Origin of the sequence: Motiliproteus sp. MSK22-1, assembly GCF_001968815.1 — a bacterium.
Lineage (GTDB): Bacteria > Pseudomonadota > Gammaproteobacteria > Pseudomonadales > Balneatricaceae > Motiliproteus.
Map to the genome: position 1 here is coordinate 1 of NZ_MIEQ01000021.1, position 115,343 is coordinate 115,343.

Here is a 115,343-nt window from a genome sequence, read left to right on the forward strand (position 1 = left end):
AAGACCAGGACGTTGATAGGCTGGGTGTGTAAGCGTTGTGAGGCGTTGAGCTAACCAGTACTAATTGCTCGTGAGGCTTGACCATATAACACCAAAGCGGTGTTGATGATCGGCACAGACGAAGACACAAGTTGTAACGACCGGATATTGATAGATCGATCGAGCGACAGAGAACGAACTTAAAGCAACATAGATCACAGATTCACGCCTTTTTTGCTTGGCGACCATAGCGATTTGGAACCACCTGAACCCATCCCGAACTCAGCAGTGAAACGGATCAGCGCCGATGGTAGTGTGGGGTTTCCCCATGTGAGAGTAGGTCATCGCCAAGCGCCTATTATGAAAAAAGGGCTATCCGTTAGGGTGGCCCTTTTTTTATATCTGGTGTGTGTTGAAATGACCTGCTCGAGAGTAGGGCAAATTCCTTGTCTAACTCTATGGCTCTTGTGTTACATGGCTACTTTGAAACCATAAATCAGATGATGGCCGATGGAGTAGATAAGGTTTTTTATTCAATCTTTTGATTTGTATAGAAAATATCTATTATTATACTGTCTGTTTGAAATCGTAAAGATTATTCAGCAATTGGGATTTAATGGAAAGCTTGAGGGAGTTAGGGCTCATACCGTCCTGATATGAGCCCTTAGACGAGGCGGTTTGCGCGTCGCGTTTCCATGCTACCAAGCTGTCGTCCCTGTCAGCCATCAGTTCCCTCTGATAACCTCGCGAGCTAAGTATCCGTTTTTTATGGCCTCTGTTTATATAGGAATATTTCCTATTTTTAGCCTTATATTGGTATGCTTGCTCAACAACTTGTCGTTGTTAAACTCAGAGCCTACTTAAATTAAGGATACTCAGGTATAGAGTGCGCTTAAACGTTAAGCATAAAAGTGACAGGGCCATCATTTAGAAGACTTACTTTCATATCAGCGCCAAAGGATCCTGTTTCAACGTTGGGGTGACTCAACTTTGCCTGCTGTACAAAATAGTTGTAAAGATGCTCCCCATCGGAGGGGGTTGCAGCACTTGAAAAACCTGGTCGTAATCCTTTTTTTGTATCCGCTGCAAGGGTGAACTGAGATACGATTAATAATCCACCATTCACCTGCTGCAGGCTTAGGTTCATTTTATCGTCTTGATCACTAAAAACACGGTAGGCTAAGGCTTTCTTCAAGAGTTTATTGGCTTTTTCTGGACAATCCCCTTTTTGAACACCAAGGAAAAGTAATAGGCCGTGACCTATTTCACCAATAATCTCACCATTAACACGAACCGATGCTTCGCTGACTCTCTGAATTAAGGCAAGCATTTAGGCGAGTCGTAAAGCAAACTGGTTGGTTGCTTTGATCAGATTGTCAGTGATGCCTGGTTCCATAGCGGAGTGACCTGCATCCCGCACGATATGGAAGGCCGCTTCAGGAAGTACTTCGTGGAGTTCTAAAGCTTGTCTTACTGGGCATACCATGTCATAGCGCCCATGGATAATGGTGGTGGGGATATGCTGAATTGTTGCAGCATTATTGATGATCTGATTGTCTTCGATAAACGCTTTATTGACGAAGTAATGGGCTTCAAGTCTAGCTAGGGCAAGAGCGACATGTGGGGCACTAAAGTGGCCTACCAAACCAGTACTTGGTTCCAATGTTGAGCACTTAGCTTCCCAGGTGGACCAGCTTTTAGCCGCAGACATTCGGGCTATTTCATTATCGCTGGTTAAGATACGATGATAGGCATTGAGCAAATCATGCTGTTCCTCCAAAGGGATCGGCTCAAGGAAGCCTTTCCAGAAATCGGGGAAGATTTGACTGGCACCATGCTGATAAAACCAGTGAATATCTTGCTCGCGACAAAGGAATATTCCTCGCAGGATCATACCTAAAACTTTATCCGGATATTTTTGAGCATAGAGCAGGCTGAGAGTCGTGCCCCAGGAACCACCAAACAGTAGCCATTGATCGATACCAAGGTGTTTGCGCAGCTGTTCGATATCTTCTATCAGATGGGCGGTGGTGTTATTTTCGATACTGGCATGAGGGCGGGATTTTCCGCATCCCCTTTGATCAAAGAGAATTATTCTATATTTCTCTGGATCAAAGAATCGGCGATTAAATTCACTTGTGCCACCTCCTGGGCCTCCGTGTACGAACAGTACGGGTATGCCTCGGGCATTACCGCTTTGCTCGTAGTAAAGATCATGCCCATCGCTTACTGGTAGCCGACTACTGACAGAAGGCTGAATTTCTGGAAATAGAGTCAGCATAGTCCCTTCCTAATGTACGCAATGTAATTGAGTATAACGGAAATACAGGCCCTTACGGGCCTGCCTGTCTATTCTTTCGTATTAATCTTTACTTCGAGATGCGCGCTTACGCTCGTGTTCTTTCAGTAATTTCTTACGGATACGAATGAAATTAGGTGTAACTTCAACCAGCTCATCATCTTCGATGAAATCCAGTGCCTGTTCCAGGGTAAACCGGATAGGTGTAGTTAACAGTAGGTTTTCATCGGTACCCGCTGCACGAATGTTCGTTAACTGCTTTGCTTTGGTTGGGTTTACCGTCAAGTCATTGTTACGACTGTGGATGCCAATTATAACCCCTTCATATACGTCAATGTTAGGATCAATCAGTAACCGGCCACGTTCCTGCAAAGTGAACAGGGCGTAAGCTAATGCCTTTCCTGAGCAATTGGAGATAAGAACTCCGTTGATGCGGCTGGTGACTTCACCTTCCTTTACGGGACCATAATGATCAAAAACAGAGGTCATTATTCCCGTTCCAGATGTCATGGTCAGAAATTGACTACGAAATCCAATTAAGCCTCGAGATGGGACAACAAAGGAAAGTCTGACACGGCCTTTGCCATCAACTTCCATGTTAGTCATTTCGGCTTTGCGATTACCCAGTTCTTCGATGATGCTACCCTGATGGCGATCTTCAACATCGATCATCAGCTGTTCAAATGGTTCTTGAATTTCACCGTCAACTTCTTTTTGAATTACTTCAGGTCGGGAAACACCCAGCTCGAAGCCTTCTCGACGCATACTTTCGATAAGAACAGACAAGTGAAGCTCACCACGTCCCGATACAATAAATTTATCGGGAGAGTCGCCCTGTTCAACACGTAAGGCTACGTTGTGGATAAGTTCACGATCCAGACGGTCTTTGATATTTCGACTGGTAATGTACTTACCATCCTGGCCACAGAATGGTGAGTCGTTAACCTGGAATGTCATGGATACGGTGGGTTCGTCAACACTCAGAGGTGGCAGCGATTCTACATTCTCTGGGTCACAGATAGTGTCTGAGATGCCTAGTCCATCAATACCGGTAATACAGATAATATCACCAGCCTGGGCGCTTTCTACATCAACACGCTCAAGGCCCATGTAGCCCATGATTTTCTGTACCCGAGCATTGCGGACTTTACCTTCGCGGTCTTCCACTTTGACAGGAGTGTTAACGCTGATGTTTCCACGCTTTATACGGCCAACACCAATAACACCAACGTAGCTGTTGTAATCCAGTGCTGAAATTTGCATCTGAAAAGGACCTTCGGTGTCGACTTGAGGCGGTTCTACATGCTTGACAATCGCTTCAAAAAGAGGCGTCATGTCATCGGCCATGTTGTCGGCTTCGAGACCGGCAAAACCATTCAATGCCGACGCGTAAACAACAGGGAAATCAAGCTGCTCATCGGTAGCTCCCAGATTGTCGAACAGATCAAAGACTTGATCCATAACCCAATCAGGACGGGAGCCAGGACGGTCAATTTTGTTGATAACCACGATTGGCTTGAGTCCCTGAGCGAAGGCTTTTTGGGTCACAAAGCGAGTCTGAGGCATTGGTCCATCAACCGCGTCGACCAGCAATAACACACAGTCAACCATCGACAATACTCGCTCGACTTCACCACCGAAGTCGGCGTGTCCCGGAGTATCTACGATGTTGATGTGATAGTCATTCCATTCGATAGCGGTGTTTTTTGCCAGAATGGTTATGCCACGCTCTTTTTCCTGGTCGTTGGAATCCATGACCCGTTCAGCACCTTCGTCACGGCGGGCGAGTGTGCCCGATTGAGACAGAAGTTTGTCTACCAGGGTTGTTTTACCATGGTCGACGTGTGCGATAATGGCAATGTTTCTGAGATTTTCTATCACTTTCTATTACTCCGGGGTACCCCAAGGAAAAGGCGCAATTATACAACAGATAATTGATGAAGACCGTGTAAATAACAGTAAAAGTGCATGAGATTTAGGCGTATGCTATACAGCCCTCATTAACCGGAGTGTTTCAGTATGCTCTGTGATGAGGCGCCAAGTTTGATTTTTAGCACCATGATGGTGCGTTTTTGTTTTTGGTGCGTTTTTTTGGTGCAGGCTGGTTGTTGTTTATAGTTGCTATTCTAATAAATTCAACAAGATAACGAGTATTTTGTTTTGGCACAGCATTTGCTATATGTGAGGCAGGGTTGAACATAAGCATGCGTGATCCAAGTTATCGATAGTTAAAAGTTCACGTACCAAAAAATTTATATAGCTAAATATTAATCGGAGAGATCAGTTATGTCAGAGAAGACTCTGCAACTGCTAAAAGAAAGCGAAGCCCGCTGGGTTGATATGCGCTTCACAGACACTAAAGGTAAAGAGCAGCACGTAACAATTCCTGCCACTGAAGTTGACGAAGATTTCTTCGAAGAAGGCAAGATGTTTGACGGCTCTTCCATTGCTGGCTGGAAGGGGATCAACGAGTCCGACATGATCCTGATGCCTTGTGATGATGCATCTGTTCTGGATCCGTTCACCGAAGATGCTACCGTCATTGTACGTTGTGACATCGTTGAGCCTGCTACCGGTCAAGGTTATGAGCGTGATCCGCGTTCTGTGGCTCGTCGCACTGAAGAGTACATGAAGTCTCTCGGTGTTGGTGATTCCGCTTTGTTCGGTCCTGAGCCGGAGTTCTTCGTATTTGATGATATTAAGTGGCATGCTGACATCAGTGGTTGTGGCTACAGCATCTCTTCTGATGAAGCGGCCTGGTCCTCAAATGCTGCTTTTGAAGGTGGTAATATTGGCCACCGTCCTGGAGTTAAAGGTGGTTATTTCCCTGTTCCTCCAGTTGACTCCCTGCACGATCTGCGAGCCGCTATGTGTGACGCGATGACAGCTATGGGACTGGAAGTTGAAGTTCATCACCATGAAGTAGGTACAGCAGGGCAGTGTGAAATTGGTGTGGGTGCTAACTCCATCGTTGAGAAAGCTGATGAAGTTCAGATTCTTAAGTACTGTGTCCATAACGTAGCGCATGCTTACGGTAAAACAGCTACCTTTATGCCTAAGCCTCTAGTGGGTGATAACGGTTCAGGTATGCATGTTCACATGTCTATTTCCAAAGATGGACAGAACCTTTTCTCCGGCGACTCCTACGGCGGCCTGAGCGATATGGCTCTGTACGCAATCGGTGGGGTGATCAAGCACGCTAAAGCAATTAATGCTTTTGCTAATGCTTCTACCAATGCCTATAAGCGTCTGGTTCCCGGATTTGAAGCACCTGTTATGTTGGCTTATTCTGCCCGTAACCGCTCTGCCTCTATTCGTATTCCATACGTGACCAATCCGAAGGCTCGTCGTGTTGAGTTCCGTTTCCCTGATCCATCTGCAAACCCTTACCTGTGCTTCTCTGCGCTGATGATGGCTGCATTGGACGGAATTCAGAACAAGATTCATCCTGGTGATGCTGCCGATAAGGACTTGTACGATCTGCCAGCTGAAGAAGCTGCTGAGATCCCAACCGTTGCTTCCAGCCTGGAAGAAGCCTTGGACGCTCTGGATAAGGATCGTGACTTCCTGACTGCCGGTGGCGTATTCACTGACGATACTATCGATGCTTATATTGCTCTGAAGAACGAAGAGATCGAAAGAGTGAATATGACGACTCACCCTGTAGAGTTTGATCTGTACTACAGCGTGTAAATAGCGTTGTGTAAAAGCAACCGATAAAAAGCCTCCTTCGGGAGGTTTTTTTATGCCTTACAAAAAGGTGAGAGTGTTGCGTTATTCTGGTTCATTTTTTTATTGTGCACTATATTGGTGCAAACGATGGGGTAGGTTTATTCTTATAAGAAGAGGAGAGACTCTTTAGCCCTCGGACTATCAAGATTTTTCTGATTGAGTTTGATGGTGCGGTTCTTGCTAACTGAAATAAGAGTAACTAAGTCGTTATTAATCGAAAAAGATGAATCAGCAGGGATCGGGCTGGATTCGTGTAAATAAGTACTAATCAGTTGATGGGAATAGATCGGTGCATTCTTTCTATAAACAACTCTTGGATAACTTGTCAGCTGCAGTGCTGATGCTCGATAGTGATCGTTGTCTGCGGTATATGAATCCAGCGGGTGAGATGTTATTCGAAGTCAGTTTTAAACGTATTGAAGGCGAAAACATTATCAGCCTGATTCGTGATGATGCTGAATTTCACGATGTGCTTATTGATGCCACTGATTCAAGTCACTCCTTTACCAAACGTGAAGCCCAGCTGTTGCTCTATAACGGTAAGGAAATCGCTGCAGATTACTGTGTTTCTCCCATGTTGAGTGAGCATACAGAATACTTGGTGGTAGAAATTCAACCCAGAGATCGGCTGATCAGAATTTCTCGTGAGGAAGATGCCCGTAATCAAAGGGAGACAACCAGAGGGCTTATTCGTGGTTTAGCCCATGAAATTAAAAACCCGTTGGGCGGGCTTCGTGGTGCTGCACAATTATTAGAACGAGCGTTACCTGATGAGAGTCTGGTCGATTATACCCAGGTGATCATCAGTGAAGCAGACAGACTGCAGAATCTTGTTGACCGAATGCTGGGGCCGCGAAATATGCCTCAGATGAAGCCGCTGAATATTCACTTCATTCTTGAACGAATTTATAACTTGATAGCAGCTGAAACTGCCGGTGATGTAGAGATTGTCCGCGACTATGATCCCAGTATTCCTGATCTGGATGGTGATGAAGAACAGCTGATTCAAGCTGTCCTGAATGTGGTGAAAAACGGGATACAAGCGTTGACTGAAGCCAAGACTCCCATGCCTCGTGTACGACTGCGTACGCGGGCCATTCGCCAGTTCACACTAGGGGCGGAGCGCCATCGCCTGGTCTGTGAAATCGGTATTACTGATAACGGTCCGGGAATTCCGGAAGCACTGAAAGAGACGTTGTTTTATCCCATGATCAGCGGCCGAGCTGAAGGAACAGGGCTAGGTTTGTCTATTGCACAATCGATAATTAATCAGCATCAGGGTTTGATTGAGTGCAAAAGTGAGCCGGGGTGCACAGAGTTTATGATTTATATTCCCTTGGAGCAAAACCATGAGAACGGTAAATAATGTCTGGATTGTTGATGATGATCGATCCATTCGCTGGGTGCTGGAAAAAGCGCTGGAGCAGGAGGGAATAGAAACAAAGGCCTTTGAGAGCGGTGATATGGCGCTAAAAGCGCTGGAACGGGAATTACCTGATACGTTGATTAGTGATATTCGTATGCCAGGAATTGATGGTCTGGAGTTATTAAGTAACATCCAGACTCTTTATCCACAATTGCCTGTGATTATCATGACGGCCCATTCCGACCTGGACAGTGCCGTTTCATCTTATCAGGGAGGTGCGTTTGAATATCTTCCCAAGCCTTTTGATGTTGATGATGCCGTTGCTATCGTCAAAAGGGCGGTCATTCATTCGCAGGAAAATCAAGATCAGATTCAGGTCACTGATCTAGAGGAAGAGACGGAGATTATAGGCGCTGCTCCTGCAATGCAGGAGGTGTTTCGCGCTATTGGTCGCCTATCGCAATCTAATATTACCGTACTGATCAACGGTGAATCAGGGACTGGTAAAGAGCTGGTTGCACATGCATTGCATAAGCATAGCCCCCGAGCGAGGCAACCATTTATCCCGCTCAATATGGCAGCTATCCCTAAAGATCTGATTGAGTCTGAACTGTTCGGCCATGAAAAAGGAGCTTTTACTGGCGCTGGTGGACAACGCAAAGGTCGTTTTGAGCAGGCCGATGGGGGGACCCTGTTTTTAGATGAAATAGGAGATATGCCAGCAGAAACTCAGACTCGTTTGCTGAGAGTGCTGGCTGATGGTGAGTTCTATCGGGTTGGTGGCCATACGGCAATCAAGGTAGATGTGCGGATTATTGCTGCGACTCACCAGAATCTGGAGTTGTTGGTTCGGGAGGGGCGTTTTCGAGAAGATCTTTTCCATCGACTGAATGTCATTCGAATACACATACCTAATCTTTGTGACAGGCGAGAAGATATTCCTAAGCTGGCCCAGCATTTTCTGGGGCGGGCTGCAGAAGAACTGTCGGTAGAGTGCAAAGTCCTGAGTGAAGAGGCCGAGCAGTATTTTTGTTCATTGCAATGGCCGGGTAATGTCCGGCAAATGGAAAATGCCTGCCGCTGGATTACCGTAATGGCTTCTGGGCGAGAAGTAATGGTTTCCGATCTTCCGCCAGAGCTACTGGCGGAGGAAGAAGTACCATTACCGGCTGGAAATTGGGAGCATGCGCTACGAGTCTGGGCCGAGCAGGAGTTAATACGTGGTCAGCAGGAACTATTAACTGTAGCTGTACCTGCGTTTGAACGGATTATGATAGAAAGCGCACTGAAGCATACGGGTGGGCGGAGACGAGATGCCTCAATATTACTGGGATGGGGGCGAAATACGCTGACTCGGAAAATAAAAGAGCTGGGTATGGAATCGGAAGCCAGTAATGGTGAAGAGTAGTTGTTATTTTTTTTCTGTCGTTGCTGCCAGATCCACCAGCACCCTATAATAGCCTGCTTGTATTTTAGGCGCTGAGTTATGTTGCATATCATTCTTTACCAACCGGAGATCCCGCCCAATACCGGTAATATTATTCGTCTGTGTGCCAATACTGGCTTTCAATTACACCTTATCGAACCTTTTGGCTTTGAGTTGGATGAGAAAAAAGTTCGTCGTGCTGGTCTGGATTACCGTGATATGGCTGTAGTACAGCAGTACCCCTCTCTTCAGAAGTGTCTTGATAAGATTTGCCCTGGTAAGGTGTACGCGTTAACGACCAAGGGCAGTCATAGCTATGCAAAAGTGAAATTTAATGCTGGCGATGCGTTGCTTTTCGGGCCTGAAACTCGGGGTTTGCCTGCAGATATTTTGGATTCGATGCCTGGAGAGCAACGCTTAAGGTTGCCAATGATGCCTGATAGTCGCAGTTTGAATCTATCCAATACGGTGGCAGTTATGGTCTATGAAGCCTGGCGCCAACTGGACTTTGATGGTGGTTCTTAAAGGATAACCCTTTCTTCGATAGGGAATAATGGTTTTAGTAGCATTACTCGATGTGACTAATTTTCGTTTTATATGACTGATCTCTGCGCCAACGACTACACTTACAGTTATGGATAACAGCGACTTATCGGAATTAATTATAGAAGCTGACTTTCTTTGGCGAGAGATCGGCATCGGTGATTTTGTGCAAATTGAGGATGCTATCTTTGATCAGGGGGTTGAGTTGTTAACTCCCGGCACTGAGTACATGGTGCTAGTCAGGCAGAAATCGGCTACGGGATTACAAAGCTTCGTTACTGAGTCCAATATCGAAGGGAGAACTGCGGTTATTTACCCCCACTTAATCTGCAACTACACTTGCACCGGTAACCAGGCACTTAGTTAGGGAACCTATAAACAAGCCCTTTGGCCCTCAGGCTTGGAGATCAAGGTAATGAATACCGGCATGTTGCAGGTTTGTTCGTCCTATCTTTGCTGATCATCATAAATTGACAGCTCGTCTCTATGGCAATATGCCTCGTAATTTTATATACCTAGTGAGACGATCCTAGGGAGCTGTCCATATGACTGAAAAGTCTTCTCTGACAAAAGCAGAGCTGGTTACACTTCTTTCCACATTTATTGACCCTAATTTAATTATTGCAGATCAGGAAACTCAGAGACCCTATGAGTGCGATGGGCTGTCGATGTACTGCCAGATGCCACTGCTGGTCGTGCTTCCTGAAACCCTCGATCAGGTTCAGGGGCTGCTGAAAATCTGCCACCAGTATGGGATACCCGTTGTTCCCAGGGGAGCTGGTACCGGCCTTTGTGCTGGGGCAATGCCTGACAAGAATGGTGTTGTATTATCTTTGGCCAAATTCAATCAGATTTTGGATATTGATCCTGTTGCGCGAATGGCGCGGGTTGAGCCAGGGGTTCGAAATCTTGCCATCAGTGAGGCTGCTGCTGAGTTCGGCCTCTATTACGGCCCTGATCCGTCATCTCAGATAGCCTGTACTCTTGGTGGAAACGTTGCCGAAAATTCCGGTGGTGTCCACTGCCTGAAATATGGTTTGACGGTACATAACATACTGAAAATTAAAATGTTCACCGTCGAAGGGAAACTGATCAGTCTAGGATGCGAGGGACTGGACAGTGCAGGTATGGATCTGGTTGCATTGATAACCGGCTCCGAAGGCTTGTTGGGAGTGGTCACTGAAATAACCGTTAAGTTGTTACCGATACCAGAAAAGGCCCAAGTGGTGATGGCTGCCTTTGATAGTGTTCAGAAAGCTGGGGATGCTGTCGGACAGATTATTGCACAGGGAATCATTCCTGCCGGTTTGGAAATGATGGATGGTCATGCTATTCGTGCGGCTGAAGATTTTGCCAAAGCAGGCTATCCGTTGGACGCAGAAGCGCTGTTGCTTTGTGAAGTTGATGGTACGAAAGAAGAGGTGCACGAACATATTGAGCAGGTTGAACTGGCTTTTCAGCAGCTGGGGGCGTTTGAAGTCAGAGTCTCACAAAATGAAGCGGAACGCGCGTTGCTGTGGAAGGGGCGTAAATCAGCCTTCCCGGCCGTTGGCAGGATTTCTCCTGATTATTATTGCATGGACGGAACCATACCAAGAGGGCAGTTGGCGTATGTGTTGACCGAAATGCAAAAACTGTCTGAATACTATGGTCTGCGGGTCGCCAACGTTTTTCATGCCGGTGATGGAAACTTGCATCCGCTCATTCTATTTGATGCAAATATACCGGGAGAGTTTGAAAAGACAGAGGAGTTTGGTGCCCGAATATTAGAGCTCTGCGTTAAGGTGGGGGGCTGTATTACAGGAGAACATGGGGTAGGTGTAGAAAAAATAAGACAAATGCACAGCCAGTTTTCGGAACAGGAGTTGGCACAGTTTCATGCTATTAAGGACGCATTTGATTCCGCTGGAACATTGAACCCTGGTAAAGGAGTGCCGCTACTAAGACATTGCCAGGAGTACCGTACGCTGGAAAAGCCAGCTCCTTCAGGGGGGAACCATTGAAATGGCAGATATCAGCGAAGAATTGATCGAACAGGTCCATCATGCCCGTAACGCAAAGAGCCCGTTGAATATTATTGGTGGTGGAAGCAAGAGGTTCTATGGCCGAGATATTCGTGGGGCAGCGTTATCGATGACCGAACACCGGGGGGTTGTCAGCTATCAACCGGTAGAGCTGGTGTTAACTGCCCGTGCCGGAACACCACTGGTTGAAATTGAGGCATTATTGAATGAGCACCAGCAGATGCTATCTTTTGAACCCCCATTGTTTGAGGGGCGGGCGACTTTGGGCGGAACTCTGGCCTGCAATTTTTCCGGACCGGTTCGTCCTTGGGGTGGTTCTGTTCGGGATCAGGTATTGGGTATCCGCTTGATCAACGGTAAAGCCGAGCATTTGCGCTTTGGTGGCCAGGTGATGAAAAATGTTGCTGGCTACGATGTCACAAGATTACAGGCTGGTGCGTTAGGGGCCTTTGGGATAATCACAGAAATCAGTTTAAAGGTTCTTCCACGGCCAGCAGCGACTGCTACTCTGGTACAGGAGGTAACAATGGCTCAGGCCATTAATCTTATGAACCAACGTAGTCGAGAGTCCCGGCCCCTGTCTGGTGCCTGTTGGACTGATGGCAAACTTTATCTGCGACTCTCAGGAACGGAACGTGCTGTAGAAGGTACTCTTAAACTCTGGTCAGGAGAAGAACTACACAACGCTGATCAGTTCTGGCAGAAACTCCGCGAACAGAAATTACCTTTTTTTAACAGCAAAAGCGAACTGAAGCGTTTAGATGAAAGTGCAGGGCGACTAAGTGCCGGAGAGCCTCTGTGGCGCTTCACTGTTAAGCCCAGCAGTTCGGAGATATTACCGGCAGGTGATTGGCTGATTGACTGGGGCGGAGCACAGCGCTGGCTGCGGGGCAATTACGATATGCAGGAACTGGAAATTTTAGCTGAAGCGGCGCAAGGGCAGGTAAGTTGCTATCGGGGTGGGAACCGTCAGATAGATACTTTTCATCGCCAGCCGGAGGTCTTGCAGTTAATCCAGAAGAGATTAAAAGCGGCTTTTGATCCTGAAGGTCTGTTTAATCCGGGTCGGCTTTATAGTTGGCTGTAAAAAAGAGGCTTTGACTTTAATGCAAACCCGCATTCACGCTGACTTGATTGATTCCCCCGGTATTTCCGAAGCAGATAGTATTCTGCGAAGCTGTGTACACTGTGGATTCTGTACTGCGACCTGCCCGACTTATCAGGAGCTTTCTGATGAACGGGATGGTCCCCGGGGACGAATTTATTTAATTAAGCAATTGTTGGAACAGGGAAAGGTAACAGATAAAACCCGCCGGCATCTGGATCGTTGCCTTAGCTGTAGAAGTTGTGAAACGACTTGCCCTTCCGGGGTTAAATATGGCCGGTTGCTGGATATTGGTCGGGAGTTGATTGAGAGCCAGCAGGTCAGGCCGCTAAAAGAACGTATATTGCGCTGGGGGCTGCGAAGGATACTGCCTTACCCTCAACGTTTTAGCACTTTGTTGCGGCTGGGGCAGCTTGGCAGACCTTTACTGCCAGGATCTCTCAAAGCTAAGATTCCACCTGTCCGTCGTGCCAGCCCCTGGCCGTCAAACAGTCATACTCGGATTATGCTGGCTCTGGCTGGCTGCGCTCAGCCTGCGGCGGCACCTGATACGAATGCAGCCACGGCACGAGTGCTTGATCGTCTGGGGATCACTTTGGTTGAAGAGTCTTCGGCAGGCTGTTGTGGAGCGATTAATCAGCATTTATCAAAACCGAAAGAGGCTCAAGGCTTTATTCGTCGAAACATTGATGCCTGGTGGCCTGCGGTTGAAGGAGGTGCTGAAGCTATTGTTGTCACTGCATCAGGTTGCGGCTCTATGGTTAAGGAATATGGTCAGCTCCTCAAAGATGATCCCGAGTATCATCAGAAAGCGCGAAAGATCAGCGCTTTGACACGGGATATCAGTGAAGTTCTGGCAACAGAAGACTTATCAAAGTTGAGACTGGGCAATACTGATAAGGATAGAAAAATAAAGACAGCTTTTCACTGCCCTTGCTCCTTGCAACATGGGCAACAGCTCTCTGGAAAAGTGGAGCAGGTACTCACGCAGGTGGGAATTGAATTAGTGGCAACTCTGGATAACCATCTTTGCTGCGGATCTGCAGGTACCTATTCAATCTTACAACCTGAATTGAGTCAAAAACTGTTGAGTAAGAAGTTGAAAGCGTTAACTATTGAGGCCCCTGAGCAAATTGTTACTGCCAATATCGGATGCCAGTTGCATCTGGAAACCAAAGCAGAAGTGCCGGTTCGACATTGGATTGAAGTCTTAGATAAAGTGCTTTGATGGCAAAGCGCACACTGACTTTTTGATGGGTACCTGGAGCAAGTGAACTGATCATGTATGACAGCATAAACAAAAAAATTATCGCTGCTTTGCAGGAAAATGCGCGTATTTCCTATGCGGAATTAGGAAAGCGAGTACACCTTTCTGCCCCAGCAGTTGCTGAGCGTGTACGGAAGCTGGAAAGTGCGGGGGTGATCACAGGGTTCAGCGTTAATATCGATCTGGATAAGCTTGGTTATCCTATTGTTGCGTTAGTCCAGTGCAAGGTGTTTCGCACCAAAGAGCGGGAATTTAAGGAACTGGTACTGAGTTTTGATGAGGTTGTTGAGTGTTTTAATGTGACCGGAGAACAGGCATTTTTAGTTAAGCTGGCGACCCGATCAATGTCGGAACTGGATGCAATACTTGATTGTTTTTGTGATCTGAGTGATACCAACACCATGATGATTCTTTCCACTCCGGTTAAGCGTTCCGTGCCTGAGAATTTTTTCTCTCTGAATGAGGGGGCTATCCTGAATATTGATTCCAATGGGTAGTTGTGCTGAGTAGTCGTAATGGATAGTTTTAGTGGGTGGTTGCATTCAGGGCTAGTTGTAAAGAGGCACCCGATAGTTGCTCAGAGGGGCCTCAGTCACTACATCATTTCTTAAACTGACCTCTGATACGCAGAACCCTTAGTACGCCAATAAAGACAATAGACTACAAGTTGGTGAAAATATCTTCTTGCTTGTGTCTGGACTTCGGAAGAGGTGCATTGAAATCCTCTGGGGACCTTTTTCCAATAGCGACTAAAACGACACTGGTCAATCCTTTTTCTCTCAGACCAAGTTCCTGATCCAAAATAGTGGGATCAAAACCTTCCATTGGGCATGCATCTATTTCAAGAGTAGACGCTCCTAAAAGCAGTGTCCCCAAGGCTAAATAAACCTGCTTTTCCATCCAGTGCTGAGAGTCTTTCAAGTTAAATTTGTGCAGGTTTACAAACGTTGAGCGGCCCTTTCGCTGGGCTTCACGAAAGTCTCCATTTGCAAAACGACCATCAGAATCTTCCTGATCAAGGAGCTTTTCAAGATAGTCATCATCTATTGACGTTTTTGAACAAAAGACGATCACATGAGATGAGTCTGTTAATTTGGGCTTGTTGTATTCGTATGCGCCCGATGCTGCTTTTGCAATCCGCTGTTTTCCACTCTCCGTGCCGGCAATAATAAAATGCCAAGGCTGGGAATTGACTGATGAAGGGCTGACTTGTAGTAAATTTTTAACTTTATTAATAATGCTGTCAGACAAAGAGGAATCTGAGTCGAAAACTTTAGTTGTGTAGCGTTCTTTTGAGTACTTTTCAATATTCATTCTTCTTTAACTCCGCTGTTTGATGTATATCTGAATTGGATTACATAATCAGATTTGAATTTATAATATTTGTTTTTAAAAATAATAGTTATTAATTAAATTGTTTGGCATGGCGTGTTTCTATTAAAAAATGAGAATAAAATTGATTCTATCGTTTGATTTGTTTTTTAAAAACAGTGATTTGATTTATACACTTTGAAAAAAAATTTGAAAATGTAGGTGCTGAGAGGTCTCGACGTTTTCAAAGGGATCCTGGTGTTCCATGGATCTCTTATGACTTAGCGCTTTTCCTAAATTTTTTATTCCTCAAAAAAATTTGAAAGTGTATGTGTTATTCGACTGTTTATTTCCTTTTTTTCTGTAGTTAAATTAATTAGATGTCAGGAGCTGATAGAGAACGGTTAGGAGAATGATTTTTTATCCGTTTTTTTAATTATTTGGTTAATGAATATTCTCATAAATAATTAGCTACAGTTTGAATACATAGATTTCAATAATCAGGCGCAATCCAATGAGTTGACGCAATAATGAAGGAGGCATTTATGCCTAGACTCCACTCAATTCTCATTGATATGACTGGCACAGAACGGCATGCCTGCCAGGATATGGCACCGTCCAGGATTGCAACAGCTTTTGGAGCCTTTACAGCTTGTGGAACCTTTAATAGTGCTTTGGCTGATACCCGTCTTACAGGAAAAGAAACCATGAAAAAGATCTTACTTGCACTGTCGATCTCGGCGTTAACAGTAGCGTTACCGGCACAGGCTGAGGACACTGTGCCAGTAGCTCAGGTTATAGCCAACTTTGATGTTCGGCCGGGAAATCCTTCGATTACTCCGGATGGACGTATTCTGATGACGGTACATCCGCTGGCACATCCTTCTATAAAAATGGTCGAGATCACTGCCACTGGCGAGCAGCGTGCTTTCCCCAATAAGGAAATTGCTGTCGGAGAAAACTCGGCTTTCAAAGCTCCGCTTTCTGTACGCACGGATGCTGATGGTGTCGCCTGGATTCTTGACTTGGGCGCGAAGCAGCTTTGGGGTTGGAACACACGAACGAATAAAGAGATCAAACGGATCGACATTCCTAAAGAAGTGCTGCGCCCTACAAGTTTTATTCAGGATTTTGCACTGGATCAGAAGCGCGGGCGGATCATTATCGCGGATATGACACAAGGGGATTTGAAAAGCGCACCGATTCCTGCATTTATCGTTGTTGATCTCGAAACCGGAGCTGCTCGACGTGTTGCCGAGAGTAACGCGGCTCTGTTACCCGATCTTGAAGGTGGTTTTGCCGTTAACCCGATCACAATCGATCCGGATTTTGAGTGGGTTTATTTTGGAGCAATGCATGGTCACACCCTTTATCGGCTGCCTGCTTCAGCATTCGACTATAATGATGTTTCTGATCAGATCGAAGTATACGGACCGAAACCCTATTCGGATGGTATTACCGTTGATGGGTCAGGCAATGTCTATATCAATGATATCGAAGCCCATGTGATTGGCGTAACGACACCAGGTCGTTACAAGGTTGTCGCAGAACTGCCTGATGGACAGAGTTGGCCTGATGGTATCTCGTTTGGCGGTGACGGTTATGTTTATGCCACCGTGAATCAGCTGGAACGTTCAGCCGCCCTCAACGGTGGAAAAGAAACGGGTACAGGTCATTTTCACCTTGTCCGTATACCGGCTCTGGCGGAGGGTAAGGTTGGACGCTAACGCTTTGAATAAACGCAGAGCAGGCAAATAAAAAGCAGGGTAGTACACGCCGGGAAAGGATGCCCGTTATGCTTTCACGAGCAGTCCAGTTTTAGGTTTTTTTACCTGAGCCGTAATTTGATCGACATGAAAAGTTTATTATCGTTGCGTGGGACTTCAGGGGTTTCCCCTCGATCTATTGCTTTCCAATAATCCCAGGGTAGGCTGCCGGTGCCGATCTCATAATCGTAGCCATCCCATTCATCTTCACGAAAGGAATAGAAAGCCCAGTGGGTTTCATGCTCCTCCAGCACATCAATGAGATCGGTCAGATACTGCTGGCATCCATTGTTGCGGCGGTAGCAGCCAAATTCACCTGCCACAAGTCGGTTATTCGGGATCTCATTGGCCCTGGCCCAGTCGTAGAAGGGTTGTAAGTAACTGCGAATAACCTCTTTATTCCAATCCTGTTTTGATCCGACAAAGGGGATACTGCCAGGGTAACTTAGCTCTTTATTCTTGTTGAAGTTTTCATGGGAGGTAAAGGCGTAGGGTTCGTACATGTGGAAGGTATAGAGTACCTTGTCATCTGCCAGAGCAGCGGGCCAGTAGCTGAATGCTGAAGGCTGAGCGTACCAGCCCGCATCTACCATGATCGGTGTTTCGCTATCAACTGAGCGAATTTCTGGAATGATCTGACTATAAAAGTCGTAAAGATCGGCAGCACTTCCCTTATGTTCTGCATACCATAGGTCAAAGCGCTCTGTGTTACCGGGCGCGCCATGCTCTTCTGCACCCGTATGCAGTTCAGGTGCAGGCTCGTTGAGAATATTATAGGCTGCAATCGCGGGATGGTCCTTGAGCGCTGCAGCAAGATCGTGCCAGTAGGTCATGGCTGCTTTCCAGTAGGTGCGATCTTTCCAGAGTCGACTGTCATATTTAAAACCATTGTTCTGGCTGTAGCGGGTACCCGGCAGAGACAGAGGCGCCACTACCACTTTCAATCCGTTTGAATGTGCCCAGTCCAGCGCGCGGATCAGCTCAGCCAGATCCTCATTGACTAAGCCCTGATAATTACTGGCGTTGGCCATAAGAAAATCTCGTTTTTTACCTTTCCATTTATCAAATGCCAGGCGTACCCAGGAGACACCCAGCTCACTGGCATCTTCAAACCACTCTTCGGTCTGAACCTTGTTGAATGCGTTGGCCCCTGTCCGTGTGTGATTCCAGAAGGCAATATCATTTGCAAAAGTGACAGTGGCGCAGCTCGCTGCTATCAGCGCGGTAAAAAGCCGTGTTAGCTTTGGTCTGATTTTCAAGGCAGTTCTCTTATGTTGTTGATTCTTTATTCTTGTAGTTATAATTATATCTGGACAAAAAGTCCAGAATAAGACATAAAGTATTATGAATCTATTGAGAAAGTATTAGGGAGGTGGCGAGAAATGTCAGACCTTGTTGGAAGATACAGCCCGATCTGTCAAGCCATTGCGCAATTGATACCAGGTCAGATTGAGGTAGTTCTGCATGACTTCAAGACAGAGAAAATGGTGTATGTCGAAAATCCTATTTCGATCCGAAAGGTCGGTGAAAGTTCGTTGGTAGACCTTGCTCAATTGGAGGCCGACGTGATGGATTCAAGTCTGATTGGTCCTTATCGACGAGTTAATTCCGATGGTTCTCGGTTGAAATCAATCAGCGTTGTACTTAGGGAGACGGATGGAACGCCGGAGGGGCTGCTGTGCATAAACCTGCGGCTTGAACAGTTCGAAGCAGTCAAGCAATTGATGAGTCTGGTGGGGTATACGCAGAAGGAGACTGGAAAGGATGGCCTGTTCTCACAGGACTGGCGTGAGACTGTGAATGAATGCGTTCGACAGGTTTTGGTTGAACGCGGTACCACACTTGTTGCAGCGAAGCGAGACGACCGACTGGCGATTACCGCGGCGCTTGATACGGCTGAGATTTTCCAGATCAGAGGATCGGCAGATTATGTCGCCCAGGTGATTGGCGTCTCTCGGGCAACGCTTTACGACATGCTCAAGGAAATCAAGAACTCTCAGAACCCAAAGGAACAAGTATAATCATGAGAAACTTTGCACTCGAAGTTTATCTTTCGTGTTGGGAATTCAGCGCTCAATATCACATGACTGCTTCCGATAATGAAAGTATGTCGATGGCCGATCTTTTGGAAATGGCGTCGGAGGAAGACAGGAACGCATTTCAACAGAGTTGGCTTGGTTATACTGAGACTTGGGGGGCCGCGGATTTACGTGCTGCCATTGCAGCAACCTACAATGATATTGCTGCGAAAAATGTCCTGACCTTCGCCGGTGCCGGTGAGGGTATTTATGCTGCGATGAATGTGCTTCTGTCGAAGGACGATCACGCAATTGTTATCACGCCAAATTACCAAAGTGCGGAAACGGTTCCGCTTCAACTTTGTCAGGTTAGTGGTGTAGGGTTGCGAGAGGAAGAGGGTTGGGCACTGGACATTGACGAAATCGCTGCTGCTATTCGTCCAACAACCCGATTGATCTCTATTAACTTTCCAAACAACCCGACAGGGGCTGTGCTGCCCCGCAATCGACAGGATGAACTTGTTGCACTGTGTCGAAAGCACGGACTTTACCTGTTCAGTGATGAAGTTTACAGAGGTGTTGAGCGAGACCCTGAGTTCCGCGCGCCGCAGGTTGCGGATCTCTACGAAAAGGGGCTTTCTCTCAACGTTATGTCTAAGGCTTATGGGCTACCCGGTCTTCGCATTGGCTGGATTGCCTGTCAGGATGATGCTTTGCTTGAAAAGATTGAGCATTTCAAACATTACCTGTCGATCTGTAATTCTGTACCGTCCGAAAAGCTTGCTCTGATTGCGCTGCGCAACAGAGAGCGAATTTTCGCAACAAATAAAAAACTTATAGTTGATAACCTGGCGTTGACCGATAGCATGATTGCTCAGTCCGGCGGGCTCTTGAAGTGGCACAAACCGCAAGGAGGTTGTGTCGGGTTCGTTGAATATCTAGGGCGGGATGGAGTGGACGCTTTTTGTTCCAGATTGGTAGAAGAAAAGGGTGTTTTGTTACTGCCTTCCTCTCTTTACAAGTCGGAGTTAGGGTCGACTCCCTGTCGCCATTTCCGTTTAGGCTTTGGCCGTCAGGGGAATTGGCAAGAAGGTCTGAGAGTGTTGCAAGAGCATGTTCGAAGTCTCGCATAATCAGAGCAGGATATAGGCTCATAACTCCAGCTGAAAACCAGAGCATCGGTCGACATTAGTAACAATACCACCAATGCATATGGGCTGGCTGGATATGGGGGTGACAGAACTGCGCGGATCAGAAGCAATCGATAGCGTGCAATAGTGTCAGCCCCCCAGTCCAGGCAGGTTTTTGAGAGACTAATAATGCTTTTTTGTTAGTTCGAACGACACCGGCCTATTTCATAAGTTTGCAGTACCCAAATCCGCATTTCATCACCAATAGATAGTTTGTTGCACCTGAACACCAAGCGACGTAAATTCGCACACCTTCACGGTGGAGTTCGGCAACCTTTGATATTTTATAATCCTGGCAACCTGCATTTCTGAACTTTAGTGACACATCCGACTTCGTTTCAGCCATAGACAGGCTGGTCAGCAGTAAGGATATAAATAGCAGCAGTGTTCTGGGAAGTACATTCCGGTTTTTCTTCTGTCGATTTTTGTTGAGGTCAGGAAGACGACCAAAGAAACTTTCTTTTGCTATAAATTTGTTATTTTCCACCTGGATCTCCTTGGGATCTGGAAGTGCTCTATCAATGCATGAATAGAGTCGAGTTTCACAGAATCCCAGTGGATGATTAACCTTGCTGAGCCGCTACTTCATCAGAACGGCGACTCGGCCATTGGCTTATTATCATTCCCATTAACATGAGCCCACATCCTAACAGTTCTTTGGTGCCAATGGTCTCACCGAGTAATAGCCAGCCACCAATGACCGCAAATACGGCTTCGGTTGCCAGGATTAGCGCGGTTACACTTGGCTCAACCTTTCGTTGAGCAATTATTTGTAGCGTACAGGCAATACCGCTGGAGGCTATGCCAGCATAGAGCAATGGCAACCATGCGTCTTTAAATCCATTGATCTCGGGAGATTCAAATAACAGAGCGCAGGCGCTTGCCCAAACAGCAGCAACAATAAACTGGCTGATTGAAAGACTTATAGCATCGACTTGGCGGGACAGCCAGCCAATAACGATGACATGTCCTGTCCAGAAGAAGGCGCCAATCAATTCCAACAGGTCTCCGTTATTGATAGAGAAGTCAGGACCGATACTCAGCGCATATAAGCCCAGCACTGCGAGAATTACGCCACTCCAGGTCTGCGGAGTGGTGGATTGTCCCAGAAATATACCTGCGATAGGCACCATGACAATGTACATTCCTGTAATAAAGCCTGCGTTACCTGCCGTTGTATGAAGCAGTCCGAATTGCTGAAAGCTAAATCCAGCAAACATGATTGTGCCGGCAACAAGTCCGCCGATAAGCAACGTTTTTCCTTGTGGTGTGCGTTTACCACCCATCAAAAACCAAAGTGGCAGCAACGATAAGGCGCCAAGTAAAAAGCGGGCTGCATTAAAGCTGTGAGGCTCCAGATAGTCCATACCTGCGCTCTGGGCAACAAAAGCAAATCCCCAGATTGCGGCAACAGTGACAAGTAAAAGATGGGAGGGGCTGATAGACATAGCTAAAACGGTTCCGGTAAGTTGAAATAATGGTGGTTATTTTATCGGTGGAGCGGGGAACGGGAACAGAGGGAGACTAACGATATAACGGCAAAAAACTTAAGATAGCGTAGTAAATTCAGGTTGTAACTTTTCAATCGAAAGTGCAGGTCTCCAGTAATAGAGATAAACAAATTTGCTGCCATAAAGACCTACATCGTCGGCCACTGGAATAGTTGTATCAGTATTATCAGCTCAGCAATGTTGGCACCAGCGGAGCCAAGAGTTAATGTCATATTCGCTAGGCGAATTGGCTTTAAATTATCAGCAATAATCAGATAACTTAAAGCCAGATTGCTATCCAGCTTCAATAACCATATCTGATAATGGGCGACAGCTGCAGGCCAGCACATAATTCTCTGACTTTTCCTGCTCTGAGAGAGCATCGTCGGCAAAGGATTGATATTCACCGCTGACCACTTTGACTTTACATTGTCCACAGATACCGGCTCTACAGGAATAAGCCATATCAAGACCGGCGTCTTCGCCCTGTTCCAGTATTGTACGTTGATTATTCCCCATCACATGAGTGTCCCAGCTATCGAACAATAAGGAGACTTCTTTCTCGGCTTCTTTTACAGGACCTGAGTTAAAGCCGAAGCTCTCTTCAAAGTATCGTTGTTCTGGAACACCGAGCTCCATCACCAGTTTTTTGGCAGATTCCATAAAGGCTGCAGGCCCACAGACAAAAACAGTGTATTCAGAGATATCTGGAACAACTTCCAGCAGTCGTTGCTTGTCCAGGCGGCCACTGCCGCCTTGCCAGTGACTGCTTGTATCGCCAGTCAGGGTATAGGCGAGGGATAACTGAGAGTGTTGTTTTGCTAACAGGTCTAGCTCTGTACGACTAATGAGATCTGCTTCGGTGCGGGCACTGTGCATGAACACCGTTTTCGCTTCACTCTGGGTATCGCTCAGGTAACGAGCCATAGACAGCATCGGAGTAATTCCGCTGCCAGCAGAGAGCAGCAAAGCTTTGTCTGTTTTGTCGGCGGCATACCAGTGGAACTCGCCTTCGGGTGCGATCGCTTCAACTCGACTGCCTTCCTGCAGATTGTCGTGTAACCAGTTTGATACAAGCCCGTCAGTGACTCGTTTGACAGTAATACTGAAGTGGCCCAGTCGTGTAGGAGAAGACGACAGGGTATAGCAGCGACGAATTTCATTACCATCGATATTGAGTAACAGGGTCAGATACTGCCCAGGTTGGTAGTCAACATGGTGATCTGTTTCTGTTTGAAACCGGAAGGTCTTAACGTCAGCAGTTTCTTCGATTACACGAACGCAGCGCAGATTGAGTTGCTGTCCCTTCGTCCAGGCTAGTCGGTTACTTTGGTTTTTAATCCTGGATTGATGCACTGGTTTTGACTCTGAGGCGGGTAATGATTCAGCCAAAGAATGGTCGATATAGTTGACCGGAGGTTGCGTTTCCAGAATTTCGACCCTGTCTCCCTGTTTTATCAACCCTTCATTTAAGGGAACCAGGTTTTGACCGAAAAACACGTCATTTTGACTATCTTCATCCGTGCCCCGGCGAAATTTTTGCAATGTAGCCAAGGGTTCTCTGTTTTCATCAAACTTGCCATTAGCTGGATCGAGGGTCGTGAAGATGCAACGGGAGCAGGGGTTGATAACTTCGAATGTTACTTCGCCGATACGAATGGTTTTCCAACTGTCTTCAGCAAATGAGTCGCATCCATTGACGACGATATTGGGACGAAATCGCTCCATCTTGACTGGTTCAGAGAGGCGGGCATTCAAACCTTCCAGCGAGGCTTCAGAGATCAGTAGCAAGGGATAAGCATCGGCAAAACTAACCTGCTTTCCTGGAGCTTCAATTGAGCGAATAGCCTGCTCTCCCATAAATAGCAACTGGCAGGGTTGGTCCAGATAATCACTGAACCATTGGTCATAATCGGAGCAGCAATAAAGGCCTTGGAAGTGATCGCTCCACACCTGGACAGGTTGGTAACGATCACTGAAGTCAGTGTAACGGACAGCCAGTGGTGTCTGTCCAGGTGCGCTAAGTAACAGCCCATCTGCCGTCAGAGTCGCATCAACCCGGGCCAGTTTGGGGTGTTTGCGCGCCGTCATGAAGGTGCCATCGGGCTCGGTGACCACAAATCGGCGATCAAACGCCAGGCCTTTGTTTTCTACCCAGGCGCGGGACTGGTGAGTTGGGGCCGTCGATTTAATGGGGTAGATACTTATCCGAGAAAGCTCAACGTTATTGTCCAATGGGAACGACTCCTCAATAGTATTTGGATACCGGGATTTCAGATGTATTAGTTCTCAGGCCGCTTGTATTTCAGGTAATGCGGTGTTCAGACTATCAGATGTTCAGACAGTGTCGTTTTCAGGCAGAACCCTAGCCTACTATATTTTTGTCTCTATGTGTTTGCTCCTGTTGTAAGAACTTTAAACAATAGAAAGATATTTTCCGGCAGTCGGTTAGCAGAGGGCTATACTTAAATTAGGAGAAGTTGATTTTATGAAGGATGCTAGGAAAGCTGCGGAAAAGTCCCCTGTGCCCCTGAGGGCTCGCTGATAAACTAACGGACTTATCTGTCGGATCCCTAAGAACGAGGACCGGGTCATGAGTTGTCAAATCCCCGGATGTGTCGGTCACTATGATCTGGAGCGCATAGCTGCAGTGGCCAAGAAGCGTTTCGTTGAAGGTTTTGACACCGTCACATTGTTACAACAGGCGAAAACCGATAGCGAAAAGGAAGAGGTCGTGCTCATTTCTATGCTTAAAGTTGAAGATGAGCAGATTCGCCAGTTGGAACTCTGTTGTCCCCACCAGGAAAACTGTAAGGTACTGGATTGTCGTAAGCGACTCAAAGAACTGCTTGCTGAGGAGCTGGCTGGCTGAGCGGTTATGTTAGCAACGAGTCTTTCTTTAGCATTCGGGTATCAGCATTACGGCATCACCACCGCAAACAGACCATTGGATGAATCTGCCGCTTTGGTTAGTTCAGATCGAAGGAGTTCAGTGAATTCCACTGCTAACTGAGATTTTGACCGCGTTGCTGGATAGATGATGTTGTAGGTAAAGTTGATGTCCGGCTCAAAGCGCTTGACGATTAATCCTTGAGGAGCGAACTGCAGCGCGGTCATCGGATCAACCAGCGAGACGCCTGTGCCTGCTAATACAAAAGAGCAAGCAACGTGGGATACCTGTGTATCGAAAGTGAGTTGTCGACTGACCTGAGCTTTCTCAAAAACTTCATCCACTTTATAACGGACGCTCTGTTCGGTTCCCAGAGAGACAAACATTTCTCCCTGCAGGTCTTCTGGAAAGATACAGTCTTTGTCTTTCAGGGGGTGTCCTGGGGGGAGGATACACACCAGTCGGCTCTTGCTCAGGGTTTGAACTTCTATCGCAGGGTCAGAGACGCTAATGGCTGAAATACCAATATCAAAGTGTTGAGTGGATATCCAGTCTGCAACCTGTTGTGAACTGCGTACCTGCAGCGTAACAGCAACACCTTTGTGGTCCCGCATAAAATCATGCACAACCTGCGGCATAAACCCCTGGGCTAATGCTGGCATTGATACGATGCGCAGCGTTCCCCGATGGAAACTGCGTAATTCTTCAGCCGTTCGTGCCAGTTTCTCGATACCCACGAAAGACTTCTCCACTTCCTCAAAAAGAATGAGAGCTTCCGGTGTCGGAGTCAGTCGCTTTTTGTGACGCACAAAAAGTGGCACCTTTACCGCCTCCTCAAAATCCGTTAGCAGGCGACTGACCGCAGGCTGGGATATGTACAAAATTTCTGCTGCACCGGTGGTTGTTCCAGCAATCATGACTGCTCGGAATGCTTCTACCTGACGGAAACTTAACTTGGCCATTTGCTTCTCTTTGATCCTCTATAAGGCTGTTCCAAGCGCAGCAACTTAATAACATTTTGTTATTAAGTGCTTAATATATACGATTTGATGTTATTAGTCTTGGTCGGCACCATAGGTCCTGTATCAAGGAGTGTTTGTTCACAGCAAATAAACCTCCTGAATTCGGTCTTCGGTATAGCAACGTTTCTGGGGTTTTACCGAAGACGAACAACGACAGAATAAGAGAGAATCTATGGAAACCTTCTTTAGATATACGCTGACCCTGCTGATTAGCATGGTAGCCGGTTTTCAGTTTGTACAGGTGATAACTCGCTATGTGTTTGAGACTCCGATAATGGGTCTGGAAGAAATAGCCGTTATACCGACCTTGTGGCTGTATATCCTGGGTTCAATTAATGCCTCCCGGGAAGATACCCAGATCAGGGCTAACGTACTGGAAATCTTCCTGGATACCGAACGGGCGCGGCATGTCCTGATGGTGGTTTCTGAATCGATCAGCCTGATCATATCTATCTGGTTAACCTGGTGGGCTTGGGATTACCTGACTTACGCTTTGCGGGTCTGGAAGCAAACACCAACGCTTTACCTCCCTACGATTACCTATGACTGTGCTTTATTCACAGGTTTATTACTAATGACGCTGTTTGTTGCCTGGCACCTGTATCGAAATACCGTCTTTCTGATCAAGGGTGGTCCGCAGGCAGATCAGGTGATCGACCACGACTTCCCTGATACCACAGAAGTAGTCGAATTCAAGACGCTGGATCAACATCAGGAGGAGAATAATCGTGGTTGAGATCGCATTGTTAGCATTTGTTGTACTGGTTATTCTGCTGACCCTGGGGGTCCCCTTACCCTATTGTTTTGGTGCAGGATTGATGGTGATGACTCTGGTGGGTGATGCCACCATGAAAGGGATGATGGTCTGGGGGTTTAGTCAGCTGACTAACCCTGTTCTGTTGGCTCTGCCGTTATTCGTGTTTGCCGGCACCATTATGAGTGTCAGCGGAATCGCCGGTAGCTTGCTGAATTTCGTAAATGTTTTTGTGGGCAGGATCCGCGGTGGATTAGGCGTAGTTGCCTCCGTCAGTTGTGCCATTATCGGTGCCATCTCAGGTAGCGGACTTACCGGTATCGCAGCGATTGGTCCGTTGCTTATTCCTGAGATGGAAAAGAAGGGCTATCCCCGTGCCTACGCAACGGCTTTGGTGGCCAATTCTTCAATTTTGGGACTTCTTATCCCTCCAAGTGTAACCATGATTGTCTACGGCTGGGTGACAGAAACCTCCATTCTGGCTTGTTTTCTGGCGACTCTTGGACCGGGTCTGTTAATTACCTTCAATTTTGCCGTGATCAATCTGATTGTTTCGCGAAAGTTCAATCTGGTGCTCGATGAGCCAATGGAATTTAAGGCATTGATGAAGGAGGCATCCAGCCGCACCTTTAATGCCGTACCTGCATTGCTGATGCCGGTCATCATCCTGGGTGGTATCTACGGCGGCATTATGACGCCGACAGAAGCTGCTGCAGTAGCGGTTATTTACGCCCTGCCGGTAGGTTTCATGATTTATAAGAAACTGACCTGGAAGACTTTTTTGGCTTCGGGTAAAGAGTCCGCTACTGCTGTCGGATCAATTTTGATCATGATTCTGTTTAGTCTGATGCTCAGTCAGATCTACGTAATGGAGGATATACCTCAAGCGCTTGTAGAGCAGATTTTTGAACTGACAACCGACAAGACCCTATTGCTGATTCTGGTAAATATCTTCCTGTTTTGTATCGGTATGGTGGTTAATGATATCACTGCGATTATCCTGACAGCGCCTCTGTTACTGCCGTTAATGGCTGCTATTGGTGTTGGTCCTATCCAGTTTGCGGCAATCATTGGTGTTAACACCGCGATGGGAGGAGTGACCCCACCTTATGCCAGCATTCTCTATCTCGGTGCCCGGATCGGTCAGGTTAAATTTACCGAAGTTGTTAAACCGGCCATGTTGTTGATCTTATTTGGCTATGTCCCTGTGGTCTTCCTGGTTTCCCTGTGGCCCGACCTGTCTGAATACTTCCCCAGATTACTGGGGTACTGATCCAGCCCTGTGAATGCACTTAGTACGAGTTCTATAAACCGAACGTAACAACAACCTTAAACCGCTGAAAACAGATTGGCTCGAAATTTGAGTCGACTGAACTTTAAATGAGGAAAATAAAAATGAAGAGTCCGATGATCAAGCGTCTAGCCCTGACATTATCGCTGTCATTATCTGCTGTTGGTATTGCTGAAGCGGCAACCCTGAAACTGTCTCATGTACGCCCTCAGGGAACGGCGATCGATAAGGATGCCAAGTGGTTTGCCGAAAGTGTACGTGAGGCGACTGATGGAAAAATTAAAGTAAAAATTTATGCCGCTAATGCGTTGGGCGATTACACCGTTGTTCAGGAAAGAGTCTCCATGGGGGCTGTGGATATGGCTGTACAGCCTCCAGCGTCAGGGGTGGATAAGCGTTTTCAGATAATTTACATGCCATACATGGTGAAGGACTGGAATGATGCACGTAAAGTCTTCGCACCAGGATCGGCGATGCGTAACACCGTTTCTGATCTGTATTCGAAGCAGGATATTAAGGTCCTTGCCGCATGGCCTGTTTATTTTGGCGGTATTGCGTTGAACAGGCAGGTTGAAGGAGCGGCTGACGCCAATATCGATAAGGGAATTAAGGTACGGGTACCTCCGATCAAGACGTTCCAGTTATTGGCAGATAACACTGGATATATTGGCTCGCCGTTGCCATTTTCAGAAGCTTTCACAGCAGTTCAAACTGGCGTGGTTGATGGCGTTATCGGTTCAGGTGCTGAAGGCTATTTTGCCTCTTTCCGGGATGTCACCAAGTCTTACGTTCCTTTGAACACACACTTTGAAATCTGGTTTTTGGTGATCAACAACGAGCGCTTCAATGATCTCGATGCAAAACAGCAGGAAGCACTCAGCAAAGTTTCTTTGGACTTTGAAAATCGTCGTTGGGTCAGTGCTCAAAAAGATCAGGCTGCTAACGAAAATCGTCTTGCAGATGCCGGTGCGACTATCGTAGATGTTTCCGCTGAGCAGATTGCTGCGACTGCCAAGAAGGTACGTGCCAATGTATGGCCTGAAATTATGGATGATCTGGGCCGCGACTGGGCTGAGAAGGTTATGAAAGATGTAGTCACTAACTGATAGGTGCTACTTCCTTGGGGAGATGGGTTAATTTTAATCTTAAACAGCGATTTTGACTTTCCATTCGCTGCTCCCCTTTTTTCTTCAGTAGATCCTTAATTCAGTGATTTCCGCTCGTCAGCGTTTTTAATGGTTGGATAAGGGTCTCTCTTGGAACTTTCTCATAAAGTTCGTAGCGGTCATCGTATTACCTGAGGATAAACACCATGGCGGTTTGCAATCTTGCAGACCGTTGCGAAGCTGATGTTGCCATTATTGGTGGCGGTTTAGTTGGGCTGGCAGTTGCAACGGGACTGATAAAGAAAAACCTGAAAGTGGTCATCTTTGATGAAGCGGATGTGGCGTTCAGAGCATCCAGAGGCAATTTTGGTCTGGTCTGGGTGCAAGGTAAGGGAGATACCTGTCCCGAGTATGCCAAACTCTCCCGTCTGTCTGCCAGCCTGTGGCCTGAACTCGGCGCTGAGTTGTCAGGCTCTACAGGTATTGATGTACAGCTGGAACAACAGGGTGGTTTGTTTTTCTGTTTGACTGAGCAGGAACTGGAACAGCGGGTACAGATGCTGGAGGCCATGAAACAACAGCATCAGGGGGATTACCCCTTTGAAGTACTCGATAATGCAGCCTTGAAGGCCCTTGTTCCTGAAATCGGTCCGACAGTTGCTGGCGCCACCTTTGGGCCGCTCGATGGACATGTCAATCCGTTACTGATGATGCGAGCCCTGACAAAAAACTTCCTGGCAAAGGGCGGTTGTCTGGTCAATTGCGGTCCGGTGGAACAACTTGAAGCTCATTCAAAAGGGTTCGGTATCCAGTCTGGAGATCAGTGTTGGCAGGTCGATAAAGTGGTTTTGGCCGCCGGGCTTGGCAATAAGCAGCTGGCACCTCAGCTAGGACTGGATGCGCCGGTTGAACCTAATCGAGGCCAGGTTTTAATTGCCGAGAGAGTGTCACCCTTTCTAAAGTTCCCTACCTCGCATATCCGTCAGACCAACGAAGGAACGATTCAATGTGGAGATTCAAAAGAAGATGTAGGGCTGAATGAAGGGACCAGTATCGAGGTTATGGCACAGATTGCCAAGCGGGCAGTTACTCTTTTTCCGTTACTTGAACAGGCTCAACTTGTCAGGGCCTGGGGGGCATTACGAATCATGACCCCCGATGGTTATCCGGTATATCAGGAATCTGAATCCCATTCAGGCGCTTATCTGGTGACCTGCCATAGTGGCGTTACCCTGGCGGCCGCTCATGCTGGTCCTGTTGCGGACTGGATTGCCGGGGAAGGATTTAATCTGGATTTTTCGATGGAGGTGTTCCATGCCAACAGATTCCAGCTTTAAGCGACTCGCGATCCAGTCGCGAAAAAACCTCAGGGTATGGGTTGAAGGACGACCTGTTGAGGTGATGGAGGGGGACAGTGCTGCTGCGGTGATGCTGGCTCAGGGGGAATTACCCACCAGAACAACAGCGGTATCGGCAACGCCTCGGGCTCCCTATTGCATGATGGGAGTCTGTTTTGAGTGTTTGATGGAAATTGATGGAGTTGCTAATTCTCAGGGCTGTATGACTCCTGTGCGTGAGGGAATGCGTATTAATCGCCAGCAGGGAGCTAAAACGTTAAAAGAGACCAGTGCTCTGGATAAAAACAGTACTTCTAATAAAAGCAGTAAAAACAATACGTTGAATAATAACGACATCCTCAATGAAGCTAATGGTCAGGACACTGCAATAGAGCCGAAACGCACCGTTGTGGAGGATACACTGTGAAAACTCACTATGATCTGGCCATTGTGGGGGCAGGGCCCGCCGGTATGTCCGCCGCTGTTAAAGCCGCATCGGCGGGTCTGAGTGTCGCCGTTTTTGATGAGCAGACGGCTCCGGGGGGACAGATTTATCGTTCTGTAGGATTACCTGCGTTAATTGATCAAAGCATTCTTGGTGCTGACTATTATTACGGCGCCAAACTTGTAGACTCTTTTGGCCGCTCTTTATCAAACTCTCAGGTAAAAAAATCATCAATTGGCGATACCTGCTGTAATGTAGATTATTACAATAGCGCCTCGGTCTGGGAAATTACTGCTGATAGACAGATCTGTGTTTCACTGGCGGGGCGCAGTTCCTGTTTCCAGGCGCAACGGATTTTATTGGCGACAGGGGCCCAGGAACGCCCGGTGCCGTTTCCTGGCTGGACCCTTCCGGGGGTGATGACTTGTGGTGCGGCACAGATCCTGTTAAAAAGCAGCGGTTTGACGCCATCAGCTCCGTTAGTTCTGGCTGGTAGTGGTCCATTGTTGCTATTGATTGCTTGCCAGCTGTTGAGGGCTGGTCAAAGTATTTCGGCAATTCTCGAAACAACTCCTCGCGAAAATCAACTCCGGTCAGCAAAGCACCTTTTTGGTGCGCTGAAAGGCTGGCGCTATCTGGTTAAGGGAATGAGGCTTCTAGCTGAGCTGAAAAAATCAGGTGTGAAACATATTAAAGGTGCCAGCCAGTTACAGGGAATCGCTGGAGAGAGTGGTTGTATTGATGCTGTTAGCTATCTTCACAAGAATCAGGTGAGTCGAATTGCATGTAAGACCTTACTGGTTCATCAGGGGGTTGTACCCAATGTCCAGCTAGGGCGTTCTATCGGTCTTAAACATCGCTGGAGTGATGAGCAGCAGTGTTGGCATCCTGATACTGATGACTGGGGAGAAAGCAGTGACAGTGGCATTTTTGTTGCCGGAGACTCTGCCGGCATTGGTGGTGCGCTGGCTGCTGAACAACAGGGTTTGCTGAGTGCTCTGCAAATTAGCTATCAGTTGAAAAAGTTATCCAAAACCGAACGGAGTGATCAGGCAAAGCCGCTCCAGGCGGAACTCTCAAAGCAATTGGCTATTCGACCTTTTCTTGACGTGGCCTACCGTCCCGCAAAGGAATTTCTTAACCCCGCGGACGAAACAATTGTGTGCCGTTGTGAAGAAGTTACCGCCGGGAACATTCGACACTTTGTAAAAGATGGATGTACAGGCCCTAACCAGGCAAAAGCTTTCGGCCGCTCTGGAATGGGGCCTTGCCAGGGTCGGCTCTGCGGATTAACGGTTTCTCAAATCATTGCGGAAGAACGCAGTGTGCGGGTCGATGAAGTGGGTTATTATCGGATTCGCCCACCGATTAAACCGTTAAATCTGGGTGAGCTTGCCTCGATGGCAAAAGAAACCTCTTGAGTGACTTTGCATGGTATTGTCTGAAAAGTGGCATTGTTTGAAGAGTCATACTGTTTGAAGAGTGACACTGCCTGAAGAGCGATATTGTCTGAAAAGTCAGTGATCTTTAAGCCACCTGACATACCTTGTCTTAATTTATTGCTATATATTCGCTTCAATTTAAAGGAGTACCCATGACAATCAAGCGTTATCAAACTGCTCAGCGTATGAGTCGAATTGTGATTCATAATCAAACCGTCTATCTCTGTGGTCAGGTTGCTGAAGACGCAAACGCGGGCATTGCTGATCAAACTCGTACCATGCTAGATAAAGTCGATGCTCTTTTGCAGGAAGCCGGAAGTAGCCGAGAGCAAATTCTCTCTGCTACTCTTTATATTAAGGATATGAGCATGTTTGCCGAGATGAATGCTGTTTGGGACAACTGGGTACCTGAAGGTTACGCCCCTGCAAGAGCCTGCGTTGAAGCAAGTATGGCCAGAGAAGAATTGCTGGTAGAGATTTCTGTGATAGCCGCAGTTTCCTGAACAAAGCTGTCGGTGGCGTAGGGATTTCTGAGCCCATTCAGAATCCCTGGCATTTCCAACCTTTAAACCGACACCTTCTGAGTTAGTCAGGTACGTTCTGACATGCTCTATCAGGGCATGATTGATCAGTGTATCGCTTATTCGGGCATAGGCTCTGCTAATGGAACTCTGTGTCTTCCGATATACCGCGAGGTTAAAAATCTGTCCTATAGTGGTTAATGAAAACCATACTATCAGGATGCTCCGATGCGCTTTCTTCATCCTTCCTTTGACGAACAGTTGGAACTTTCTCTCGATGATGTCTTTTTGGTGCCCGGTTATTCTAATGCCGGCTCCAGATCAATGGTTGATCTGACGCCGAGAGACTTTCCTGGTGGGTCATTGCCTATAGTGTCGGCAAATATGAATGCGGTTACCGGCAAACGAATGGCTGAAACCATGGCCCGTTATGGTGGCTTAGGTGTGTTACCCCAGGATATGGAAATCAGTACTGTTGAACGCATTGTTAGCCATATCAAGCAGGCTGATGTGCGATACGATACTCCTTTGGTTGTTACTGCCGAAGCACCATTACGGGATGTGCGAAGTATTATTCGCAAACGTGCTCAGGATATGGTGATTGTTGTCGATCATGAAAACCGTCCGCTGGGAATCATCACCCATGCTGATTTGCCTGAGCATGATCTGTATACCCCCGCCGGACAGCTTATGTCGCAACAAATGGTGACTATTAATATAGACACCAGTAACCGAAGTGCTTTTGAACGTATGGAAGAGGAGCGAGTTGAGTCTGCGCCAGTAGTGGATCATCAAGGTTGCCTGGTTGGAGTGCTTAGTCGTGATGATGCTGTCAGGCTGGAAGTTTTAAAGCCTGCACTTGATGCTAAAGCGCGGCTGATGGTGGGAGCGGCAGTGGCCATCTCAGCAGAGGTGGCCGAACGGATAGAACAGCTGGTGGCTATAGGGGTTGATTTTGTGGTTTTAGACACAGCCCATGGCCACCAGCAGCAAATGATCGATGCCATTATCGCTGCCAGGCAGGTGGCGGGTAAAGTATTGCCGATTGTTGCAGGCAACGTCTGCACTGCTGAGGGCACTAAAGCGTTGCTGGATGCAGGTGCTGATGTGGTTAAAGTTAATGTTGGTCCCGGATCAATGTGCACCACTCGTATGCAGACCGGCGTGGGTCGACCAACCTTCAGTGCGGTCTACAATTCAGTCAAAGAAGCGAGACGACATGGCAAGCACATATGGGCTGACGGAGGTGTACACTTTCCCCGGGATGTGGCGCTATACCTTGCAGCAGGTGCTTCGCGAGTCATGGTGGGCACGCTGCTGGCAGGAACCTATGAGAGCCCTGGTGATATTAAAGAGGATCGAGACGGTAAGCTTTATAAGGAAAACTACGGTATGGCTTCCAGCCGTGCTGTGCATAATCGAACTGCAGCGCTGGATGCCTTTGACAGAGCCCAGAAGGGGCTTTTTCAGGAAGGTATTTCATCGTCGAAGGTCTATTTGCGTGAAGGGTTATCCAGTGTTGGCGATCATCTGATCAATATTGCTACAGGAGTACAGTCCGCGTTCACCTATGTGGGAGCCACTGATACAGAAAGTTTTGCTAAAAAGGCTGTTATTGGCGTTCAGACCAGTGCTGGTTTTGGTGAAGGAAAAGCTCAGGGGAAGATGTAACGAGGGACCCTATCAGTGCCTGACAAACGCAGGTTTCTGAAGTTACGCACAGATTGCAAAGAGTGAAAATATCTACGGTAATTGTCTTTAGTTACCCGTTGTTTATATGGTTAGTTATTTTTTGTTGTGTGTAGTTGTTTGTTTATTAAGTATTTTTATTTATTTTTCTGAGTTTGGCTTAGAGTTTCTGGTTTTATTCCTGTTTAGGATTACTCAGATTCTTTCCACAATGTTGTCCACAGGTCTTTTGGATAAGCAACGTCGTTTTTATTCGCTTTCACTTTCGGTTTCCTGGTAATCTGTATCGATCATGTGTTCACATTCTGGCCGGAACATGCCGAGGTTGCGATAAGAACGTAGCCTGCGCTTCTCCAGATGTCGTCCAAATCGAACCCCGTCCTTAAAAGCCCCGGTCGTTCCTGACACTGAACCAAAAGCGAGTCCTGCGTAAAAACTCAGCATTGCAACAGGAATGACTGCGAAGATAATCTCCATGGGCTGCTCCTCTGACGGAATCGGTACTCTTCGGAGCCTCAAGTATGGCCTGCATCCAGAGTTACTGGAAAGCCTTTAACCGAGGGCTGTCTCCCGATTATAGATGGCTTTTTTCAAGGGGTTACGAATATCTACTTCTTTCTTTAGGCAAATCATTGAGGTATTCCACAAACTCCACCTCATCGCTGTTAGGGTCTATAAAATAAACGTTCTTCCGATACTGGTCCTCAGCACCCTCTTTGTCTACCAGCCGGTGTTTGAATTTCTGTCGTTCTGAATTAAAGCTGTTTCAGGTACTGCTGGACGATTTGGCTACAGTGACTCGGCGAGAGCATATCGTTGAAGGTGCCAGGTGCTGTCCATATAAAGTGTTCCAAGGTAATAGATAAAGGCTGATGACTGATCCGAACCAATAGTGACATTCGTATATTTCTTATCCAAATAGCTCTTTACAAAACTTTACACTTTCAATTACCTGTCCTGTGGAACTATCTGCTCGATTTATCACTCTAGTTCCCTTAGAGAAACGCACCTTAAATTTATTTTTTCAACTTTCAGTAGAGACTGAATGCTTATTCAGCCAGATCAATTAGCTTTATGAGGGAATAATGGTTATTTCTAATACCCGGCAACGGTATGGCCTGGTCAGTATCCTCCTGCATTGGGTTATGGCCCTGCTTATCTTTGGGTTGTTTGGTCTGGGTCTTTATATGACTGATTTAGGTTACTACGACCCTTGGTATCGTCAGGGTCCTGATCTGCATCGCAGTATCGGTGTGGTGGTGGTTATTCTTTTATTTTTACGACTGCTGTGGAAAAAACTGAGTCCACTTCCTCTTGCATTATCGAGCCAAAAAGCTTGGGAGCTTCGTCTCGCAGGGATCGTCCACAGTGTGTTTTATGGCTTGATCCTGTTGATAGCGATCAGTGGTTACCTGATTTCTACTGCTGATGGGCGAGCCGTGAGCGTATTTGGATTATTTGAGATACCTGCGCTGATTAGCGATATCGATGGTCAGGAAGACGTGGCAGGACTGATACATTTTTGGCTGGCATGGCTCATGATGGGACTGGTCGCCTTACACGCTTTGGGTGCGTTAAAGCATCAGATTATCGATAAAGATGGCACGATGATGCGAATGCTGGGTGGTGAATCCCGACAGAATAAGTCAGCCAGATCAAATTAATAGTGTGTCAATGTCTGAGTTAAAAACGCTCAAAACCGGACCTCAAAAGGATAACTGACAGCTATGAACTGTTTCTCTCATTAACAATCCGTAACCAACAAATTTCGGCAAGAAATATTCTGTGTATCATCTTTTTCTACTTTAAGGAGCAATTTATGAAAAAGACCGCGCTATTAGGCTTTGCACTATGTGGAGCCCTCAGCCTCTCAACACCTGCTTTGGCAGAAGACTATGTTATTGATACTAAAGACGCCCATGCGTTTATCCAGTTTAAGATTCCTCATCTGGGGTACAGTTGGCTCATTGGAGAATTTAACAAGTTTGAAGGAAACTTCTCCTACGATGAGAAGGCTCCTGAAGATTCCAAAGTTCAGGTTAAGATAGATACCAGTAGTATCGATTCCAATCATGCTGAACGTGATAAGCATCTGCGCAGTGCTGACTTTCTCGAAGTCGCGAAGTTTCCGCAGGCTGAATTTGTCAGTACCGGATTCAAAGAACTTGGTGATGGTAAAGCTTTAATGCAGGGTAAGCTAACGCTAAAAGGCGTCACTCGGGATGTGGAGGTTGCCGTTAATCATGTAGGCGCAGGGCCTGATCCCTGGGGGGGATTCCGTCGTGGATTTGAAGGCACCGTGACTATTGCTTTGAAGGACTATGGTATTGAGTTTGATTTAGGGCCGCTTTCCCGGGAAGTGGAATTAAAGCTGTACGTGGAAGGCATTCGTATCTAAAGATCGGTGGTTGGCACGGGCCTTGGGTTTAGTTGCCCTGGGCCCTTGTTTTCTTTTTAGGATTACTGAAATTTGATTTCCTTAAATTTTTTGATCCTGTCGGGTAACGGATAGTTCGGGTAGCGAATCTCAAATGCTTCGAGTTCATCCTTGGCAGCATGGACCTTACCTGCTTTGATCAGGGATTCGATACTTTTCAGCCATTGATAAGGCGTATCCCTGCCACCCCTTTGATGATCTGTCGGTTCTGACTCCATTTGAGCGCTAAACTCTTTTGCGGACTCTTGCGGAGGTTCATCATTCCTGGCTTCTTTTTGCAGCTCCGGCATAGCGACAGATGAGGTTACCTGGTCTTTCTTTTGCCTTGCTTCGGTTTTCATTTCCGCTTGGGACCGAGAGGTTGATGGTGTAATACCGTAGCGAGCGGTGCTCTTGCTGTCTTTTTCAGGTGCACCGGCGTCTGCCGAATCAACGGGCAACGATGCTACGCCAGGAGTCCGGGCTTTTTGAGAAAGCGGTTTTAATGCAGATGGTTCAGAAGAGTTGCCGGTTACTGCTGACTGTGACTTTTTCTTCTCGTATTGCTTATCGGTGTCGATAGCTGGAGCTTCTGCTTTTAATGCGTCCAATTCGAACATAGCTTCCTCTTCGATTCGGCTGTGAGATTCTGTTTGGCCTTCTGGAGAGGGGACTGTGCGGTCCAATGCTTCATCTTCAAGTAAGTCAGTTGCTCGCTGGTTGTCGAGTAGCAGCCGGGAAGGGGCGTATGGTGCCGGAGACTGAAGTGAATCAAGCTGTTGATGATTGTGGAGGTACAGACTGGTCGATAGTAATAGAGTTGCAGCGACTGATGTTGGAACAGCCCAACGTTTCAGCTTTGACCGCTGTAGCATGGCTGGTTTCGATCCCACCGATTGCTTGGCGGCATCAAGAATTGCCAGATCAAAAGACTCATTAGCTGTTGTTTCAGTCTTGGACGCTGAATAGAGTCTCGACAGGTCGGAGTCGCCTTCCAGATACTTATCAAGGCTCTTTTCAACAGGGTCATTGTTTCGGTTATCGCTCATCAGCCACCTCCATACCATGGCGCAACTTTGTGATAGCGTAACGTAATCGGCTTTTCACCGTATCTACACTGGTGCCTGCCACTTCTGCTATTTCCGGGAGAGAGAGCCCCGCTTCCTCTCTCAGCAGAAATACTTCACGCTGTGCGCTGGGCAAATCAGCAACCAGTAGCAGTAGTCTTTGTACCTGTCTGCTATGGTCCGCGCTGATGTCTGGTTGAATTCGCTCATCTGCGAGAATCTGGTCTGGGTCGGCATCGTTGTAGGATTCAGGTAAAGAGCGGTTAAGTTTTCGGTAGTAATCAACGAGTGTTGTACGTACGATCGTCCAGAAATAAGTCCGGAAACTGGCCGTTTGAGTATATTTTTCATGCACTTTGATCAGACGTATAAACGCCTCCTGCATAAGTTCTTCCGCTGCGGTTCCGGTTTGTCGTCTGTAAAATCGAAGCACGGGCCCTTTGTGGCGGGCGTACAAGGTTTCAAAAGCCTCATAACTGCCGCCCGCGTACTCAAGCATCAGTGATTCGTCCGTGGTATTTGCATCCATGGTCGAGCAGGGTACCCGAAGGGATTACTGCTTGCCAGAGTCACTGACCTGAACCGGCTGTTCGAGGCTCTGTGCCATTCCCAACAGACGGATAAATTCGGCCCTATATCCCATGTTGTCATTCCCAATGGCTGTTTTTGCCAAGCTGATACTGTCGTCATATCCCCATGGTCCAATATAGCCAATGCCTCGTGACTTTTGGGCAGCCCCTGCAACAGCTGCGGCCCAGCGGTAATGTTCACTGGCCTGGGTGTAAGAGGGGAGGACATCCTTAACATAGATGGGCTTTGTGATTAATGTGCTTGTGCTTTGAAAACGGTTACTGCCAATCGGCTTCTTATAGCGAAGTTTTAAGAATGCCAGTTCAAGCTCTTCCTGATTGGATATTGATTCGATGTCGTCGGATTTATTGTTCTGGTCTTCATTCTGGCCATAACGAAGTTCCGGGATTAGTTCTGCACCAGATCCTTTGAGGGTGACTTCGTAAAGGGCTGTGACTTCGTGTCCTGCTCCTATTTCCCCCGAATCCTTTCTGTCATCGTTAAACTCGTGATGTTGCAGATGACGGGTTTCGTATCCTAATAATCGGTACTCAGAAACTACCGCTGGGTTAAATTCGATCTGTGCCTTAACATCTTTAGCAATCGTCATCATAGAGCCGGACATTTCATCCACCAGGTATTTTTTAGCTTCGTGGGCAGAGTCTATGTACCCGGCGTTGCCATTGCCAATTTCGGCCAGACTGTTCATCAGTTCGTCACGAATATTACCGCGGCCAAAGGTAAGAACGGATAAGGACACACCGCTTTCCCGCTCCTTTTCAATTAACTGTTTCAGTGCCTCGGTGCTGGTAGTACCAACATTAAAATCTCCGTCCGATAATAGAATAACCCGTGAGATAGCATTATTCGCCATAGCGCTTCTGGCTGTTTGATAGGCTAATTGGATTCCAGCACCTCCGGCTGTTGATCCTCCGGCATGAAGTTGATCCAGAGCGTTGATGATTTTCTGCTTCTGGTTACCAGGAGTGGATTCTAAAACCAATCCTGCTGCACCAGCATAAACGGTAATCGCTACTCGATCCTGTGGTCGAAGTTGCTGAGTTAGCATTCTTAGTGCGGTTTTTGCTAAAGGCAGCTTGTTTGATGATGACATGGAGCCCGAAACATCAATCAAAAAGGTAAGATTCAGAGGGGGAAGTTCTGATTTAGCAACCTCGTAACCTTTCAGGCCGATCATTATCAGGTGCTTTTGCTCAGCCCAGGGGCTGGGAGCGACCTCAGTCAATATGCTGAATGGATGTTCTCCGGCGGCGGGAGCCGGATAGTTATAGGAAAAGTAATTAAGCCACTCTTCCGTTCGAGTACTGTCGGCCCTTGGTAGACGGCCATTATTTAAATCCTGTCGGGCTATAGCATAGGATGCCGTATCAACATCAATACCAAAAGTACTTAATGGATCCTTTCTTACGGCCTTCATTGGGTTATCACTGAAACGGGTGAAGCGCTCCCGATCCTGAGGAGGTTCGGAATAATCGAGGGGAGAAGAGGGCTTCACAGATGAGGAAGACATTACAGGCGCAATTGCGCCGGTGGCCATATCATAACTGACGGCTCCCTTATGCTGTTGTTTGCTTTCAGCATAGGGCTTATTTGCGAGCTGTTTGTGCAGTGGTAATTGAACCTGGGTTTCAGCCCGGGAATAGTCTTTAAGGACCTGCCGAGCAGTCGACTCCTCCGAGATCGTTGCTGCGAGATCTGATTTTTCTTTCTTTCGTCCTTCATCTGACCGGAGGTTGGGGTTAGAAGAGCTGTATTCCTGTTCCTGGATTCTGTCCACTTCTATCGGCTGGCTATCTTTTGGGGTGTTTTTGGACTGACCGTTACTGAGTTGCTGAGCCGCAGGAGAGGGGCTGGGCGCTACGGTCTGAGCAGCTTTTTCAGAGCTGCATCCGAAAAGAATAACTGATGTGATGGCTATGGCCAGAGGGGCGGGGGTAAAGCGTTTGATAGTCATGATCTTGTTCCTTAGCTGTCCGTTTGTAGGTATAAACGTCGGGAACAGGAAAATGGGTTTAAAAAATCTGAAAATTTTTTTTACGGATCTAAGCAGATTAAAACAGCTGCTCTTTCAGCCATTTTTTTTAGCTGAAGTCTGCTGAAAGCAGTGCTAGGGGGGGAATGGCTCCTCCGTTATGGTTTTCCAAGTACTCGTCTACTTGTTGTTAATTCGAAACGTATTTCTCCCTGCTTTTTTGGCATCATACATCGCTATATCCGCTTTCTTGATCATATCATCTGCCTTACAGAGATCTTGAAAGGCGTGGCTGATACCGATGCTGGCACCGATAGTGACAGTGTTGCCATTGATGTTGAATGGTTTGGACAGGCATTGAATAATTCGGTTAGCCGTTTCACAACTGTGACTGGCGGAGTCTCTGTCTTCAGTTAATACAACAAACTCATCGCCGCCGATCCGAGCGAGAAGATCACTCTTTCGTATGATTTTACGGATTCTCTTGCCGATAAGGCATAATAATTCATCTCCAACCTGGTGACCAAGAGTGTCATTTACGTTTTTAAAATGATCAAGATCTACAAATAATACAGCGATCTTATGCAAGTCACCGTTGTATATCCGTTTGTTGATTTGCTGGTAGAGCATACGGCGGTTAGGGAGACCAGTGACGGTATCGTGATTCACTTGCTGAATCAGTTCATCCTGAATTTTTAACCTTTCAAATGTACTGCCGACAATGGCACCCAGCGTTCCTAATATATTGACTAAATGATCATCAGGCGTTCTCTTTTCAGCTGAGGCTGCATTGAGTACTCCAGCAATTTTTCCCTTCAGTCTGATCGGAATAGACCAAGCGCTAATCATGCCTTTTTCATACAGCAATTGGTGATCTTTGAAGGTTGAATTGGAAAAATCTGAATAATAGAGGGGCTGCTGCTCAGTTAAAGCACGCTTAAGGCCGGTATTGGATGCATCCATATAGCGGCAATTTAAGACATCACTACCGGTTAGCAGAGTGATTTCGAACGTATCACTTTCAGGTCGGTACCGCGCATAGCTCATTCTTTGCGACGGTATAATGCTTTGCAGTGTCGCTTCACATACTTTTAAGGTTTCGGCGATGGACACCGCTTCTGATAATTCCTGTGCAAGATGATGCATATTTTCCAGCTGAGTCGCATAGAAGCGGTAACGACTTGCTGTTTGCTCTCTTTCACGCAGCAACTTCTGTCGCTCAAGGTTGGTGGATACTAACCGGGCGACCAGCATTAATAACTCAAGAGATTGAGTGTTAAAACTCTGTGACCTGGTCGAGGCAGCATTAATAGCACCAACTGACTTTCCATGAATAATCAGAGGGGCATTGATGATAGATTGAATCCCTTCGTTAAAAAGTAATATCCCATCAAAGGTTTTGTCATCAGAATCAATGTGATGAAGTTGCCCCTTCTGCTGAACAACCGCTTGTCCCGTATAACTGTTTTGCAGGGGTAATGATTGTCCGACGGGCAGAACTCCTTCCTTTCCATGTAGGGCAAACACATCCAATTGATTACTGGCTGGATTTAGCAGGGTTACGCTGGCCCGCTCATTCGGAATTATGCTTTTTAGATTCTGTGCAAGTGTTGCGTAGATCTGGCTTTCAGATGCCGCCGCAGTGACTGCGGTAATGAAGTGGGCTAAGGCGACACTGACTTGAGGATCTAACGCAATTAAGCCGCTTGCAATCTTATTCACCATGATTGTCCCGGTAATGGGTAAAGCCTGTTTCCTTAGCTGTCCTCCGTTCATTTTAGTATAGCTACTTTGAGGATGTTCTGAAGAGTACGTAGCTGCACTATATGGGACGCAATTTTCTGGTCTTTCAGAACAGACAAACTCAAACAGATTTTTTGCATTTAATAACCGAGTGGGTAAAGATAGCCCTCCCTCAATAACCAAGTATTGGCTATCTTGAAAACACTCTCTCTGTTACTACTCTTGCTGGCGTTCAATATACAGTATTCCTGGTCAACCACGACAGGCGTCAGTTCTGTTCCAACGGCCGGTTTTTCAGAGGATTCCATGACTAACCCCTGGCTGGAACTGAATCCTGAATTGCTAAAATTACGCTCAGCGGCAGTCCTGGTGGTGGACTCGTCAGGGGCTCAGGTATTTAAAAAGCAAATAGATAACCCCATGCCTATCGCATCAATTACTAAACTGATGACTGCAATGGTTATTCTTGATTCCGATCTGCCATTGGATCAGAAAATTACTATCACCAAGCAAGACCGGGATCTGGTCAGGTTGACCGGTTCGCGGTTAAAGTATGGCGCGACTCTGCAGCGTAAAGAAATGCTGAAGCTGGCACTGATGGCCTCAGAGAACAGAGCTGCCAGCGCTTTGGCCAGGACTTTTCCCGGCGGTACCGAGGCTTTTGTCATAGCGATGAATAAGAAGGCAAAACAGTTGGGTATGGAGCAGAGTCACTTCAGTGACCCCGCCGGTTTGCAGGTGGAAAATGTTGCCAGTGCAAGGGATCTGGTTAAACTGGTTACAGCTGCCAGTAACTATCCGTTGATCGAATCAGCTTCCGGCACTCGTAAACTAACTGTCCATCCTTATGCTAAACGGGGACCCCTGATATTTGGCAATACCAACCGATTGCTGAAGAATAAAGCCTGGGATATTTCAGTGAGTAAAACCGGCTATATTAATGAAGCAGGACGTTGTCTTGTGATGAAAGCTGAAGTGGACGGAAATGAGTTAGTATTCGTATTGCTCAATTCCTTCGGCAAACTGACCCCCTATGGTGACTCAAACCGGATTCGCAAATGGATTCGACAGGGTACATAGACGGATTTGGGATGGTCTTAATCTGTTGGCCTGGAAATAGATATGTTTGATAGTGAACCCCTTGATCAAAGGTGTCATTTTGAAACCGAGCGGCTTCTGGTAGCAAGCTGGAAGAACCTGGTTAGCGGCTTCTCCGATAAAAATGATTTTGCCGACAAGGTTGTCAGTCTTATGACTCCGGTGGTAACAGGATCACTTCCTGAAGGTTGGCAGGATATCGATAGCAGGGAAAAGGCAGCAGACTGGATTAAAGCCAGAGCAGACGAGAGTACCTTTCTGACCGTTCAGCTACTGTCCAGCAAAGAGTTGGCGGGGTTTGTATTCTTGCATGACGCCGTTAGATCCGCGAATGGTTCAATTGACTTGAAGATTGGCTATCTGCTGTCTGAAGTGACCTGGGGGAAGGGGCTGGGGAGTGAGCTGATTGATGGATTGGTGACATGGTGTGAAAGGGCTGGTGATATAGCATCTGTGTCTGGTGGTGTAGATGCAGAAAACCTAGCCTCCATTAGGGTGCTAGAGAAAAACGGTTTTAGAAAAGTAGCAACAGGTGCTACATCAGAGTCTGTTGTTTTTCTGGAACGACATTTCAGGTAATCCGTTTTTGTAAACGGGCTTATAAAGTAAGCTGTCTAGGACCGGCTGCATAGAATGGCCCGCTCCCCGGTTTTCAGTCCAAGCCGATGCTTGTTAACTCTGTGTTACCGGCCGGAGTGTAAAGTGTTCCATGTGTTACCTTGCTACACAGTCAACGTTACCTTTCCCGGGTGAGACCGTAACACTTAACAGAGGTTAGTAGATTTATTAGCTTTGTTTTTTTGTTTATTTCTTAAATATCAATGAGATAGTTTTGTTGGCACGTAGCCTGCTATACTAAGAGTCAATAACAACAAGAATAATAAGAACAACAACAAATCTTCGAAGCAGATAACCTAATAAAAATAATAAGGGTGATCTGCGGAGTAAGACCGCCTCGCAATAAAAATAAAAATTGGGGTGCAGCTGGTTACTTAAGCACTGGAAGTTATCTTCTGGCTGTTGGGTGACCAGCACTCACTTATTCCTGTTCATTTTCTGTCTAACGCTCCCTATCCTCCTGGACAAAATCTGTCCTTTCCTGGCTGGCTATAAAAAGCGGCCCTCTGTAAGTTTTACTCACTTTTGCGTTAACTCGTTTGTTTATGATGGATTTAGAAGTTTAATCGCTTAGTTAGTGGCTCGAAGGACAAAGTACCTCTATAATCGCCTGCCAGCTATTTCAGCTATTCTTAATCCGCTTTCTTAACTAACTTTTCGAGATTATTACAGTGCGCCTAACTCTGTTGTCGCTTGCATCACTGTTTGTCAGTTGTTTTATTATGATGTTAGGCAATGGCCTGATTAATATTCTGCTGCCCGTTCGGATGGGATTCGAACAACTGGGCACAGATACTATTGGTATGGTGTTGTCGCTGTATTTTGTCGGTATGCTGGCCGGTGGTCTTTATGCTCGACACCTTATTCGGCGTGCTGGCCATATTCGTATGTTTGCCGGTTGCCTGGCTTTGGCGGCGGTAAGCATATTGGTCTGCAGTCTTTATACCGACGCAGTGCTCTGGGGAGCCATGCGAATACTGATTGGTTTCTGTAATGCCTGTGCTTTTACCGCGATGGAAAGTTGGTTGAGTGAGAGTTCTACCAAGGATAATCGCGGTAAAGTACTGGCGTTCTATCAGGTGGTTGTGCTGGTGGCTATGTTTGCCGGACAGTTCCTGATCAACCTTGCCAGCCCTCAGGGAACGGTGTTATTCGTATTAAGCGGAATATTGCTTAGCGCTTCAATTATTCCGATTGTTATGAGTCGTAATAGCGGGCCTCAGGTAGAAGAAGTGGAGGCTATGTCGCTATTGGCACTGCTTAAGGTGTCCCCGTTGGGGGTGGTCTGCTGTTTTATTTCGGGCCTGACCTATTCGGCGGCCTTCAACATGCTGCCAGTATTTGCCGGCGGTTATGGAATCATCGATTTTGAACTGTCTTTATATATGGGCGCGGCGATAATGGGCGCCTTTATTTTGCAGTTTCCGGTGGGGTATCTGTCTGATCGTTTTGACCGAAGATCTGTATTGTTAGTGATTCTGATCGCATCTGCGCTGGTTGGATTCAGCGTTACTTTTTTGGCCGGTCTGGATCTGTTCTGGCCTATGTCTATCGCAACCGGAATTACCTGCGGCATCATAGCCTGTATCTACCCACTGAGTATTTCCGAGTCGTTCGATAAGTTACGCCAGAGTGAAATGGTCGCTGCAATGGGATGTCTGATGCTGGCGTTTGCGATGGGTGGAATTATCGGCCCCTATTCAACATCCATCGTTATGGATCTGTTTGGCAACTCATCACTGTTTTTGTTTCTCGGTGTGGTCCAGTTACTGCTGGGTGTCTTTGTTGTCTATCGTATGTTTGCGCGGGTGGCTTTGCCGGTTGAAAAACAGGAGCACTTTGTTATGCAGGGAGCCGCTTCTGCAGCGATGATCGATCTTGATCCTCGGATTGAATACCACGAAGTAGAGAAACCACTGAGTCCGGAAGCGTTGATTGCCGCAGAGATTGCCGATTCTGATCCCGCTGCTGCAGTCAAGTTAGCTCGGGCTGTGGCTATATCGACCCCGGAGAAAGGGGCAGAGATTGCTGGTGCAGTGGCGACAGTGGAAGGGATTGATGTTTTACGACTCTACGAGGTCATGCTGGAAGCCGTGCCGGATCAGATTCAGTCTATTACTTCCGCAATTGTCAGTGCCAAGCCGGATTTAGGCTACGAGCTGGTGAGCAAGCTGGCGCAGTCTGAACCCGAGCAGGTTATCGAAGTTGCTGCTGAAATTGGGAGAACTATTCCTGAATTGCGACTGGAAATGGCGCGGGTTGCCGTTGAGGCCGCTCCTTTGTCAGCTGTAGAAGTGGCCGATTATTATGCCAAGGTTCTGGCCGAGGAGCGCGAATCGATACGTCCTGCAGACCGGGAAGATGAAGGCTATGAGCAGAGCTCGGAGGAATTGATTTCTCAGATTTCCAACCTGGTTTCACAGATTTCCAATCTTGTACCCGAGCAGGCCATGGATGTGGCAGTAAAAGTAGTTGAGGCAATCCCGGACATGGCTGCTACAGTGGCATCGGAATACGCTGAAAACCTGTCTGAATGTCGTAGTGAGGAAATGATTCAGGAGTTAATCGATACCGTTGACAGTATTAATACTCCGGAGGAAGCCACTCAGGAGCTTAATCAGGAAGCTGTGGACTTTGTCGAGCGCTTATCAGAAGCGGCTCCAGATCAGTCGCTGGATATTGCCGGAGCGGTTGTTGAGGCGCTGCCGGAGTGTGCTGATGAGATGATTAATGCTCTCAGTGAGGGAGAAGAGCCGTTAGAGAATGAGATGGTCGTCAGTCTTGATGACCGCCCTGAAGGCAAAACTGCCTTATAGAGCGCTGCCTTGTAGATAGAGTACCGTCCCGTCCCTTGGATAGAGTCCATCAATAGCTATTGATGGACTCGGTAATATCCAGCCTAAGGGCTGCTGAAGTATACGCTTGGTGCCTTAGCTGAAGGAATGGTTGAATTGTTCCAATGCAGCGGGCTCAAGGGAGCGTCTGGTCAGCCAGGCCTGCACTTCTGTTTTGTAGAGTGGCCTGGTTATCGGTTTCCATACCTGGCGATTTTTCCATGTTTCAGCAGGAAACAGTTCCTGGCAAATCCAGGTTTCACCATTGTAACTTTGGCGTTTTATTATTCTTAAATTTTTATTAATTTCTATCATATATACTCATTCTTAGATCCATCTGGATCAACACAGGCTTTAAAAGCGTGAGCTTTGTCCTTAGGTCATTTAATAGAAGCTAAAAATACTTCTAAATTAAATTTAACAGGTGTATCGGTGACACGCTTTTTTTCAATATTTTAAGTAAACGATACCTGCCGCATTGCTTTATGACAGGCATAGAAACAAGCGAGAGATAAGGTATGTATGTATCAGAAAGGCAGATGGGTTGAGCAGAATTTTATTCGAAGAGAACGATCTACAAGAACACAGGATGCGTAAAAAATACAAAGCAGGCAGCACCATACGCGAATATTGGGCTGGTTACCAGAAATATTTGCGTATGGCTACAATTCCAGCTGCTTAGGGCCAGAACATGTGGATAAAGGGTCTCTGATAGAGTTATTGAGGAACGGCAGCGTATGCCACAATTTCGCAGAGCATTTCTTCACGGGCCAGACCGGCGACAATCATTGCTGCACGATTGGGGTAAGGAGCTTCGAAATATTCCCCATAGATTTTATTAAATACTGGCAACTGATCTCTGTCGGTAACGTAGATCAATACCTGGGTCACGTCCGCCATGGTCAGTTCAGCGGCTTCAATGGTGTGCTTGAAGTTTTCCATGGTTTGACGAGCTTGAGCTTCAATGCCCCCTTCCACGACTTTCCCTTCGACATCAATCGGAATCTGGGCAGTAGATAGTTGGCCATTAGCAATGACAGCCCACTCTAAAGGAGCTTTGGAAGCGAAAAGATCGGTTTTTACGGCTGTTTTCATTTGAGTAGTCGACGTTGATTAATTGATTAATGAAAAGGTTTTATTCGCTATAAATGAGTCACAGTTCTTTACCGAAACCGTTGTCATTTCCGGAATAAAAAATGGAGCGGCGGGCACCGCTCCCAAGACTAGTTGATCCTCAAGCAGTTATAGCCCCTGTTCGTCAGCCATCTTTCTGGCAATCTGCGGCGCAGTCCACAAAGAGGGAAGTAAGACCAGAGAAACCGGTACAGCGGTTATAACGATAAAGGATTGCAGAGCGGAGATACCACCGGAGCCGATAGAGATGAGCAGAGCAGCAATAACTCCCATCATAATTCCCCAGAATACCCGCACAGGTGCCTGCGGATGATCTGTACCGGTCATTACCATTGAGACAGCGTAAGTCATGGAATCACCGGTGGTGGCCACAAAAATAGTGGTCAAAATCAAGAACAACACCGAGATAAAGAATCCCATCGGGAGCTGTTCAGTGATTGCCAATAAGGCTGCTGGCAGGTTAAAACCAGTGAAAGGCTCGGAGATCACACCTGGGTTGGCCAGTTCAAAGGCAAGCCCACTACCACCTACAATGGTGAACCAGAAACAGGTAATGATTGGAGCAACAACAGAAATCAGCAGAACCATCTCGCGAATGGTACGACCACGAGATATACGGGCCACAAACATCGCCATCAATGGACCATAGCCCAGGAACCATCCCCAGAAAAATACCGTCCACCAGTCCAGCCAGCCAGGGCTGGCACGGAACGTTGCCATTGGAACAAATTGATCCAGATAGATCCCGAAGCTGTGCAGATAGCTGTCGATAATGAATGCAGTTGGGCCAAACACCAGAATGAAGGCCATCAGAGCTACAGCCAAAATCACATTAAGTCGGCTAAGGACTTGAATACCCTTAGTTACACCGCTAACCGCTGACAGTGTATAGATTCCGATCAGGCCTAATAATATAGCCACCTGGGTCCCGTATACATTGGGAATGCCGAACAGCTTCTCTAATCCAAAGCTAACCTGCAGGCCAAGAAAGCCTATGGGGCCTACGGTTCCTGCCACGACTGCCAGTACGCAGCTTGCATCGACAATTGCTCCCAGAGGACCGGTCATGACTTTATCTCCGAATACTGGATAAAGCAGTGTCCGTGGCTTCAGTGGCAAACCTTTTTCATAGTGCAGGTACATGAAAACAATACCTGTAAGGCTGCCAAGAATAGCCCAGGCCAGGAACCCCCAATGCATAAAGCTTTGTGCCAATGCATTATAAGCAGCCTGAGTCGTGCCTGTCTCTGCGCCTGCATTGCCTGCAAATAACGGTGGTGGAGAGGTGAAATGGGCCATGGGCTCTGCAGCAGCCCAGAATACACCACCCCCTGCCAGCAGGGTGCACATAATGATGGATATCCACTTGAAGGTGCTTATTTCCGGTACTTTGATACCTCCCAGTACAACCGAGCCGGTGCGGGTAACTGCCAGAAACAGACCGATAATAAAGGTTAATAACAACAGCACCTGCCAATATGCACCAAAGTATTTGGTGGAAGTCGAAAAACCGATACCCACCCAGCTTGATACTATTTCGATGTCATAAAGGGCTAAGGCGACGAAGAGTGCCAACACTCCGCCACTGATCAGGAATACTGGCATATCGACGCCTGCCAGCCATTTTTTTGTGGATAAGCCTTGCGACATATCAGCCTCTTGGGCAGCCAGGGAGGCCTGGGATGTATTACTCATTTTAGTCTCCTGATGGATCTTTATACTTATTGGTTTATCAGGGCCCCAACGACAGCAGACGTCAGGGCTGAGTGAACTGAAAAAGCGTCAGTTCATGGTCGTTTGAGGCTTGAGCCCCTGCTGAAGAAAGTTCAGCCAGTTACGGCCCATGATTTTTGCGACATCCTCATCGCTGAACCCGCGTGATTGCAGCCCTGCGGTGATGTTTGGGAAATCCCGGCTGTCGCGGAACCAGCTCAGGGGACGAGGCCAGTCGGCATTGGATTTAGAGCCTTCGCCGTAATCCATTTGCTTCGACCAACGCCCATTGCGCATCCATTCAAGAATTGACAAGGGTTGCTCCTGACAGAGATCGGTACCGATACCGATATGATCGATGCCCATCAGGTCAGCAGTACTTGCGACCATGTCGCAAAAGTCTTCCAGACTGCAATCGGAACCGTTCTTTAGATGGAACGGATACAGGCTAAAGCCCAGCAATCCACCAGATTCACCCAGTGCTTTCAGCACCCTGTCGGATTTGTTGCGCTTAGCTTCATGAAAACTGGAAGGATTGGCATGGGATATCACTATTGGACGCTCTGAAATTTCGATAGCATCCAGAGTGCTGCGCTCACCACTGTGACTCATGTCGACAATCATGCCGACTCGATTCATCTCCTGAATAGCCTGTCTGCCGAAACGGGTAACACCGCTGTCTTCAGCTTCGTAACAACCACAGGCCAACAAGCTTTGATTGTTGTAAGTCAGTTGCATGATCATCAGATTGAGCTCACGCATCACTTCAATCATGCCGATATCATCTTCGATTGGAGAACAGTTCTGGGCTCCGAACATGATACCGACCTTACCTAGCTGCTTGGCGCGGAGGATATCCCCCGCGCACTTTACCGGCATGATCAGATCGCCATGTTGCTCAAAGTGGCGGTTCCATTCGGCAATTCTCAGCAGGGTTTCGCGAATTTGCTCATGGTAAACAATGGTCGCGTGGACCATTGTTACACCGCCTTCGCGCAGTTGTTCGAAGATCTCCGGACCCCAGTTGGAGTACTGAAGTCCATCCACGACGATCAGCTCTTTATGAAACTGCTTTAAGGTTTGATTACTCATCGTACCAACCCTCCGTTAGGCACGGATATAAGTGGTTTTGACGATGGTATAGAACTCTTTTGCGTAGCTGCCCTGCTCACGGGGACCAAAGCTGGAGTCCTTACGGCCACCGAAAGGTACGTGGTAATCGGTGCCGGCGGTGGGGAGGTTAACCATTACGCAGCCTGTTTGAGCGCGGCGTTTAAAATCAGTTGCATACTTCAGCGATTCTGTACAGATGCCGCCGGTAAGGCCAAAGTTGGTGTCGTTGAGGGTGCTCAACGCTTCTTCGTAATCCTTGACCTTGATAACGCAGGCGATCGGTGCAAATGCTTCTTCACGGTTAATGGTCATGTCATTGGTTGTTTCGGTAAACAGCGCTGGTTGCATGTAGTAACCGTCGGTCTCTTCATTCAGGACTTCACCGCCGTAAACTAACTTTCCACCTTCCTTCTTGGCCAGTTCCAGATATTGCAGGTTCTGCTCCATCTGACGGGCATCGGCAACGGCACCAATATGAACACCTTCTTTTAAGGGATGACCGACTACGAGTTTCTTCATGCGCTCAATGACTGCCTCAACAAAGCGGTCATGAATACCTTCGGTGACAATCAAGCGGGAAGAGGCAGTACACTTCTGCCCTGTACCGCCGTAAGCACCGCCTACCGCGCATTCTACGGCGTTATCCAGGTCTGCATCATCCAACACCACGAGCGCATTTTTGCTGCCCATTTCCAGTTGGCACTTAACCAGATTCATGGCGGTAGCTGCAGCTACCTTACGGCCGGTATCGAGAGAACCGGTAAAGGTCAGAGCATTAATCTGCTTGGAGTTGATAAGGATATCGCCCACTTCTGATCCTGGTCCCATAACCAGGTTAAAAGTACCGGCGGGCAGATTCTGGCGGGAAATGATTTCAGTCAGTGCCCAGGCACTGGCAGGCACCTGATTGGCGGGTTTCCAGACCACTGCATTACCAAATGCCAGGGCTGGAGCAATTTTCCAGGCACCGGTAGCTGTCGGGAAATTCCAGGGAGTAATAATGCCTACAACACCGACTGGCTCGCGACGGGTTTCGATTTCGACACCGGGTCTGACAGAATCAGCCGTTTCACCCATCTGGCGCAGAACTTCGGCTGCATAGTAATGAAAGAACTGACCGGATCGATAGGTCTCGCCTACACCTTCGGCAAGGGTTTTACCTTCTTCCCGGGCCAGAATTTCACCGAGTTCGTCTTTACGGGTAATCAGTTCATCACCAATTGCCATCAAGACCGAATAACGTTGTTCCAGGCCACTTTTCGCCCACTCTGCCTGACCTTGGACGGCAGCTTGAATAGCTGCTTCAGCCTGAGATTTATCGGCCTGAGCATAGTGGCCAATCACATCACTGGTATCAGCAGGGCTAACGTTTGCTACATTTCCATTGTTACCGTCCACCCACTCGCCGTTGATGTAATTGTGAAATACTGAGTCGGACATGTTGATCTCCTGCATGTTGGGCTGTTTTTACTGGGCCTGAGTGATCTTGATTGAGGGTATCAAGCCAATTGAAAGTCGTTGGAATGATCATAAATCTCGTGGTTTAATAATAAAAATTAATAATAGATATCGTGTGATAAATTAAACTTATCTAATTGGTTTGTGATTTGTTACCGACCTGTACATTGAGAAGTAAGGAGCTATCGCAATGCTGCCCGAATTGAAGATTGCCCAGTTGCGCCACTTTGTTTGGGTTGCTGAATTGAGAGGCTTCCACGCGGCTGCTGAAAAAGCCCACCGGACCCAGCCAGCAATTTCTCTATCAATCCGTGATCTGGAGAACAAGCTTGGAGAAGAGCTTTTCGAAAAACGCAGTACTCGTGCTGCCAAAACCGAACTCACTCCTTTTGGTCAGCACTTCATGCCAAAGGCCAAGGAACTGATCGCTCATCATGACCGTATTGCAAAAGATATGACCCTGTTGTCGGAGCACAAGACGGGGCATTTGCGTCTAGCTTCAGTGCCTTCCATTGCCAGTCGGGTTTTACCGGATCTGCTGCTACGTTTTATTGCTGATGCGCCTGATTTACACATCAGCTTCTTTGATGACAACTCGGATGCAGTTTTAAAAATGGTGGAAAACCAGCAGGTGGATTTTGGCATTGCCAGCCTGTTTCATGAACAGGATCACAGTGACAAGAGCTTTACACCGATCTGGGAAGATCAAATAGGCGTTGTCTGTCCGAATGATCATCCTCTGGCAGACAGACCATTTCTTCACTGGAAGGAGCTGCGATCATCCCGGCTGATTGCCAATGGTACTTCGCGATTGCTGGAAGATACCGAAGCCCGTCCTTTGTTAGGGCATTCTCAGTTCTACATCTCCAACATGATCTCATTGATTGCCATGCTGGAAGCGGGCTTTGGCGTAACGACCTTACCCTGGTACGCAATGCCTAAAGAAAATACCAAACTTAAATTTATACCCCTGAAAACCCCAAGCGTGGTACGTCGAATTGGTATTGTGCAACTGAATAATAAGTCTCTGACACCATCGGCACAGGCATTGGTGGATTTTATTCTGGCTGATAGTCAGCAGAGAAGTTAGGCGCAGTGGAATAACGCTTTATCTGGACTGGTTCTGCTTAGGCATATCAGGTTTACCGCGTGTAGTGGAGCTGGAAAACAAGAACGTTGCTACAGAATTAAGCGCTGGTTAATAAAGGCTATTAACAGAAAAAATAATACTTTTTGCTGATTTGATAAGTAAACCTTATCAAACGATATAACCTTTTCATTTGAGTGGAATAGGTTTTATCCCCCATGATTACCTCAATACTCAGCAACATCTGTGCACCGACAAAAATAACTCCGATATTGATTGCGCAGATGTGGTCCAACTGAACGAGGATAACAACAATGACAACGCCAGCAGCTATTAATGCCTCCCTCAGGGGCGACAATGCATTGCCGCTGCGACCAGCAAGCCAGGCGATGGATCTGGAACGACTGGGCGCCATGCATCAGAGCCGATTGAGTTTTATGCGTACGTTGGTGCGCCGGATCATGCGGGAACGCTGGCAGATTACAGCTGTTCGTTTTGAGCTTGATGAGCAGGGCTATGGAACTGTGGTTTACCAGATAAAAACGCCCCACGGCCTGTTCAGTTTCGTTCTGTTCTCCAATTATCTGGCCGCAGAAGACCGAAATGACCGAGTTATCGCGACTCAATGGGATTTGACTATGGCGCTGGTCGAGGGGGAGGTCAACGACCTCTATCTGGAAAAGCTGCGCCAGAATGTGCCTAAACAAGAAGCTGGTCGTGTAGATTCCCGTGTTTTTGTCTTGTCCCGCGCTAACCGCAGTGCTCGAAACTTTGATTATGTGGTCAATCAACTGGCCAAGGGTGAGCAACCGGATGTGGCCCAGATAGCCCAGGTTGGTTATTTATACCGAACCACTGCGGTTTATGGCAGTGGTAAGTTAGGGATGGCTGATTGGGAAAAAGTACATACTCGTTACCCTGATTTTGCCCGTCCGTTTGCGGCTGAGATGTTTGTCTGTCTGATGTTACGTAACTTCAGTCTGCTTCAGGCTGAGCATATTGCTAAACATAAGACTCCAGAGAGCTATCAACCGATGAAAGCGGAAATCAAGCGCTTTTTCGGGATTGGTAACTCCACCGGATTGGGGATGGCCCCTTATCTGATAAACCATCCGTTGTTGATAAATCAATGGGTTGAAATGCGTGAGCTGGCATTAGCCCGTGTTCGAGTACTGGGTAATATTAACCAACGGGTACGTCAGCAACTGAGAGAGCTGCTTGATCGCTGTTATCAGCACACTTCACAGACCGTTACTGAGGACGAGTGGCAGACCGCAAATAACCAGCAGGTGCTACTTGATATTAAAGCCTTCTGTAATCAGCTTGATGAATCTTTTGAAAACTGGGATTCGCTGATTAAATGGAGTGAGCAGCATTGCTCTTTGCAAGGACAAGAACTTTTGGTGTCAGTCATGCTGGAACTCTATCCGGAGCTGGTTGATGATCTGGGAGATTACTACCACGCAGAAGAATTTCTTGATCTGGATCCGCTGATGCCAATCCAGCAACTGAAAAAAGTCGTTGAACAACGTTACGACTGGGCTCTTAACATCGATTTTGCGGCTGAAGGTGCCCGTGAGACTTTCTGGTATCGATCTGAAGAGAAGATGGAACCCCGCCTGGGTAACACCACTGAGGATGAGGGCAAGCAGAAGCAGATGGCTTTGGGGGTGGGTTACGCCGTTCGCAAATGTTATGACCAGCTCTGTGAGTATGCTGCTGAACATCCGTTGCATACCACGGCCCGATTTATGGTGGCTCGTCCGAAACTACGGGGAATTGTGCGCCGCATCCAAAGTATGGATCGTTGTGTTTATGGTGATATCCAGGCGAACTTGCTGGATCGTGATGTGCTACCGATGCATTTACTGCGAGCTAAGTTAGCATTTTTCGGAGTGGGCAAGTTTGACCCACGTTCCCGTTTATGGGTACGCAATACGATGTTTCAGGGAGCCCCATTGCTGGAAGACATCGGTAAGACCTTCAATGATGACTGGTTTATGCCGCTTGCACCATCCTTGCAACAGTCCCGGCAACCATCCCAGCAAGATCTCAGCGAAACCTCATCTAACACGCCGTCGCAGCAGTAAGGGAGAAGAATCATGCATATTTCCATGAATGAACTGAAGGCTGCACTGCGCCGTTGTTTTGAAGCTGCTGGTTATTTTGTCGGTAATTATGAAGATGCGGCAAATATGATCCTGTGGCTGGAGAAACATGGTCTGAATGGCCTTGGCGAACTCAAGCGGGCACTGCCCTATATCAACGTCGACAGAGACAAGCCACTCAGTACAGTGATCTATGAAGACAGTACCTCCGCCACTATTGACAGTAACGGCCGCAGCGCGCTCAATTGCATTGCCGCCTCTGTTGATCTGGCCCACGCAAAAGCCCTGGAAAGTGGCATAGCGACCATAACGGTTCACAATTGCCACAACCGTATGTTTATCCTTAAAGCGCTCACTGATTGTGGTCGACGTGGTATTAGTGTCGCTGCCTACTGGCAAAACGGCACCCAGACGGTGACAGAGCATACTGCAGCTATTCGGTCTGGTGATCGTTATCCTAGCTACAGTGAAGCTATCACCAGTTTGTCAAATAACCCGGATGATAAGCAGACGCTGACCATCATTTGCAGCTCACGGGTTGATCTCACATCCTCTTTGCAACAGTCAAAAGGCAATCGCCAATCCAGCTATATCAGTTCCTCACAGTTGGCTGAAAATAAGGAGCAGGTTATCGACAACGGCATTGAAATTGACGAAATCCTGTGGGCCGAGATTAATCGTATCGGAGAAGGGATTCTGGTTGAAAATAGCGAACGTTCAAGAGAGGGAGCCGGCGGGCAGTAACTCTGTCATCTGCTGATAATACTAGGCGCTATGAACAAGTCCCGCCTCTGAAAGCCCGCAGAGAACACAAAGAACTTCTTAACCGGACCCCTGGTACGCGAATATATTCTGTGAGCTATCCTGAGCGTTTAACAAGGCCTCGATAGCTTTTCAGTCAACAGGTTTTTTCCACCGTTTCCAGTTGCCTGTGTTTTGTCGCGACAATAATATCGGGCTGTAATAGACTGCCGCCTTTTCTCTCTTATCGGACTGACCTGGATGGCCTATTCAGCGTACGAGCTGCTGGCATTGATAATCGTTACTTGCGGTATTGCTCTTCAGACTTGGGTTGGTATCGGTTTTGGATTGCTGGCTGCTCCTTTGCTGTATCTGATTGATCCCGCTTATGTCCCGGGCCCAATACTTATCCTTGGGTTTGCTCTCTCTGTGCTGGTTGTGTTGAAAGGTCGAAGTGAGCTTCGTTGGCGTCGCATTATGCCTGCTATTGTCGCTCGCGTCCCCGGTTCCTGGTGCGGGGCATTGCTGCTGGTGGCGGTACCTGAGTATCTGCTCAGTTTGTTGTTTGGAACTTCCCTGCTGTTGGCAGTGTTACTCACCTGGCGGGCATTCCGGCTTCAGATGACAGCCTTAAGTTTAACTGTCGGGGGATTTTTTTCGGGACTTATCGGTACAGCAACATCCGTGGGAGGCCCTCCCATTGCGTTAATTTATCAAGAGTCTAATCGAATGACCGCACGCAATGAAATGGCAGCGTTCTTTCTGATTGGTACTCCTGTTTCAATATTAATGCTGATATTTCAAGGGCGTGTTGACCCGCTCAGCCTGTCTCTTAGTTTGAAGATGTTACCGGGGCTATTACTGGGTTTCTGGCTGGCATTGCGTTTCGATGGTCGCATCAACAATCGCTCGACAAAGAGCGCCATTTTGCTGATTGCCACTCTTTCTGCAATAGGCGTTCTTTATAAGGGAGTGGCAGGGTTCCTGGCGCTCTGATATTCGGTTATTTTGCGTCACTAGCCACGGTGATAAGATCAGTTCCTGTTGTGGATTGCATCCGCGGGTTAGGTTCTTTAGTTTTCTTAGCCGGATCGTCTATTAAAAACCGTGCTTTGCCAGGATTCTTCCATAGCTGCCGTCAGCCCGAATTTTTGCCAAACCTCGGTTGAAGTCATTAGCCAGCTTCAGGTGATCTGGATTTTTCCGGCTAAACATCAGGTGCAGGGGTTTTGAATCCAATAATGGACTCAGGACAACAACTTCGCTTGAATTGTGGTATCGAAGGCGATTGGTCTCATGTTGGAACACGGCAAGGGATGCTGCAATCATGTCGACCCGTCGCGCAAACAACATTCGTGTGACCAGTATTTGATTCATGGCGTATTCTTTATTGAGAAAGTTTGCTGAGTCAAATTCCTCGGTATAAGCCCAGCCTCGGTTTACGCCGATCTTGTAAGGTGTCAAAGCCTTAAGATCTTCATATTGACTGATTCCTGTTTCCTTCAGTGCTATTAGGCCGATATCAATATTGAAAAAAGGATCACTGAAGTGGTAAAGCCTGGATCGCTCTTCTGAGTAATAGGCGCCCATCACCATATCGGCACCGCCATTTTCCACCAGTTTCATTGCCCGTAGCCAGGGGTACCACTCAATCGTTGTTTGGTATCCTTCGCGCTCGAAGGCTGAGGCAACAATATCGGTAACGACACCACCGGCTTCTAACGTTGATGCGTAAAATGGTTCCCATTCGGTTGTGACCATTTTTAATTCTTCGGCCCAAGGGGTTTTGCCGGGTGATCCAACGAGCAAAATAAAGATCAGCAGGCCAAGATATGGCTGATATTTCATAAGTGATCTCCCTGGCATTTGCATCAATCACAGACTGTTATAGATCCTACCAGTGAGCTATTACAACAAGCACCAGTAATGGGGTTATTTTAGCAGGCAAACAGTCGTCGTGATTTTAAAGGAGGAGTAACTGCATCTAGGCAGTTTGTTGCAGCGGGTGTAGGGACGTTAGTCGGTGGAGGGACAATCTCCAGATGTACTTGTATCCCTAAGCAGTAGCAGGACCGGAGTCTTTTGCCCCAGTCCCGGATTATCAAAGTCCTGTTTTAACGCTGATGCCTACTTAAGTGATTTAGGCGGCGACAGTTCCATGAGGATCAATTACAAACTTCTTGGCAGCGCCTCCATCGAAGTCTGCGTAGCCTGCAGGTGCCTGCTCCAAAGAGATCATCTGTACGTTCACCGCTTTAGCAATGTCTACCTTGTCAAACAAAATAGCCTGCATTAGTTGCCGATGATAGCGCATGACCGGACACTGACCGGTATGTAGTGAGTGAGACTTGGCCCATCCAAGCCCGAAACGCATGCTTAGAGCACCGATTTTGGCTGCATCATCTTCAGCCCCCGGGTCTTCAGTAACGTACAATCCGGGAATACCGATTTGGCCGCCGGCTCTGGTCAGCTGCATGGCTGAGTTCAATACCACGGCAGGTTGTTCCTGATGATGATCGCAACCACAGCCATGTGCTTCAAAGCCAACACAATCAACAAAAGCATCGACCTCTCGTTCACCAAGAATCTGCTCGATCTTGTCTTCCATGTCCCCATCCTGGCGCAGGTCGATGGTCTCGCAACCGAAGCTGCGAGCCTGCTCAAGACGCTCTTCTATCATATCTCCGACAATCACACAGGCTGCTCCCAGTAACTGGGCGGAGACAGCTGCTGCCAGTCCAACAGGACCGGCTCCAGCAATATAGACCGTAGAGCCGGGACCCACACCTGCCGTGACACAACCATGGAAACCGGTAGGAAAAATATCAGACAGCAGGGTTAAATCACGGATTTTCTCCATAGCCTGATCAGAATCGGGGAATTTCAATAGATTAAAGTCGGCGTATGGCACCATGACGTATTCTGCCTGGCCTCCAACCCAGCCACCCATATCGACATAGCCATAGGCAGCACCAGGACGGGCGGGGTTAACATTAAGGCATATTCCTGTCTTGCCTTCTTTACAGTTACGGCAGCGACCACAGGCAATGTTGAATGGAACGGAGACAATATCTCCAGGCTTTAGAAACTCTACGTCATTACCGCACTCAAGTATCTGACCGGTGATTTCGTGCCCCAGCACTAATCCTTCAGGAGCTGTTGTTCGTCCGCGGACCATATGCTGGTCAGAGCCACAGATGTTGGTGGTCAGGACTCTGAGAATGACACCGTGATTACATTTTCGGTTTCCCAGTGCAAGCTCGGGAAATTCGATTGATTCGATGGCAACTTGACCGGCGCCCTTATAGACGACACCGCGATTCGCTGGATGGCTGCTCATAGTTTTGTTCCTTGTTATTTTCTTGGTCCCGTTAACACCTGAGGCATAGAACTGCGAAGTGTTGATAGGTTTTGAAGATGGATTGTTCTTAAGGGTTGATGCGCTGTTAACTGTCTACAGCGATTAATCGCAGTCTGCTTCCTGAAGGGAAGGGGTTTTTAAGAGGTTTTTGGGGTTTTATTATCCCTTTGCTCTCTTCAGTGTACTGCCCAACCACTCTAGCCCTAGAGCGCTCATGTTAGTTGTCCAAAAAGGTCCTATAAATGTCGATAAAAGACGAAAAGTCCATGGTTAATGAAGGGGATTGGGTGGTGTTTTCCACTTAAAAGACAGGCTGAAGAGTGGTTGTCAATGCGCCGTAATTGCAGCTGGAGCGATCAGGTTCTGACACTGAATATCGTTTTATGAGCAATAGTTGTCGTTTATGGGCAATTCTCGAATGTGTAGGTCGCTTTTAGGCCATTCAACAAATGCCCCTCAAAGTACTATCTACTTCCACAAGCATTATCGATGTCAACAAGAGCTATCTATGTCGGCAGTTTCTATCCCTGTCGATCAGATTGCCAAATGTTAGCAGGCAGCATTATAAAAAGAATGAGTGGTATATAACCGCCACCACGGCTAGCCAAGCCGGTTGTTGATGAGGGCCAGAACATGACGGTAAAATCTCCAGGGAATCTGCTTCAGGCTGCTCCGCAACCGGTTCGTGTTGGTTTTTTATTGTTGGATAGCTTCACGATGATCGCTCTGGCATCGGCCGTTGAACCTTTACGAATGGCTAATCAGCTTTCTGGAAGGGAGCTGTACAGCTGGCTTTTGCTAACAGCGGATGGTGAGCCTGTCCGCGCCAGTGACGGTATTCGAGTGACTCCGGACGCTTCCATCACTGACGGGATTCAGTTTGATACTGTATTGGTTGCGGGGGGCGTTAACATCACTCGTAACTATTCAAAAAAGGAAGTGGCCTGGCTGCAACAGTTAAGCCGTAAAAAAATTGCTCTGGGTGGAATCTGTACAGGTGCTTATGTGCTGGCCGATGCCGGATTGTTGGATGGTTATGATTGCAGCGCCCATTGGGAATGCATAGCGTCCCTGCAAGAGGCTTTTCCAAAGGTCAAATGCAACCGCAGGCTGTTTACCATTGATCGTGACCGTTTGACCTGTTCCGGTGGCGGTGCTCCGCTGGACATGATGCTTCATCGAGTTACCCTGGAACATGGCTGGACGCTGGCCGGGGCTATTTCCGACATGTTTGTCTGTGACCGGGTACGCAACCAGGCTGATCAGCAACGGGTACCCTTGCGACACCTGCTCAGTACTGCACAGCCCAAATTGGTGGAAATCGTAGAGCTGATGGAAGCCAATATTGAGGAGCCCATAGAGCTGGATGATCTGGCGTCTTTTGTGGGTGTTTCCCGACGCCAGCTGGAGCGGCTTTTTCATAAGTATTTGAGTTGTACCCCCTCCCGTTATTATTTGAAGCTGCGATTGGATCGTGCACGTCAGTTGCTGAAGCAGACGACGATGTCTATTATCGAAATATCCGCTGCTTGTGGTTTTGTCTCTACACCTCACTTCAGTCGTTGCTATCGAAAACACATTGGACTTTCTCCCCGAGAAGAGAGAACTGGAATGTGGGCGGAAAGTCAGCCCAGTGTGATTATTCAGGCGTTATCAGAAGAAAAGCGTAGCGAGGAATTACGTTCCAGGGTGGCTGATGCTTTGGCTGCAGCCCAGGCTGAGCCTAGTTATGCGTCAATCAGACTCTAATCCATTCTATTCTCGGGTCGTTTCACTAAGCCGCTGAATTGTGTCCCTCTTTCCTGGTCGTAACTGAGCAGGATACAACCCTGTTCGTTTAAAATTCGCTTATTAACGTTCGTCGTTTATGGTGTTTTTGCTGTCGTTTATAGTGCTGCTGCTGGACTGCTTAATCGATAGACTTGTGTCCATTAGAGTTACAGGTGGTCGCCGCCACCTTGATAAACAATTAATCAAAAAAACAAAAACTGAGGGCTTCCATGGTGGACACAATTAATGCCGCTGAACTGCATCAGGACGCGATAATTATTGATGGACTGATCATCGCCAAATGGAATCGAGAACTGTTCGAAGATTTCAAGAAAGGCGGAGTGACTGCTGCAAACTGCACCGTTTCTGTATGGGAAGGTTTTCAGAATACTGTCAACAATGTTGTTGAAATGAACAACCTTATCGAGGCCAATAATGATCTGTTGCTGAAAGTGAACAACACCAGTGATATCAAGCGTGCAAAGGCCGAAGGTAAGACTGGAATTTTTATGGGATTCCAGAATGCCCATGCTTATGAAGATCAGATTGGCTATGTGCAGGTCTTTAAGGATCTTGGCGTTGGCATTGTGCAGATGTGTTATAACACCCAGAATCTGGTTGGTACTGGCTGCTATGAGCGTGACGGTGGACTCTCAGACTTCGGTCGTGAGATCGTTGCTGAAATGAATCGTGTTGGCGTGCTTTGTGATCTGTCTCACGTCGGTAGCAAGACCTCAGAAGAAGTTATTCTTGAGTCCAAAAAGCCTGTTTGTTACTCCCACTGCCTGCCCTCAGGGCTAAAAGACCATCCTCGTAACAAGTCCGATGAAGAGTTGAAATTTATCGCTGATCGCGGTGGTTTTATCGGTGTTACCATGTTTGCTCCTTTCCTCAAAAATGGCATTAACTCCAGCATCGAAGACTACGTTGAAGCGATTGAGTATATCGTCAATATTGCAGGTGTTGATCAAGTCGGTATTGGCACTGACTTTACTCAGGGGCATGACCAACAGTTCTTTGAGTGGCTGACCCACGATAAGGGTTATGCCCGCCGTCTGACCCGCTTTGGCAAGATCGTAAATCCAGAAGGCATTCGTACCGTCGGTGAATTCCCTAATCTTACCGAAGCACTGCTGCGTCGCGGATTCTCTGAGTCCGATACCCGCAAGATTATGGGCGATAACTGGGTTCGGGTACTGGCTGAGGCCTGGGGAGAGTAAGTCTGATCCTGTCAGATTGACTGTCCTGAGTGGTGCGGTAACAGCAGCATCGCCAGTAAAGCTGAAAAATAGCTGCTTAAACGAATAGCTGCTGAGATAAGTAGTTATTGAAAAGTAAGTAGCTATTAAAAATAAGTAACATCCGCATAAATGCGGTTTGAAAATATGTTTGAGGATAGCCCCATGGGTATGCACGCACCAGAAATGCCAATTAACGTTGATGATGAAACCGGAGTATGGACCACCGATGCTCTGCCAATGCTATATGTGCCTCGTCATTTCTTCGTCAATAACCACATGGGAATCGAAGAAGAACTTGGTGCTGAACGTTATGCTGAAGTTTTATACAAAGCTGGATATAAGTCGGCCTGGCACTGGTGTGAAAAAGAAGCCGAAGCTCATGGTATCAGCGGAGAAGCGGTATTTGAGCATTATATGAAGCGCCTTTCTCAGCGTGGCTGGGGCTTCTTTATTACCGAGCAACTGGATCTGGAAAAGGGTACCGCTCGTGTGCGCTTGGAGAACTCTGCATTTGTTTACCAGTATGGTCAGGTTAACCGCAAGGTGGATTATATGTTCACGGGTTGGTTTGCCGGAGCGATGGACCAGATTGCTGAAAGCCTGGGTTACTCCGTCCGTACGGTTGCCGAACAGACTCAATGTGCTGCGGAAGAAGGCTGTGACTACGGCATATTTGAAGTGAAACCGCTTTAACTGGTTTTAGGGACCACAGCCTAAGAGGCTGTTGCTTCAAAAACAGCTTTTTAAAGAGCCTGCGTTGTCGATCCATGGACTTATCCTGTCCGGGGAGTCCGCCGGCTGCTCAGCTGAACAGCAATTAACTCTCGGCCTTACAGGCCAAAAAAAGACATCAGTATTCGATGCAGCGATCCGGTTGGCCTGAAAAGTCATTGGATTGCTGGGTTGGGTGTTTCATAAAAATAGCTATAAAAACAACTATAGGTGGGGTAGAACCATGTCCCAGTTCGATGCGCTGTTCCAGCCGCTCAATATCAATAAACTGACTATCAGAAACCGTATTGTCAGTACTGCTCATGCCGAGGTTTATGCAACTGAAGGTGGCATGACAACTGATCGTTACGTTAAATACTACGAAGAGAAAGCCAAGGGTGGATGCGGGCTTTCTATCTGTGGCGGTTCCAGCGTGGTTTCTATCGATAGTCCCCAGAGCTGGTGGAGCTCCGTTAATCTGTCTACGGATCGGATTATTCCCCACTTTCAGAATCTTGCCGATGCCGTGCACAAGCACGGTGGCAAGATCATGATTCAGATTACCCACATGGGACGCCGATCACGCTGGGATGGTGAAAACTGGCCGAACCTGATGTCTCCTTCAGGAATCCGTGAGCCGGTTCATCGTGCTACCTGTAAAACCATCGAAGAAGAAGAAATCTGGCGGGTTATCGGTGATTTTGCACAAGCGGCCCGTCGCGCGAAAGAAGGGGGGCTTGACGGGGTTGAGCTCTCAGCGGTGCATCAGCATATGATTGATCAGTTCTGGTCCCCACGGGTTAACCAGCGTACCGATCAATGGGGTGGCAGTTTAGAAAATCGTATGCGCTTTGGTCTGGAAGTTTTGAAAGCCGTGCGGGAAGAAGTGGGTCCGGACTTTGTTGTCGGTATGCGGATTTGTGGTGATGAGTTCCATCCTGATGGTCTTAATCAGGACGATATGAAGCAGATCGCCAAATACTATAACGATACCGGTAAAGTGGACTATTTTGGTGTTGTCGGCTCTGGCTGCGATACTCATAACACCCTGGCTAACGTTATCCCTAACATGAGCTACCCACCGGAGCCATTTTTACACCTGGCGGCTGGAATTAAGGAAGTGGTGGATGTTCCTGTTATTCACGCACAGAACATCAAGGACCCCAACCAGGCACAGCGTATTCTTGAGGCCGGCTATGTGGACTTTGTCGGCATGACCCGTGCACATATCGCTGATCCACACCTGATCGCCAAGATAAAAATGAATCAGGTGGACCAGATTCGTCAATGTGTCGGCGCTAACTACTGTATTGACCGTCAGTATCAAGGGCTGGATGTTCTCTGTATCCAGAATACAGCGACCTCCCGTGAACACCTGGGCATGCCCCATATTATCGAAAAAACTGAAGGACCTAAGCGCAAAGTCGTCGTTATTGGTGGCGGTCCTGGTGGTATGGAAGCCGCTCGGGTAGCAGCAGAGCGCGGACATGATGTCACCCTGGTGGAAAAAGCTGATGAGCTGGGTGGACAGATTACCATTGCAGCTAAGGCGCCACAGCGTGACCAGATTGCCGGTATTACCCGCTGGTACGCCATGGAGCTGGAGCGACTGGGGATTGATTTACGTTTGGGTACCAGTGCTAATGCCGACATGATTCGCGACCTGAAGCCTGATGTTTGTATTCTGGCTACCGGTGGGCGTCCGTTCCTGGAGCAGAACCCTGCCTGGGGGGCTGACGAAGGGTTGGTGGTATCCAGCTGGGATATTCTTAATGGTACCGTTGAGCCCGGTAAAAATGTACTGATCTACGATACGATCTGCGAGTTTTCCGGACTTTCAGCGGCAGATTATCTGTCTGCCAAAGGTTCATTGGTAGAAATCGTGACTGATGATATTAAGCCCGGTGTCGGGGTGGGTGGAACAACCTTCCCGACCTATTACCGCAGCCTCTATGAAAAAGAGGTGATTATGAGCTCAGACCTGATACTGGAAAAAGTATACCGGGAAGGTGACAAGCTGGTTGCCGTACTGGAAAACGAGTACACCGGTCAGCAGGAAGAGCGAGTCGTCGACCAGATTGTTGTTGAAAATGGTGTGCGACCTAATGAAGAGCTTTATTACCAGCTGAAAGCCGAATCCCGTAATAAGGGCCAGATTGATGTAGAAGCCATGTTTGATGGCAAGGCTCAGCCGGTTCTTTCTGAATCAGCAGAAGGCATGATCCTTTGGCGTCTGGGCGATTGTGTTTCGCAACGCAACACCCATGCAGCAATCTATGACGGTCTGCGACTCTGTAAAGATCTCTAGGCACGTACTCTCCCCACCTTCTTTTATTCAGAGGGCGGGGATCACTGTTTTCTTAATCTGTTTGTATGAGGGCAGATGATGATCCTCGATTGGTTACTTCCCCTGTTATTAACCGCAATGCTGGTGCTGCTGGTATTGGGTGCGATGCGTCGGATAAGCCTCTGGCGTGCCGGGCAACCTTGTCAGGTTGATGTTCTGGCTGGTTTGCTGTCAATACCACGACGTTATCTGGTAGACCTTCACCATATCGTAGAACGGGATAAATACATGTCCAATACCCACGTGGCTACGGGTGGCGGATTTGTATTGTCTCTGGCGCTGATACTGTTGGTCCATCTTTTGGGTTTTGAAAGTCAGATCCTGGCGGGTGCACTGTTGATTGCAACGGCGTTGATGTTTATCGGAGCTCTGTTTGTATTTAGACGTCGAATTCAGCCGCCATCAAGGCTTTCTAAAGGTCCCTGGATGCGATTGCCAAAAAGTTTGCTGGTATTTTCTGCAACCTTTTTTGTCATTACTCTACCAGCGGCAGGAGTTCTGCCTGAGCTGTTTTCAACCTCTGGTGTCGGCGGTTGGTTGCTGGCTCTGGTGCTATTGGTCGGTGTGGGTCTTGGTCTGGGTGAAATGCTGCTGGGTATGACCTGGGGTGGCCCAATGAAGCATGCTTTTGCCGGGGCATTGCATCTGGCTTTTCATCGTCGCCCGGAGCGGTTTGGTGGTGGGCGTTCTACCGGTCTTAAAGCCGTTGATTTGGACTCTGAAACACTCGGTGTTGCCAAACCCACTGATTTCAAATGGAATCAGCTATTGGGTTTTGATGCCTGCGTACAATGTGGTCGCTGCGAAGCTGTATGCCCGGCCTTTGCCGCGGGTCAGCCACTGAATCCGAAAAAACTGATTCAGGATATGGTTGTTGGCCTGGCGGGTGGTACCGATGCCGGGTATGCCGGTAGCCCTTATCCCGGTCGTGAAGTGGGGCAGGCCAGGGGCGGGCCGACTGAGGTGATCACTGAAGGGCTGGTTGATCCTGACACACTCTGGTCTTGTACGACCTGTCGTGCTTGTGTCGAGGAATGTCCAATGATGATCGAGCATGTGGATGCGATCGTTGATATGCGTCGTTTCCTGACTCTGGAAAAAGGCTCCACCCCGAATAAAGGGGCTGAGACACTGGAGAACCTTATCGCGACGGACAACCCTAATGGTTTTGATCCTGGCAGTCGGATGAACTGGGCTGCTGACCAGAACCTCAAGGTTATGGCGGATGTCCGGGAAGTGGATGTCCTGTTCTGGGTCAGTGACGGTGCCTTCGATATGCGCAGTCAGCGTATCTTACGGGCCTTCGTCAAATTGATGAAAGCTGCGAACGTTGATTTTGCTGTATTAGGCGATGAAGAACGGGATTCCGGTGATGTTGCCCGTCGGCTGGGGGATGATGCGACTTTTCAGAGTTTGGCAAAGCGCAATATTGCAGTACTGACGCAATACAAGTTCAAACGTATTGTGACGACCGATCCTCACGCCTTTCACTGCCTGAAAAATGAATACCGGGATTTTGGCGGTCGCTACGAGGTATTGCACCACACTACGTTTATTAATGATTTGGTGAAAGAGGGCAAGCTTAGTCTGGAGGCCTACAAAGGTGGCACGGTTACCTATCACGACCCTTGCTATCTGGGTCGATACAACGGCGAGTACGATTCACCCCGTGAGCTTCTGGCTAGTTTGGGAATCGAGCTTGCAGAGATGGAGCGCTCAGGCTTCCGTTCTCGATGCTGCGGCGGTGGGGGTGGGGCTCCTATCACGGATATTCCCGGAGAGCGCCGTATTGCTGATATGCGAATGGCTGATGCTCAAGAAACCGGCGCCGAGCTAGTTGCTGTCGGATGTCAGCAGTGTACGGCGATGTTAGAAGGAGTGGTTGAACCTCGACCCGAGGTGAAGGATATCGCCGAAATTGTTGTGGAAGTTCTTGCCGCTGAAAACAATGACAGTAAGGTCAGCGGTGGCGCTGTTGTTGAGCCGTTGGCTCAGGAGGTTCACTGATGAGCGAACTGGACTATCAAGAGGAAGGCTTGCAACAGCAAGGTTCTCAAGGGCATGGGACTCACGACCTGATTCGTCGTGATCCGAGAGTTGAGTGGATTAGCCGGAATAGACTTCATCCTCAGCATGCTGAAATGGTGACTCCCGTCGGTGAAGTACGAGGTCCCACCGGACTGCTTCGCAAGAACCCTCATGGGCTTGGATACATTGGCCCTAAGGGGATCAAGCGAATTGATCGTCTGGCTATAAAGGCAGGAGAAAGCGGCTCGGTTCTGGGCATTCGCAGAGGCTCAGCTAAAGGTCAGAAGGAGCAACTACTGCCTCTGGCTACTGTAGAAAATCCAGACTATACCCTGGTTGCTGTGATGGATTTAGTCGGGGGCCGACTGACGGGGCACGATAAGGATGTACTGGGTCAGGCGCATAAACTTGTTCAGGCGTTGAACCGCGATGCTAGTGATCCGCATACCAATAACGGAGCGGTGGTAGCTGTTGTCTTTGGAGAAAGTAAAGAGGAAGCGTTTGATAAGGCCGGTGTTGATCGCATCATTCATTTGCAGGGCGAAAGCTATGAAGGTTATTGCCCTGAGCGGCGGATAGCGGCACTCAGTGCTATTGAGGCGCAATTACAACCTCGCTACTGGTTATTCCCAGACAGTATTCACGGTGGCAATGAACTGGGATCCCGGCTCGCTGCTAAGTTAGGAGAGCGCCCGGCCACTCAGGCCTGGCAGGTTGATACTGAAGTCAGTATCTGTCGTGGCGGCGGTCAGCGTACTGATATTAGCCGTAAGACTCCGCGTTTACTGCTTCTGGCCGAAGAATGCGCGGACCCCATCGATGAAACGCGTCATCAAGTTTTACCGTTGGAACTGGAGTCGGTACCCAGTGTTATCACACGGATAGAAGACCAAGGTCAGGTAGCGGTTGATCCGAATCAGATTCCCCTGGCTGAGGCTGAATTTATACTCTCGGCAGGTAATGGTATTCACGATTGGGATCAGTTCCATAGGGCGGCAGAACAACTGGGGGCTACGGAAGGTGCGAGTCGTGTCGCGGTTGATGATGGCTTTATGCCTCGCTTCAGACAGGTGGGTGCAACTGGAACCTGGGTGACAGCGCGAGTTTACCTGGCCGTGGGAATCTCGGGGGCCATTCAGCATATGCAAGGTATCGGCCAGTGCGAGAAGGTCGTTGCCATCAATACTGATGCAGGTTGTGACATGGTTAAACGTGCTGACCTTAGTGTTATCGGTGACAGCGGGGACATTCTGGCTGAGCTGCTGCACTTGCTCGAAATCCGACATCAAGGGGGAGCAGAAGATGCTGCGTAATACCAATAGGGCTACTGATCTGAAAGTTATCTCGCTGGTTTCTGTCGGCTGTCATCCCAAGTCTGGACGAGCCCGACGGGCAGAACAGGACTCTCGTGCTGTGGAATTGGGACTGAAACTGGCAGGAGGAGGGTTGACGATGGTTCACGCCGGAGATCATCAGCAGGAGGCTTTGCGAGGTTATCTGGGCATGGGGCTGAAAGATATGGCGGTGATCAGGCAACCAGAAACTGCCGACGTTATTCCTGCCCTGCAAGAGTATCTGCAACAGCAACGGCCCGATATCGTTCTGACCGGGGTTCGTGCTGAACGTGGTGAAGGTTCGGGTATGACTCCTTATCTCTTGGCGGAACAACTCGGCTGGCCTGTCGTGACCCGAATTGCCGACGTAGTTTCTATTGACAATGGTGAAGCTGAAATTTTACAGGCACTGCCACGGGGCCAGAGAAGGGCACTGAAAGTGCGTTTGCCTTTTGTGGCCAGTGTCGATCTGGCAGCAGATGCCCCTCGTCAGAGTGCTTTTGGTCCTGGGTGTCGTGGAGCAATCAGCAGCATAAACTCAACGGTTACAGAGGATTCTCTCAGCAGTGACTGGACTGAAAGCCCTGCTCGAAAACGACCCAAGCGGTTAAAAGTCATTAAGGCAAAAACTGCAGCAGACCGGTTCAAAGCGGCAACAGCCAAAGTCCAGGGGGGCGGAGGAAAAGTACTCAAGAATGAATCGACCCGTGAAAAAGCACAGGCGATTCTGGACCTGTTAACAGAAGAAGCGGTTTTAAGGTAGTCAGTTTCCACTCGCCTCGTAGCTGTTCCCCCTGAGGCTCTTTAGGTTCCCCCGAGACCGTTTGATTGCGTCTCACCCTCCTTGCCGGACGCCCGTCCGGCTTTTTTTATTCAGTCTTGTCTCTATCTTTTCCAGACATAAGCGGACGATGAGCGGTAAGTTACCCTTATAAGGATGCAGAGCGTAGACTGCCACTGTCGGCAATTGGAAATCAGGCAGCAGCTGTTTAAGAGCGGGGTTTTTGGCAAAAATAAACTCTGGCACGATACCGGCTCCTGCTCCGGCCTCCAGCATAGCCAGGCAGGTATGGAATGAATTGGCACGACACCAGGGAGTAAAGGAGAGACTATGCTTTTTACCGTTACGTCGATTTTCCAGCTGGTGGATGATGCTATCGCCCTGCCAGTGATTAGCGATATAGCGTATTCCTGAAGCCTGATTGGTCAATGGGGTTGCTGTCGTGGATTTATCTGAAACAGCTGCTCGCGTGGCGGATTGAGGCCCTTGTGTTAGTGCCGGTTCAAGTTCAGAAGAAATACAGAGAATATCTCTGAATTCACCGATTCGGCGTTGCATCAGATTGCTTGATGCTGACTGGCCTACCCGGATAGCCAGATCAATATTGTTATCCATTAAATCCAGTTGCTCGTCATTGGCAATCATTTCAGGTCTGATTTCTGAATACTTAACGACCAGCTCGGCCACCGCCGGTACGATCAGGTCATTCATTAGCGCATGTGGTGCGGTTATCCGGATGACTCCGCGAGGTATTTGTTGATTGCTCTGTGCTTCATTCCAGGCTTGCTCTGCAACTGAATTCAGAAGTCTACACTTTTGATAAAACTCTGATCCGGCTGTCGTCAGGGTTTGTTTTCGAGTCGTACGCTTTAATAAGACCACTCCCAGATCAGTCTCAAGGGCTTTAAGGTGCTGGCTGATAACGGACTTGGAGAGGTTTAATACTTCAGCGGCGGCGCTGATTGAACCAGTCTCAACCACATAGGCGAAAACGGACATTTGACGAAGGTGATTCATTCTATTGTCCTTAAAAATTAAACAATCAATTCCAATTACACTGTTTTTAAGTCTTCATGAAAAGCCTAGATTAGAAAACTTATCAATAAGTCCATCTGTTTACACTGAGGCAATATCAATGAACCAAACCCATAATGTACTTGAAATCTGTAAAGCGGGAATTTCCAGCTGGCAAGAGGCGTTTAATCGTGGTGACGCAAAAGGATGTGCAGATCAGTATGCAGAAAACGCGGTAATGCAAGCGAAGCCCTTTGGCAGCTATACCGGCAGGAAAGAAATTGAAGCTTTCTGGCAGAAAATTATCAAAGACGGTTTTAGTGATGTTTCTTATACCGAGGTTGAATGGAAACCTGTGGGAGAAGATGGCTATATCCTGACTTCACAGTGGACGATGAACAAGGCTCATGGCGTTGTTCATCAGGAGCACTGGAAAATACAGGCCGATGGTTGTGCGCGTCTGGTTTTTGATGAGTTTGAAGTGCTGGGTGAGCGTTAGTTTTATAGCGAATCGCTCATGAAGTTAATATGGCTGACACTTTTCTGATATATACAATGTTATGCATAAAGGTGGTCAGCCATTATCAGGGGTGAGAGACGTTTTGATAATCGGGAATTAGTGAATTCCGCTCAAAATAACCAATAACCCCCGCCGTCATCGTAAAGGCCACTGAAAATTACTTCTGTATTTTCGATATTCTCAATCGAGTTAGAAAAACTTGCCAGCACCCCTGCATGATGCATACCACTCTCCATTTCATCAAGCCAGTAGTTTAATCCCTCTATATCCGGGTCTCGATCCAGTACGTTTTCATAGAGCAGATCAATGTAGGTCCAGTTTGAAGGATTGCCATACATCTCTTGGAATTCATTGGATTGGTAGAAACAGGTAGCAATATCCAGAAGTGGCATATTGTCTTCCCATCGGTCAATCCAGTAATTTAAGCCGTCGATATCAGGCTCTCTGTCAAAAGCGGCTTTATAGAGTCGGCCTATTTCAGCGACATCAGCTCGGTTTGCTTCACGGTGCATCGATATCTGTTCATAGTAACTGGAGGTTTGAATAATATCGCTAACCTTTGACTTGAAATGCTGTTCATCATAGCTGCTGAATCCGAATTGCTCATAAGAATAAGATCCTAACCAGCCAATGGATTGTTTTACTGCAGTTACGAATTCATTGTGAGTGAAGTGTTCCCGACCGTAAGAATCTCCGGTTAGCAGATAAAAATTTTCTATTCTGGCGGAGGGATCATTGTAATTTGCGTAGAGCATTTCATTGCCATAATCGTCCCACAGCACCAAGTGGGTGTTATCGATTTCAGCTGACCACTTCATACCCGTGTTATAGCCCGTGTATTCATCTACATAGCTATCATTTACGCCTCCGGTCTCCATCAGAAAAAATGAACCGCTGCCATCCCATTTATAAGTATCGGAGCCATTTCCACCAGCCATCCAGGTCACATCGTCCAGCTCAGAAGTGATCTGGATGTTCCTGGCCACAAGCTGGTCATCACCCTGCAGACCGAAGTAATAGTGATCACTATAATTGCTATAGATATCTTCAGAATAATAATTTCCCAGATATAATTTGCTGGAATTCAAAGCCATAACAAAACTCTCGTTGGAATAAGTCTCTTGCCGCTAACCGATTGGTTCAGGATAACGATATCTTAATGATAAAAATACTATTGGGCTGATTAACGAATCCTGAACCATAGAAAAGAAATTTAATTGAATTCTTGGCTCTCCTGCGCTTGGGGAGTTAAGGAAGAGCGGCGCAACAGGAGTTTTATACCTCATCGATAGAGGGTAACTGCCGCTATAGAGGATAATTACCGCCAAATCTCCGAGATTGGTGTATCAGGTGAATACCGATCCGCAATCTGGGCCTGTAACAGTTCTGCGGTTGCCAGTGCATCAGTTAATGCATGGTGTGGGGCATAGTAAGGTAAGTTATAGCGGGTTCGGCTATCTGCCAGACGAATGGAAACCGGCTTTTTGCCCATCAGTCGGGCCCAGAAGCCTGTAGGTTTTTGCCGGTGTATTCTTGCTTCAAGATCCATTGTATCGACGACCGGAAAATGAATGCCTTCGTTTAAGCGGCTTTTGAATCCCCGGTCCAGAAATCCCCGTTCGATGGTGCGGTAGTGGACTACCGCAATACGGCCAGCCAGGCTTTCCAGTAACGGGGCAATAATGGCAGACAGGTCTGGAGCGTCGACAACATCTGAATGAGTGATTCCATGAAAGACCACTGACTTTTCCACCAAAGGGCGACTGGGGCTGATAATCCAGTGACGAGAGTCTCGACAACGAATCCGTTTCAGATCAAAAGGGACCAGGCCAATGCTGACTATGTCATGCTTGCGTGAATCCAGCCCGGTGGTTTCAAAATCCATGGCCACAAATGAAACCTCCGATAGAGGTGTTTCAGCAGAAGGAACGCCGGCCTCGTAGAAGCATTTAAGTCGTTGATCTTCGACCACCAGGGCTTGCTCCCGAAACAAGGAGGGCCAATCTGGAACGGTTTCCGGGTGAGCGATCTTGCTGCCTGATGTTCGTAGGTTTGGTCGTAAAAAAATCACATCGTAGCCTTATTTGGAGCGTCCTGACTGATACCGGAATTTCAGAAATTTCTGGGCATTGCTGAGAATCTGAAATGCATCTTTGAGATTACGACGTTCAAAATCTGACATGTTTTCCGGCTCGATATTGTTATCAGCCTCTCTGCCTGCCTCTATATCAAGCGCCTGATGTCGGATGCGAACCAGCGAAATAAATTCCAGCGCATCTCTCAGATCAGAACCTCGTCCTTTGGGCAACAGGTCTGATTCCATAACATCATTCAAGCGTTCAAAGGAGTTCTGGGCTAAAGACCCTACTGCCAGAGAATGGACTCTGATTAAATCCGCCAATGGCGCCGTTCCGCGGCGTTTCAGATTTATGGAGTTATTGTGCTGACCGTCCTGCTCCATCACAAAATTCTTAAAGAATCCAAGAGGAGGGGTGCGATTGAGGGCATTTCGGGCCAGGCAGGCAAGAAAGCGGCGATTGTTCTGGGCGCGGTTAGCAACAAAACTCTTTAGCGCTTCAGCCCATTCTATCTTTCCCCAGACCCCTGCCAAATCGAAGAATATTGAGCTGTTAAGCAGCGCCTGGGGGTTCGGGTTATCGATCCAGTCTGTAAAGCAGGCTTCCCATTCCTGCCGGGTCTTACGCCACTCGGGATTGGTCGCCATTATCTTGCCTTTACAGTAACTGTATCCACATAGGGCTAAGCCATCACATACAAAGGTTGCTAGTTTTTCAAAATAGTTACCATGAAGCGTCGGGTTATAGCTGTCATGCAGAATTAAGGCATTGTCCTGATCGGTGACAATAAGTTGTTCATCACGGGCCATGGAACCAAGAGCCAGAAAGCAGTATGGAATGGGGGGCGGGCCAAATTTCTCTTCAGCCAATTCCAATAGTCGTTGTTTAAAACTACTGCCAATAACCGCCATCGCGCTGCCAATCATATGAGAGTTGGCATCCTCATTAACCATCCGTACAAAACAAGCTTTAACTGCTTCTGAAGCCGTTTTTAACTCTTCAACGTTTTGTGAGTGGAAAATACCGCTGACCACATAGAGGCTGTTTTGAGATTCATAGCGAACGATATCTGAAAGGGCAATGACGCCAATGGTTTTTTTTCGCTTTAAAATTGGAAGATGATGCAGGTTATAGCGAAGCATCGTTAGCATCGCTTCAAATACATAAGCATGGTGATCGAGATTGATCAGTTCGGTGGTCATTATGTTTGCCACCGGTGTTTGAGAAGAGAGCCCTTTAGCCAACACTCTGTTTCGCAAATCCCGGTTGGTGATAATTCCGATCACGGCCGCGTTTGTTGGTTTTTGGTCTCTATTCAGGTCTGGAAGATTGTTTGAATCACTGTCCTGCTGTGGATCAGTAATCAGTATGGAAGAGACCCCTTCTTCGGTCATAATGACCGCGGCTTCCTGGATTGTCGCTGATTTGGAGACTGTGACGGGCTCGCGAGTAATCAGTGCCGTCACTTTTGAGGTCAGGGATTCGTTGGCATCTTCACGGCGAGATACGGCCTGCCGTAAGCGTGTACGATCCTGCACTTCGACGAAATCAGCAAACTCGTCACTGCTCTCATAAAGATTGTCAAAAACAGTTTCAGGTATAAAGTAAACCAGAGTATCTTCCAGCGCTTTGGTGGGGAGGCGGACCCGCCGATTCATTAACAGGCCCATTTGACCGAATAAATCGCCTTCACTCAGACGGTTATACAGTTCTCCATTACGGCGATAAATTTCCACCGCGCCACTCCGAATCAGGTAGAGATCATGAATCTCATCGCCAAAGTTAAGAATCTCGCTGCCTGCCCTGAAATAGCCCACTTCGATTTGTTGAGCGATAGAATGAAGGGTCTCTTCCGGTAACTTGCTGAAAGGTGGGTATTGGCCTAGAAAAGTGAATATTTCAAGTTGTTCCGCCTGCATATTGACTCTCTTTCTCACTCTTTCTTTTGCTAAAAGGGAGGCTTTCTATTAACTGGCTACTGCCTGTCAGCAATCGTTCTGTGGGTAGTCCTCTCGGTGCGAGGGGCATTAGGCTTCTTAGTGTATAGCCTGAAGCCTTTATTATTTGTTTACCAGCGTCGGAAACCTCGTTGTTAACGACTTATGCTCAACCGGTCTTAATCAGAATCGGATAGTCTAATGATTGCTTACTTTAATGGCGCTATCGGGCTCCTTATCAAATAGATACCGTTTTCCGTATTTGACAGCCTGGGAACCCGAGAGGTATTGCCTTGATTTTACGGGGGTTGTACTTACTTTGGACAAATCAAGTGTAGCGCTATGTTGACGTTTTTAATACTCAGGCAGTGACTCTCTTCGGGGGAATTGTCGCTGCAGCGCCGCAATCACGGGAAAGTTTGTGATTTGACACAGATGTCGATATTGGGCATGAACTCTCACATTTATGTCGTTATAAGAATGATGACCTTTTGATCAGGTCCGTAAGATGGCTATGGGAAACTGCAAGGTTAGCCTTTGCTGCTTGGATTGGCTGGTGAGAAGCTGATCCAAGCCGCAAAGTAGAACTCGGTTTGTTCGGCAGTATTTCATTAATTTAAGGCGCAAGGATCGCAGCCTTAGCTATCTGAGGCCTCTAACCCGATGTGTTCACAACGAGACCAATATCCGTCGATAAACCACCAGTCATAGGGGGAAATGAAACGGCTATGCGTGCTTTTTAGCCGCGGGTGAAATGTCGGGTTAGATGCAACAAAAACAATAATTAAAGTGGGAGTAATTCGATGAATGAGAATGCTCAGTTATCGGGGAGTCTGGCTGATCAACCAGACTCAGCATATGACACGGATTACAAAGCGGGGCAGGACAATGTCCAAATAATGGGCATGGATGTTCACAACCCGGTATTTGGAACCAGCGCTGCGCTGATTCTTTTATTCGTGGTTGGTGCGCTGGTATTTCCAGCAGAATCGAAAGAACTGCTGGTAGGGGCGCGTGGATGGTCAATCAATAACTTTGACTGGCTGTTCATGATTGGCGGAAATGTTTTTGTCGTATTCTGCCTGGCAATGATTGTATTGCCAGTCGGTAAGATTCGTCTTGGTGGTGCTCAGGCAAAACCAGAATTCTCCAGACCGTCCTGGTTGGCCATGCTGTTTGCCGCTGGCATGGGGATTGGGCTTATGTTCTGGAGTGTGGCAGAACCCGTTGCCTACTATACTGATTGGTACGGCACCCCGCTGAATGCTGCAGCCAATACGCCTGAAGGTGCGTCGATGGCACTAGGGGCGACGATGTTCCATTGGGGCTTGCACCCTTGGGCGATCTACGGTGTTGTTGCACTGGCTCTGGCATTTTTTACCTATAATAAAGGTTTACCACTGACCATTCGCTCGGCCTTTTACCCGCTGTTAGGGGATAGGGTCTGGGGTCCTATCGGTCATGTGATCGATATTCTGGCCGTGCTGGCCACTATCTTTGGTCTGGCGACTTCTCTGGGGTTAGGGGCACAGCAGGCAACCAGTGGTCTTAGCCATCTGTTTGGCATGGATAACACGATTAATACTCAGATAGGGGTCATCGTCGCAGTAACTGCTATCGCGCTCTATTCTGTTGTTCGTGGTATGGATGGTGGGGTAAAACTGCTCAGTAATATCAATATGCTGATCGCAGCGGCGCTGCTGCTATTTATTATAGTTGTGGGTTCGATTGGCGGATTCTTTGGTAATTTTGGTCTATTACTGGGTAGCTATGTTGAGAACATTATACCGCTGAGTAACTGGGTTGGGCGTGAGGACGAAACCTGGTACCACGGTTGGACGGTATTCTATTGGGCCTGGTGGATTTCCTGGTCTCCTTTTGTTGGTATGTTTATCGCCCGGGTCTCCAAAGGACGCACCGTCCGTGAGTTTATGATTGCGGTGTTGCTGGTTCCAACGTTGATGTCTGCCGTATGGATGTCTGCATTTGGTGGAAATGCCCTGGATCAGGTACAAGGTAATATCGGTGAATTGGCCAATGGTGTTGGTGACGTGTCTCTGACGATGTTCCACATGTTGGCGAACCTACCCTTAGCTGAAATTACTTCGGCGCTCGCTATTATTCTGGTATTGGTGTTCTTTATTACCTCGTCTGACTCTGGATCTCTGGTAATAGACAGTATTACTGCCGGCGGTAAAGTAGATGCTCCTGTGGCACAGCGTATCTTCTGGGCGGTTATGCAAGGGCTTATTGCAGGTGTTCTTTTGTTTGGTGGTGGGGCCGATGCACTCAAGGCGCTGCAAGCCGGTGCTATCACTGCCGGGTTACCGTTTACCGCAATTTTGCTGTTGATGTGCGTTAGCCTTTATAAAGGGTTAAGGCAGGAACTACGCTAGCGGTTGTATACTCCGGTATAAAATTCCGCTCGATACGATAGCTCAGGGTTCTAATCAAGCCGGCCATTGCGCCGGCTTTTTCTGTTCAGAAAAGGTGGTTGATTAGACTGATGTAAAACCGGAACTTTACCCAACAAGCGTTAATCGATTTATCCTTAACGGATAAAGCATCTGATAAAGATCGAGGAGTAGCTGATATGATGATTGCAGATTTGGTTGATCAGGATGACTTTCGTGAAAGACTGATCAGTATCGGAGTACCGCTCTGTGCTGATCTCAGTCCGGGGGAATCGGTGCGGGCTGCGTTGGCTTGGCGAGAGCGACAGGATGAAAGCGTCCGGCAGCAACTGGATCAACTGTTCCAGACATTGCTGGAAAATGCTGATCTATTGTTGCCGGAGGTCAAGAGCGCTATTCTCAGCCCATCGCTACCATGACCAGGCCAACGAACATGATAATGACTCCTAATAATCGTGGTAGGCCGACCTGTTCTTTAAGAATCAGCAAGCCCAGTATGACTCCTATTGGGATACTCAACTGCCTGAATGCTACAACGTAGCTGACGTCATCAACATACAGCATGGCGGCTAATACCAGCGCATAGGTAAAGGTGGTTCCTATCCCCACCAGAATAATAGGCCGTTTGGGGGCGTTTGATAATTCCCGGATTTGCTGACGTCCGCCGGGTAACAGTAGCAGAGTCAGCAGAAAGCTGAGAGCGGCGAAAATACTCATCAGAGAAATATAGAGCAACGAAGCATCAATGGACGTCAGTTGCAGATCCTGACGTAACTGTTGCAGGGCTTGACTGTCTATCACCGAGTAAGCCGTTGTACCAAGCGCTGCCAGAATGGCAAAAAAGCAACCAAGGTTTAAATATTGGCCGATATGCCACTGATTGAGTCGGCTTAAAGGTAGCAGGAAAGTACCGATAACGATCAACAGCATGCCAAACAGCGCAATCTGGCTGAGAGCCTCAATACCGCTGGTTATCAGCGTGAAGGTACCGACCATCAGTACCGGCATGGCTCGTGCTATCGGATAAGCAATGGATAGATCACCGTTTCGGTAAGCAGCTCCCAATGCCATATTATAAAACGTCTGTGAGATCCCGGTGGCCATTAAGAGCCACCAAACCTGTTGCGGAATATAGTGAAGATAATCGAGGTAATAGATCAACACGGGCAGCAGGCTGATAGCACCGACTGCCATGGCTGCCATCAAAAAGGCCGCACTTGCCTGGCGGCTTTTGACCAGCATATTCCAACCCGCATGAATAAATGCAGAGATGATAACCAGTACAATTGCGGTTAGGGTCACTCGATCCTGGCCTGCAATGAACCGTCCAAAATATCAAAAATCTGGGCAACGTTGCTCAGTACATAATCGGCATCTTCAGCAAGCTGTTCCCGATTACTGGTACCGGTAAGCACACCCACGGTTAATCCTGCACCGGCACTACGGCCCATCTCTATATCATGCAAATTGTCACCAATTACAATCACCTCTTCCTGGCGAAGCCCTGTGTGACGACAGAATGCGTTCACCATGCCTGGACCCGGCTTGGTACCGTGACCGCTGTCGTAACCGCAAATGAAGTCCAGGTCGTCGAGGATACCAAAGGGAGCCAGGGAATGCTCGGCACCTTGCTGACTATCGCTGGTGGCTATCCCCAGTTTGATATCCCGCTGTTTTAGAGTATGAAAAAGTGTCGCCAGATCCGTTACTGGTACTCCGTTTTCTGCTCCTTGCTGACGGAAAATTGCGTCCATTCGAGGCACCAGATCGGCGGGAGCCTGGCCATCGAGTAATGCACTCCAGCATTCAGCAATTTCAGCGGTATTACCGGCGGCAAGCAGTGATCCGCTGCTGATAATATCCTGGTCAGGGTCGTAACCTGCGGCAATTAGCATGCGTTCGGTCAGGGCTATATCCCCGCCGGCAACCCAGCTTGCGGCTTTGTTGATGCCTGGCATCCAGGTCGCCATAAAATCCAACAGGGTGCCGTCTTTGTCAAACAGGATACCTTTATATTGAGTCATTGCATTGCTCTATCTTGGTGGCGTAATAAATTAGGCTTAAAATATGTAGTAAATGTGTCAACAGGTCAGAAGTTATCCACAGTCCCCTCAATCTCTGTTTGGGGATGATCAAAAATATCTGCAGAGCGGATTATCATCCAGGTTCACTCAGAGGCTCGGTCTGGTTCTGTTGACGCAGACGACTGGAGCGAAGCTCACCGGCCAGATCCAATAAGGGATAAGCTACTGAGGCCAGGTGGGAGTTAACCCGTTTTAAATCCCGCAAAATATCCAGAAACAGCGCGCTATCAGTGGGAGACACGGCGATCTGTTCCCGTAATCGGCGTTGGTGTGCCTCGATTGCCAGACGTTCGTTTTCACGAATAGCCATTTTCTGTTCAAGTAACTGTCGAGCGTTACCCAGGTGGCTGGTCATTAATACGCTGAAGGCCAGTTTCATGTTGGACTGAGTTTGCAGATATAGTTTGTCGATTTCTCCTAAGTCAGCCTGGGAGAAGTGGATATTCTGATTGATTGTTCTTTTCACCAGCTCTGCCAGACTTGTTTCGACGATATCGCCAAGGTGCTCAAGATTGGTGGTGAAAGTCATGATTTGGCTACAACGGCGGCGTTCTTCAGTTGTCAGAGACTTACGGCTGAGTTCTGTCAGGTAGAGCTTGATCTTTTCGTGGTACTCATCAACCAGGTCGTCGGTCTGGCAAATTTTTTCTATTGGAGCGCTATTTCTCTGATGTAAGGCATCAAAGCTCTTGTTCACCATTGATTCCAATAAGTCTCCCATCCGAAGTACTTCGCGTAATGCATGGGAAAGTGCGACGGTTGGGCTACCGAGAGCGCTACGGTCCAGGTAGCGGGGTTTCAGACTGGCTTCGTCTTCTATTCGGTCAGGCACCAGTTCTTTAATCAATCTTCCGGCCTGGCCTACCAAGGGCAGGAACAGTAGCGCCAATCCCAGGTTGAACAGCAAATGAAAATTAACCAGTTGGCGAGTGGCATCAGCCTCAAGTAATGGTAGTAAATCACTGACTTGATTTAGCCAGGGAAGGAGTAAAATCACACCACTCAGCCGGAATAAAAAGTTGCCCAATGGAGGACGACGAAGCGCCGGGGCAGCACCCAGCGTGGCTACCAGAGGAGGGAGAGCGCCACCCAGGTTTGCCCCCAGAATCAATGCAAAGCCTACGTTAAGCGGCAGAGAGTCAGCGGCAGCCAATGAGATAACCAATAAAACAGTCGCCAGACTGGAATGGGCCAGAAAGCTGATAAGGGCACCTATCAATAATGCCAGGACGGGCTCCTCTCCGAGAGACGTGAGCAGGAACTGGATGATATCGGACTCCCGCATGGGTGTTGATGCAGTGATAATCAGCTGTAACGCCAGTAACATCAGCCCCAGTCCTATGACCACACGGCCAAGGTGTTTTTGTCGTTCTCCCCGGGCGCTGAGAAACAGACAAACACCGACAAATAAAAATATTGGTTTGAGTAATGACAGATCGAAAGAAAGGGCTTGAGCGACTAAGGTCGTGCCTACGTCTGCGCCTAGCAGTAATGCTAATGCCGGAGCGGCCGAAATCGCTCCCTGGCCGGCAAAAGAGCTGGCCAATAGGGCTGTTGCTGTGCTGCTTTGTAAAAGGCAGGTGATTCCGATACCGACGGTGAAGGCTTTAAAACGGTTGGAGAGACTGCGCCCAAGCTGGCGGCGCAACTTGCCGCCATATGCCCGGGTTATGCCGGTGCGTACCATACGCAGTCCCCAAAGTAGCAGGGCAACCCCCCCCAGCAGGTTGATCAGTACCGTTGTTCCTATTGCCATTTCCACCGTTGTATCTCCATTGATAATGCTGTGACTCCATCCCATGAGAAGGCTGTCAAATAACATCAAATATGCTGACTAACGCGCCTTGTAGATTGCTGTATTCAGTTACCGCTGAGGCTATGATTGCCTTTATCAGGCAACAAAAAGCCCTCCGACCGGAAAATGGTCAGTGAGTGTGTTACTGCTTCGGTTTCTGCGGACTTAAGGTTTAGCTGCTGTTTTAATGACCTGCTGATTGCATCCTGCGACTGCTCAGTACCTTATCCAGCCAATCAAGTTCCATTTCCGGCACGGAGGAGAGCAGTAGGTCCGTGTAATCGTCATAGGGTGGAGAAAGTACTTGGCTACGCTCACCAAAGCGTACTAATTCTCCTTGGTACATGACTGCTATGGTGTCTGATATGGCGCGCACCGTGGCAATATCGTGAGTGATAAAAAGATAGGCCACCTGGTATTGTTCCTGCAATCGCAGTAACAGCTTCAGAATTTCTTCTGCCACCAACGGATCCAGAGCTGAGGTTACCTCATCACAGATAATCAGATCGGGTTTGGCGGCGAGTGCGCGAGCAATACAGATACGTTGTTTCTGGCCACCGGAAAGCTCAGCGGGATAGCGATCAATGTATTTTTCACCCAGTTCGATCAGCTCCAGCAGTTCGATGACTTTTCGACGCTTTTCTGCCCCTCGTAAGCCGAAATAGAATTCCAGTGGCCGACCGATTATCTGGTCGATAGTCTGGCGCGGATTCATTGCCACATCTGCCATCTGGTAGATCATCTGTAAACGCCGCAGTTGTTCTTTGTCACGACGTTTCAGTTCGGCAGGTAATGGAGTTCCGTTAAATAACACCTTGCCTTGCTGCTGGGGCAGCAGTCCTGTCACAACTCTGGCCATGGTGGACTTTCCTGATCCGGATTCACCAACGATGGACAGTGTCTGTCCGGCATGAAGTTGCAGTGATATGTCGCTTAGAATCTGATTAACACCATCGTAGGAGGCACTGATGTTTTCTACCCTTAGCAGCGGGGTTTTATCCGGTGATTCAGTCACCGGTTTTTGAGTAGAGCGCACAGTGACCAGGCTTTGTGTATATTGCTCCTGAGGGCTGTTGATAATCTGTTCTGTTGTTCCGTATTCGACAGTTTTTCCATTTTTCAGCACCATTATTTCGTCAGAAATCTGAGCCACCACCGCCAGATCATGGGTAATGTAGAGTGCCGCCGTATGAGTTTCACGGATGGCGTGCTTGATCGCCGCCAGTACATCGATCTGGGTGGTCACATCCAGTGCCGTAGTGGGTTCATCAAAGACAATCAGGTCTGGTTTGGAGCACAGGGCCATCGCTGTCATTGCTCGCTGCAATTGACCTCCGGAAACCTGGTGAGGATAGCGTTGTCCGAATTTGTCCGGCTCAGGCAAACCCAGCTTATCAAAAAGCTGATCGGCAAAGGCTGTGGCTTCAGTCCGAGACATAAGACCGTGCTCCAGCGCTGATTCGATCACCTGATCACCCAGGCGGTGAGCCGGATTAAAGGCGGCTGCAGCCGATTGCGCTACATAGGCGACCTTGACTCCACGGATCTGACGAATGCTCTTATGGTTGAAACTCAGGATATCTTCACCGTTAAGGAATACTTCTCCTCCGGTTATCTCACAACCTCCCCGGCCATAGGCCATGGCTGAGAGTCCAATGGTTGATTTACCGGCACCGGATTCACCAATCAATCCCAGAACGTGACCCTTCTGCAGTTGAAATGATATTTTATCAACGATCACAATATGGTGATTTTTTTCACCGGGGAAGGAGATATTGGCTCCGATACGAAGGTTTCTAACATCCAGTAAGGGGGGGGCAGCTTTCGTATTCTCAGTACGGTTGAGATCCCGGGTTACTTGAGTTGAATGAGACATTAGCCCCGACCTCCCTTCAGGCTGGTGGTTCGGCTCAGGATCGAATCGACAACCAGGTTGATGCTGATCGTCAGGATTGCAATCGCTCCGGCAGGAATCAACGCAGCGGGAATACCAAAAACAATACCATCCTTATTCTCTTTCACCATGCTTCCCCAGTCGGCTTCGGGAGGCTGAATACCCAGGCCCAGGAAGCTCAGTGTACTGAGGAACAGTACGGCAAAGGCAAAGCGTAATCCGAATTCAGCAAAAAGCGGGGTCAGGGCGTTAGGCAAAATTTCCCGGAAAATAATCCAAAGGGTTTTTTCACCGCGCAGTCGAGCCGCCTCGACAAAATCCAGGACCGCGATATCGACCGCTACAGCCCGGGATAAACGAAACACTCGAGTAGAGTCCAGAACCCCCATAACCAGTATCAGAGTGAGCATATTAACCGGTAGTACGGACAGCACTACCAAAGCAAAGATCAAAGTTGGAATAGCCATCATCAGATCGTTAAGCCGACTAAGGGACTGATCGATAATCCCCCCCCGAACAGCAGCCAGAAAGCCTAAAAAACTGCCCATAAAGAAGGACAGCAGGGTCGCCGCTCCAGCAACAAAGAAAGTATTTCTGGCACCGTAAATAAGCCGTGTTAACAGATCACGACCAATCTGATCGGTCCCCAGCCAGAACTGAGCTGAAATAGGTTCCCAGACATCTCCGACCACCTCGTCAGGACCATAGGGAGCGACCCAGGGGGCGAAGATTGCAGAACCGGCAAAGACAATCAATCCCAGCAGGCCCAGTCTGGCTCCCCAAGATAAATGAACCAACATGATGCTTCTTTTCTCCAGAGCGTTAGACATCAGCCCGAACAGGCCGGCCCACGCACCATTTGCCACTCTTACAAGCATGGCATACCTCACTTAGGGTGTCGCAGTCGTGGGTTGGCGATAATGGCCATAATGTCTGCAAACATGTTTAGAAAAATATAGATGGCCGCAAAAATGAGTCCAGCAGCCTGTACCACAGGTACATCGCGTTTGGTGACATGATCAACCAGCAGTTGGCCCATACCGGGATAGACAAAGATGATTTCCACCACCACAACCCCGACCACCAGATACGCCATATTCAGTACTACGACCGTGATAATGGGGGATATTGCGTTAGGGAAGGCATGATGAAAGATGATCTTAAATGGACTTAATCCTTTCAGTTCAGCGGTTTCTACATAGGGGCTGGACATCACATTGAGAATAGCTGCACGGGTCATTCGCATCATATGAGCCAGTACTACCAGTGTCAGGGTTGCACAGGGTAGAGCGATTGCAGTCATCTGATCCAGAAACGGCATACCCTCATAAATAATGGAGGTTGAAGGGAACAGGTTCCAGGTCACAGCAAAGAACATGATCAGCAGATAGCCAATAAAGAACTCCGGTAGGGATATGGCTGCCAACGTTGTCATCGATATAAATTTATCGATAAATCCGTCTCGATAATGGACGGCGATCATGCCCAGGAATATAGCCAGGGGGACTGCAACCAGCGCAGACCAACCGGCCAGAAACAGCGTATTGCTTAGTCGGCTGGCAATCATCTCGCTGATATCACTGCCGCTGCTGAGAGAAGTTCCCAGGTCGCCCTGCAACATCCCGCCAAACCAATTGAAGTAGCGTGTATGAGCCGGTTCATTCAGGCCCATCTCTGCTCGCAGGTTCGCTAATGCTTCCGGGGTGGCAGACTGACCCAGAATACTCTGGGCCACGTCACCGGGCAGCATCTCAGTGCCAGCAAAGATAACAACGGAAATAGCGATCAGCAGAAGGAAACCAAGCGCAGTGCGCTTGGCGACCATCATGACCAGCGGGTTGGAGAGAGAAACGGTCATTCTTATGCCAGCCAGCAGCGAATCAGCGAATGTCCATTGGACAGCTCAGCAGCTGGGTCTTTGATATACCCCTGAACCTGCTCGGAAACACCGTCAATGTAGTCGTTGAACATTGGAATGATTGCGCCACCATCGTCATGGACCATTTGGCCCATCTCACGATAGAGATCTGCTCGCAGGCCTTGATCCAGCTCGACACGGGCCTGGATCAGCAGCTTATCGAACTTGGGGCGGAACCACTTGGTATCGTTCCAGTCAGCGTCAGACTTATATCCAACAGTGTACATCCCGTCCTGAGTGGGGCGACCACTCCAATAGGATGCGGAGAACGGCTGAACGTTCCAGACATTAGACCAGTAGCCGTCAGAGGGCTCCCGTTTAACTTCGATCTTAATGCCAGCCTTGGCAGCCTGTTGTTGATAGAGAACGGCAGCATCAACGGCGCCGGAGAATGCAGCATCTGATACTCGCAGTACGACCGGACCTGAGTGCCCTGACTTTTTGTAGTGATGGGCTGCTCTATCGGGATCATAGACCCGTTGTTTGATATCAGTAGGGAACAGGTCATAGGCTTTATTGATAGGGAAGTCATTACCGACCGAGCCATAGCCATGGAGGACTCGTTTGACAAGTGCTTCACGGTCAATAGCATTTTTCATCGCCAGTCGCAGGTCAAGATTGTCAAATGGAGCCTTATCGCAATGCATCAGGAAGGGGTAGTGACCTCGACCGGAGGTATTCTCGATATTTATTTTAGGCATACGGGCCAGCAATTTTGCTGTTTTAGGATCGACCCGGTTGATCATGTGAACACGCCCTGATTGCAGTGCCGACATACGTGCTGTTTGGTCATTCAGTACCAGTATTTCAACAGTATCTGCGTGGCCGACGGAATCATTCCAGTAACCGGCGTATTTCTTGCCCATATAGCGAATGCCATGTTCAGCCACTTCTACCTGATAAGGGCCTGTGCCGATACCAGCATCCGGTTTATCAAAGCCGCCACCCGGTTGAATCACCAGATGATAGTCGGACATCAGATAAGGTAAATCTGCGTTGCCTGATTTAAGCGTCACAACCACTTCGTATTGTCCGGCGGCTTCTACTTTCTCAATGCCTCGCATAATCCCCAGAGCACCGGACTTGGTTTCTTCTCCGGAATGACGCTGCAGGGTTTTAACCACATCATCGGCAACCAGCTCTTTACCATTATGGAAAGTGACACCCTTACGCAGGTGGAAGTGCCATACCTTGGCTCCAGGTTCTGCTTCGAAAGACTCTGCCAGATGAGGCGTAACAGATCCGTCTATTGGTGAGGTTTCTACCAGTGTCTCAGCCCAGCAATAGCCGAAATGGAAAGGAACTTGGGAGGCATTAAGCGCAGGATCAAGGCTGTCGGTAGCGCTGCCGCCTACCAGCCCCAATACCAGGTTGCCGCCTTTTTTAGGGCCTGCCGCCATGACACTTTGACTTAGCAGTGAGCTGGCAAAAGGCAAGGCAACTCCCAGGGTACCTGCCATACCGAGAAAGTCTCGGCGACTCATACGCCCTTTGGCTACTTCTTTACTCAGCTGTTTCAGTTTGTCCGACATACTTAACCTCGTTGTTCCATGTTCAAATTGGGTGACTCGCCTAGGATCATCTTTATAGTATCGGATGATTTAAGGAGATGTGCGACCGGAGTGAGATCGAATCAAAGATGTTCCTGACAGCTCGGAATCCGCACATCTGGGATCCGAAAACAGTGAGGGATGAGCGCTTGGATACAGCGTCTCGGTAAAGCAGCATGGTAACTTCCCTAGTAGTTATTTTTGTCAGGGGGTTAGAGATCTATCGCTAGCTCTCTCGATTTTTTAAGATGTTACAAGTCAATCATGTCAAAAAACAACCAAAGAAAAAATGTAGAATTTCCATCACTATTGTTTAGATATTCTAATGATTGTTTTGTTTGAGTCTACCTGAACAATCACAAAACTGTCATAGTATTACGCTTTAATTGTCTGTTTTTGACAAAATCATGTAATGCTACTTTATCTGTGATGAGTTTAGTTATATCGAACGCTATAGAAATGCTAATGATTTTTAGAGCCTGTATTTCATCCTTGTCTTGCTGCGTTGATCAGTGTTTACGGAGAGCATCACTATGCATCGTCTGAAAAAGACCTTACCTCCCCTTAATGCTCTGCGGGCTTTTGAATCTGCTGCGCGTCTGCAGAATCTAACCCGAGCGGCAGAAGAACTGCATGTTACTCAGGGGGCGGTCAGTCAGCAGATAAAGCTATTAGAAGAATACCTTGAGACTCCGTTGTTTGTTCGCAGAGCGCGCCGGCTGGAGCTAACCGACAGTGCACGGGCTTATCTGCCGGTTCTGACAGAAGCATTTGGCAATGTACTTGCCAGCACAAATGAGCTGTTTGTAACGGACTACCGCCCGGTTGTTAAAGTGAAGTGCGGAACCACCTTTGCACAACGCTGGCTGATCACTCGGTTGCCACGTTTTTTTAAGCAATATCCGGATTATCGGTTGCGATTACTGACGGCGGTATGGCCATCAGACCAGGGCGTTAATGAGGCGGATCTGGAGATCTGTCATGGCTATGGAGAATATGCCGGGCTTAAAGTTCAACGTATTATTAAAGAGCACTGGATGGTTGTGGCGAGCCCTGCGTTTATTGCATCTCATGAAGAGCTGTCTGATATTGAACACTTTAAGTCCTTACCACTGATCAGCACGCTGGGGTACAAGGAAGGTTGGCACAGCTGGTTTTCAGACCTGGGACTCCCCGAGTTTCAGGCGACACCGGTTTTTGAAAGCGATAACACCTCCATGGCTTTGGATATGGCGATTGCTGGTATTGGATTATTGCTGGGGCTTTCTTCTAATTTACGTGGAGCTTTGACCGAACAATCAGTCGTTCAGGCCCATCCACATACCATGGAAGCGGAAGGAGGACAGTACCTGGTGCTGCCCAACCGCCCAATCACACCAAAAGTTAATGCATTTTGTGAATGGCTGATGGAGGAGTTGAAAGAACACCCGGATCGGGACTGTATCGATTGGTGACAAGCAGTCATTTTGGCAATTACAGATCGAACCTGTTGAGTTTTCCCCAAGCCAGCCATGCTAGTAATTATCTGGTGTACAAGCAGCAATTGATTGTGCTTGGTGTATTGCTACAGAAATACTATCCACGTAATAGGCTATAGGCCTTGAATCTTTTCTACAATTAACCTGCCGATCTCGGCGATCATACGGTTTCGTGTTGAAAAATCCACCTCGTTCTCTGTCAGGTAAATGGTAACCAGGGTAGGCCCTTTGTTTGGAGGCATGATGAACGCGATGATCGAGCGTGAGCCGTATCCCCCCGCGCCGGATTTATCGCCAATTTTCCAACCTTCAGGCAAGGATGTTCGGAGCAAATCGTCTGCGACCTTGTCATTGATCATCCAATCTGTGAGCTGTTTGCGCGAAGACATTGAAAGAACTTTGCCAAAAAGCAGCTTTTCGAGAGTTCCCAATGCTGCTGTTGGTGTCGTTGTATCGCGAAGATCACCGGGTACTCCCTCGTTTAATTTGGTTTCCCAACGATCCAGACGAGTTATGTCATCTCCAATTTTTCGCAGAAACATAGTTAATCCTTGGGGGCCTCCGATCATGTCTAAAAGTAAATTTGCCGCTGTGTTGTCACTCATAGTTATAGTTGCTTCGCACAGCTCGCCAACTGACATGCCTGTTTGAACACGTTTTTCAGTAATAGGTGACCAGCTGACGATCTCTGATTTTTTAAACGTAATCGGTCGATTCAGGCTCTCTTTGCCTGCATCTACCTTTGCCAGAATAGCTCCGCAGAGCTGAACCTTGAACGTACTGGATACGGGGAAACGACTATCGGCTTTGTATGTCCATTTATCACCACTGTGGAGATTGAGTATTGCCACTCCAATTCGACCGTCGAGCTTACTTTCGATTGCTGCAATCTTCTTCTGAAATTCTTCTTGAGCCTGAACGCTATGAGTGAAGGTTATTGCAGCAAGAGCGAATATTCCAACTCGGAAAGTTTTTAGTAAAAGTGCGCAAACAGGTAACATAGGGTTTCAGCTTCCTTCATGATGAAAGTTCGGAGGATATGTGCTTTTAATTCGTGTAAACCGTGCTTCTAAAATCACTGTCATTCAAAAAAAATTTGACAAAGCAATCCTAATAAATCGATATTCGTACATCAAACGACAATATTTTGAATAGCTTATAAAATTAATTTATATCTATGGATCGTCCACGCCTCCCTTTTACTGGCCTTCGTGCTTTTGAAGTGTCCGCCCGGCAAGGTAGTTTTACGCAAGCAGCGGTGGAGCTTTGCGTCAGCCAAGCAGCCGTCAGTCATCAAGTCATCAGTCTTGAAGAGGCGCTGGGTGTCACATTATTCAATCGCACACCCAAGGGACTGATATTGACAGATGAAGGCCAGGCGCTCCTACCAGTATTAACTAAGTCTTTTGACTCAATCGGAAGTGTATTGGATCGTTTTATGGGTGGACGGTACATGGAAACGATTAATGTTGGAGTCGTAACGACATTTGCAGTTGGTTGGCTTATTGAAAATCTGCCGAGGTTTTTACGGTTGCACCCTGGTATCGACGTGAGAGTATCCACCAATAATAATAAAGTGGACTTATCCAAAGAAGGGCTCGATATGGCTATTCGTTTTGGCGATGGTGCTTGGGCGGGTCTAGAAGCCGTGCCACTGATTGAAACGCCGCTCACTCCAATGTGTGCTCCCGAAATAGCGAAGCGCCTGCAGCATCCTGCAGCTTTGCACAAAGAGGTATTGCTGCGTTCCTATCGCAATAGCGAGTGGCCTGCTTGGTTTGAAATGGTGGGCGAGAGTTGTCCCGACTTACGCGGACCACTCTTTGATTCTTCTATTGCAATGGCTGATATGGCTGAAGCCGGTGCGGGCGTCGCTCTGCTGCCTGCGAGAATGTTACCAAGACGGGTAAGTCTAGGGCGACTTGTCCAGCCTTATCAAGACGAGATTAGAACTGGGTGCTATTGGTTGACCTTTCCAAAGGCCAAGACGATTTCTCCAGCGATGAGTATGTTTGAAAACTGGATTCGTACAGAGATAAGAACCCTTTAAAATGGCTTGGTAATGCTACCTTGCCCTGAATACTCTTTTCCCCTAGCCCTTGTTGTTTGTATAGCTGGATTCTGGTCCCACCGATGGTCACGCTGTGGTCGTGGATTATCTGATTTTCCTTCAGTTACACTGCTTCTATTGATGGACTGTAAACAAATACAACAGATACAGGAGCAAATCCGATGACCGCAGGTATCCGTACAGAATCAGACCTCTCAACCGCTGAAAAAGAGATGCTTATAAACGGGCTGAGGTCAAAGGGGTACAAGCAGACTGAGGACACTCAGTATCCAAGAAAGCTGGAGTTTTCAGTTTCTTCCTATAGCTCAGATCCTCTTAGCCCAAGTGATCCGCAATCTTGGGTAGTTAAGTTTGATCCAGTCCATCGCAGGTAAATGCATTTCATGAATGGTTGATGGAGGTGTTGAACCAGCACTTTGCCATTACTGATGTCTCTTAACCTCCATAAACATTGAGCGAAGGGCTCTATAATGGGCGGGCCCTTCTGATCCCCTTCTGCATTCGGCTGGATTTAACCATAACCTGACTCTTAACTATGTTAGTATGGACGTTCACCCCACCGCTTAGTGGGGACCTCTTGTTGACATCCGGCTTAAGCAGGTCGGCGCGATCCTGCTGCCCCTCTGAGCCCATGTTTACCCGAGGTTCTTCATGTCTGATATTCCGCAGCTTCCTTCGCAGGCCCGCTATTATTCCCCGCAAGGGCCGCCTACCCCAACTCCGCAGCTGCCCTTCGCCAAGGGGGTCTTTAATATTCCTGTGCTATCGCCATCACCTAATAACCCCAAACACCTCACAACTGCCATTGTATATTGCGAAGCAAACTTCGGTGCCATCGACGGCAAGACTGCTAACGGTCTAGTCCGACACTCAGAAAAATACCAAATACTATCGGTCATTGACAGCGAGAAAGCGGGGCTGGATGCTGGTATGGTGCTTGACGGAGAGCCAAATGCTATCCCTGTCTGTCGGGATCTGGCCGATGCCTTATCTCGCACTGTTGAGATTCCCGATTTCTTTATCTTCGGCATGGCACCTTCCAGCGGCATGCTCTCGGTGGCCGAGCGGGGTCTGGTGCTCGATGCCATTGACCTGGGTATGAATATTGTCAACGGCCTTCATGAGTTTCTGAACGACGACCCTGAATTTATCGCAGCGAGCCGTGCTAATCATGTGACGATCCTTGATGTCCGAAAACCCCGAGCGAAGAAAGACCTGAGGATGTTCAGCGGCCGCATCAAAGAGGTGAGCTGCCCGCGTATTGCTGTGTTAGGTACAGATTGCGCCATCGGTAAGCGCACCACGGCAACCGTTCTCACTCGGGCTCTGCGAGATCGCGGTATGAACGTGGTCATGGTCGGCACGGGCCAGACCGGTTTGATCCAGGGAGCACGCTACGGTATTGCTCTCGATGCGGTGCCTTCGCAGTTTTGCGCAGGGGAGCTGGAAGCGATCATATTCGAGGCATTTGAAGCGGAACAGCCTGACCTGATTATCATCGAGGGCCAGGGTGCTCTCAGTCATCCTGCATTTTCAACGACTTCGTTTATCCTTCGGGGCAGCTGTCCTGACGGTGTCATCTTACAACATGCACCGGGCCGTGCCTTTCGCTGCGACTTTGACCGAATGGCCATGCCGCTGCCGGCTGACGAGATTAATCTGATCCAGACCTTTGCCGACACCCAGGTCATCGGCTTGACCCTCAATCATGAAAATATGACCGATGCTGACGTCAGTATTGCCGTCGATGCCTATGAGCAAGAGCTAGGTATTCCAGCCACTGATGCGCTGACCCGGTCGCCGGCGCGCCTCGTAGATATGGTACTCGAGGCATTCCCTGAACTGGGGGAAAAGCTGACCGCGTGTGCACTATGAACGCACCACGCCTGGAAGTTGACCTCGACAAGATTCATCACAATGCCAAGATATTGGTCTCCCGGTTGGCTGCCTGCGGTATTTCGGTTACCGCGGTGATGAAATCAAGTCTCGGCTCTCCCGAGATCGCCCGCGCCGTCATGCGCGCAGGGGTGAGTATGATTGGCGACTCACGAATGGAGAACATCGAAGCGATGAGTCGCGCAGGCATCAATGCACCGATGATGCTGATTCGCTCACCGATGATCAGCGATGCTCATCGGGTCGTACGCTATGCCGACTTGAGCCTCAACAGTGAACTCGACGTTATCCGTCAACTCTCCTATGCGGCAAAAGCCGCCGGGAAACGGCACGGCGTCGTGCTGATGGTGGAGCTGGGTGATCTCCGTGAAGGGATTATGCCGGCCGACCTGGAGCAAAGCATCGCTTCAGTGCTGGATATGCCGAGCATCGAGCTAAAGGGGATTGGCGCCAATCTGGCATGCCATTGCGGCGTGTCGCCAGACAGCCGCAATATGGATCAGTTGTCCGCGTTGACGCGCTCCATGGAAACTACTTTCGGCATAAGCCTGGAGATCGTGTCGGGTGGCAATTCAGCCAATCTAAACTGGGGGTTCAGCGGTGCAGACACCGGTCGCATCAATAACCTTAGGTTGGGTGAATCGATTCTGCTGGGGTGTGAACCCCTGCATCGTCAGCCGATTGAAGGTCTCTATACCGATGCGATCACCCTGGTCGCCGAAGTGATCGAATCGAAGGTCAAACCATCGCAGCCCTGGGGAGAGATCGGCCAAAACGCGTTCGGTGAAAAAGTACCGATGGTTGACCGGGGTAACATCGCCCAGGCGATTCTGGCGATCGGTCGACAGGATGTAGATCCCGACGGTCTTGAGAGTCATCTGGGTATCGATATTATCGGTGCCAGCAGTGATCATCTTATTATGGATTGCGGCGACCATTTCTTGCCGGTCGGCGCAGAAGTCAGGTTTCAACTCAATTACAGCGCCATGGTTCGTGCCATGACCTCACCTTTTGTTACTAAGGTTCTACGGGCATCTTGAGCTTCATGCACGACTCAGAAGTGATGTTTTGTGTAGAAGACGGGATTGATCCAAACTGTAGACGATTATGACCGCTTCAGAGAAGTTGAAAGAGAGGGGGTCTGTTATTGAGATGGTGGCAGCGGCTCTGCGTCCTGAAGTCGCATATCTGTTGCTACAATCAAGGTATTAAAGATACCGGGGTGTCATCGGCGGGGGCTGTCTTTATTCTACTTGTCTGGTTTATTCCCTGGAAATCCAATTAGAAGAAAATAGTGTTGACTCTAAGCTGGTTTCGTATAAGCTTAGCTTAGCTTGAAAGTACATCTAAATATTTATGCACTCCTTTTCGATCTCCTATCTCTAGCAGTTCGTCCTGTTTTTCATAAGTAATATCTTTACTTCCAATCAAAATGGGTCTTATCAAAGACCGTAATTACTCTTGAATAAACAGGATACAATATATGTCTACTACTGGTACCGTTAAGTGGTTCAACGAAGCTAAAGGTTTTGGTTTTATCGAGCAGGAGTCTGGTCCAGACGTTTTTGCTCATTTTAGTGCTATTTCTGGTTCGGGTTTTAAAACCTTAACTGAAGGCCAAAGAGTTCAGTTCGCTGTTACTCAGGGGCAGAAAGGCCCTCAGGCAGAGAACATCGAAGCTATCTAATGATTTGACCGTTACCTGGCCTGCTGAGAATTAAATACAGGTCAGATCTCTGGTCTTGATAAGCTGAGAAATCAAAAAAAGCAGAACCGAAAGGTTCTGCTTTTTTTTTGCCGGGTTCTATAAAACCAGACTCAATTCATCAGCAATAAAATCAAAGACTCTGCGAACCCTCAGGTTGGTTCGTAGTTCTTGATGGCATACCAACCAAACAGGCAGTTGCATAACCGGACCCATGTGTTCAAATGCACGAACAAGGCTTGGTTCTTGATCGCCCATCTGTTCAGGAAAGAAAATCACACCCAGGCCTTCCTTGCACAGTCCCAATTGTAATAGCTGAAATGAAGTCATCAGTTGAAAGTTCTGTTTCGATAGCTGCCAACCTTGTTGGCTGAGTACATCTGATACTGAGGTACTTCGATCAAAACCAATGATCTGAATCTCCGTAAGTTCAGAAAAATCTGAGAATACTGGTAGTTGCGCCAGGTACTCTTGCGTTCCATAAAGCCAGATAACTTCTTCCCCTAGTTTTTTGGCGATCAAATCATTCTGTGTTGGGCGAAAACTCCGAATTGCTATATCTGCTTCTCGTCGTTTGAGATCGCTGGGTTCGTTAGTCACAATCACTTCAATATCAATACCCGGTTCTTCTCGCCGTAATTTCGCGATAATTTTTGGTAACCGAAATGCTGCATCTAGCTCTCCGGCAGAAACAATCACAGAGCCTTCAATCTGTTGAGATTGTCCGGTCGCAGCTAATGAAAATTGCAGAGCGGCGTTACCCATTGAACGTGCGTGTTCTAATAATTCCATTCCACTGCCAGTCAAGACTAGACGCTGCCCAACTCGCTCAAATAACCTGATACCCACCTCGGCTTCCAGCGCCGCAACCTGGCGACTGAGTGTCGGTTGTGTCATGCCCAATGCCTTTGCTGCCGCTGATAGAGTTCCTTCTTCTGCGGTAACTAAAAATGCGCGAGTGTGGTTCCAATCGAAGTTTACAGAAGCCCAGTTCATACAAATATGCATACCTGTTATGCGATGTTACTGATATTTATTTTAATATTGTATAAGTATAGTGATTGCCAATGAATTGATATTTGAAGAACAGCCTATGACTACTCTCGTTGTTGGAGCAACTGGGGCAACCGGTCGCTTATTGGTCAAGCAATTACTTGCTCAAGGAGAAAAGGTAAAAATTATCGTCCGCTCAGTCGATGATTTGTCGGATCTCATAAAGAAAAATGATCAGTTAATAATGACTGAGGCCAGCCTATTGGAAATGACCGATGCTGAACTCTTTGAGCAAGTTCAAGGATGTCGTGCAGTGGCTTCATGCCTGGGTCACAATTTAACCTTTAAAGGAATGTTTGGTCAGCCTCGACGTTTAGTAACCGATGCGGTTCAACGCTTATGCTGTGCCATTGAGAAAACAACAGCTGAGGTTCCGGTAAAGTTTATTTTGATGAATACCACCGGCAATCAGAATACGCTGGCGGGTGAAAAAGTGTCTTCAGCACAATCCATTGTTGTTGGATTGATCAGGCACTTGTTACCACCGCATGCGGATAATGAGACAGCTGCTGCATACTTGCAATCGAGTTTCGGAACTCATCAAAAGCGCATTGAATGGGTTGCCGTTAGGCCTGATAGCCTGATCAACGAAGAATCAGTCACTGATTATGATGTCTATGCATCCCCCATTCGCAGTGCCATTTTTGATGCCGGTAAAACGAGCCGAATCAATGTAGCCCACTTCATCTCGCAGTTGATCATTAACGATAACACTTGGGAAAAATGGAAACGCCAAATGCCTGTGATTTACAATGCTGCTTGTTGATGCTGATAAGAATACTGTGGGTTCTTAACCTGATAAACCATCAGCGCTGTCGTCCATCGACAAGAACATGGGTAACATTATCAAGACTAAAAGCTGTTAAACCGGATTTAGAGGCTCGAACAACGGTTGAATAGTCCAGTCGGTTTCAACGTTCATCAGTGCGGCCAGGGTCGGCGCCACTTGTCCCGCCAGGCCTAAACTGACACTTCCCTTCGGTACTCTTGGGCCGGCAAAGATACAGAAACGATAATCTGCTTCGGTGCCGGGCCGCATTCCATGGTTGGACTGGTATTTGGACTGGCCAGTGGTTTTTCCGCTGCTGTTGGCGTCTCTTTCAAAGCTCAGTAGCTTACCTGCCGGGGGGGCAAATACCAGCAGCTCTCGTCGTCGGTCTTCTGGAAGAAAGTCATTACACCAGGGCTCTATACCCACCTCTGCCAGTGTTGCGGTAACCTGTTGTTCTTCGTTTACCGATCTTGGGGCTACCAAGAGCATACCTCCTTCGCTGGACCAGCGAGTCCCCTCCGGTAGTAACCGGTCACAATAGATTGCGTCCGGCATGGGGCTATGCCCATGATCGCTCATGATGGCCAGGTTGTAGCTATCCAGTTGCCCTCCTTGACGCAATCGTTCCAGTAGCGTTCCTACCTGGGCATCGGCGGTGCGCAAAGACCATTCAGCCATGGAGTGCTCGGCTCCATAGGCATGAAGGTAATAATCGGTAATACCTATTTCCAGCAGGATTAAATCAGGGGATTGTTCAGAGTTAGCTAAACCTGCAGCAATATCCATCAGTTGCTGGTCCGCGAGCATGCCTAATGAAAGCCTGGTCGTACTATCCGGGGTAGAGTTCTCTGAAGGAGAGCCATCAGTAGCATGCTCACCGAAAGGGTTAACGACCTGAGTTGAAACTCCAGCCGATTTTAAAGCTTCAATTCGACGATCGGGATCAAGTTCGCGTCCTTCCATTGTCCACTGTATGTCTGTTGGATGCGGGGATTCTCCTCGCGCACGGTTCATCACATCGTCCACCCACCAGGGGTTGTGATAAACATTACAATCCTCAGGGCGGACCATGCCGTAACCAATCCCTGCTACATCTCGTCCGGCGGCCTTGGCAAAACCGGCGATGGTGGGGGTACGAACATCGTAGGCTGTTGACCAGCGAAACTCCTTACCATCCCAAATCTTGTTGCCGTAGACGCCGTGATCAGCAGCGGGACGACCGACAATCATTGAGGTGCGTCCAGGGAATGAAGTACCGCAGACCTCTGGCGTCAATGCTTGAACTTGCATGCCTTGTCTGGACAGCGCATCCAAATGTGGCATCCAGGAGCGACGTTGCTCAAATAGCTGGGCACTGATGCCGTCGATCATAATCAGGATAAGTTTGTTCATAGGGTGTTTCTCTGGTCCAGCACTGGCTTGTCTTGATTTGTGAATGGTTTTAATAACAAATAGCTGCCCGGTCCGACGTAGCACCGGGCGGTATTGTGAGTTTTATTGTTCCGTATTTTATCCCGGCGGCTGTTATTTGTTGTCTCGCTTTGCCTCTATGTCCTTTGTCTTAGCGCAGTGCCTTGATAACGAAGTTTGCCCAGTCTGTCGTGTGTATCAAACCATTGAATTGACTCGTGACAGAATCGGGCCCCCAGGCGATCACCGGGACCGGTGTACTGGTGTGGGTACCAGTAGCCCAAACGGTATTCTGTTGCTTTCCAACCACCGTTGCCAGCAAGTTATGTCGTACTTCAGAGCCGTAAACAAAAAACTCTTTATATTCATTTACTTTAGGGAAGGTCTTTGCGCTCAGGTAACCGTGTCCTTCGACAAAATACTCGTTGTCCTCAGTTTCCAGTACTCTGGCTGCTTCCGCTTCTGAAATGTCAAAACTGGTATGCTGATTGACCAGTTTGGCCAGCGCCGCCGGGGTTTGATCTGCCGTTGCCAGGCTGTCAAATTTGCCGAAAATATCGACATAAGAAGCAGACTGCTGATAGATTCTGTCGAGAGTGTTGAAGTTGCCAAAATTATAGTTAGGTTTAAATTGAGTCCCCTCAAACACTTTGCCCGGCAGATCTCGACCTTCCGGTAAACTGTTGCGGGAGTAGCTAAAACCAAAGCCACCGGTTTCATGGTCAGCCGTTACCACAATCAGGGTATCGTCCCGGCCTTTGGCCCATTCATGCAGATATTCGACGACACCGTCCATTTTTAGCATTTCGTGCAGCATATAGCCGGTATCATTGTCATGAGCAGCCCAATCAATCAAACCTGATTCCACCATCAGGAAGAACCCTTTATCGTTTTTCTCCAATATAGATATGGCTTTCTGGGCCATTTCTTTCAATGTGGGCGTGGTACGCTCAGGATCTTGGCGGTTGAGGCTCTCTTCTATACCGTTAAGGGTCTGGGAATAGGCGAACAGGCCCAGTAGCTTGTCACCACTGGCGGCTTCCAGTTGATTTCTGGTAAAGGCTAGCTGGTAACCCAAGCCGCTGGCTTCCCCTAACAGATTACGTTCATCTTTGCGTTTTGATTTGATGCGTACAGCGCCATCTGTAAGCCTGGTGAGCTGAGCATGGACATCGCCCGTCTTATCATTGGCTCCTTGGGGTATCCAGTGCCGTAAACCTCCACCGAGCATGACATCAACGTCATTGTTAAGCATATCAACAGCGATAGCGTTTTCTTTGGAACGGTGAGTCTGGTGTGCGGCAAAACCAGCGGGTGTGGCGTGAGTGACACGGGTGTCGCTGATCAGGCCGGTGGCTTTACCCATTTTCTCAGCGATTTCCAGCATGGTTTCTGTGGCATGACCATCCTGGTCGGCGCCTATCATTTCAGATCCGGACATTTTGCCACTGGCAAACTGGGTGGCAGAGGCGGCAGAGTCTGTAACCAGGACGTTAGCGGCATCGGTATAGGCCAGTCCAAGCACACCGTCTTTGGCTAATTTTTCCCAGGCACTTTCACGGTTTTTGTCCTTGTAGATTGAATTGGGCGCATGTTTTACGTAACTGTTCAGTAGGCCTACTTGTTGCGGTCCCATACCGTCGCCGATCACAACGATGACGTTTTTTATCTCTCCTGCATAGGCACCAGTGGCCGACAGTGCTGCCGCTCCCAGTGTTATTGCCCAATGTCGTAAAGCCATAATCTGTTCCTCATTTTTATTGTTGTATAAGTGCTGTTCGCATTTGCGTGAAGTCACTCAATATCGCTAACTGTTCTCATTGGTGATCGTTTTTACGTAACTGCTCGGAGCAGGATGTTTGAGGAACATCATGGCAAACTGGTGGCCTAAAAAAAATGGAGTATTTCACAGTGTTATGATTAGAAAATCTAATTAATGAATTTTAAGGTTGAGTGTTTAATGGAATAGAAAGTCCTGGGTTTTATTGTTATCTCGTTGATTTTATTTATTGATATACTTTTTATATCTGGTCTTTAATTATTACTATCATATATTCTAATAGTTAGTTATTAGAATATATGATGATCAGAGGCGTTTTATAATTGTTAAGCTGTCTTTTATAAGGCTTGTGATAAGGGCTGTGCTTTAAAGCCCCGCAGGCTTAAAACAACTTGAGGTCGACGTAGACGACAGCCTCTTAAGGAGGCTGCCGTTGTTAAGTTATTGATACTAAAATAACAGATGGTTTTTAAGCAGCATCCGCAGTGAAGTGTTTTCCTAGCAGTGCATGATAGAAATCCTTATCCGAGAGAATACCGACCAGGCTGTCACTTTCATTCAGCAAAACCGGATGGCCGGTACGATAGCGAATTTCAATAGCTTTTCGCATCGATATGTCCGGAGTTGCCATTACCAGAGTATCTTCCCTCAGTTGGTTGATATCTTCTCCTTCCTGCCAATGATGCAGTTGAATGACCTGGCCCTGACGGCTGGCAGATACGACCTGGCCATGAGCATCGGTGCTGACACAGGTATTGTCGTTGCGATTCAGTACCAGCATGTCCTCCAATCTTTCCAGTTGATGGACTCCCGTCATCAGCGAACGACCACGTAGTACGTTCAGTGGATTGGTGTGGGCAACAAAGTCTTCTACATAAGCATTACAGGGATTCAGAACAATATCTTCCGGTTTTCCATGTTGAATGATTCGAGCCGATTCCATGATTGCGATATTGGTACCGATCTTCAGTGCTTCATCCAGATCATGACTAACAAACACAATGGTCTTTTTCAGATTGTTTTGCAGCTCAATCAATTCATCCTGTAGTTGCGAGCGAATCAATGGGTCCAGGGCTGAAAAAGGCTCATCCATGAGCAATATGTCGCTATCCATGGCAAATGCACGCGCGAGACCTACACGTTGCTGCATGCCACCAGACAACTCATGCGGTAGTTTGTCGTGCCATTGATCAAGGCCTACCATTTCCAGTTGTACCATCGCTTTTTTTCGGCGATCTTTCTTACTCATCCCCTGCATTTCCAAGCCAAAGGCCACGTTATCCATTACGCTAAGCCAAGGCATCAGGGCAAAATTCTGGAATACCATTGAAGCGCGATGGGTGCGCAAGTGCAGTAGTGTGGCGGCATTGCAGCTGGCTACATCAACCATCTGCTCACCATCCCGCACCAGCAATTGTCCTCGACTAACCGTATTCAGTCCATTGATAGCCCGCAGCAGGCTGGACTTGCCTGAGCCAGACAGTCCCATCAATACGCAGATTTCACCCTGCTTAACTTCAATGTTAGCGTTCTGAACGCCGACAACATCACCAGTCTGTTCAATAATTTCCTGTCGGCTTTTACCCTGATCCAGTAGCTCAAGGCTACGTCGAACGTTTTTACCAAAAACAACGTCCAAATCTCGAATGCTGACTGCTGGCATGATTAGCCCTCCTCTTTAGCGCCCGGCGCTTTACAGATTCGATCCAGGATGATTGCCACTAATACAATCGCCAGACCGGCTTCGAAGCCTTGAGATATGTTGACGGTATTGAGAGCACGGATAACAGGTTTGCCCAGACCATCTGCACCGACTAATGCAGCAATGACCACCATAGACAGGGAAAGCATGATGCATTGAGTAATGCCTGCCATGATGTTTGGCATCGCAGCAGGAAGCTCTACTTTATAGAGCAGTTTAAAAGGAGTTGCGCCAAAGGCTTTGCCTGCTTCGAGCAGATTTTCCGGAACACGGCTGATACCCAGATAAGTCAGCCGAATGGGCGCAGCAATCGCAAAAATAATGGTGGATATCAGGCCGGGCACCACACCCAGGCCAAATAAAACCAGCGTTGGAATCAGGTAGACGAAGGTGGGTATTGTCTGCATCAAATCAAGGATTGGCCGCAAAATGGTATACATCCAGGGTTTATGGGCAGCGACAATCCCGATTGGTATTCCGACCATAACGGACAAGGTTGTAGCTGCGAGCACCAGTACAAAGGTTTCCAGCATTTCCTGCCAATAACCAAGATTCAGGATGAGCATCAGCGCCGCAACAACAAAGATCACCAAAGGAATGCTGCGATGCAGAGCCCAGGCAAGTGCTGCTGTCATGGCCATGGGGACGAAAGGAGGAAACCACTGAAATATTTCCACCATGGAAATGATCAGCCATTCCAGGGAGATGGAGATGGCATCGAAGAAGTCTGAGGCGTTAAAAGTCAGCCAGTCGACGAATGCTTCCATCCAGCTACCTAGTGGAAGTTTGTGTTCTGTAAGCCAGTTCATCGTATTACCTAATCAATCACAGATGAAGGAGGTGCGCGTAGCGTTCACCTTGAGAGCTTGTCAGTGAGTGGCGTGAGTCAACCGTTGACTGACAAGCTCCGGGGATGTTTGCAATCAGAGTTGCAGGTGGCTGCGTACGGAGCTAAGAGCCGATCCGCCGTCTTTGCTGGTGACTCCTGAAAGCCAGTTTTCCAGTACCTTAGGGTTATTTTGCAACCATGCTCGGGCTGCTTCTTTAGGGTGTTGGCCATCTTCAAGAATGGCGCCCATCAAATCGTTTTCCATTTGCAGAGTAAAGCTAAGATTTTGAAGAAGTTGTCCGACGTTTGAGCAATCTTTCAGATAGTCTTTACGAACGTTGGTATAGACATTTGCGCCACCGTAGTTAGGGCCAAAGTAGTCGTCACCGCCAGCCAGGTATTCCATCTGGATGGCAGAGTTCATTGGATGTGGAGCCCAGCCTAAAAATGCCACCCACTGCTTGCGCTTGGCTGCGCGCGAGACCTGGGAAACCATACCGGCTTCACTGGACTCAACCAGTTTAAAACCTTTCAGGTCAAAAGCATTCTTATCGATCATGTCCTGAATTAAGCGGTTGCCATCATTACCTGGCTCGATACCGTAGATCTTGCCTTTAAACTTGTCCTTAAACTTGGCGATATCTGCAAAGCTTTTAACACCGGCGTTGTAGACATACTTAGGAACGGCGAGCGTGTACTTGGCTCCTTCAAGGTTGGCACGAACAGTTTCCACACTACCATCTTCACGGTATTTGGCGATATCGGCCTCCATGGTTGGCATCCAGTTACCGAGGAATACGTCAATGTCTTTGTTGGCCATAGAGGTGTAAGTTACCGGGACGGACAGCAACTGGGTGCTGGTTTCATAGCCCAGGCCTTCAATGACTTCAGAGGCGATAGCTGTGGTGGCGGTAATATCTGTCCAGCCAACATCTGAGAAGCGCACCTTGTCGCACTGACCCGCAAAAGCCAGGGATGCAGACAGTCCCATAGCGGCAACGATACTGCCTTTCAGGATATTCTTAAAGTTGGTTTTAGTCTGTCGAGTCGTCATGAGTTTTTCACCTTGTTTTTGTTGTGTTTGCTCTTACGCTTACAGTGTTTATCTTTCGTTTAAGTGCTGCTTCTTCAAGAGCTACTTTTCCGAGTGTTGATTTTCAAAATCACAGAGCACGCTTTTGTTTGCCGATTCGTTGGCGCTGTTGCCACTCCGGATCTATCCAAACAGCTACGTTTGCTTCTGGCAGAGGTGCTTTGCCGAGGATCATATCTGCGGCTTTTTCTGCCACCATAATGGTGGGGGCGTTCAGGTTGCCATTGGTAATGGTTGGAAATACTGAAGAATCCACCACTCTTAATGACTCGATACCTCGCACCTGACATGCTGAGTCAAGTACTGCCATCGGATCATTATCTGCTCCCATTTTGCAGGAGCAGGATGGGTGATAGGCGCTTTCAACGTTTTGCTTCACCCAGGTATCTATTTCCTCATCGGTCTGTACCTCAATACCGGGTTGAATTTCATCTCCACGATAGGCATCCATCGCCGGTTGGTTGAGTATTTCACGAGTCAGACGAATGCAGTCCCGCCAGTCTTTACGGTCCTGATCGGTACTGATGTAATTAAAAATAATGCCTGGTTTGGCGTGTGGGTCGGCCGATTTTATCCACACCCGACCACGGCTTTCCGGCTTGTTTGGACCGATATGCACCTGGAAACCATGTCCATCTATAGCTTTGCCTCCGTCGTAGCGCATTGCTGCCGGAAGGAAATGGTATTGAATATTTGGCCACTTCAAACCGGCGCGGGAGCGAATAAAGGCACAGGATTCAAAATGATTGGTGGCCCCCAGTCCGTCTTTGAACAGTATCCAGCGAGTACCGATCAGGCCCTTACTGACCAGGTCCAGCTTGCCGTTCAGAGTAATGGGCTCCTTGCAGTAGTACTGGAAATAAACCTCCAGGTGGTCCTGCAGGTTTTCGCCTACCCCCGGCAGCTCATGAATAACTTCAACGCCTGCATCTTTCAGTACTTGAGCAGGACCGATTCCTGAAAGCTGCAATAGCTGGGGAGAGCCGATCGAGCCTGCTGACAGGATAACTTCCTTAGCTGCCCGGCTTTCCATGATCTTGCCGCTTTTCTCGTATTGGATACCGACGGCTTTCTTGCCTTCAAGCACTACTTTTCGAGTCAGGACTCCGGTTACGACGGTGAGATTCGAACGCTTCATTGCTCTGCGTAAATAGGCATTAGAGGTCGATGCGCGGACACCGTTTTTTACGGTCATATGCATAGGTCCGAAGCCTTCCTGGCGGTGGCCGTTGTAGTCATCGGTGGTGGGATAACCTGCATCTTCTCCTGCTTTGATAAATGCCTGGTAAAGCGGGCTTAGCTTCATCTCATTACCATTGCAGGTCGACAAGGGACCATCACCGCCACGGTATTCATCGGCGCCACCGACCCAGTTTTCTGCTTTGCGAAAATAAGGCAGGCAATTCTTATACGACCAGTTTTCGGCACCCTGTGCTTCCCACTCATCAAAGTCGCAGGCATGACCACGGACGTAAACCATTCCGTTAATAGAAGAGCTGCCACCCAACACCCGACCGCGAGGGCAGTGAAGTGCACGGTTATCCAGCCCCGGCTCTTTTTCCGACTCAAACTGCCAGGCATACTTTGGTGTATTCATCGGGTAGGACAGGGCAGTAGGCATCTGAATAAAAATACTCTTATCACTGCCTCCTGCTTCCAACAGCAGTACCTGGTGTTGACCATCTTCGCTAAGTCGGTCAGCCAGTACACAACCGGCGGATCCCGCACCCACAATGATGTAGTCGTATTGTTTGTTAGTCATTCTGTCACAGCCCGCTTAACTTGATATTTCTATGGCCTACTATTCTGTTTAAAACATCGCTACTGATAAGGACAATCCACATCCCCCAGTTCGATATAAACGCTTTTGGTCTGGGTATAGTGATTCAATGTTTCCAAACCATTCTCGCGTCCAATGCCTGACTGCTTATAACCACCAACAGGCATTTCGGCAGGTGAGGCTCCCCAGGTATTAATCCAGCAGATACCGGCCTGCAGACGGGCGATAACACGGTGGGCACGGGCAAAGTTAGTGGAGAACAAACCAGCGGCCAACCCGTATTCACTATTGTTGGCCCGTTGGATGACCTCTTCTTCATCACTAAAGCGCAGGATTGACATAACAGGACCAAAAATCTCGTCAGTGACGTTAGGCATATCATCAGTGCAGTCGGCAAAAACGGTTGGTTTTACAAAGTTACCCTTATCCAGTCCGTTTTCAGTCGCACGTTCGCCACCACAAACCAAGCGTGCTCCGGCTGCTTTAGCGGCTTCGATATAACCCAGTACCGATTCCATATGACGAGTGGAAACCAGTGCGCCGACTTGGGTATTGATATCTGTCGGATCACCAATAATCATACGTTCCGTTCGCTCGGCCACCTTGGCGATAAACTCCTCATAGAGGCTGTCATGAACAAACACCCGAGTGCCGTTGGTGCAGACTTCTCCCTGAGTGTAGAAGTTAGCCAGTAGTGCGCCAGACACAGCATTTTCCATGTCAGCGTCATCAAAAACGATCAAAGCAGACTTGCCACCCAGCTCCATGGTGACTTCTTTCACGGTGCTGGCTGCATCGACAATCACTTGTTTACCGGTTCCAGTGCCGCCGGTAAAAGAAACTTTGGCAATATCAGGATGACGGGATAACGCCTGTCCAACACGGTAGTCACCGAGTACGACGTTGAAAACGCCATCAGGCATGCCGGCTTCGGTGAAAATTTCTGCTAGTTTTAACGTGGTTAGCGGAGTTTCTCCTGATGGTTTAAACACCATTGTGTTACCGGCAGCCAGGGCTGGGCCCGCTTTCCACATAGCGATCTGCATCGGGTAATTCCAGGCACCAATACCGGCACAAACTCCCAGAGGCTCGCGGCGACTGTAGAAGAAATTGCTTCCCCCCAGGTCCTGCTGCTCGCCGTGAATAGTGGCTGCCAGTCCTGCGTAGTACTCAATAACGTCTGCACCGGTAGCAATGTCGACACAATTTGCTTCCTGAAGAGGCTTACCGTTGTCCTGTACTTCCAGCAGCGCCAGTTCATCATTTCGCTCGCGTAAAATGGCAACTGCGCGCAACAGAATCCGACCTCGCTCGACACCGGTCATTGCTGACCAAACTTTAAAGCCTTCTTGAGCAGAGGCCACCGCTGCGTCCACATCCGCTTCAGATGCTTTTTGTAGAACGGCAAGCTGTTCACCAGTCGCCGGATTGGTGCTGACGAACGTTTCACCCGAGGTTGCTTCCTGGTAGCGACCATGGATATAAAGTTGTTTCTGGCTCATAGCAATTACTCTAATATTTAAAGGCTGAGGCTTTCATTTCTAAAAAGCTGAGGCTCTAATCTTTAAGCGCTGGAAGTGTGATTTTCAGCTTCAGTATTCGGTTTATAGTGTTTCTCAGTTTGATTCTTTTCTGTCTAATGCTTAGTTCCAATCTCTTTATTGACGGATTCGAGTGTTGGACTTGCATATTCAAATGCTCGGTGCTGTTCTAATGTTGCTACCGGTAATTGCTGTTCAAGATAGTCACCAATGATTCGTTGGGCGAGATCGCTGTTAATACCTGAAGGCGTTAATGCCCCTCGCAACCAGATGCCGTCAATTAATGCGGCTATTGTCTGGGCGACAAACAGGGCCTGCTCGGCAGGTAATACTCGCTTTAGTTCCAGTAATAAATGAGACAGCAGCCGCTTTTCGTTAACTCTCTGGAGTCGATAAAGTGAAGGTTCGTGCATGGCCCGGGACCAGAACGCCAGCCAGGTTTTAACCACCTTGCTGTCGAGTTGATGGGGGTCGAAGTTTCCACCGACAATGGCTTTGATTCGACCGACCACATCCTCTGGGTCAGTGGCGGCAAGTCTTGATTTCACTCCTTCTGACAGTTGTCTCAATACCGAGCGCATTGTGGCTTCCAGCAGGCCATCCTTACCACCGAAATAATGGTTGATGATCGCTGGTGATACACCGGCGTAACCGCTGATCATTGCCACACTCGCTTTTTGCAAACCAACGGCATTAATCGCTTCCATCGTAGCGTCGATTAATTGTGGTTTTCTGATCTGTGGCATTCCGACTTTTGGCATCAGGATGAGTCCTGTATTTTTATTAAATGCTCATTTAATTAAATGCACGTTTAATGAAAAATGCACTCTCTTGATGGGATTGTCAAGCAAGTTTCTTCAGAAACTGGATTATTGCGCACAAGGATATGCTGGGGTCGTATTCAGATGAAATAGCCCGTTCTTGTTAAAGGGTATTCATCTCGAATACGAGGTGTTGAGCTTGTACTTTGTTTTCTAAGCGATTCTTTGGAGTTCGTTACTTGCTATCACGATTGTATTGCGTAAAACGCTGAACAAAGCCTGGCCTTGGCAGCGAAATCTTTGTTGATCAGAGCTAACGCCGCAGGGACTGAGCAGGTACACTAGCGCACTGAATTTTAGTGCAAATAAGGAATTGCTCCATGAACGACGTATGCTTCCAGTTAAAAGGAAGTGCTGTTACCGCCATCGTGTTGGAGTTGTATCGTTGTGACTTCGAACTTTTTACAGCTCAATTGGCGGAAAAAATTAATCAAGCCCCGGCATTGTTTCAGCAATCACCGATAGTGATCAGCTTAGAGAAACTGGAGCAAACCTGTAGTGCCGGAGACTTGCAGACCGTTATACAAACCTGTCGAGGGGCAGGTCTGCAGCCAATGGCGTTTCGGGCGGCGAACGAATGGGCAAAATTAGTGTCCACTACAGGGTTGCCTCTGGTGCAGTTGGGGAGTGCTCGCAGTAGTGTTTCAGATACAGTAAGCAGTGTTTCAGAATCGCTAAACCACCCGGAGCAGGAAACATCTGAACAATCAGCTTCTGGCCAATCTGAACAAGAAGTCGAGACCGTAGTCAGAACCGTCATAGAAGAGAAAAAAGTCGTCCAAAGCAGCACGCTTATTTCAAGGCCCGTGCGTTCTGGACAGCAAATCTATGCAGAAGGGGATCTGATAATTCTTGCACAGGTGAGTGAAGGAGCAGAGGTATTGGCTGCCGGAAATATCCATGTGTATGGGCCTTTACGGGGGCGGGCTCTGGCGGGGGTTAAGGGGGATACTGAAGCACGAATTTTCTGTCAAAGTCTGGAGGCAGAGTTAGTTTCTGTTGCCGGTAATTTCAAACTGAGTGATGCGCTGCAAGGTGAACACTGGAAGCAATCGGTACAGGTTGTTCTGGATGATGAGCTTCTCAATATCATTCCTTTGAAATAACTTCTGGTTGAAACAACTGTGGGCTGAACTAGCGGTTCCAAAGCAATAAACGTACGAGAAATAAAGACACAAGAAATTAATGTCCTTCGACGTTGGGTCGATAAAGCCAATTGGAATTAAAAAGCAGCAGGTATGACTGATCATAGAATCGTCAAACTGTCAGTCACCTGTCGTGAATCACTGGTTTAATTCTATTTGTGGTTTAATTCCATCCGTCATTGTGGCAAACAGGTTATCAGCAAGATTTGGAGAATAAATTGTCAAAGATCATTGTCGTGACTTCCGGTAAGGGGGGAGTCGGTAAAACAACCAGTAGTGCTGCCATTAGTACAGGTCTGGCCCAACGTGGTCATAAAACCGTTGTGATCGATTTTGATGTAGGTCTGAGAAATCTGGACCTGATCATGGGCTGTGAGCGTCGTGTTGTCTATGACTTTGTCAACGTGATTAAAGGCGAAGCAAACCTCAGCCAGGCGTTGATCAAGGATAAGCACATCGAAAATCTGTTTATCCTGCCTGCCTCTCAAACCCGTGACAAAGATGCGTTAAATCAGGATGGTGTACAAACCGTGTTGAATGATCTGCGCAAAGAGTTCGAATTTATTGTTTGTGATTCCCCGGCCGGTATTGAGCAGGGGGCGCAAATGGCGCTGTACTATGCTGATGTGGCGATTGTGACGACTAATCCAGAAGTTTCTTCTGTACGGGACTCTGATCGAATACTGGGTATTCTGCAAAGCAAATCCCGTCGAGCAGAAATGGGCGACGATCCGGTTGAAGAACACTTGTTACTGACTCGTTATAACCCGGAGCGGGTTGAAGCGGGAGAAATGTTAAGTGTTCAGGATGTGGAAGAAATCCTGGCGATTCCATTGCTGGGCGTTATCCCTGAATCTGTGACCGTGCTAAAAGCTTCCAATCAGGGCGTACCGGTTATCCGTGACGAAGAGTCTGAAGCAGGGCAAGCCTATAGCGATGCCGTAGACCGCCTCCTGGGTAAAAAGCGCGAGCATCGCTTTTTGGAAATTCAGAAGAAAAAAGGTTTCTTTCACCGTTTGCTGGGAGCCAAATAGTGGGCATCTTTGACTATTTTCGTAGTAAAAAGGAAGACGACAGCGCTTCCGTTGCTAAAGAGCGATTACAGATCATCGTTGCTCACGAACGTGGGCGACGTAAACAGGCCAGCTACCTTCCGAAAATGCAGAAGGAAATTATCGAAGTGATTCGTAAATACGTACCGATTGATGATGATCAGGTACAGATTCAGCTGGATAACAATGACGAGTGCTCCGTACTGGAACTCAACGTCACCCTGCCTGAAGAAGATGCTTTAGTAAAATGAATCGGAGGGGCGTAGTGCGATTGTAAAGCTGGAACATTTAGTTAATCGCGCTACTTTATACTCTTCTTACTAGCAGGATCTTATCTATAACAGATTAGAGCCTGCTTGTTGGAGGACTAGGACTCAGTTTCGTTTGCTTAGTTATCTAAGCCAATCGAGCCTAAGTCAACTTCTACAATCTCCAGCTACTTCCCTATTAATCAGATTATTGACAAATCGATTTATATCGGTACATTTGTCCTGCGTTTGACGCAATGGATGCACCTTTTTTCAATATCCGCCTCAATTGGAAACTTGCCATGGAGTTTTGGCCGATCGCTATGAGTACCTCTATTTACCTCATTAATACTTCTTATTTGCTCAAGTGCCATCCTGCGTCTTCGAAGCTGGCATCGTCTTACTTAGCATTTTGTTTATCAAGTTTTTAGCACCAGTCTATGAGTCTAGATATTCTTCAGTTATCAAATAGTTATTTGCGAGATCTTTAGCCCCGGCATTAGACTAACCAATTTTAACGTGATTACAGCAGTTCAAAAGGATATGGAAATGTTAGCGAGAAGGGACCTAAAGGTAATTGCGGTATTATTGATTTCACTTCTATCATTCCTTAACGCAGTGAGGGCGAATGCTACTTGCGAAATAGTCACTGATGAAGAGAGGTATGAAGAGGGTGTTCACTGGGCCATCCATTGGGGGTCCAGAGCTTACTATCACGGATACACTAAAGCGAAAGCTATCGAACACCTTATTGCCAATGAGCCCAGATTATATTGGAACTACCTAAATGATAGAGCAGAGCTTCTATCTGGAAACGGCTGGTGGGGACACTATGCAGCATTTTATGTTTGTCCTCAAGGACCGGTACAAACAGGAGGTTTATATGGTGAGAACAATTGGAATGATGCACGGTGTGATATTACCCAGGTACCTAGCGAGTTACTCAATCAATGTAGTACTCCCACTGATGGTCCGGGCGACAAATCTGATGGTGGCCCTGCCTGTTATGGTGTTGGTGGATCAGCAGGGGGTGGTGGTTCATCTCCGCAATTTGTCGGCAATCCCGTCAATATTTCCACGGGCAACAAATTCCAGCAGGAAACAGACCTATCTAGTAGCGGCTCTTCATCTTTAATACTCAAGCGTAGCTATAACAGTAGTAACGGCCTTTGGCGTTATAGTTACGGTCAGAAAATCTATAGTGAGGGGACGGATGCTTCTGTTGTGCGCGCTGACGGCAAGACCTTTACTTACACGTTTGCCAATGGAAGTTGGAACTCTGATGGTGATGTTTACCACCTGCTTGAGGAAAACGTCGATGGGTACGCGTGGAAGCTTTCCTTAAAGTCAGGTGCTGTTGAGTATTACGACGATCAGGGGCGTCTAGTCTTGCTAGAGGCTATCCAAGGACAACAGCAGAGTCTGACCTATGTTGATAATTCAATCGTTGTTAGCAATGACGTCGGAGATCAACTGACTCTGGAGCAGGACGATCAGGGTGTACTCCAGAGCGCACTGCTAAACGGAACAGAGAATATCACCTATGGTTATGACCCCTATAACCGCCTGGTTTCGGTGACTCGCACCGACAACACAAGCCGTCAGTATCATTACGAAAATCCCGACTACCCCTTCAACCTCACAGGTATAACCGATGAACGCGGTATTCGTTTTGCTTCCTGGGGGTACGATGATCAAGGGCGAGCTAATTCCAGTGAACATGCGGGGCAGGAGCGCACGGAACTGGTTTTCAACGCCGACGGTTCCACCACCGTCACCAACCCCCTAGGTAAACAAACCACCTACCACTTTGCCGAAATCGAAGGCCTAAAACGCATCACTCAAGTGGAAGGCCACGCCTCTGCTAACTGTTTGGCGGCCAACAAAGATTATACCTACTACGCTAACGGCTTGCTTAAAACCCGCACCGACTGGCAAGGAGTCACCACTCGCTTTGAATACAACGACCGAGGCCTTAAAACCCGTCGTATCGAAGCGGAAGGAACGCCCCAGGAGCGTATCACTACCTGGACCTGGGACCCGATCAAACCCTTGAGCTTAACCCGCACTGAAGGCGGTAAAACGACGCAGTATGAGTACAACAGCTCTGGTCAGATGATTCGTAAACAAGACAGGGCCGCACAATAATAAATGGATAGACCTATGGATAGATATCAAGCTTTCTTAGCGTTAGTTTTTCTTGCAATACCAGTAACTGCAGAGGCTACTATTGCATACTCAAGAGTTGGCGGATGGACGGCTTACCACAGTGGGGAGATGTATTACTACTCCACTCCTGAAGCTGCTATTGATTCAGGGATTGCAAATGCAGCTGGACACAATCTATCTGGAGGACACCACCCAAATGGAGTTCATCCACTTTTGCGTACAGGTTCAGCTACAATAGCAGACGATTGTACACCTTTATACTGTGGTATTGGAGGTGCGCACGGTACGCCATCCGGCTTTTATGATATGACTGCAACAGCTCCTGGATGGAACGTTCTTTTTGGTGTCGAAACTACCATAAGCGCTTATAGAAAAATCATCCCTGAAGGTACTCCTCAAATTGGCCCCATACCGGAAGATGATCGAGAAGTATTCACCCGAGACAATGGAGCACCGCACTGTACGAACCCAGAAATGAGAGATCCCATTCTTATTGCCACTGGCAATAAATTCCAACAGGAAACGGACCTAACCAGCGTTGGCCCTCAGCCGTTAATACTCCGTCGAAGTTACAACAGCAGCGACGGTATTTGGCGCTTTAATTACAAACAACGTCTTGTTGTCAGTGATGCGGAGACTATGCAAGTGGTTCGCCCGGACGGTCAGGCGTTGACTTATACATTAGCGAACTCAACCTGGAGTTCTGATGGTGATGTCTATCACCAGTTAGAAGAAAATGCTGAGGGTTACCCTTGGAAACTATCGCTGCAATCGGGCAGCATTGAGTACTACGATGACCAAGGCCGTGTGGTCTTACTCCAGTCTCCGCAAGGGCAGCTACATACCCTGGACTACGTTGATAACAGCATGACCATCCACAATGCTCTGGGTGATCAATTGGTTATCAACCATAACGATCAAGGATTGCCGATTGATGCGGTGCTCAATGGCACAGAATCTGTAACCTACGAGTACGACGATTGGGAGCGACTAACGTCCATGACTCGCTCGGATGCGACCCGTCGTTTATATCATTATGAGTTTTTTGCTCGCAGCTATCATCTCACGGGTATCACTGACGAACGTGGTGTTCGCTTCGCCACTTGGGATTACGATGAACAAGGCCGCGGAATACTCAGTGAACACGCAGGCCAGGAGCGCACCGAGCTTGTTTATAACGCTGATGGCTCCACCACGGTCACCAATCCCTTAGGTAAACAGACCACCTACCACTTTGCCGAGATTGAAGGCTTAAAGCGGGTGACTCAAGTGGAAGGTCACGCTTCTGCGAATTGCCTCGCTGCCAACAAAGATTACAGCTATTACGCTAACGGCTTGCTTAAAACCCGCACCGATTGGCAAGGAGTCACTACCCGTTTTGAGTACAATGACCGGGGGCTTAAAACCCGTCGTATCGAAGCGGAAGGCACGCCTCAGGAACGCATTACCAGCTGGACCTGGGATCCGGTTAAACCCTTGAACCTGACCCGCACTGAAGGCGGTAAAACAACCACCTATCAGTACAACGCTATGGGTCAGATGATCCGTCAACAAGAAAGCGCCGATCAATAAGGCTTGTGACACTGAATAAGGATGTGAAGATGAAACGATTAGCCATCGCCTGCGGGCTCGGTGCTGCGGTACTCGGTTCCAGTGTTGTCACTGCCGATCCAGAATGGAATTACACCTATAATGCCCTGGGGCTGGTGGAGACCATCGACGGTCCCCGCACCGATGTTTCCGACATCACCCGCAATGATTATGATGCTCAGGGGCGGTTGATCAAAATCACCAATGCTTTGGGTCATACCAGTGAACTCTCGGAATTTACCGCTCAGGGTCAACCCCAGCGCCAGATCGACGCCAACGGGGTGGTGACTCTGATGACCTACCACCCTCGGGGCTGGCTGGCCAGCTCGACGATTAAAGATCCCGGCGGCAATACCGCCTTGGATGCCAGCACCACCTACACCTATGACGCAGTGGGGCAGGTCATCCGCACGACTCTGCCCGGTGGCGCTTTTGTCGAATACGAGTACGACGATGCCCGGCGTCTGACCGCCATGAGTAACCACCTCGGTGAGCGGATGGAATACACGCTGGATGCCGCCGGTAACCGCACCCAAGTGGAGATCAAAGACAGCTCCGGTACCCTGGTCAGTACTCAGACTCAACTCTTTGATGAACTCAGCCGAGTGCTGCAAAATATCGGCGCCAATCACCAGACTACCGGCTTTGCCTACGATAAAAACGGCAATCAAACTCAAGTCACTGATGGGCGCTCCAATGCCAGCACTCAGGCCTTTGATGCGCTCAATCGCCTCGTCACCCAAACTGATCCGGACAGCTTTGAAGTGGGTTATAGCTACGACAGCCAGGACCGGATCAAAACCGTCACCGACCAGCGTGGTCTGGTCACCACCTACGATTACGATGCCTTCGGTAACCTGCTGTCCTTAACCAGCCCGGATACCGGCACCACCACCTACAGGTATGATGATGCCGGTAACCGTATCCAACAGGTGGATGCGCGAGGGGTGATCAGCCACTACAGCTACGACGCCCTGAACCGTCTGACCGCCGTCAGCTATCCGGGCGATCCTGCAGAGAATATCAGCTACCGCTATGACACCGGCACCGGCTGTAACTACTGCATCGGCCGTCGCACCGGCGTCACCGATCACAGCGGTGACATTGACTGGACTTATGACCATCGGGGTAACCTGTCCAGCAAGCACTACCGCATTGAAGGCATCAGCTACAGCCTTGAGTACGCCTATGATTTGGATGGCAATCTCACCCAAATCAGCTATCCCAGTGGTCGCTTAGTCAACTATCTTCGCGACAGTGCCGGACGGATCAGCGCCATCACCACCCAGGAACAGGCCGGCGCCACGGTCGACCCCGTAGTCAGTGGCGTCAGCTATCTGCCCTTTGGCCCCATGACGAGTTACAGCTACGCGAACGGCGTGAGCCAGACCCTCAGCTACGACCAGGACTATCGGGTTCAGAATATCGCGTCTATCGGGACCCATCCGATACTGGATCGGAGCTACGGCTACGATGCCAACAGCAACATCACGACTCTGGCAGACGTTTTAGAGCCAAACAACAACCAACTCTTCGACTACGACAATATCAACCGCCTGATCAGCGCAGACGGTGCTTACGGCCAACTGACTTATGACTATGACGGCGTCGGCAATCGAGTCGCCAAAACCGAAACCAGGGTGGGCGTTCCTCTGAGTGAAACCTATATTTACGCCCCCGACTCCAATCAACTGCAACAAGTGGACTACCTGACCGGAGCCAGTTTGGCTACACGCTCCTTTGACTACAACGCCAACGGCAATCTAACCAAGGACAGCTACATTGGTGGCCCCGTCCGAGACCTGAGCTACAACCAAGCCAACCGCTACCTGGCGGCCGATCTGAATGGTACCCCCCGGGCCGACTACCGCTACAACAGCCTGGGCCAGCGCACCGTTAAAATCGCCCAGGGTTACCTGAAAACCCTGGGAGACCATTACCACTACGATGAAAATGGCACCTTACTGGCCGTGACCGACCGTAATGGCAGCCTCAAGCGCGAATACCTCTATCTGGAGAACCTGAAAGTGGCGGTACTGGTGGAAACCGACACCGCCAATGAATGGGATGAGTTTGATACTCGATCACCAAACTCTCCACCCAGCATTATCTCCATCGCCGGTACCACTGCGCTGGTGGCTCAGCCTTACGCGTATGACGCCGATAACCAGCTGGAAGCGACTGGCATTAGCCTGATCAGTTACCTGCTGATTGAAGGCCCATCGGGAATGAGTGTTTCCAGCAGCGGACTGATCAGTTGGACACCCAGCGCCGATCAGCTCGGCAATCACAACGTAGAGATTGATGCCATCGATGCCAATGGCCAGGGAACCCAACGCTTCAGCATCGAAGTCAGCCCAGATCCGGCTCAAACCCTGCCGCCCACCATCACCTCCAGCGCCAACACCGAGGCCACCGTCGGTCAGCCCTACCACTACGACGCAGACAATCAACTCGACGCCACTGGCACCGACCCGATCACCTACAGCCTGACCTCCGGCCCAAGCGGCATGAGCCTCAGCCCCGAAGGCATCCTGAGCTGGACCCCAACCGCCGATCAAACCGGCAGTCATGGGGTGAGTCTGCAAGCGGATAACCCGAACGGCAACGATAGCCAGAACTTCAACATCCAGGTGATGGCCGCCCCGATGCCAGGCCAGATCAACCTCTCGAACTACGTTATTGGTCGCTATGACAGCGGCCAGGACCTCAACGGGACAGCCAC

The 115,343-nt window shown here is 48.2% G+C and carries 94 protein-coding genes and 2 rRNA genes (1 of these 96 running past the window's edge); 54 read left to right on the forward strand and 42 right to left on the reverse strand.

Features of this window, described 5'->3' with window-relative positions; all coding sequences use genetic code 11:
• A 23S ribosomal RNA gene (locus tag BGP75_RS02645) occupies positions 1-85 on the forward strand; the annotation flags it as partial.
• A 131-nt stretch (positions 86-216) separates the two neighbouring features.
• Positions 217-332: ribosomal RNA gene (rrf, locus tag BGP75_RS02650) — 5S ribosomal RNA — on the forward strand.
• Positions 333-871: 539 nt separating this feature from the next.
• On the opposite strand, the gene dtd is transcribed toward rrf, so the two are convergent.
• From dtd to typA, 3 genes are all read right to left on the reverse strand, one after another.
• Positions 872-1,309, reverse strand: a complete 438-nt coding sequence (gene dtd, locus BGP75_RS02655) for a D-aminoacyl-tRNA deacylase (protein WP_076714825.1) — start codon at positions 1,307-1,309, stop codon at positions 872-874.
• Positions 1,310-2,260 (reverse strand): prolyl aminopeptidase, encoded by a 951-nt coding sequence (gene pip, locus BGP75_RS02660; RefSeq protein ID WP_076714827.1) that lies wholly within the window; start codon positions 2,258-2,260, stop codon positions 1,310-1,312.
• Positions 2,261-2,341: 81 nt separating this feature from the next.
• Positions 2,342-4,159, reverse strand: coding sequence for a translational GTPase TypA (gene typA, locus BGP75_RS02665; RefSeq protein ID WP_076714829.1), 1,818 nt, complete (start codon positions 4,157-4,159; stop codon positions 2,342-2,344).
• A gap of 405 nt (positions 4,160-4,564) precedes the next feature.
• Here typA and glnA point away from each other — a divergent pair, with 405 nt between their 5' ends.
• The 9 genes from glnA to BGP75_RS02710 all read left to right on the forward strand — a co-directional run bounded on the left by glnA (position 4,565) and on the right by BGP75_RS02710 (position 14,238).
• Complete coding sequence (gene glnA, locus BGP75_RS02670) at positions 4,565-5,971, forward strand: glutamate--ammonia ligase (RefSeq protein WP_076714831.1); 1,407 nt, start codon at positions 4,565-4,567, stop codon at positions 5,969-5,971.
• A gap of 328 nt (positions 5,972-6,299) precedes the next feature.
• Positions 6,300-7,376, forward strand: a complete 1,077-nt coding sequence (glnL, locus tag BGP75_RS02675) for a nitrogen regulation protein NR(II) (RefSeq protein ID WP_076714833.1) — start codon at positions 6,300-6,302, stop codon at positions 7,374-7,376.
• Positions 7,360-8,784, forward strand: coding sequence for a nitrogen regulation protein NR(I) (gene glnG / locus BGP75_RS02680; RefSeq protein ID WP_076714835.1), 1,425 nt, complete (start codon positions 7,360-7,362; stop codon positions 8,782-8,784). The genes glnL and glnG overlap by 17 nt, the downstream gene beginning before the upstream one ends.
• A 78-nt stretch (positions 8,785-8,862) precedes the next feature.
• Positions 8,863-9,327, forward strand: coding sequence for a tRNA (uridine(34)/cytosine(34)/5-carboxymethylaminomethyluridine(34)-2'-O)-methyltransferase TrmL (gene trmL, locus BGP75_RS02685; RefSeq protein ID WP_076714837.1), 465 nt, complete (start codon positions 8,863-8,865; stop codon positions 9,325-9,327).
• Positions 9,328-9,436: 109 nt separating this feature from the next.
• Complete coding sequence (locus tag BGP75_RS02690; RefSeq protein ID WP_076714839.1) at positions 9,437-9,712, forward strand: hypothetical protein; 276 nt, start codon at positions 9,437-9,439, stop codon at positions 9,710-9,712.
• 178 nt (positions 9,713-9,890) lie between these two features.
• Positions 9,891-11,348, forward strand: a complete 1,458-nt coding sequence (locus BGP75_RS02695; protein ID WP_076714841.1) for an FAD-linked oxidase C-terminal domain-containing protein — start codon at positions 9,891-9,893, stop codon at positions 11,346-11,348.
• 1 nt (position 11,349) lies between these two features.
• Positions 11,350-12,456: a glycolate oxidase subunit GlcE gene (glcE, locus tag BGP75_RS02700; RefSeq protein WP_076714843.1), complete on the forward strand. Its 1,107-nt coding sequence runs from the start codon at positions 11,350-11,352 to the stop codon at positions 12,454-12,456.
• A 19-nt stretch (positions 12,457-12,475) separates the two neighbouring features.
• Positions 12,476-13,702, forward strand: coding sequence for a glycolate oxidase subunit GlcF (gene glcF, locus BGP75_RS02705; protein WP_076714845.1), 1,227 nt, complete (start codon positions 12,476-12,478; stop codon positions 13,700-13,702).
• Between the two features lie 53 nt (positions 13,703-13,755).
• Positions 13,756-14,238: an Lrp/AsnC family transcriptional regulator gene (locus tag BGP75_RS02710; protein ID WP_076714847.1), complete on the forward strand. Its 483-nt coding sequence runs from the start codon at positions 13,756-13,758 to the stop codon at positions 14,236-14,238.
• Positions 14,239-14,401: 163 nt separating this feature from the next.
• On the opposite strand, the gene nfsB is transcribed toward BGP75_RS02710, so the two are convergent.
• Positions 14,402-15,055: an oxygen-insensitive NAD(P)H nitroreductase gene (nfsB, locus tag BGP75_RS02715; protein WP_076714849.1), complete on the reverse strand. Its 654-nt coding sequence runs from the start codon at positions 15,053-15,055 to the stop codon at positions 14,402-14,404.
• Between the two features lie 542 nt (positions 15,056-15,597).
• On the opposite strand from nfsB, the gene BGP75_RS02720 reads away from it, so the two are divergent.
• A complete protein-coding gene (locus BGP75_RS02720; protein ID WP_198939256.1) occupies positions 15,598-16,779 on the forward strand; it encodes an L-dopachrome tautomerase-related protein in 1,182 nt (393 codons plus the stop codon).
• A 101-nt stretch (positions 16,780-16,880) separates the two neighbouring features.
• Here the strand turns inward: BGP75_RS02720 and BGP75_RS02725 are convergent, their stop codons facing one another.
• The gene (locus tag BGP75_RS02725) at positions 16,881-18,077 is read right to left on the reverse strand and encodes a glycoside hydrolase family 5 protein (protein WP_076714851.1); all 1,197 of its coding nucleotides are present in this window, start codon (positions 18,075-18,077) and stop codon (positions 16,881-16,883) included.
• 123 nt (positions 18,078-18,200) lie between these two features.
• Here BGP75_RS02725 and BGP75_RS02730 point away from each other — a divergent pair, with 123 nt between their 5' ends.
• The gene (locus BGP75_RS02730; protein ID WP_076714853.1) at positions 18,201-18,839 is read left to right on the forward strand and encodes a transcriptional regulator; all 639 of its coding nucleotides are present in this window, start codon (positions 18,201-18,203) and stop codon (positions 18,837-18,839) included.
• A 2-nt stretch (positions 18,840-18,841) separates the two neighbouring features.
• The gene (locus BGP75_RS02735) at positions 18,842-19,969 is read left to right on the forward strand and encodes an aminotransferase class I/II-fold pyridoxal phosphate-dependent enzyme (protein WP_076714855.1); all 1,128 of its coding nucleotides are present in this window, start codon (positions 18,842-18,844) and stop codon (positions 19,967-19,969) included.
• Between the two features lie 217 nt (positions 19,970-20,186).
• Here the strand turns inward: BGP75_RS02735 and BGP75_RS02740 are convergent, their stop codons facing one another.
• The 3 genes from BGP75_RS02740 to BGP75_RS02750 form a co-directional block, all read right to left on the reverse strand.
• Positions 20,187-20,513 carry a hypothetical protein gene (locus BGP75_RS02740; protein WP_076714857.1) on the reverse strand — a complete coding sequence of 109 codons (327 nt, stop codon included), beginning with the start codon at positions 20,511-20,513 and terminating at the stop codon, positions 20,187-20,189.
• 76 nt (positions 20,514-20,589) lie between these two features.
• Positions 20,590-21,474, reverse strand: coding sequence for a DMT family transporter (locus BGP75_RS02745; RefSeq protein ID WP_076714859.1), 885 nt, complete (start codon positions 21,472-21,474; stop codon positions 20,590-20,592).
• A 336-nt stretch (positions 21,475-21,810) separates the two neighbouring features.
• Positions 21,811-23,751 (reverse strand): hybrid-cluster NAD(P)-dependent oxidoreductase, encoded by a 1,941-nt coding sequence (locus BGP75_RS02750; RefSeq protein WP_083704589.1) that lies wholly within the window; start codon positions 23,749-23,751, stop codon positions 21,811-21,813.
• A 358-nt stretch (positions 23,752-24,109) separates the two neighbouring features.
• Here BGP75_RS02750 and BGP75_RS02755 point away from each other — a divergent pair, with 358 nt between their 5' ends.
• Positions 24,110-24,388, forward strand: coding sequence for a hypothetical protein (locus tag BGP75_RS02755; RefSeq protein WP_076714863.1), 279 nt, complete (start codon positions 24,110-24,112; stop codon positions 24,386-24,388).
• 47 nt (positions 24,389-24,435) lie between these two features.
• On the opposite strand, the gene BGP75_RS02760 is transcribed toward BGP75_RS02755, so the two are convergent.
• Entirely contained in the window at positions 24,436-25,368 is a 933-nt protein-coding gene (locus BGP75_RS02760; RefSeq protein WP_076714865.1) for a LysR substrate-binding domain-containing protein, read from the reverse strand.
• A gap of 232 nt (positions 25,369-25,600) precedes the next feature.
• Between BGP75_RS02760 and BGP75_RS02765 the strand changes: the two genes are divergently transcribed.
• The 8 genes from BGP75_RS02765 to BGP75_RS02800 all read left to right on the forward strand — a co-directional run bounded on the left by BGP75_RS02765 (position 25,601) and on the right by BGP75_RS02800 (position 33,995).
• Positions 25,601-26,164 carry a TRAP transporter small permease gene (locus BGP75_RS02765; RefSeq protein ID WP_076714867.1) on the forward strand — a complete coding sequence of 188 codons (564 nt, stop codon included), beginning with the start codon at positions 25,601-25,603 and terminating at the stop codon, positions 26,162-26,164.
• Complete coding sequence (locus tag BGP75_RS02770; RefSeq protein WP_076714870.1) at positions 26,157-27,455, forward strand: TRAP transporter large permease; 1,299 nt, start codon at positions 26,157-26,159, stop codon at positions 27,453-27,455. Before BGP75_RS02765 ends, BGP75_RS02770 begins: the two co-directional genes overlap by 8 nt.
• Before the next feature lie 122 nt (positions 27,456-27,577).
• A complete protein-coding gene (gene dctP, locus BGP75_RS02775; RefSeq protein ID WP_083704590.1) occupies positions 27,578-28,579 on the forward strand; it encodes a TRAP transporter substrate-binding protein DctP in 1,002 nt (333 codons plus the stop codon).
• A gap of 206 nt (positions 28,580-28,785) precedes the next feature.
• Positions 28,786-29,916: an FAD-binding oxidoreductase gene (locus BGP75_RS02780; RefSeq protein ID WP_076714875.1), complete on the forward strand. Its 1,131-nt coding sequence runs from the start codon at positions 28,786-28,788 to the stop codon at positions 29,914-29,916.
• Complete coding sequence (locus BGP75_RS02785; protein ID WP_076714878.1) at positions 29,894-30,343, forward strand: (2Fe-2S)-binding protein; 450 nt, start codon at positions 29,894-29,896, stop codon at positions 30,341-30,343. The genes BGP75_RS02780 and BGP75_RS02785 overlap by 23 nt, the downstream gene beginning before the upstream one ends.
• Positions 30,340-31,782: an NAD(P)/FAD-dependent oxidoreductase gene (locus BGP75_RS02790; protein ID WP_076714880.1), complete on the forward strand. Its 1,443-nt coding sequence runs from the start codon at positions 30,340-30,342 to the stop codon at positions 31,780-31,782. The genes BGP75_RS02785 and BGP75_RS02790 overlap by 4 nt, the downstream gene beginning before the upstream one ends.
• Before the next feature lie 173 nt (positions 31,783-31,955).
• A complete protein-coding gene (locus BGP75_RS02795; protein WP_076714882.1) occupies positions 31,956-32,306 on the forward strand; it encodes a RidA family protein in 351 nt (116 codons plus the stop codon).
• A 246-nt stretch (positions 32,307-32,552) separates the two neighbouring features.
• Positions 32,553-33,995 (forward strand): GuaB1 family IMP dehydrogenase-related protein, encoded by a 1,443-nt coding sequence (locus BGP75_RS02800; protein WP_076714884.1) that lies wholly within the window; start codon positions 32,553-32,555, stop codon positions 33,993-33,995.
• 267 nt (positions 33,996-34,262) lie between these two features.
• Here BGP75_RS02800 and BGP75_RS02805 read toward each other — a convergent pair whose 3' ends face one another.
• Positions 34,263-34,490 (reverse strand): hypothetical protein, encoded by a 228-nt coding sequence (locus BGP75_RS02805; RefSeq protein WP_076714886.1) that lies wholly within the window; start codon positions 34,488-34,490, stop codon positions 34,263-34,265.
• Between the two features lie 608 nt (positions 34,491-35,098).
• On the opposite strand from BGP75_RS02805, the gene BGP75_RS02815 reads away from it, so the two are divergent.
• Complete coding sequence (locus tag BGP75_RS02815; RefSeq protein ID WP_076714889.1) at positions 35,099-35,677, forward strand: cytochrome b; 579 nt, start codon at positions 35,099-35,101, stop codon at positions 35,675-35,677.
• 155 nt (positions 35,678-35,832) lie between these two features.
• Entirely contained in the window at positions 35,833-36,411 is a 579-nt protein-coding gene (locus BGP75_RS02820; protein WP_076714892.1) for a YceI family protein, read from the forward strand.
• A gap of 62 nt (positions 36,412-36,473) precedes the next feature.
• On the opposite strand, the gene BGP75_RS02825 is transcribed toward BGP75_RS02820, so the two are convergent.
• From BGP75_RS02825 to BGP75_RS26975, 5 genes are all read right to left on the reverse strand, one after another.
• Positions 36,474-37,478 carry a hypothetical protein gene (locus BGP75_RS02825; protein ID WP_076714895.1) on the reverse strand — a complete coding sequence of 335 codons (1,005 nt, stop codon included), beginning with the start codon at positions 37,476-37,478 and terminating at the stop codon, positions 36,474-36,476.
• Complete coding sequence (locus BGP75_RS02830) at positions 37,468-38,025, reverse strand: sigma-70 family RNA polymerase sigma factor (protein ID WP_076714898.1); 558 nt, start codon at positions 38,023-38,025, stop codon at positions 37,468-37,470. Before BGP75_RS02830 ends, BGP75_RS02825 begins: the two co-directional genes overlap by 11 nt.
• A 24-nt stretch (positions 38,026-38,049) precedes the next feature.
• Positions 38,050-40,041, reverse strand: a complete 1,992-nt coding sequence (locus BGP75_RS02835; protein WP_076714901.1) for a von Willebrand factor type A domain-containing protein — start codon at positions 40,039-40,041, stop codon at positions 38,050-38,052.
• Positions 40,042-40,239: 198 nt separating this feature from the next.
• The gene (locus BGP75_RS02840) at positions 40,240-41,784 is read right to left on the reverse strand and encodes a diguanylate cyclase domain-containing protein (protein ID WP_076714904.1); all 1,545 of its coding nucleotides are present in this window, start codon (positions 41,782-41,784) and stop codon (positions 40,240-40,242) included.
• A 158-nt stretch (positions 41,785-41,942) separates the two neighbouring features.
• On the reverse strand, positions 41,943-42,110 hold the full coding sequence (locus tag BGP75_RS26975) for a hypothetical protein (RefSeq protein WP_158070053.1): 168 nt from the start codon (positions 42,108-42,110) through the stop codon (positions 41,943-41,945).
• Between BGP75_RS26975 and BGP75_RS02845 the strand changes: the two genes are divergently transcribed.
• From BGP75_RS02845 to BGP75_RS02860, 3 genes are all read left to right on the forward strand, one after another.
• Positions 42,109-42,882: a serine hydrolase gene (locus BGP75_RS02845; protein ID WP_076714907.1), complete on the forward strand. Its 774-nt coding sequence runs from the start codon at positions 42,109-42,111 to the stop codon at positions 42,880-42,882. The genes BGP75_RS26975 and BGP75_RS02845 overlap by 2 nt on opposite strands.
• A 42-nt stretch (positions 42,883-42,924) precedes the next feature.
• Positions 42,925-43,479 (forward strand): GNAT family N-acetyltransferase, encoded by a 555-nt coding sequence (locus BGP75_RS02850; RefSeq protein ID WP_076714910.1) that lies wholly within the window; start codon positions 42,925-42,927, stop codon positions 43,477-43,479.
• A gap of 710 nt (positions 43,480-44,189) precedes the next feature.
• A complete protein-coding gene (locus BGP75_RS02860) occupies positions 44,190-46,334 on the forward strand; it encodes an MFS transporter (protein WP_076714916.1) in 2,145 nt (714 codons plus the stop codon).
• A 735-nt stretch (positions 46,335-47,069) separates the two neighbouring features.
• Here the strand turns inward: BGP75_RS02860 and BGP75_RS02870 are convergent.
• The 4 genes from BGP75_RS02870 to BGP75_RS02885 form a co-directional block, all read right to left on the reverse strand.
• On the reverse strand, positions 47,070-47,447 hold the full coding sequence (locus tag BGP75_RS02870; RefSeq protein WP_076714921.1) for a RidA family protein: 378 nt from the start codon (positions 47,445-47,447) through the stop codon (positions 47,070-47,072).
• A gap of 147 nt (positions 47,448-47,594) precedes the next feature.
• The gene (locus BGP75_RS02875; protein WP_076714923.1) at positions 47,595-49,181 is read right to left on the reverse strand and encodes a BCCT family transporter; all 1,587 of its coding nucleotides are present in this window, start codon (positions 49,179-49,181) and stop codon (positions 47,595-47,597) included.
• Between the two features lie 87 nt (positions 49,182-49,268).
• Entirely contained in the window at positions 49,269-50,291 is a 1,023-nt protein-coding gene (locus BGP75_RS02880) for a dipeptidase (RefSeq protein WP_198939257.1), read from the reverse strand.
• A 15-nt stretch (positions 50,292-50,306) separates the two neighbouring features.
• On the reverse strand, positions 50,307-51,752 hold the full coding sequence (locus tag BGP75_RS02885) for an aldehyde dehydrogenase family protein (RefSeq protein WP_076714925.1): 1,446 nt from the start codon (positions 51,750-51,752) through the stop codon (positions 50,307-50,309).
• 208 nt (positions 51,753-51,960) lie between these two features.
• Here BGP75_RS02885 and BGP75_RS02890 point away from each other — a divergent pair, with 208 nt between their 5' ends.
• The 4 genes from BGP75_RS02890 to BGP75_RS02905 all read left to right on the forward strand — a co-directional run bounded on the left by BGP75_RS02890 (position 51,961) and on the right by BGP75_RS02905 (position 56,702).
• Positions 51,961-52,860 (forward strand): LysR family transcriptional regulator, encoded by a 900-nt coding sequence (locus BGP75_RS02890; RefSeq protein ID WP_076714927.1) that lies wholly within the window; start codon positions 51,961-51,963, stop codon positions 52,858-52,860.
• Positions 52,861-53,171: 311 nt separating this feature from the next.
• Positions 53,172-54,947 (forward strand): hypothetical protein, encoded by a 1,776-nt coding sequence (locus BGP75_RS02895; RefSeq protein ID WP_076714929.1) that lies wholly within the window; start codon positions 53,172-53,174, stop codon positions 54,945-54,947.
• A 12-nt stretch (positions 54,948-54,959) separates the two neighbouring features.
• Complete coding sequence (locus BGP75_RS02900) at positions 54,960-55,709, forward strand: DUF3726 domain-containing protein (protein ID WP_076714931.1); 750 nt, start codon at positions 54,960-54,962, stop codon at positions 55,707-55,709.
• 258 nt (positions 55,710-55,967) lie between these two features.
• Entirely contained in the window at positions 55,968-56,702 is a 735-nt protein-coding gene (locus tag BGP75_RS02905; RefSeq protein WP_076714933.1) for a sulfite exporter TauE/SafE family protein, read from the forward strand.
• Between the two features lie 102 nt (positions 56,703-56,804).
• On the opposite strand, the gene BGP75_RS02910 is transcribed toward BGP75_RS02905, so the two are convergent.
• Both BGP75_RS02910 and fdhA read right to left on the reverse strand, forming a co-directional pair.
• The gene (locus tag BGP75_RS02910) at positions 56,805-57,554 is read right to left on the reverse strand and encodes an ABC transporter substrate-binding protein (protein WP_158070054.1); all 750 of its coding nucleotides are present in this window, start codon (positions 57,552-57,554) and stop codon (positions 56,805-56,807) included.
• A 292-nt stretch (positions 57,555-57,846) separates the two neighbouring features.
• A complete protein-coding gene (fdhA, locus tag BGP75_RS02915) occupies positions 57,847-59,046 on the reverse strand; it encodes a formaldehyde dehydrogenase, glutathione-independent (protein WP_076714935.1) in 1,200 nt (399 codons plus the stop codon).
• A gap of 654 nt (positions 59,047-59,700) precedes the next feature.
• Between fdhA and BGP75_RS02920 the strand changes: the two genes are divergently transcribed.
• From BGP75_RS02920 to BGP75_RS02950, 7 genes are all read left to right on the forward strand, one after another.
• Positions 59,701-60,816, forward strand: coding sequence for a GlxA family transcriptional regulator (locus BGP75_RS02920; protein WP_076714937.1), 1,116 nt, complete (start codon positions 59,701-59,703; stop codon positions 60,814-60,816).
• A gap of 263 nt (positions 60,817-61,079) precedes the next feature.
• Positions 61,080-62,057 (forward strand): dipeptidase, encoded by a 978-nt coding sequence (locus BGP75_RS02925; RefSeq protein ID WP_076715025.1) that lies wholly within the window; start codon positions 61,080-61,082, stop codon positions 62,055-62,057.
• Positions 62,058-62,240: 183 nt separating this feature from the next.
• Positions 62,241-62,771, forward strand: a complete 531-nt coding sequence (locus BGP75_RS02930; protein WP_076714939.1) for a 4-vinyl reductase — start codon at positions 62,241-62,243, stop codon at positions 62,769-62,771.
• 262 nt (positions 62,772-63,033) lie between these two features.
• Positions 63,034-65,097 (forward strand): dimethylglycine demethylation protein DgcA, encoded by a 2,064-nt coding sequence (gene dgcA, locus BGP75_RS02935; protein WP_076714941.1) that lies wholly within the window; start codon positions 63,034-63,036, stop codon positions 65,095-65,097.
• A gap of 81 nt (positions 65,098-65,178) precedes the next feature.
• Positions 65,179-67,143 (forward strand): (Fe-S)-binding protein, encoded by a 1,965-nt coding sequence (locus BGP75_RS02940; protein WP_076715028.1) that lies wholly within the window; start codon positions 65,179-65,181, stop codon positions 67,141-67,143.
• Positions 67,143-68,477 (forward strand): electron transfer flavoprotein subunit alpha/FixB family protein, encoded by a 1,335-nt coding sequence (locus BGP75_RS02945; protein ID WP_083704593.1) that lies wholly within the window; start codon positions 67,143-67,145, stop codon positions 68,475-68,477. Before BGP75_RS02940 ends, BGP75_RS02945 begins: the two co-directional genes overlap by 1 nt.
• A complete protein-coding gene (locus BGP75_RS02950) occupies positions 68,467-69,261 on the forward strand; it encodes an electron transfer flavoprotein subunit beta (protein WP_076714943.1) in 795 nt (264 codons plus the stop codon). Before BGP75_RS02945 ends, BGP75_RS02950 begins: the two co-directional genes overlap by 11 nt.
• A gap of 72 nt (positions 69,262-69,333) precedes the next feature.
• Here BGP75_RS02950 and BGP75_RS02955 read toward each other — a convergent pair whose 3' ends face one another.
• Positions 69,334-70,296, reverse strand: a complete 963-nt coding sequence (locus tag BGP75_RS02955) for a LysR family transcriptional regulator (protein WP_076714946.1) — start codon at positions 70,294-70,296, stop codon at positions 69,334-69,336.
• A 118-nt stretch (positions 70,297-70,414) separates the two neighbouring features.
• On the opposite strand from BGP75_RS02955, the gene BGP75_RS02960 reads away from it, so the two are divergent.
• Positions 70,415-70,792, forward strand: coding sequence for a nuclear transport factor 2 family protein (locus BGP75_RS02960; protein ID WP_076714948.1), 378 nt, complete (start codon positions 70,415-70,417; stop codon positions 70,790-70,792).
• Positions 70,793-70,923: 131 nt separating this feature from the next.
• Here the strand turns inward: BGP75_RS02960 and BGP75_RS02965 are convergent, their stop codons facing one another.
• The 3 genes from BGP75_RS02965 to BGP75_RS02975 all read right to left on the reverse strand — a co-directional run bounded on the left by BGP75_RS02965 (position 70,924) and on the right by BGP75_RS02975 (position 74,810).
• Entirely contained in the window at positions 70,924-71,907 is a 984-nt protein-coding gene (locus BGP75_RS02965) for a DUF4214 domain-containing protein (RefSeq protein ID WP_076714950.1), read from the reverse strand.
• A gap of 224 nt (positions 71,908-72,131) precedes the next feature.
• A complete protein-coding gene (locus BGP75_RS02970) occupies positions 72,132-72,884 on the reverse strand; it encodes a 3'-5' exonuclease (protein WP_083704594.1) in 753 nt (250 codons plus the stop codon).
• A gap of 9 nt (positions 72,885-72,893) precedes the next feature.
• Positions 72,894-74,810 carry a DUF294 nucleotidyltransferase-like domain-containing protein gene (locus BGP75_RS02975; protein ID WP_076714952.1) on the reverse strand — a complete coding sequence of 639 codons (1,917 nt, stop codon included), beginning with the start codon at positions 74,808-74,810 and terminating at the stop codon, positions 72,894-72,896.
• Between the two features lie 821 nt (positions 74,811-75,631).
• Here BGP75_RS02975 and BGP75_RS02980 point away from each other — a divergent pair.
• A complete protein-coding gene (locus tag BGP75_RS02980; RefSeq protein WP_076714954.1) occupies positions 75,632-77,224 on the forward strand; it encodes a BCCT family transporter in 1,593 nt (530 codons plus the stop codon).
• A gap of 197 nt (positions 77,225-77,421) precedes the next feature.
• A complete protein-coding gene (locus BGP75_RS02985) occupies positions 77,422-77,661 on the forward strand; it encodes a hypothetical protein (protein ID WP_076714956.1) in 240 nt (79 codons plus the stop codon).
• Here BGP75_RS02985 and BGP75_RS02990 read toward each other — a convergent pair.
• The 7 genes from BGP75_RS02990 to BGP75_RS03020 all read right to left on the reverse strand — a co-directional run bounded on the left by BGP75_RS02990 (position 77,642) and on the right by BGP75_RS03020 (position 86,465).
• Positions 77,642-78,544, reverse strand: a complete 903-nt coding sequence (locus tag BGP75_RS02990) for an EamA family transporter (RefSeq protein WP_076714958.1) — start codon at positions 78,542-78,544, stop codon at positions 77,642-77,644. The genes BGP75_RS02985 and BGP75_RS02990 overlap by 20 nt on opposite strands.
• Entirely contained in the window at positions 78,541-79,266 is a 726-nt protein-coding gene (locus BGP75_RS02995; RefSeq protein ID WP_076714960.1) for an HAD family hydrolase, read from the reverse strand. The genes BGP75_RS02990 and BGP75_RS02995 overlap by 4 nt, the downstream gene beginning before the upstream one ends.
• A gap of 133 nt (positions 79,267-79,399) precedes the next feature.
• A complete protein-coding gene (locus BGP75_RS03000; protein ID WP_198939258.1) occupies positions 79,400-81,148 on the reverse strand; it encodes a Na/Pi cotransporter family protein in 1,749 nt (582 codons plus the stop codon).
• Positions 81,149-81,305: 157 nt separating this feature from the next.
• The gene (locus BGP75_RS03005) at positions 81,306-82,997 is read right to left on the reverse strand and encodes an ABC transporter ATP-binding protein (RefSeq protein ID WP_076714962.1); all 1,692 of its coding nucleotides are present in this window, start codon (positions 82,995-82,997) and stop codon (positions 81,306-81,308) included.
• Complete coding sequence (locus BGP75_RS03010; RefSeq protein WP_233152827.1) at positions 82,997-83,893, reverse strand: ABC transporter permease; 897 nt, start codon at positions 83,891-83,893, stop codon at positions 82,997-82,999. Before BGP75_RS03010 ends, BGP75_RS03005 begins: the two co-directional genes overlap by 1 nt.
• A gap of 8 nt (positions 83,894-83,901) precedes the next feature.
• The gene (locus BGP75_RS03015; RefSeq protein ID WP_076714964.1) at positions 83,902-84,873 is read right to left on the reverse strand and encodes an ABC transporter permease; all 972 of its coding nucleotides are present in this window, start codon (positions 84,871-84,873) and stop codon (positions 83,902-83,904) included.
• Positions 84,874-84,875: 2 nt separating this feature from the next.
• Entirely contained in the window at positions 84,876-86,465 is a 1,590-nt protein-coding gene (locus BGP75_RS03020; protein WP_076714966.1) for an ABC transporter substrate-binding protein, read from the reverse strand.
• A 551-nt stretch (positions 86,466-87,016) separates the two neighbouring features.
• Between BGP75_RS03020 and BGP75_RS03025 the strand changes: the two genes are divergently transcribed.
• A complete protein-coding gene (locus BGP75_RS03025; protein WP_076714968.1) occupies positions 87,017-87,937 on the forward strand; it encodes a LysR substrate-binding domain-containing protein in 921 nt (306 codons plus the stop codon).
• Positions 87,938-88,074: 137 nt separating this feature from the next.
• Here BGP75_RS03025 and bla read toward each other — a convergent pair whose 3' ends face one another.
• Positions 88,075-88,962 (reverse strand): class A beta-lactamase, encoded by an 888-nt coding sequence (gene bla / locus BGP75_RS03030; protein WP_076714970.1) that lies wholly within the window; start codon positions 88,960-88,962, stop codon positions 88,075-88,077.
• Positions 88,963-89,138: 176 nt separating this feature from the next.
• On the opposite strand from bla, the gene BGP75_RS03035 reads away from it, so the two are divergent.
• From BGP75_RS03035 to BGP75_RS03055, 4 genes are all read left to right on the forward strand, one after another.
• A complete protein-coding gene (locus BGP75_RS03035) occupies positions 89,139-90,011 on the forward strand; it encodes a LysR family transcriptional regulator (RefSeq protein ID WP_076714972.1) in 873 nt (290 codons plus the stop codon).
• 672 nt (positions 90,012-90,683) lie between these two features.
• Positions 90,684-91,907 (forward strand): DUF1611 domain-containing protein, encoded by a 1,224-nt coding sequence (locus BGP75_RS03045; RefSeq protein WP_076714976.1) that lies wholly within the window; start codon positions 90,684-90,686, stop codon positions 91,905-91,907.
• Positions 91,904-92,968 (forward strand): alanine/ornithine racemase family PLP-dependent enzyme, encoded by a 1,065-nt coding sequence (locus BGP75_RS03050; protein ID WP_076714978.1) that lies wholly within the window; start codon positions 91,904-91,906, stop codon positions 92,966-92,968. Before BGP75_RS03045 ends, BGP75_RS03050 begins: the two co-directional genes overlap by 4 nt.
• 443 nt (positions 92,969-93,411) lie before the next feature.
• Positions 93,412-93,615, forward strand: a complete 204-nt coding sequence (locus tag BGP75_RS03055; RefSeq protein ID WP_076714980.1) for a cold-shock protein — start codon at positions 93,412-93,414, stop codon at positions 93,613-93,615.
• Between the two features lie 117 nt (positions 93,616-93,732).
• Here BGP75_RS03055 and BGP75_RS03060 read toward each other — a convergent pair whose 3' ends face one another.
• Positions 93,733-94,629, reverse strand: coding sequence for a LysR family transcriptional regulator (locus BGP75_RS03060; RefSeq protein ID WP_083704595.1), 897 nt, complete (start codon positions 94,627-94,629; stop codon positions 93,733-93,735).
• 97 nt (positions 94,630-94,726) lie between these two features.
• On the opposite strand from BGP75_RS03060, the gene BGP75_RS03065 reads away from it, so the two are divergent.
• A complete protein-coding gene (locus BGP75_RS03065) occupies positions 94,727-95,452 on the forward strand; it encodes an NAD(P)-dependent oxidoreductase (protein WP_076715041.1) in 726 nt (241 codons plus the stop codon).
• 96 nt (positions 95,453-95,548) lie between these two features.
• Here BGP75_RS03065 and BGP75_RS03070 read toward each other — a convergent pair whose 3' ends face one another.
• From BGP75_RS03070 to betI, 8 genes are all read right to left on the reverse strand, one after another.
• Positions 95,549-96,850 carry an alkaline phosphatase family protein gene (locus tag BGP75_RS03070; RefSeq protein WP_076714984.1) on the reverse strand — a complete coding sequence of 434 codons (1,302 nt, stop codon included), beginning with the start codon at positions 96,848-96,850 and terminating at the stop codon, positions 95,549-95,551.
• 169 nt (positions 96,851-97,019) lie between these two features.
• Positions 97,020-98,609, reverse strand: a complete 1,590-nt coding sequence (locus tag BGP75_RS03075) for an alkaline phosphatase (RefSeq protein ID WP_076714986.1) — start codon at positions 98,607-98,609, stop codon at positions 97,020-97,022.
• Positions 98,610-99,117: 508 nt separating this feature from the next.
• Positions 99,118-100,311, reverse strand: coding sequence for a choline ABC transporter ATP-binding protein (gene choV / locus BGP75_RS03080; protein WP_076714988.1), 1,194 nt, complete (start codon positions 100,309-100,311; stop codon positions 99,118-99,120).
• A gap of 2 nt (positions 100,312-100,313) precedes the next feature.
• Positions 100,314-101,159, reverse strand: coding sequence for a choline ABC transporter permease subunit (choW, locus tag BGP75_RS03085; protein WP_076714990.1), 846 nt, complete (start codon positions 101,157-101,159; stop codon positions 100,314-100,316).
• A 114-nt stretch (positions 101,160-101,273) separates the two neighbouring features.
• Complete coding sequence (locus BGP75_RS03090; RefSeq protein WP_083704596.1) at positions 101,274-102,233, reverse strand: choline ABC transporter substrate-binding protein; 960 nt, start codon at positions 102,231-102,233, stop codon at positions 101,274-101,276.
• A gap of 109 nt (positions 102,234-102,342) precedes the next feature.
• Positions 102,343-104,034, reverse strand: a complete 1,692-nt coding sequence (gene betA, locus BGP75_RS03095) for a choline dehydrogenase (protein WP_076714992.1) — start codon at positions 104,032-104,034, stop codon at positions 102,343-102,345.
• A gap of 59 nt (positions 104,035-104,093) precedes the next feature.
• Positions 104,094-105,554, reverse strand: a complete 1,461-nt coding sequence (betB, locus tag BGP75_RS03100) for a betaine-aldehyde dehydrogenase (RefSeq protein WP_076714994.1) — start codon at positions 105,552-105,554, stop codon at positions 104,094-104,096.
• Positions 105,555-105,688: 134 nt separating this feature from the next.
• Positions 105,689-106,354, reverse strand: coding sequence for a transcriptional regulator BetI (gene betI / locus BGP75_RS03105; RefSeq protein WP_076714997.1), 666 nt, complete (start codon positions 106,352-106,354; stop codon positions 105,689-105,691).
• A gap of 380 nt (positions 106,355-106,734) precedes the next feature.
• Here betI and minC point away from each other — a divergent pair, with 380 nt between their 5' ends.
• The 6 genes from minC to BGP75_RS03135 form a co-directional block, all read left to right on the forward strand.
• Entirely contained in the window at positions 106,735-107,520 is a 786-nt protein-coding gene (gene minC / locus BGP75_RS03110) for a septum site-determining protein MinC (protein ID WP_076714999.1), read from the forward strand.
• A gap of 257 nt (positions 107,521-107,777) precedes the next feature.
• On the forward strand, positions 107,778-108,593 hold the full coding sequence (gene minD / locus BGP75_RS03115; protein WP_076715047.1) for a septum site-determining protein MinD: 816 nt from the start codon (positions 107,778-107,780) through the stop codon (positions 108,591-108,593).
• Positions 108,593-108,862: a cell division topological specificity factor MinE gene (gene minE / locus BGP75_RS03120; RefSeq protein ID WP_076715001.1), complete on the forward strand. Its 270-nt coding sequence runs from the start codon at positions 108,593-108,595 to the stop codon at positions 108,860-108,862. Before minD ends, minE begins: the two co-directional genes overlap by 1 nt.
• Before the next feature lie 546 nt (positions 108,863-109,408).
• On the forward strand, positions 109,409-111,007 hold the full coding sequence (locus tag BGP75_RS03125) for a DUF6531 domain-containing protein (protein ID WP_076715003.1): 1,599 nt from the start codon (positions 109,409-109,411) through the stop codon (positions 111,005-111,007).
• A 15-nt stretch (positions 111,008-111,022) separates the two neighbouring features.
• Complete coding sequence (locus BGP75_RS03130; RefSeq protein ID WP_076715005.1) at positions 111,023-112,600, forward strand: DUF6531 domain-containing protein; 1,578 nt, start codon at positions 111,023-111,025, stop codon at positions 112,598-112,600.
• 29 nt (positions 112,601-112,629) lie between these two features.
• Positions 112,630-115,343, forward strand: the 5' portion of a protein-coding gene (locus BGP75_RS03135; RefSeq protein ID WP_076715007.1) for a putative Ig domain-containing protein. It continues 1,090 nt past the right edge of the window; the window shows 2,714 of its 3,804 coding nt (coding positions 1-2,714); it begins with the start codon at positions 112,630-112,632; its stop codon lies beyond the right edge, outside the window.

Coding starts and splice junctions, on each gene's coding strand:
- dtd (WP_076714825.1), bottom strand. CDS start 1,309: ATGCTTGCCTTAATTCAGAGAGTCAGCGAAGCATCGGTTCGTGTTAAT.
- pip (WP_076714827.1), bottom strand. CDS start 2,260: ATGCTGACTCTATTTCCAGAAATTCAGCCTTCTGTCAGTAGTCGGCTA.
- glnA (WP_076714831.1), top strand. CDS start 4,565: ATGTCAGAGAAGACTCTGCAACTGCTAAAAGAAAGCGAAGCCCGCTGG.
- glnG (WP_076714835.1), top strand. CDS start 7,360: ATGAGAACGGTAAATAATGTCTGGATTGTTGATGATGATCGATCCATT.
- trmL (WP_076714837.1), top strand. CDS start 8,863: ATGTTGCATATCATTCTTTACCAACCGGAGATCCCGCCCAATACCGGT.
- BGP75_RS02690 (WP_076714839.1), top strand. CDS start 9,437: ATGGATAACAGCGACTTATCGGAATTAATTATAGAAGCTGACTTTCTT.
- BGP75_RS02695 (WP_076714841.1), top strand. CDS start 9,891: ATGACTGAAAAGTCTTCTCTGACAAAAGCAGAGCTGGTTACACTTCTT.
- glcE (WP_076714843.1), top strand. CDS start 11,350: ATGGCAGATATCAGCGAAGAATTGATCGAACAGGTCCATCATGCCCGT.
- glcF (WP_076714845.1), top strand. CDS start 12,476: ATGCAAACCCGCATTCACGCTGACTTGATTGATTCCCCCGGTATTTCC.
- BGP75_RS02710 (WP_076714847.1), top strand. CDS start 13,756: ATGTATGACAGCATAAACAAAAAAATTATCGCTGCTTTGCAGGAAAAT.
- nfsB (WP_076714849.1), bottom strand. CDS start 15,055: ATGAATATTGAAAAGTACTCAAAAGAACGCTACACAACTAAAGTTTTC.
- BGP75_RS02720 (WP_198939256.1), top strand. CDS start 15,598: ATGCCTAGACTCCACTCAATTCTCATTGATATGACTGGCACAGAACGG.
- BGP75_RS02730 (WP_076714853.1), top strand. CDS start 18,201: ATGTCAGACCTTGTTGGAAGATACAGCCCGATCTGTCAAGCCATTGCG.
- BGP75_RS02735 (WP_076714855.1), top strand. CDS start 18,842: ATGAGAAACTTTGCACTCGAAGTTTATCTTTCGTGTTGGGAATTCAGC.
- BGP75_RS02745 (WP_076714859.1), bottom strand. CDS start 21,474: ATGTCTATCAGCCCCTCCCATCTTTTACTTGTCACTGTTGCCGCAATC.
- BGP75_RS02755 (WP_076714863.1), top strand. CDS start 24,110: ATGAGTTGTCAAATCCCCGGATGTGTCGGTCACTATGATCTGGAGCGC.
- BGP75_RS02760 (WP_076714865.1), bottom strand. CDS start 25,368: ATGGCCAAGTTAAGTTTCCGTCAGGTAGAAGCATTCCGAGCAGTCATG.
- BGP75_RS02765 (WP_076714867.1), top strand. CDS start 25,601: ATGGAAACCTTCTTTAGATATACGCTGACCCTGCTGATTAGCATGGTA.
- dctP (WP_083704590.1), top strand. CDS start 27,578: ATGAAGAGTCCGATGATCAAGCGTCTAGCCCTGACATTATCGCTGTCA.
- BGP75_RS02780 (WP_076714875.1), top strand. CDS start 28,786: ATGGCGGTTTGCAATCTTGCAGACCGTTGCGAAGCTGATGTTGCCATT.
- BGP75_RS02785 (WP_076714878.1), top strand. CDS start 29,894: ATGCCAACAGATTCCAGCTTTAAGCGACTCGCGATCCAGTCGCGAAAA.
- BGP75_RS02795 (WP_076714882.1), top strand. CDS start 31,956: ATGACAATCAAGCGTTATCAAACTGCTCAGCGTATGAGTCGAATTGTG.
- BGP75_RS02800 (WP_076714884.1), top strand. CDS start 32,553: ATGCGCTTTCTTCATCCTTCCTTTGACGAACAGTTGGAACTTTCTCTC.
- BGP75_RS02805 (WP_076714886.1), bottom strand. CDS start 34,490: ATGGAGATTATCTTCGCAGTCATTCCTGTTGCAATGCTGAGTTTTTAC.
- BGP75_RS02815 (WP_076714889.1), top strand. CDS start 35,099: ATGGTTATTTCTAATACCCGGCAACGGTATGGCCTGGTCAGTATCCTC.
- BGP75_RS02820 (WP_076714892.1), top strand. CDS start 35,833: ATGAAAAAGACCGCGCTATTAGGCTTTGCACTATGTGGAGCCCTCAGC.
- BGP75_RS02825 (WP_076714895.1), bottom strand. CDS start 37,478: ATGAGCGATAACCGAAACAATGACCCTGTTGAAAAGAGCCTTGATAAG.
- BGP75_RS02830 (WP_076714898.1), bottom strand. CDS start 38,025: ATGGATGCAAATACCACGGACGAATCACTGATGCTTGAGTACGCGGGC.
- BGP75_RS02835 (WP_076714901.1), bottom strand. CDS start 40,041: ATGACTATCAAACGCTTTACCCCCGCCCCTCTGGCCATAGCCATCACA.
- BGP75_RS02840 (WP_076714904.1), bottom strand. CDS start 41,784: ATGGTGAATAAGATTGCAAGCGGCTTAATTGCGTTAGATCCTCAAGTC.
- BGP75_RS02845 (WP_076714907.1), top strand. CDS start 42,109: ATGACTAACCCCTGGCTGGAACTGAATCCTGAATTGCTAAAATTACGC.
- BGP75_RS26975 (WP_158070053.1), bottom strand. CDS start 42,110: ATGGAATCCTCTGAAAAACCGGCCGTTGGAACAGAACTGACGCCTGTC.
- BGP75_RS02850 (WP_076714910.1), top strand. CDS start 42,925: ATGTTTGATAGTGAACCCCTTGATCAAAGGTGTCATTTTGAAACCGAG.
- BGP75_RS02870 (WP_076714921.1), bottom strand. CDS start 47,447: ATGAAAACAGCCGTAAAAACCGATCTTTTCGCTTCCAAAGCTCCTTTA.
- BGP75_RS02875 (WP_076714923.1), bottom strand. CDS start 49,181: ATGAGTAATACATCCCAGGCCTCCCTGGCTGCCCAAGAGGCTGATATG.
- BGP75_RS02880 (WP_198939257.1), bottom strand. CDS start 50,291: ATGAGTAATCAAACCTTAAAGCAGTTTCATAAAGAGCTGATCGTCGTG.
- BGP75_RS02885 (WP_076714925.1), bottom strand. CDS start 51,752: ATGTCCGACTCAGTATTTCACAATTACATCAACGGCGAGTGGGTGGAC.
- BGP75_RS02890 (WP_076714927.1), top strand. CDS start 51,961: ATGCTGCCCGAATTGAAGATTGCCCAGTTGCGCCACTTTGTTTGGGTT.
- BGP75_RS02895 (WP_076714929.1), top strand. CDS start 53,172: ATGACAACGCCAGCAGCTATTAATGCCTCCCTCAGGGGCGACAATGCA.
- BGP75_RS02900 (WP_076714931.1), top strand. CDS start 54,960: ATGCATATTTCCATGAATGAACTGAAGGCTGCACTGCGCCGTTGTTTT.
- BGP75_RS02905 (WP_076714933.1), top strand. CDS start 55,968: ATGGCCTATTCAGCGTACGAGCTGCTGGCATTGATAATCGTTACTTGC.
- BGP75_RS02910 (WP_158070054.1), bottom strand. CDS start 57,554: ATGAAATATCAGCCATATCTTGGCCTGCTGATCTTTATTTTGCTCGTT.
- fdhA (WP_076714935.1), bottom strand. CDS start 59,046: ATGAGCAGCCATCCAGCGAATCGCGGTGTCGTCTATAAGGGCGCCGGT.
- BGP75_RS02920 (WP_076714937.1), top strand. CDS start 59,701: ATGACGGTAAAATCTCCAGGGAATCTGCTTCAGGCTGCTCCGCAACCG.
- BGP75_RS02930 (WP_076714939.1), top strand. CDS start 62,241: ATGGGTATGCACGCACCAGAAATGCCAATTAACGTTGATGATGAAACC.
- dgcA (WP_076714941.1), top strand. CDS start 63,034: ATGTCCCAGTTCGATGCGCTGTTCCAGCCGCTCAATATCAATAAACTG.
- BGP75_RS02945 (WP_083704593.1), top strand. CDS start 67,143: ATGAGCGAACTGGACTATCAAGAGGAAGGCTTGCAACAGCAAGGTTCT.
- BGP75_RS02950 (WP_076714943.1), top strand. CDS start 68,467: ATGCTGCGTAATACCAATAGGGCTACTGATCTGAAAGTTATCTCGCTG.
- BGP75_RS02955 (WP_076714946.1), bottom strand. CDS start 70,296: ATGAATCACCTTCGTCAAATGTCCGTTTTCGCCTATGTGGTTGAGACT.
- BGP75_RS02960 (WP_076714948.1), top strand. CDS start 70,415: ATGAACCAAACCCATAATGTACTTGAAATCTGTAAAGCGGGAATTTCC.
- BGP75_RS02965 (WP_076714950.1), bottom strand. CDS start 71,907: ATGGCTTTGAATTCCAGCAAATTATATCTGGGAAATTATTATTCTGAA.
- BGP75_RS02975 (WP_076714952.1), bottom strand. CDS start 74,810: ATGCAGGCGGAACAACTTGAAATATTCACTTTTCTAGGCCAATACCCA.
- BGP75_RS02980 (WP_076714954.1), top strand. CDS start 75,632: ATGAATGAGAATGCTCAGTTATCGGGGAGTCTGGCTGATCAACCAGAC.
- BGP75_RS02985 (WP_076714956.1), top strand. CDS start 77,422: ATGATGATTGCAGATTTGGTTGATCAGGATGACTTTCGTGAAAGACTG.
- BGP75_RS02995 (WP_076714960.1), bottom strand. CDS start 79,266: ATGACTCAATATAAAGGTATCCTGTTTGACAAAGACGGCACCCTGTTG.
- BGP75_RS03000 (WP_198939258.1), bottom strand. CDS start 81,148: ATGTTATTTGACAGCCTTCTCATGGGATGGAGTCACAGCATTATCAAT.
- BGP75_RS03005 (WP_076714962.1), bottom strand. CDS start 82,997: ATGTCTCATTCAACTCAAGTAACCCGGGATCTCAACCGTACTGAGAAT.
- BGP75_RS03010 (WP_233152827.1), bottom strand. CDS start 83,893: ATGCTTGTAAGAGTGGCAAATGGTGCGTGGGCCGGCCTGTTCGGGCTG.
- BGP75_RS03015 (WP_076714964.1), bottom strand. CDS start 84,873: ATGACCGTTTCTCTCTCCAACCCGCTGGTCATGATGGTCGCCAAGCGC.
- BGP75_RS03020 (WP_076714966.1), bottom strand. CDS start 86,465: ATGTCGGACAAACTGAAACAGCTGAGTAAAGAAGTAGCCAAAGGGCGT.
- BGP75_RS03025 (WP_076714968.1), top strand. CDS start 87,017: ATGCATCGTCTGAAAAAGACCTTACCTCCCCTTAATGCTCTGCGGGCT.
- bla (WP_076714970.1), bottom strand. CDS start 88,962: ATGTTACCTGTTTGCGCACTTTTACTAAAAACTTTCCGAGTTGGAATA.
- BGP75_RS03035 (WP_076714972.1), top strand. CDS start 89,139: ATGGATCGTCCACGCCTCCCTTTTACTGGCCTTCGTGCTTTTGAAGTG.
- BGP75_RS03045 (WP_076714976.1), top strand. CDS start 90,684: ATGTCTGATATTCCGCAGCTTCCTTCGCAGGCCCGCTATTATTCCCCG.
- BGP75_RS03050 (WP_076714978.1), top strand. CDS start 91,904: ATGAACGCACCACGCCTGGAAGTTGACCTCGACAAGATTCATCACAAT.
- BGP75_RS03055 (WP_076714980.1), top strand. CDS start 93,412: ATGTCTACTACTGGTACCGTTAAGTGGTTCAACGAAGCTAAAGGTTTT.
- BGP75_RS03060 (WP_083704595.1), bottom strand. CDS start 94,629: ATGAACTGGGCTTCTGTAAACTTCGATTGGAACCACACTCGCGCATTT.
- BGP75_RS03065 (WP_076715041.1), top strand. CDS start 94,727: ATGACTACTCTCGTTGTTGGAGCAACTGGGGCAACCGGTCGCTTATTG.
- BGP75_RS03070 (WP_076714984.1), bottom strand. CDS start 96,850: ATGAACAAACTTATCCTGATTATGATCGACGGCATCAGTGCCCAGCTA.
- BGP75_RS03075 (WP_076714986.1), bottom strand. CDS start 98,609: ATGGCTTTACGACATTGGGCAATAACACTGGGAGCGGCAGCACTGTCG.
- choV (WP_076714988.1), bottom strand. CDS start 100,311: ATGCCAGCAGTCAGCATTCGAGATTTGGACGTTGTTTTTGGTAAAAAC.
- choW (WP_076714990.1), bottom strand. CDS start 101,159: ATGAACTGGCTTACAGAACACAAACTTCCACTAGGTAGCTGGATGGAA.
- BGP75_RS03090 (WP_083704596.1), bottom strand. CDS start 102,233: ATGACGACTCGACAGACTAAAACCAACTTTAAGAATATCCTGAAAGGC.
- betA (WP_076714992.1), bottom strand. CDS start 104,034: ATGACTAACAAACAATACGACTACATCATTGTGGGTGCGGGATCCGCC.
- betB (WP_076714994.1), bottom strand. CDS start 105,554: ATGAGCCAGAAACAACTTTATATCCATGGTCGCTACCAGGAAGCAACC.
- betI (WP_076714997.1), bottom strand. CDS start 106,354: ATGCCAAAAGTCGGAATGCCACAGATCAGAAAACCACAATTAATCGAC.
- minC (WP_076714999.1), top strand. CDS start 106,735: ATGAACGACGTATGCTTCCAGTTAAAAGGAAGTGCTGTTACCGCCATC.
- BGP75_RS03125 (WP_076715003.1), top strand. CDS start 109,409: ATGTTAGCGAGAAGGGACCTAAAGGTAATTGCGGTATTATTGATTTCA.
- BGP75_RS03130 (WP_076715005.1), top strand. CDS start 111,023: ATGGATAGATATCAAGCTTTCTTAGCGTTAGTTTTTCTTGCAATACCA.